The sequence below is a fragment of the Streptomyces sp. NPDC102279 genome, from assembly GCF_044766365.1.
Taxonomy (GTDB): domain Bacteria; phylum Actinomycetota; class Actinomycetes; order Streptomycetales; family Streptomycetaceae; genus Streptomyces.
On sequence record NZ_JBIWLU010000006.1, the window covers coordinates 395,109 to 505,735 of the forward strand.

107 protein-coding genes, 1 pseudogene and 1 riboswitch (2 of these 109 cut by a window edge) are annotated in these 110,627 nt (G+C 71.8%); of the genes and pseudogenes, 67 read left to right on the forward strand and 41 right to left on the reverse strand.

What is annotated here, in order from left to right; genetic code table 11:
- Nucleotides 1–310: the 3' portion of a MarR family transcriptional regulator gene (locus ACIRQH_RS17360; protein ID WP_358816723.1), read on the forward strand. The gene continues 146 nt to the left of window position 1, outside the view; the window shows 310 of its 456 coding nt (coding positions 147–456); its start codon lies off the left edge, out of view; it ends in the stop codon at nucleotides 308–310.
- A 208-nt stretch (nucleotides 311–518) separates the two neighbouring features.
- On the forward strand, nucleotides 519–3,473 hold the full coding sequence (locus tag ACIRQH_RS17365) for an FAD-binding and (Fe-S)-binding domain-containing protein (protein ID WP_404226466.1): 2,955 nt from the start codon (nucleotides 519–521) through the stop codon (nucleotides 3,471–3,473).
- Here ACIRQH_RS17365 and ACIRQH_RS17370 read toward each other — a convergent pair.
- Nucleotides 3,463–4,221, reverse strand: coding sequence for a L,D-transpeptidase family protein (locus ACIRQH_RS17370; protein ID WP_404226468.1), 759 nt, complete (start codon nucleotides 4,219–4,221; stop codon nucleotides 3,463–3,465). The two genes, ACIRQH_RS17365 and ACIRQH_RS17370, sit on opposite strands and share 11 nt — an antisense overlap.
- A 213-nt stretch (nucleotides 4,222–4,434) precedes the next feature.
- Between ACIRQH_RS17370 and ACIRQH_RS17375 the strand changes: the two genes are divergently transcribed.
- From ACIRQH_RS17375 to ACIRQH_RS17390, 4 genes are all read left to right on the forward strand, one after another.
- Nucleotides 4,435–6,303, forward strand: coding sequence for an ABC transporter transmembrane domain-containing protein (locus tag ACIRQH_RS17375; protein ID WP_404226470.1), 1,869 nt, complete (start codon nucleotides 4,435–4,437; stop codon nucleotides 6,301–6,303).
- Entirely contained in the window at nucleotides 6,300–8,150 is a 1,851-nt protein-coding gene (locus ACIRQH_RS17380; protein WP_404226472.1) for an ABC transporter ATP-binding protein, read from the forward strand. Before ACIRQH_RS17375 ends, ACIRQH_RS17380 begins: the two co-directional genes overlap by 4 nt.
- A gap of 519 nt (nucleotides 8,151–8,669) precedes the next feature.
- Complete coding sequence (locus ACIRQH_RS17385) at nucleotides 8,670–9,140, forward strand: DUF5709 domain-containing protein (protein ID WP_358816726.1); 471 nt, start codon at nucleotides 8,670–8,672, stop codon at nucleotides 9,138–9,140.
- 39 nt (nucleotides 9,141–9,179) lie between these two features.
- Complete coding sequence (locus ACIRQH_RS17390; RefSeq protein ID WP_358816727.1) at nucleotides 9,180–9,455, forward strand: type B 50S ribosomal protein L31; 276 nt, start codon at nucleotides 9,180–9,182, stop codon at nucleotides 9,453–9,455.
- A gap of 38 nt (nucleotides 9,456–9,493) precedes the next feature.
- Here the strand turns inward: ACIRQH_RS17390 and ACIRQH_RS17395 are convergent, their stop codons facing one another.
- Nucleotides 9,494–10,288 (reverse strand): metal-dependent hydrolase, encoded by a 795-nt coding sequence (locus ACIRQH_RS17395; protein ID WP_358816728.1) that lies wholly within the window; start codon nucleotides 10,286–10,288, stop codon nucleotides 9,494–9,496.
- A 145-nt stretch (nucleotides 10,289–10,433) separates the two neighbouring features.
- On the opposite strand from ACIRQH_RS17395, the gene ACIRQH_RS17400 reads away from it, so the two are divergent.
- Nucleotides 10,434–12,947: a DEAD/DEAH box helicase gene (locus ACIRQH_RS17400; protein ID WP_388933651.1), complete on the forward strand. Its 2,514-nt coding sequence runs from the start codon at nucleotides 10,434–10,436 to the stop codon at nucleotides 12,945–12,947.
- 19 nt (nucleotides 12,948–12,966) lie between these two features.
- Nucleotides 12,967–13,833, forward strand: coding sequence for an acyl-CoA thioesterase II (locus ACIRQH_RS17405; RefSeq protein WP_164374524.1), 867 nt, complete (start codon nucleotides 12,967–12,969; stop codon nucleotides 13,831–13,833).
- Here ACIRQH_RS17405 and ACIRQH_RS17410 read toward each other — a convergent pair.
- Nucleotides 13,820–14,758, reverse strand: coding sequence for a DUF6397 family protein (locus ACIRQH_RS17410; RefSeq protein WP_404226474.1), 939 nt, complete (start codon nucleotides 14,756–14,758; stop codon nucleotides 13,820–13,822). The genes ACIRQH_RS17405 and ACIRQH_RS17410 overlap by 14 nt on opposite strands.
- A gap of 127 nt (nucleotides 14,759–14,885) precedes the next feature.
- Entirely contained in the window at nucleotides 14,886–15,299 is a 414-nt protein-coding gene (locus tag ACIRQH_RS17415) for a roadblock/LC7 domain-containing protein (RefSeq protein ID WP_358816731.1), read from the reverse strand.
- A 95-nt stretch (nucleotides 15,300–15,394) separates the two neighbouring features.
- Between ACIRQH_RS17415 and ACIRQH_RS17420 the strand changes: the two genes are divergently transcribed.
- Complete coding sequence (locus tag ACIRQH_RS17420) at nucleotides 15,395–15,823, forward strand: PPOX class F420-dependent oxidoreductase (RefSeq protein WP_404226476.1); 429 nt, start codon at nucleotides 15,395–15,397, stop codon at nucleotides 15,821–15,823.
- A 31-nt stretch (nucleotides 15,824–15,854) separates the two neighbouring features.
- Here the strand turns inward: ACIRQH_RS17420 and ACIRQH_RS17425 are convergent, their stop codons facing one another.
- The 5 genes from ACIRQH_RS17425 to ACIRQH_RS17445 all read right to left on the reverse strand — a co-directional run bounded on the left by ACIRQH_RS17425 (nucleotide 15,855) and on the right by ACIRQH_RS17445 (nucleotide 20,737).
- On the reverse strand, nucleotides 15,855–16,460 hold the full coding sequence (locus tag ACIRQH_RS17425) for an ATP/GTP-binding protein (protein ID WP_081222999.1): 606 nt from the start codon (nucleotides 16,458–16,460) through the stop codon (nucleotides 15,855–15,857).
- A 55-nt stretch (nucleotides 16,461–16,515) separates the two neighbouring features.
- Entirely contained in the window at nucleotides 16,516–16,929 is a 414-nt protein-coding gene (locus ACIRQH_RS17430; RefSeq protein ID WP_358816733.1) for a DUF742 domain-containing protein, read from the reverse strand.
- A gap of 19 nt (nucleotides 16,930–16,948) precedes the next feature.
- The gene (locus ACIRQH_RS17435) at nucleotides 16,949–17,386 is read right to left on the reverse strand and encodes a roadblock/LC7 domain-containing protein (protein ID WP_358816734.1); all 438 of its coding nucleotides are present in this window, start codon (nucleotides 17,384–17,386) and stop codon (nucleotides 16,949–16,951) included.
- On the reverse strand, nucleotides 17,383–19,902 hold the full coding sequence (locus ACIRQH_RS17440; RefSeq protein WP_388870549.1) for a nitrate- and nitrite sensing domain-containing protein: 2,520 nt from the start codon (nucleotides 19,900–19,902) through the stop codon (nucleotides 17,383–17,385). The genes ACIRQH_RS17435 and ACIRQH_RS17440 overlap by 4 nt, the downstream gene beginning before the upstream one ends.
- 61 nt (nucleotides 19,903–19,963) lie before the next feature.
- The gene (locus tag ACIRQH_RS17445) at nucleotides 19,964–20,737 is read right to left on the reverse strand and encodes an MHYT domain-containing protein (protein ID WP_358816736.1); all 774 of its coding nucleotides are present in this window, start codon (nucleotides 20,735–20,737) and stop codon (nucleotides 19,964–19,966) included.
- Between the two features lie 152 nt (nucleotides 20,738–20,889).
- On the opposite strand from ACIRQH_RS17445, the gene ACIRQH_RS17450 reads away from it, so the two are divergent.
- Nucleotides 20,890–21,489, forward strand: coding sequence for a class I SAM-dependent methyltransferase (locus ACIRQH_RS17450; RefSeq protein ID WP_388870552.1), 600 nt, complete (start codon nucleotides 20,890–20,892; stop codon nucleotides 21,487–21,489).
- Nucleotides 21,490–21,517: 28 nt separating this feature from the next.
- On the opposite strand, the gene ACIRQH_RS17455 is transcribed toward ACIRQH_RS17450, so the two are convergent.
- Nucleotides 21,518–22,276 (reverse strand): alpha/beta fold hydrolase, encoded by a 759-nt coding sequence (locus ACIRQH_RS17455; RefSeq protein WP_388870555.1) that lies wholly within the window; start codon nucleotides 22,274–22,276, stop codon nucleotides 21,518–21,520.
- A 103-nt stretch (nucleotides 22,277–22,379) separates the two neighbouring features.
- Between ACIRQH_RS17455 and ACIRQH_RS17460 the strand changes: the two genes are divergently transcribed.
- The 3 genes from ACIRQH_RS17460 to ACIRQH_RS17470 all read left to right on the forward strand — a co-directional run bounded on the left by ACIRQH_RS17460 (nucleotide 22,380) and on the right by ACIRQH_RS17470 (nucleotide 24,499).
- Complete coding sequence (locus ACIRQH_RS17460) at nucleotides 22,380–22,913, forward strand: PadR family transcriptional regulator (RefSeq protein ID WP_358816739.1); 534 nt, start codon at nucleotides 22,380–22,382, stop codon at nucleotides 22,911–22,913.
- Between the two features lie 255 nt (nucleotides 22,914–23,168).
- Nucleotides 23,169–23,456, forward strand: coding sequence for a hypothetical protein (locus ACIRQH_RS17465; RefSeq protein ID WP_388870558.1), 288 nt, complete (start codon nucleotides 23,169–23,171; stop codon nucleotides 23,454–23,456).
- Between the two features lie 134 nt (nucleotides 23,457–23,590).
- Nucleotides 23,591–24,499, forward strand: coding sequence for a hypothetical protein (locus ACIRQH_RS17470; RefSeq protein ID WP_388933664.1), 909 nt, complete (start codon nucleotides 23,591–23,593; stop codon nucleotides 24,497–24,499).
- Nucleotides 24,500–24,604: 105 nt separating this feature from the next.
- Here ACIRQH_RS17470 and ACIRQH_RS17475 read toward each other — a convergent pair whose 3' ends face one another.
- Together ACIRQH_RS17475 and ACIRQH_RS17480 are read right to left on the reverse strand one after the other, a co-directional pair.
- The gene (locus ACIRQH_RS17475; RefSeq protein ID WP_388870564.1) at nucleotides 24,605–24,787 is read right to left on the reverse strand and encodes a hypothetical protein; all 183 of its coding nucleotides are present in this window, start codon (nucleotides 24,785–24,787) and stop codon (nucleotides 24,605–24,607) included.
- A gap of 105 nt (nucleotides 24,788–24,892) precedes the next feature.
- On the reverse strand, nucleotides 24,893–25,948 hold the full coding sequence (locus tag ACIRQH_RS17480; protein WP_388870567.1) for a fatty acid desaturase family protein: 1,056 nt from the start codon (nucleotides 25,946–25,948) through the stop codon (nucleotides 24,893–24,895).
- A gap of 298 nt (nucleotides 25,949–26,246) precedes the next feature.
- Between ACIRQH_RS17480 and ACIRQH_RS17485 the strand changes: the two genes are divergently transcribed.
- The 3 genes from ACIRQH_RS17485 to ACIRQH_RS17495 all read left to right on the forward strand — a co-directional run bounded on the left by ACIRQH_RS17485 (nucleotide 26,247) and on the right by ACIRQH_RS17495 (nucleotide 31,892).
- A complete protein-coding gene (locus tag ACIRQH_RS17485; RefSeq protein WP_388870570.1) occupies nucleotides 26,247–29,201 on the forward strand; it encodes an SNF2-related protein in 2,955 nt (984 codons plus the stop codon).
- Nucleotides 29,198–30,460 (forward strand): SWF or SNF family helicase, encoded by a 1,263-nt coding sequence (locus ACIRQH_RS17490; RefSeq protein WP_404226482.1) that lies wholly within the window; start codon nucleotides 29,198–29,200, stop codon nucleotides 30,458–30,460. Before ACIRQH_RS17485 ends, ACIRQH_RS17490 begins: the two co-directional genes overlap by 4 nt.
- An 88-nt stretch (nucleotides 30,461–30,548) precedes the next feature.
- A complete protein-coding gene (locus ACIRQH_RS17495; protein WP_388870576.1) occupies nucleotides 30,549–31,892 on the forward strand; it encodes an esterase-like activity of phytase family protein in 1,344 nt (447 codons plus the stop codon).
- Between the two features lie 90 nt (nucleotides 31,893–31,982).
- Here ACIRQH_RS17495 and ACIRQH_RS17500 read toward each other — a convergent pair whose 3' ends face one another.
- Nucleotides 31,983–32,576 (reverse strand): hypothetical protein, encoded by a 594-nt coding sequence (locus ACIRQH_RS17500; RefSeq protein WP_388870579.1) that lies wholly within the window; start codon nucleotides 32,574–32,576, stop codon nucleotides 31,983–31,985.
- Nucleotides 32,577–33,086: 510 nt separating this feature from the next.
- Nucleotides 33,087–34,253: a xylose isomerase gene (xylA, locus tag ACIRQH_RS17505; RefSeq protein ID WP_358816746.1), complete on the reverse strand. Its 1,167-nt coding sequence runs from the start codon at nucleotides 34,251–34,253 to the stop codon at nucleotides 33,087–33,089.
- Between the two features lie 199 nt (nucleotides 34,254–34,452).
- Here xylA and xylB point away from each other — a divergent pair, with 199 nt between their 5' ends.
- From xylB to adh, 5 genes are all read left to right on the forward strand, one after another.
- Nucleotides 34,453–35,904, forward strand: a complete 1,452-nt coding sequence (gene xylB / locus ACIRQH_RS17510) for a xylulokinase (RefSeq protein ID WP_388870582.1) — start codon at nucleotides 34,453–34,455, stop codon at nucleotides 35,902–35,904.
- Between the two features lie 199 nt (nucleotides 35,905–36,103).
- Entirely contained in the window at nucleotides 36,104–37,312 is a 1,209-nt protein-coding gene (locus tag ACIRQH_RS17515) for an ROK family protein (RefSeq protein ID WP_388870585.1), read from the forward strand.
- Between the two features lie 610 nt (nucleotides 37,313–37,922).
- Complete coding sequence (locus ACIRQH_RS17520) at nucleotides 37,923–38,522, forward strand: N-acetylmuramoyl-L-alanine amidase (RefSeq protein WP_358816749.1); 600 nt, start codon at nucleotides 37,923–37,925, stop codon at nucleotides 38,520–38,522.
- 131 nt (nucleotides 38,523–38,653) lie between these two features.
- A complete protein-coding gene (locus ACIRQH_RS17525) occupies nucleotides 38,654–39,958 on the forward strand; it encodes a GAF domain-containing protein (RefSeq protein ID WP_404226485.1) in 1,305 nt (434 codons plus the stop codon).
- 136 nt (nucleotides 39,959–40,094) lie between these two features.
- Nucleotides 40,095–41,618 (forward strand): aldehyde dehydrogenase, encoded by a 1,524-nt coding sequence (gene adh, locus ACIRQH_RS17530; protein WP_404226486.1) that lies wholly within the window; start codon nucleotides 40,095–40,097, stop codon nucleotides 41,616–41,618.
- A gap of 75 nt (nucleotides 41,619–41,693) precedes the next feature.
- Here adh and ACIRQH_RS17535 read toward each other — a convergent pair whose 3' ends face one another.
- The gene (locus tag ACIRQH_RS17535; protein WP_404226488.1) at nucleotides 41,694–43,160 is read right to left on the reverse strand and encodes a PHB depolymerase family esterase; all 1,467 of its coding nucleotides are present in this window, start codon (nucleotides 43,158–43,160) and stop codon (nucleotides 41,694–41,696) included.
- Between the two features lie 442 nt (nucleotides 43,161–43,602).
- Here ACIRQH_RS17535 and ACIRQH_RS17540 point away from each other — a divergent pair, with 442 nt between their 5' ends.
- The 5 genes from ACIRQH_RS17540 to ACIRQH_RS17560 all read left to right on the forward strand — a co-directional run bounded on the left by ACIRQH_RS17540 (nucleotide 43,603) and on the right by ACIRQH_RS17560 (nucleotide 49,894).
- Nucleotides 43,603–44,430, forward strand: a complete 828-nt coding sequence (locus ACIRQH_RS17540) for a 3-hydroxybutyrate dehydrogenase (protein WP_404226490.1) — start codon at nucleotides 43,603–43,605, stop codon at nucleotides 44,428–44,430.
- Between the two features lie 178 nt (nucleotides 44,431–44,608).
- On the forward strand, nucleotides 44,609–46,006 hold the full coding sequence (locus tag ACIRQH_RS17545) for an MFS transporter (RefSeq protein ID WP_388870597.1): 1,398 nt from the start codon (nucleotides 44,609–44,611) through the stop codon (nucleotides 46,004–46,006).
- 137 nt (nucleotides 46,007–46,143) lie between these two features.
- Nucleotides 46,144–48,081 (forward strand): helix-turn-helix domain-containing protein, encoded by a 1,938-nt coding sequence (locus ACIRQH_RS17550; protein ID WP_404226492.1) that lies wholly within the window; start codon nucleotides 46,144–46,146, stop codon nucleotides 48,079–48,081.
- Between the two features lie 344 nt (nucleotides 48,082–48,425).
- The gene (locus tag ACIRQH_RS17555; protein WP_404226587.1) at nucleotides 48,426–49,232 is read left to right on the forward strand and encodes a CoA transferase subunit A; all 807 of its coding nucleotides are present in this window, start codon (nucleotides 48,426–48,428) and stop codon (nucleotides 49,230–49,232) included.
- A gap of 2 nt (nucleotides 49,233–49,234) precedes the next feature.
- Nucleotides 49,235–49,894 (forward strand): 3-oxoacid CoA-transferase subunit B, encoded by a 660-nt coding sequence (locus tag ACIRQH_RS17560; RefSeq protein ID WP_404226494.1) that lies wholly within the window; start codon nucleotides 49,235–49,237, stop codon nucleotides 49,892–49,894.
- Between the two features lie 69 nt (nucleotides 49,895–49,963).
- Here ACIRQH_RS17560 and ACIRQH_RS17565 read toward each other — a convergent pair whose 3' ends face one another.
- Complete coding sequence (locus ACIRQH_RS17565) at nucleotides 49,964–50,521, reverse strand: hypothetical protein (RefSeq protein WP_388870602.1); 558 nt, start codon at nucleotides 50,519–50,521, stop codon at nucleotides 49,964–49,966.
- Nucleotides 50,522–50,718: 197 nt separating this feature from the next.
- Between ACIRQH_RS17565 and ACIRQH_RS17570 the strand changes: the two genes are divergently transcribed.
- From ACIRQH_RS17570 to ACIRQH_RS17620, 11 genes and pseudogenes are all read left to right on the forward strand, one after another.
- Entirely contained in the window at nucleotides 50,719–51,609 is an 891-nt protein-coding gene (locus ACIRQH_RS17570; protein ID WP_358816757.1) for a TIGR03620 family F420-dependent LLM class oxidoreductase, read from the forward strand.
- Between the two features lie 389 nt (nucleotides 51,610–51,998).
- Nucleotides 51,999–52,085 (forward strand): annotated as a pseudogene (locus ACIRQH_RS17575) (hypothetical protein); the annotation flags it as partial.
- Between the two features lie 46 nt (nucleotides 52,086–52,131).
- Nucleotides 52,132–52,539, forward strand: coding sequence for a hypothetical protein (locus ACIRQH_RS17580; RefSeq protein ID WP_404226588.1), 408 nt, complete (start codon nucleotides 52,132–52,134; stop codon nucleotides 52,537–52,539).
- A 166-nt stretch (nucleotides 52,540–52,705) separates the two neighbouring features.
- Nucleotides 52,706–53,797: a hydrogenase expression protein HypE gene (locus ACIRQH_RS17585; RefSeq protein ID WP_404226496.1), complete on the forward strand. Its 1,092-nt coding sequence runs from the start codon at nucleotides 52,706–52,708 to the stop codon at nucleotides 53,795–53,797.
- A gap of 50 nt (nucleotides 53,798–53,847) precedes the next feature.
- Entirely contained in the window at nucleotides 53,848–55,629 is a 1,782-nt protein-coding gene (locus tag ACIRQH_RS17590; RefSeq protein ID WP_388870611.1) for a nickel-dependent hydrogenase large subunit, read from the forward strand.
- A 25-nt stretch (nucleotides 55,630–55,654) separates the two neighbouring features.
- Nucleotides 55,655–56,566, forward strand: a complete 912-nt coding sequence (locus ACIRQH_RS17595) for a NifU family protein (protein WP_388870614.1) — start codon at nucleotides 55,655–55,657, stop codon at nucleotides 56,564–56,566.
- A complete protein-coding gene (locus ACIRQH_RS17600) occupies nucleotides 56,563–57,258 on the forward strand; it encodes a DUF5947 family protein (protein ID WP_358816762.1) in 696 nt (231 codons plus the stop codon). Before ACIRQH_RS17595 ends, ACIRQH_RS17600 begins: the two co-directional genes overlap by 4 nt.
- Entirely contained in the window at nucleotides 57,255–57,896 is a 642-nt protein-coding gene (locus ACIRQH_RS17605; protein WP_358816763.1) for a DUF6084 family protein, read from the forward strand. The genes ACIRQH_RS17600 and ACIRQH_RS17605 overlap by 4 nt, the downstream gene beginning before the upstream one ends.
- 1 nt (nucleotide 57,897) lies before the next feature.
- Entirely contained in the window at nucleotides 57,898–59,346 is a 1,449-nt protein-coding gene (locus ACIRQH_RS17610; RefSeq protein WP_404226499.1) for a hypothetical protein, read from the forward strand.
- On the forward strand, nucleotides 59,343–59,903 hold the full coding sequence (locus ACIRQH_RS17615) for a hydrogenase maturation protease (protein ID WP_404226500.1): 561 nt from the start codon (nucleotides 59,343–59,345) through the stop codon (nucleotides 59,901–59,903). The genes ACIRQH_RS17610 and ACIRQH_RS17615 overlap by 4 nt, the downstream gene beginning before the upstream one ends.
- Before the next feature lie 17 nt (nucleotides 59,904–59,920).
- Entirely contained in the window at nucleotides 59,921–60,025 is a 105-nt protein-coding gene (locus tag ACIRQH_RS17620; protein WP_385241307.1) for a DUF6893 family small protein, read from the forward strand.
- On the opposite strand, the gene ACIRQH_RS17625 is transcribed toward ACIRQH_RS17620, so the two are convergent.
- The gene (locus tag ACIRQH_RS17625; protein WP_358816766.1) at nucleotides 60,001–60,441 is read right to left on the reverse strand and encodes a helix-turn-helix transcriptional regulator; all 441 of its coding nucleotides are present in this window, start codon (nucleotides 60,439–60,441) and stop codon (nucleotides 60,001–60,003) included. The genes ACIRQH_RS17620 and ACIRQH_RS17625 overlap by 25 nt on opposite strands.
- A gap of 76 nt (nucleotides 60,442–60,517) precedes the next feature.
- On the opposite strand from ACIRQH_RS17625, the gene ACIRQH_RS17630 reads away from it, so the two are divergent.
- From ACIRQH_RS17630 to ACIRQH_RS17665, 8 genes are all read left to right on the forward strand, one after another.
- Nucleotides 60,518–60,964, forward strand: coding sequence for a hydrogenase maturation nickel metallochaperone HypA (locus ACIRQH_RS17630; protein ID WP_358816767.1), 447 nt, complete (start codon nucleotides 60,518–60,520; stop codon nucleotides 60,962–60,964).
- Nucleotides 60,948–61,835: a hydrogenase nickel incorporation protein HypB gene (gene hypB / locus ACIRQH_RS17635; protein WP_404226501.1), complete on the forward strand. Its 888-nt coding sequence runs from the start codon at nucleotides 60,948–60,950 to the stop codon at nucleotides 61,833–61,835. The genes ACIRQH_RS17630 and hypB overlap by 17 nt, the downstream gene beginning before the upstream one ends.
- On the forward strand, nucleotides 61,832–64,192 hold the full coding sequence (gene hypF, locus ACIRQH_RS17640; protein WP_388870628.1) for a carbamoyltransferase HypF: 2,361 nt from the start codon (nucleotides 61,832–61,834) through the stop codon (nucleotides 64,190–64,192). The genes hypB and hypF overlap by 4 nt, the downstream gene beginning before the upstream one ends.
- Before the next feature lie 13 nt (nucleotides 64,193–64,205).
- On the forward strand, nucleotides 64,206–64,544 hold the full coding sequence (locus tag ACIRQH_RS17645; RefSeq protein ID WP_358816770.1) for a HypC/HybG/HupF family hydrogenase formation chaperone: 339 nt from the start codon (nucleotides 64,206–64,208) through the stop codon (nucleotides 64,542–64,544).
- Nucleotides 64,541–65,659 (forward strand): hydrogenase formation protein HypD, encoded by a 1,119-nt coding sequence (gene hypD, locus ACIRQH_RS17650; RefSeq protein WP_388870631.1) that lies wholly within the window; start codon nucleotides 64,541–64,543, stop codon nucleotides 65,657–65,659. Before ACIRQH_RS17645 ends, hypD begins: the two co-directional genes overlap by 4 nt.
- Nucleotides 65,652–66,722 carry a hydrogenase expression/formation protein HypE gene (gene hypE / locus ACIRQH_RS17655; RefSeq protein ID WP_358816772.1) on the forward strand — a complete coding sequence of 357 codons (1,071 nt, stop codon included), beginning with the start codon at nucleotides 65,652–65,654 and terminating at the stop codon, nucleotides 66,720–66,722. The genes hypD and hypE overlap by 8 nt, the downstream gene beginning before the upstream one ends.
- Before the next feature lie 262 nt (nucleotides 66,723–66,984).
- Nucleotides 66,985–67,362 carry a DUF779 domain-containing protein gene (locus ACIRQH_RS17660; protein WP_358816773.1) on the forward strand — a complete coding sequence of 126 codons (378 nt, stop codon included), beginning with the start codon at nucleotides 66,985–66,987 and terminating at the stop codon, nucleotides 67,360–67,362.
- A 75-nt stretch (nucleotides 67,363–67,437) separates the two neighbouring features.
- Nucleotides 67,438–68,667 (forward strand): phosphodiester glycosidase family protein, encoded by a 1,230-nt coding sequence (locus tag ACIRQH_RS17665; protein WP_404226503.1) that lies wholly within the window; start codon nucleotides 67,438–67,440, stop codon nucleotides 68,665–68,667.
- Nucleotides 68,668–68,721: 54 nt separating this feature from the next.
- Here the strand turns inward: ACIRQH_RS17665 and ACIRQH_RS17670 are convergent, their stop codons facing one another.
- The 6 genes from ACIRQH_RS17670 to ACIRQH_RS17695 form a co-directional block, all read right to left on the reverse strand.
- On the reverse strand, nucleotides 68,722–68,913 hold the full coding sequence (locus tag ACIRQH_RS17670) for a hypothetical protein (protein WP_355866964.1): 192 nt from the start codon (nucleotides 68,911–68,913) through the stop codon (nucleotides 68,722–68,724).
- A gap of 104 nt (nucleotides 68,914–69,017) precedes the next feature.
- Nucleotides 69,018–69,881 carry a phosphatidylinositol-specific phospholipase C/glycerophosphodiester phosphodiesterase family protein gene (locus ACIRQH_RS17675; RefSeq protein WP_404226505.1) on the reverse strand — a complete coding sequence of 288 codons (864 nt, stop codon included), beginning with the start codon at nucleotides 69,879–69,881 and terminating at the stop codon, nucleotides 69,018–69,020.
- A gap of 283 nt (nucleotides 69,882–70,164) precedes the next feature.
- The gene (locus tag ACIRQH_RS17680; RefSeq protein WP_404226506.1) at nucleotides 70,165–71,271 is read right to left on the reverse strand and encodes an acyl-CoA dehydrogenase family protein; all 1,107 of its coding nucleotides are present in this window, start codon (nucleotides 71,269–71,271) and stop codon (nucleotides 70,165–70,167) included.
- The gene (locus ACIRQH_RS17685; RefSeq protein WP_358816776.1) at nucleotides 71,268–72,470 is read right to left on the reverse strand and encodes an acyl-CoA dehydrogenase family protein; all 1,203 of its coding nucleotides are present in this window, start codon (nucleotides 72,468–72,470) and stop codon (nucleotides 71,268–71,270) included. Before ACIRQH_RS17685 ends, ACIRQH_RS17680 begins: the two co-directional genes overlap by 4 nt.
- Nucleotides 72,467–73,444: an NADPH:quinone oxidoreductase family protein gene (locus ACIRQH_RS17690; protein WP_388882300.1), complete on the reverse strand. Its 978-nt coding sequence runs from the start codon at nucleotides 73,442–73,444 to the stop codon at nucleotides 72,467–72,469. The genes ACIRQH_RS17685 and ACIRQH_RS17690 overlap by 4 nt, the downstream gene beginning before the upstream one ends.
- A 122-nt stretch (nucleotides 73,445–73,566) precedes the next feature.
- The gene (locus ACIRQH_RS17695; RefSeq protein WP_388933856.1) at nucleotides 73,567–74,211 is read right to left on the reverse strand and encodes a helix-turn-helix domain-containing protein; all 645 of its coding nucleotides are present in this window, start codon (nucleotides 74,209–74,211) and stop codon (nucleotides 73,567–73,569) included.
- Between the two features lie 76 nt (nucleotides 74,212–74,287).
- On the opposite strand from ACIRQH_RS17695, the gene ACIRQH_RS17700 reads away from it, so the two are divergent.
- From ACIRQH_RS17700 to ACIRQH_RS17720, 5 genes are all read left to right on the forward strand, one after another.
- Nucleotides 74,288–75,322, forward strand: a complete 1,035-nt coding sequence (locus tag ACIRQH_RS17700) for an NAD(P)/FAD-dependent oxidoreductase (RefSeq protein WP_388933859.1) — start codon at nucleotides 74,288–74,290, stop codon at nucleotides 75,320–75,322.
- A gap of 12 nt (nucleotides 75,323–75,334) precedes the next feature.
- Nucleotides 75,335–76,873, forward strand: coding sequence for an ATP-dependent DNA ligase (locus tag ACIRQH_RS17705; RefSeq protein WP_404226507.1), 1,539 nt, complete (start codon nucleotides 75,335–75,337; stop codon nucleotides 76,871–76,873).
- On the forward strand, nucleotides 76,870–77,343 hold the full coding sequence (locus ACIRQH_RS17710; protein WP_358816781.1) for an NUDIX domain-containing protein: 474 nt from the start codon (nucleotides 76,870–76,872) through the stop codon (nucleotides 77,341–77,343). The genes ACIRQH_RS17705 and ACIRQH_RS17710 overlap by 4 nt, the downstream gene beginning before the upstream one ends.
- 109 nt (nucleotides 77,344–77,452) lie before the next feature.
- Nucleotides 77,453–78,844, forward strand: coding sequence for an NADP-dependent succinic semialdehyde dehydrogenase (locus tag ACIRQH_RS17715; RefSeq protein WP_404226509.1), 1,392 nt, complete (start codon nucleotides 77,453–77,455; stop codon nucleotides 78,842–78,844).
- A 25-nt stretch (nucleotides 78,845–78,869) separates the two neighbouring features.
- Entirely contained in the window at nucleotides 78,870–79,109 is a 240-nt protein-coding gene (locus ACIRQH_RS17720) for a DUF6213 family protein (protein WP_356434885.1), read from the forward strand.
- Nucleotides 79,110–79,210: 101 nt separating this feature from the next.
- On the opposite strand, the gene ACIRQH_RS17725 is transcribed toward ACIRQH_RS17720, so the two are convergent.
- Nucleotides 79,211–80,437 carry an acyl-CoA dehydrogenase family protein gene (locus ACIRQH_RS17725; RefSeq protein ID WP_358816783.1) on the reverse strand — a complete coding sequence of 409 codons (1,227 nt, stop codon included), beginning with the start codon at nucleotides 80,435–80,437 and terminating at the stop codon, nucleotides 79,211–79,213.
- A 169-nt stretch (nucleotides 80,438–80,606) separates the two neighbouring features.
- Between ACIRQH_RS17725 and ACIRQH_RS17730 the strand changes: the two genes are divergently transcribed.
- Complete coding sequence (locus tag ACIRQH_RS17730; RefSeq protein WP_358816784.1) at nucleotides 80,607–81,251, forward strand: TetR family transcriptional regulator; 645 nt, start codon at nucleotides 80,607–80,609, stop codon at nucleotides 81,249–81,251.
- A 7-nt stretch (nucleotides 81,252–81,258) separates the two neighbouring features.
- On the opposite strand, the gene def is transcribed toward ACIRQH_RS17730, so the two are convergent.
- Entirely contained in the window at nucleotides 81,259–81,798 is a 540-nt protein-coding gene (gene def / locus ACIRQH_RS17735; protein WP_358816785.1) for a peptide deformylase, read from the reverse strand.
- Between the two features lie 154 nt (nucleotides 81,799–81,952).
- Here def and ACIRQH_RS17740 point away from each other — a divergent pair, with 154 nt between their 5' ends.
- The 5 genes from ACIRQH_RS17740 (at nucleotide 81,953) to ACIRQH_RS17760 (ending at nucleotide 86,583) form a co-directional block, all read left to right on the forward strand.
- Nucleotides 81,953–83,191: a MurT ligase domain-containing protein gene (locus tag ACIRQH_RS17740; protein ID WP_355867004.1), complete on the forward strand. Its 1,239-nt coding sequence runs from the start codon at nucleotides 81,953–81,955 to the stop codon at nucleotides 83,189–83,191.
- 19 nt (nucleotides 83,192–83,210) lie between these two features.
- Nucleotides 83,211–83,939: a glutamine amidotransferase gene (locus ACIRQH_RS17745; protein WP_355867007.1), complete on the forward strand. Its 729-nt coding sequence runs from the start codon at nucleotides 83,211–83,213 to the stop codon at nucleotides 83,937–83,939.
- A 256-nt stretch (nucleotides 83,940–84,195) separates the two neighbouring features.
- Entirely contained in the window at nucleotides 84,196–85,221 is a 1,026-nt protein-coding gene (locus ACIRQH_RS17750) for a 6-phosphofructokinase (RefSeq protein WP_355867010.1), read from the forward strand.
- 138 nt (nucleotides 85,222–85,359) lie between these two features.
- The gene (locus ACIRQH_RS17755; protein WP_404226511.1) at nucleotides 85,360–86,313 is read left to right on the forward strand and encodes a cytochrome c oxidase assembly protein; all 954 of its coding nucleotides are present in this window, start codon (nucleotides 85,360–85,362) and stop codon (nucleotides 86,311–86,313) included.
- Between the two features lie 114 nt (nucleotides 86,314–86,427).
- On the forward strand, nucleotides 86,428–86,583 hold the full coding sequence (locus tag ACIRQH_RS17760) for a hypothetical protein (RefSeq protein ID WP_107482888.1): 156 nt from the start codon (nucleotides 86,428–86,430) through the stop codon (nucleotides 86,581–86,583).
- Between the two features lie 36 nt (nucleotides 86,584–86,619).
- Here ACIRQH_RS17760 and ACIRQH_RS17765 read toward each other — a convergent pair whose 3' ends face one another.
- Genes ACIRQH_RS17765 through ACIRQH_RS17780 form a run of 4 tightly spaced genes read right to left on the reverse strand, consistent with a single transcriptional unit; the run spans nucleotide 86,620 to nucleotide 90,693 of the window.
- Nucleotides 86,620–87,825 carry a histidine kinase gene (locus ACIRQH_RS17765; RefSeq protein ID WP_355867019.1) on the reverse strand — a complete coding sequence of 402 codons (1,206 nt, stop codon included), beginning with the start codon at nucleotides 87,823–87,825 and terminating at the stop codon, nucleotides 86,620–86,622.
- Nucleotides 87,822–89,534 (reverse strand): cation acetate symporter, encoded by a 1,713-nt coding sequence (locus ACIRQH_RS17770; protein WP_404226512.1) that lies wholly within the window; start codon nucleotides 89,532–89,534, stop codon nucleotides 87,822–87,824. The genes ACIRQH_RS17765 and ACIRQH_RS17770 overlap by 4 nt, the downstream gene beginning before the upstream one ends.
- 3 nt (nucleotides 89,535–89,537) lie before the next feature.
- Nucleotides 89,538–89,927, reverse strand: a complete 390-nt coding sequence (locus tag ACIRQH_RS17775) for a hypothetical protein (protein ID WP_358816789.1) — start codon at nucleotides 89,925–89,927, stop codon at nucleotides 89,538–89,540.
- A gap of 10 nt (nucleotides 89,928–89,937) precedes the next feature.
- Nucleotides 89,938–90,693, reverse strand: coding sequence for a LytR/AlgR family response regulator transcription factor (locus tag ACIRQH_RS17780; RefSeq protein ID WP_388882277.1), 756 nt, complete (start codon nucleotides 90,691–90,693; stop codon nucleotides 89,938–89,940).
- A 98-nt stretch (nucleotides 90,694–90,791) separates the two neighbouring features.
- Here ACIRQH_RS17780 and ACIRQH_RS17785 point away from each other — a divergent pair, with 98 nt between their 5' ends.
- Together ACIRQH_RS17785 and ddaH are read left to right on the forward strand one after the other, a co-directional pair.
- Nucleotides 90,792–91,295 carry an Lrp/AsnC family transcriptional regulator gene (locus ACIRQH_RS17785; protein ID WP_358816791.1) on the forward strand — a complete coding sequence of 168 codons (504 nt, stop codon included), beginning with the start codon at nucleotides 90,792–90,794 and terminating at the stop codon, nucleotides 91,293–91,295.
- Between the two features lie 125 nt (nucleotides 91,296–91,420).
- Complete coding sequence (gene ddaH, locus ACIRQH_RS17790) at nucleotides 91,421–92,233, forward strand: dimethylargininase (RefSeq protein ID WP_355867034.1); 813 nt, start codon at nucleotides 91,421–91,423, stop codon at nucleotides 92,231–92,233.
- 13 nt (nucleotides 92,234–92,246) lie between these two features.
- Here the strand turns inward: ddaH and ACIRQH_RS17795 are convergent, their stop codons facing one another.
- The gene (locus ACIRQH_RS17795; protein ID WP_404226514.1) at nucleotides 92,247–93,491 is read right to left on the reverse strand and encodes an RNA-guided endonuclease InsQ/TnpB family protein; all 1,245 of its coding nucleotides are present in this window, start codon (nucleotides 93,489–93,491) and stop codon (nucleotides 92,247–92,249) included.
- 131 nt (nucleotides 93,492–93,622) lie between these two features.
- Between ACIRQH_RS17795 and rocD the strand changes: the two genes are divergently transcribed.
- Together rocD and ACIRQH_RS17805 are read left to right on the forward strand one after the other, a co-directional pair.
- A complete protein-coding gene (gene rocD / locus ACIRQH_RS17800) occupies nucleotides 93,623–94,873 on the forward strand; it encodes an ornithine--oxo-acid transaminase (protein WP_404226516.1) in 1,251 nt (416 codons plus the stop codon).
- Between the two features lie 100 nt (nucleotides 94,874–94,973).
- Nucleotides 94,974–95,696, forward strand: a complete 723-nt coding sequence (locus ACIRQH_RS17805) for a lysophospholipid acyltransferase family protein (RefSeq protein ID WP_388873643.1) — start codon at nucleotides 94,974–94,976, stop codon at nucleotides 95,694–95,696.
- A 74-nt stretch (nucleotides 95,697–95,770) separates the two neighbouring features.
- On the opposite strand, the gene ACIRQH_RS17810 is transcribed toward ACIRQH_RS17805, so the two are convergent.
- From ACIRQH_RS17810 to ACIRQH_RS17845, 8 genes are all read right to left on the reverse strand, one after another.
- Nucleotides 95,771–97,381, reverse strand: coding sequence for an alpha/beta hydrolase (locus tag ACIRQH_RS17810; protein ID WP_388873646.1), 1,611 nt, complete (start codon nucleotides 97,379–97,381; stop codon nucleotides 95,771–95,773).
- A gap of 168 nt (nucleotides 97,382–97,549) precedes the next feature.
- On the reverse strand, nucleotides 97,550–98,317 hold the full coding sequence (locus tag ACIRQH_RS17815; RefSeq protein WP_388873648.1) for an urease accessory protein UreD: 768 nt from the start codon (nucleotides 98,315–98,317) through the stop codon (nucleotides 97,550–97,552).
- Nucleotides 98,305–98,982: an urease accessory protein UreG gene (ureG, locus tag ACIRQH_RS17820; protein WP_358816795.1), complete on the reverse strand. Its 678-nt coding sequence runs from the start codon at nucleotides 98,980–98,982 to the stop codon at nucleotides 98,305–98,307. The genes ACIRQH_RS17815 and ureG overlap by 13 nt, the downstream gene beginning before the upstream one ends.
- Before the next feature lie 228 nt (nucleotides 98,983–99,210).
- Entirely contained in the window at nucleotides 99,211–99,885 is a 675-nt protein-coding gene (locus ACIRQH_RS17825; protein WP_358816796.1) for an urease accessory UreF family protein, read from the reverse strand.
- Nucleotides 99,885–101,606 carry an urease subunit alpha gene (locus ACIRQH_RS17830; protein WP_358816797.1) on the reverse strand — a complete coding sequence of 574 codons (1,722 nt, stop codon included), beginning with the start codon at nucleotides 101,604–101,606 and terminating at the stop codon, nucleotides 99,885–99,887. Before ACIRQH_RS17830 ends, ACIRQH_RS17825 begins: the two co-directional genes overlap by 1 nt.
- Nucleotides 101,599–101,910, reverse strand: a complete 312-nt coding sequence (locus tag ACIRQH_RS17835; protein WP_358816798.1) for an urease subunit beta — start codon at nucleotides 101,908–101,910, stop codon at nucleotides 101,599–101,601. The genes ACIRQH_RS17830 and ACIRQH_RS17835 overlap by 8 nt, the downstream gene beginning before the upstream one ends.
- A 16-nt stretch (nucleotides 101,911–101,926) precedes the next feature.
- Nucleotides 101,927–102,229, reverse strand: a complete 303-nt coding sequence (locus ACIRQH_RS17840; RefSeq protein WP_081223127.1) for an urease subunit gamma — start codon at nucleotides 102,227–102,229, stop codon at nucleotides 101,927–101,929.
- A 459-nt stretch (nucleotides 102,230–102,688) separates the two neighbouring features.
- A complete protein-coding gene (locus ACIRQH_RS17845) occupies nucleotides 102,689–102,967 on the reverse strand; it encodes a type II toxin-antitoxin system Phd/YefM family antitoxin (RefSeq protein WP_358816799.1) in 279 nt (92 codons plus the stop codon).
- Between the two features lie 197 nt (nucleotides 102,968–103,164).
- Here ACIRQH_RS17845 and ACIRQH_RS17850 point away from each other — a divergent pair, with 197 nt between their 5' ends.
- The 3 genes from ACIRQH_RS17850 to ACIRQH_RS17860 all read left to right on the forward strand — a co-directional run bounded on the left by ACIRQH_RS17850 (nucleotide 103,165) and on the right by ACIRQH_RS17860 (nucleotide 105,125).
- A complete protein-coding gene (locus tag ACIRQH_RS17850) occupies nucleotides 103,165–103,800 on the forward strand; it encodes an ATP-dependent Clp protease proteolytic subunit (RefSeq protein WP_388873654.1) in 636 nt (211 codons plus the stop codon).
- A 7-nt stretch (nucleotides 103,801–103,807) separates the two neighbouring features.
- On the forward strand, nucleotides 103,808–104,113 hold the full coding sequence (locus ACIRQH_RS17855; RefSeq protein WP_404226521.1) for a hypothetical protein: 306 nt from the start codon (nucleotides 103,808–103,810) through the stop codon (nucleotides 104,111–104,113).
- 336 nt (nucleotides 104,114–104,449) lie between these two features.
- Nucleotides 104,450–104,648, forward strand: a riboswitch (cyclic di-AMP (ydaO/yuaA leader).
- A 3-nt stretch (nucleotides 104,649–104,651) separates the two neighbouring features.
- On the forward strand, nucleotides 104,652–105,125 hold the full coding sequence (locus ACIRQH_RS17860) for a C40 family peptidase (RefSeq protein ID WP_081223131.1): 474 nt from the start codon (nucleotides 104,652–104,654) through the stop codon (nucleotides 105,123–105,125).
- A 132-nt stretch (nucleotides 105,126–105,257) separates the two neighbouring features.
- On the opposite strand, the gene ACIRQH_RS17865 is transcribed toward ACIRQH_RS17860, so the two are convergent.
- The gene (locus ACIRQH_RS17865) at nucleotides 105,258–105,932 is read right to left on the reverse strand and encodes a LysE family translocator (protein WP_404226522.1); all 675 of its coding nucleotides are present in this window, start codon (nucleotides 105,930–105,932) and stop codon (nucleotides 105,258–105,260) included.
- A 148-nt stretch (nucleotides 105,933–106,080) separates the two neighbouring features.
- Here ACIRQH_RS17865 and ACIRQH_RS17870 point away from each other — a divergent pair, with 148 nt between their 5' ends.
- On the forward strand, nucleotides 106,081–107,022 hold the full coding sequence (locus ACIRQH_RS17870) for a LysR family transcriptional regulator (RefSeq protein ID WP_404226524.1): 942 nt from the start codon (nucleotides 106,081–106,083) through the stop codon (nucleotides 107,020–107,022).
- Between the two features lie 124 nt (nucleotides 107,023–107,146).
- On the opposite strand, the gene ACIRQH_RS17875 is transcribed toward ACIRQH_RS17870, so the two are convergent.
- Complete coding sequence (locus ACIRQH_RS17875) at nucleotides 107,147–107,605, reverse strand: ATP-binding protein (RefSeq protein ID WP_404226525.1); 459 nt, start codon at nucleotides 107,603–107,605, stop codon at nucleotides 107,147–107,149.
- A gap of 211 nt (nucleotides 107,606–107,816) precedes the next feature.
- On the opposite strand from ACIRQH_RS17875, the gene ACIRQH_RS17880 reads away from it, so the two are divergent.
- Both ACIRQH_RS17880 and ACIRQH_RS17885 read left to right on the forward strand, forming a co-directional pair.
- Nucleotides 107,817–108,674 (forward strand): helix-turn-helix domain-containing protein, encoded by an 858-nt coding sequence (locus tag ACIRQH_RS17880; RefSeq protein ID WP_388873669.1) that lies wholly within the window; start codon nucleotides 107,817–107,819, stop codon nucleotides 108,672–108,674.
- Nucleotides 108,675–108,687: 13 nt separating this feature from the next.
- Entirely contained in the window at nucleotides 108,688–108,912 is a 225-nt protein-coding gene (locus ACIRQH_RS17885) for a DUF397 domain-containing protein (protein ID WP_358816806.1), read from the forward strand.
- 12 nt (nucleotides 108,913–108,924) lie between these two features.
- Here ACIRQH_RS17885 and ACIRQH_RS17890 read toward each other — a convergent pair whose 3' ends face one another.
- A complete protein-coding gene (locus ACIRQH_RS17890; protein ID WP_404226526.1) occupies nucleotides 108,925–110,049 on the reverse strand; it encodes an 8-amino-7-oxononanoate synthase in 1,125 nt (374 codons plus the stop codon).
- 160 nt (nucleotides 110,050–110,209) lie between these two features.
- Between ACIRQH_RS17890 and bioB the strand changes: the two genes are divergently transcribed.
- Nucleotides 110,210–110,627, forward strand: the start of a protein-coding gene (gene bioB / locus ACIRQH_RS17895) for a biotin synthase BioB (protein ID WP_388934751.1). Its footprint extends 893 nt past the window's final position; 418 of the gene's 1,311 nt are visible here — the first part of the coding sequence; the start codon lies at nucleotides 110,210–110,212; the stop codon falls past the right edge of the window.

Consider the following 110,627-nt stretch of genomic DNA (forward strand, 5'->3'; position numbering starts at 1 on the left):
CTACAGCTCGCCGCCCCGGATGGCCGATCTCGCCGAGCGCCTCGAGGTGGTGCCGCGTGCCGTGACCACCCTGGTCGACGGCCTGGAGGCCGGCGGGAAGGTGCGCCGGGTCCCGGATCCCACCAACCGGCGCGTGATCCGCATCGAGGTCACCGACGAGGGCCGCTCGGCGCTGCGCGAGCTGCGCGCCGCGCGCCGCGGCGCCGCGGAGGAGATCCTGGCTCCGTTGACGGACGAACAGCGTGAGGTGCTCGGCGGGCTGCTGGACACCCTGGTGGACGGAGTGCCGAGGGTCGAGCATCCCTGCTGACGCGGCTCGGCGCCCGAGGCGGGCACCGGAACCGCCGGACGCGGGTGCCGACGCCGGGACGTCTCGGCCGGAGCGTCCCCGCCCGGACGGTACGGCGGGAGCGGTACGGCGGGAGCGGTGCGGCGGGAGCGCTGACGTCGGCGGCGCCGTGAGTCCGTCACGGAGGCCCACACCGGTCGCCCGGTGTCCCCGTGAGGAGTGGTGCCCGATGCCCCTGCTGGAGCCCGACCCCGAGGCCCTGCGCCCCGACGCGCACCCCGAGGCACCCGCTGCCGACCGGGTCCCCGAGGACCGCGCCGGAGGCACACCCGAGCCGCTGCGCGGCGACCTGATCGCCCTGCTCGGCGCCGACAAGGTGCTCACCGGGATCTCCGATCTCGTGCGCTACGCATCGGACGCCAGCCCCTACCGCTTCCTGCCGCGGGTCGTCGTGGTCCCCGAGGACATCGACGACGTCTCGGCCGTGCTCTCGTACGCGCACGGCAAGGGCCGGGAGGTCGTGTTCCGTGCGGCGGGCACCTCGCTCAACGGCCAGGCGCAGGGCGAGGACATCCTCCTCGACGTGCGCCGGCACTGGACCGGCGTCGAGGTCCTCGACGGCGGCGCGCGGGCCCGTATCGCACCGGGCACGACGATCGCCCGCGCCAACGCGGCGCTCGCCCGCCACGGGCGCGTACTCGGCCCCGACCCGGCCAGCGCGGTCGCCTGCACGGTCGGCGGGGTGGTCGCGAACAACGCCTCGGGCATGACAGCGGGGATCCACCGCAACTCCTACCGCACCCTCGCCTCGCTCACGTTCGTCCTGCCGTCGGGGACCGTCGTGGACACGGCCGAGCCCGATGCCGACGAGCAGCTCGCGCACGCCGAACCGGGTCTGTGCACCGGCCTCCTGCGCCTCAAGGCGGAGATCGAGTCCGACACGGCCCTGACGGCCCGCATCCGCGCCAAGTACGCGATCAAGAACACCAACGGCTACCGCCTCGACGCCTTCCTCGACGGCTCCACGCCTGTCGAGATCCTGCGCGGCCTGATGGTCGGCTCGGAGGGCACGTTCGGTTTCATCGCGGAAGTCGTCCTCGACACCCTGCCGCTGGAGCGGCGGGTCACGGCGGGTCTGTTCTTCTTCGGTTCGCTGACCGCCGCGGCCGCCGCCGTCCCCCTGTTCAGCGCTGCGGGCGCCTCGGCCGTGGAACTGATGGACGGCAACACCCTGCGTGCCTCGGTGAGCGTCGAGGGCGTGCCCGGCGACTGGGCGGATCTGCCCGGACCGACGACCGCGCTGCTCGTCGAGTTCCGCGCTCCGGACGAGGCCGCGCAGGAGGCGCACGAGGAGAAGGCGCGCGCGGTGGTCGAGGGGCTGACACTGGTCTCCCCGGTGGCCTCGGTGACGAACTCCCTCACCCGCGACCAGCGGACCGTCGCCGGGTACTGGAAGGCGCGCAAGGCGTTCGTCACGGCGGTCGGCGGGGCGCGCCCGTCCGGTACGACGCTGATCACGGAGGACTTCGCGGTGCCTCCGGAGCGGCTCGCGGAGGCCTGCGAGGCGCTCCTCGACCTCCAGACCCGGCACGGTTTCGACGCCGCGGTCGCGGGCCACGCCGCGCACGGCAATCTGCATTTCCTCCTGGCTTTCGACGCGTCCCGCGAGGACGACGTGGAGCGGTACGCCGCGTTCATGGACGCGTTCTGCCGGCTCACGGTCGAGCGTTTCGACGGCTCACTGAAGGCCGAACACGCCACCGGACGCAACATCGCACCCTTCCTGGAGCTCGAATGGGGGCCGGTGGCGACGGAGTTGATGTGGAGGACGAAGCAACTGATCGACCCGGACGGGGTGCTCGCGCCCCGCGTCGTCCTCGACCGCGACCCCCGGGCACACCTACGGGGCCTCAAGACGATCCCGCGCATCGAGGCGGTCGCCGACCCGTGCATCGAGTGCGGCTTCTGTGAACCGACCTGCCCCAGCCAGGACCTGACGACCACACCGCGCCAACGCATCGTGCTGCGCCGGGAGATGATGCGCCAGCCCGCGGGCTCACCGGTCGAGGACGGCCTCCTGGACGCCTACGGGTACGCCGCCGTGGACACCTGCGCCGGCGACTCGACCTGCAAGCTGGCCTGCCCGGTGGGCATCGACACGGGCGCCCTGATGAAGGACTTCCGCCACGCCCGCCACTCGCCGCGCGAGGAACGCGTGGCGGCGCTGGCCGCCCGCGGTTTCCGTGCGCTCGAAGCCTCGGCGCGGCTGGCCGTCGCCGCCGCGGACCGGGTCCCCGACCGGTGGGTGAACGCCGTGACGCGGGTGGCGCGCAAGGCCGTACGCCCGGACCTCGTCCCCGAGTGGCTGCCCCGGATGCCCGGTGCTGCGCCCGCGACCCTGCCGGCCACCGCCCGGGTGGGGGCCGTCGCCGTCTACTACCCGGCCTGCGTCAACCGCATCTTCGCCAGCCCCGGAGACATGTCGCTCGCGCAGGCCGTCGTCGCGGTCTCCGAACGCGCGGGCCGGCCGGTCTGGATCCCGGACGACGTGTCGGGCACGTGCTGCGCGACGATCTGGCACTCCAAGGGGTACGACACGGGCAACGCCGTCATGGCCAACCGGATCGTCGAGGCCGCCTGGGGCTGGACCGCGGGCGGCCGGCTGCCGCTCGTCGTGGACGCCTCGTCCTGCACACTCGGCATCGCGCGCGAGGTCGTGCCGTATCTGACGCCCGACAACCGGGAGTTGCACGCCGGGCTGACAGTGGTCGACTCCATGGTGTGGGCCGCCGAGGAACTGCTCCCCCACCTCACCGTGCGCCGCACCGTCGGCTCCGCGGTGCTTCATCCGACCTGCTCCATGCGGCACTTGGGCGACGAGGCCCACCTGCGCGCGGTGGCCGAGGCGTGCGCCGAGGAGGTGGTGGTGCCCGACGACGCCGGGTGCTGCGCCTTCGCGGGCGACCGCGGCATGCTCCACCGGGAACTCACCGAGTCGGCCACCCGCGAGGAGGCGGCGTTCGTCGCCTCCCGCACCTTCGACGCGCACCTGTCGGCGAACCGCATGTGCGAGGTGGGGATGGACCACACGACGGGCCGCGGCTACTACTCCGCACTGCTGGAGCTGGAGCGCGCGACCCGTGATCCCGCCGCGCACGAAGGCGGCGCGGCTGCTACGACTTGAGGTCCGCCTTGTCGCCCATCACCACGACCGGGTGCTGGTCGGGGTCGAGCGTGCGCAGCAGGTACTCCATACCGGACTTGGGCAGGCTCACACAGGCCGACGTGCCGCTGCCGTGGTCCAGGTGCAGCCAGATGCCGCCGCCCTTCTCGTCACCCCACGGGCGGGTGCCGTCGTCCGGCGGATTGCCCTTGAGACGGTTGTAGTCGATGGCGATCACGTAGTCGAAGTCGTGCCAGTGCGACTTCGCCCAGTAGTGCGGTGCCTGGAAGTCCTCCGACTGCGCGTACGGCAGCCGGGCGCCCGGGTCGTCGAGCACACCGCCCGCGTCGCTGAGCGTGTACACGCCCACGGGACTGCGCTTGTCGTCCTCGTGGTGGTCGGTCGTCCAGCCCTTCTTCCCGTTGTGCGCGGCCCAGCTGATGGTCTTCTTCCAGTTCTTGCCGGACTTCGTGTAGAGGACGGCGGTGGAGGTCGCCGAGTCCTTGCCCTCGCCGTAGACGGCCAGGACCTGACGGGAGTCGGACGGGATCTTCTTCTGCAGCCGGTCACCCACGTCGGGGATGCGGGTCGGGTCCGCCGGAGGAGCGCTGGTGCGAGCGGCCTTTCCGGCCGATCCCGCGTTCCCTCTCACGCCCTTCGCCCCGCCGTCCGCCGAGCCGCCGCAGGCCGCGAGACCGACGGCCAGGGTCCCGCAGGTCACTGCGGCGAGCCCCGTACGCATCGCACCGTTCATTCGCATGCGGTCCATCCTCGCACCACGTAGCTGACGAATCGTCCTCTCCCGCTCCCCGGCCAGTCGCGGCCGAACAGGCCGGATTCGTGCTCCCGGCCGGAAAATCGTTTGCCTTCCACCACGTTACGACGCGAACCTTTCACGGTTTGTTGCCGGTCTCCGCGACCGGCCGGTTGCCGGAGATCGCCGGCTCCTCCTCCCCCACCTGACACGAGCCACTGGGACGTCATGCAGATTCAAGACCTTCCCTATCCCGACCCGGGTGTGCCGGACGCCCGCTCGGGTCCCCGATTCCTGTGGTGGCTCGGACGGAATCAGCTGGGCGGACAGTTCAAGGCGCTGGCGTGGGGCGTGCTGCACTTCGTGGCCGTCTCGGCTCTGCCGTTCTGTGTGGGTATGGCCGTTCAAGCCGTCATCGACCGCTCCGGCACACGGCTCGCCCTGGCCGGCGGGCTCATGGTGCTGTGCGGCGCCTGTATCGCTCTCGGCGAGACCATGCTGCACCGCACCGCGGTCACCAACTGGATCACCGCGGCCGCGCGCGTCCAGCAGCTGCTGGCCCGCAGGACCGCCCTGCTGGGCTCCGCGTTGACACAGCGCGTCGCGGCGGGCGAGGTGGTCACGGTGTCGACCGGTGACGTCGAGAAGATCGGCTGGTTCGTCGAGGCGGTGTCCCGGTTCACGGCGGCCGCCCTGACGGTGGTGCTGGTCTGCGTCGGCCTGGTCCTCTACCAGCCGGCGCTCGGCGTCATCGTCGCCGTGGGCGTACCGGTCCTCGCCCTCGCCGTGCTGCCCCTCCTGCCACGCGCCACCGGGCGGGCCGACGTCCAGCGGGAGAAGGCGGGCCGCGCCACCGAACTGGCCTCCGACACCGTCGCGGGTCTGCGGGTCCTGCGCGGCATCGGCGGCGAGGAGCTCTTCCTCGACCGCTACCGCCGCGCCTCCCAGGAAGTCCGCCACGCCGCCGTACGCAGCGCCCGTATGTGGTCCCTGATCGCCGCGATCCAGGTGCTCCTCCCCGGCCTGCTGATGATCGCCGTCGTCTGGCGCGGCGTGCTGCTGGCCCGCGACGGGCGGATCGACGTCGGCGAACTCGTCACCGTGTACAGCGCCGTCATGCTGCTCACCTATCCTCTGCGGCACTTCGAGGAGATCGCGATGGCCTGGTCGTTCTCGCGCCCGTCCGCCAAGCGGGCCGCCCGGGTGCTGGCTCTGGACCGCGCCATGGACAGTGACGGCTCACGTGCGGCGCAGGCACCGTCCGGTGATCTGTACGACCCGGTGACCGGGCTGCTCGCTCCGGCCGGCCGGCTGACCGCCGTGGTGTGCGGCGACCCGGACGCGGCGGGTCTGCTCGCCGAGCGGCTCGGCGGCCACCCGTCCGAGCGGACCGCCGAGGTGAGCGTCGACGGTGCCGCGTCGAGCGGCTCGGTGCTCCTCGGGAACGTGCCGCTGGACGAACTGCCCCTGGACTCCGCGCGTACCGCCGTCCTCGTCCAGGACAAGGACCCGGTGCTGCTGTCCGGCTCCCTGCGGGAGCTGCTCGACGTGCCCGCTTCGGGACTCGTCAGCGCCGGTTCGGCGCTGGAGGCCGCGCAGTGCGGTGATGTGCTGGACGCCCTCACCCAGGGCTCGCTGGATGTCGAGGACCCGATGGACGCCCGCATCACCGAACGCGGACGGTCCCTGTCGGGCGGCCAGCGCCAGCGACTCGCGCTGGCCCGGTCGCTGATCACCGACCCGGAGGTGCTCGTCCTGGACGAGCCGACGTCCGCCGTCGACTCGCACACCGAGGCCCGGATCGCCGAGGGGCTGCGGTCCCTGCGGGCCGGGCGGACGACGGTCGTGTTCACCTCCTCGCCCCTGCTCCTCGACCACGCGGACCGGGTGGTCCTCGTCCACGAGGGCCGGGTCGCCGCGGTCGGGGCGCACCGCGAACTGGTGCGCGACGAGCCGCTGTACCGGGCCGTGGTGACCCGGGAGACCGAAGAGGAGGCCGCCACCGAGGTCGCTGCCCGGGCCTCTCTGGGCGATGTGACGCCCGACGACGAAGCCGTCCTGAACGGCGTACTGGAAGAGATCGAGGAGACCGCATGATCGGCGTGGCGCCCCCGGCGTACGACCCGGCCGCTCCGACGACGGCGACCACCCTGCCCGTCGGCGCGCCCGAGACCGTACGCGCCTACGTGACCGAACTGTTCCGGCGTCACCGCACGGCATTCCTCCTGCTGGTGGGTGTCAACACCGTGGCCGTCGTGGCCTCGATGGCCGGGCCCTATCTGCTGGGCGCGGTCGTCGAGCGCGTCACGGACCACACCCGCGACCTTCATCTGGAGCGCACCGCCGCCCTGTTCGTCGCCGCGCTCGTCGTCCAGGCCGTGTTCGTGCGGCAGGTACGACTGCGCGGCGCCATGCTGGGCGAGCGCATGCTGGCCGACCTGCGCGAGGACTTCCTCGTACGGTCGGTCGGACTGCCGCCCGGCGTACTGGAACGCGCCGGGACGGGCGACCTGCTCTCCCGCATCACCACCGACATCGACCGGCTCGCCAACGCCATGCGCGAGGCCGTGCCGCAGCTGGCCATCGGTGTGGTGTGGGCGGCACTGCTGCTCGGCGGACTCACCCTCACGGCACCGGCGCTCGCGCCCGCGGTCCTGATCGCCGTCCCGCTGCTGGTCGTGGCCTGCCGCTGGTACTTCAAGCGGGCACCGGCGGCCTACCGGTCGGAGGCCGCCGGCTACGCCGCCGTCGCGGCCGTCCTCGCGGAGACCGTCGACGCCGGACGCACCGTCGAGTCGCACCGGCTGGGCAGGCGCCGCATCGACCTGTCGGACCGCCGCGTCAAGGAGTGGACGGCGTGGGAGCGGTACACGCTGTGGCTGCGGTCCGTGCTCTTCCCGGTCGTCAACATCACCCATGTGACGGTGCTCTGCTCGGTCCTGATGGTCGGCGGGGTCTTCGCACTCCAGGGCTGGATCGGGGTGGGCCAGCTGACGACGGGCGCGCTCATCGCGCAGATGCTCGTCGACCCGGTGGGCCTGATCCTGCGTTGGTACGACGAGCTTCAGGTCGCTCAGGTCTCCCTCGCCCGCCTGGTCGGCGTTCGGGACATCGAGCCCGCCGCGGGCGATGCCGGCGTGACACCCGACGGACGTGACGTCCACGCGGACGGGGTCCACTTCGGCTACCGAGCCGGCGTGGACGTGCTCCGTGACGTCACGCTGGCGGTCCCGCCCGGGACCCGGGTCGCGCTGGTCGGCCCGTCCGGCGCGGGCAAGTCCACGCTGGGCCGGCTCCTCGCCGGGATCTACGCGCCCCGGGACGGCCGGGTCACACTCGGCGGCGCCGAACTGTCCCGGATGCCCGCAGAGGAGGTCCGCTCGCACGTGGCCCTCGTCAACCAGGAACACCACGTCTTCGTGGGCTCCCTGCGTGACAACCTGCTGCTCGCCGTCCCCTTCTCCCGGCACAGCCCGGCCGATGGGACATCCACGGACGCCTCCGTCGGCGTCGCGGACGGAATCGACGCCGCCGTCGAAACCCGGTTGTGGGCGGCCCTCGGCGCGGTGGACGCCGCCGGCTGGGCCCAGGCACTGGACGAAGGCCTGGACACCGAGGTGGGGTCGGGCGGGTTCGCGCTCACACCCGCCCAGGCCCAGCAGATCGCTCTCGCCCGGCTGGTCCTCGCGGACCCGCACACGCTGGTCCTGGACGAGGCGACCTCGCTGCTGGACCCCCGTGCGGCGCGCCATCTGGAACGCTCGCTGGCCCGGGTCCTGGACGGGCGCACCGTCATCGCGATCGCCCACCGGCTTCACACCGCCCATGACGCGGATGTCATCGCCGTCGTCGAGAACGGCAGGATCAGCGAGCTGGGCAGTCACGACCAGCTGGTCGCGGCGGACGGCGCCTACGCGGCTCTCTGGCGGTCCTGGCACGGGTGAGCCGGCGACGGGCCGGCCTGGGGCGGGCAGCCCCAGGCCGGCCGGGGACTGCCCGCCCGAGCCGCTGGTGAGCTGCCTCGGGGTGCCTTCGGGCGCTCCGCCGACTGCACCCCACCGCTTGGCGGAGCAGGCCGCAGGGGTGTGAGTCGGCCACATCTGTGCACAGCACGGAGGACAACGGTCAGGGCCGCCCGGGCGGCCCTGTGAGGGGCGGCCTTCCTGGCGCCGGCGGCCCGGGCAGTCGGCGTTCCGTTTCTCGACGGGAGCGGGACCCCACCTGCCGTCGAGGCCCTCTTCCGACATGGTCCTGACCCTGCCGACGACCCGTGCGGCGCGGCTGGTCCGCCCCTGTGGCGTTGCGCGGTGGCGAAGGGGGGTGGAAGGCTGGATGTGGACACCCGCTCGGGGGACCCCCGGGAACCACCCGGTTCGCGTGGGGCGACAGCAGTGTCCCGGTGCCCGCGCGCCCGTCGTCGTTTTAGGCGGAGCCGGTCCCGTCCGCACCCCCTGGAGGTACTCGTGGACAGCGCCGACGGTTGGGGAGACAAGGTCTACCAGCCCGACGGATCCGAGGTACAGGACGACGCTGGGCTGCTCGACGCGGAGGACACCCTCATCACCGACGGCGTCGACGACCCCCTGGACCGCGGCTGGTCCCCGCCGGAGCGGCCCTGGGCGGTGGAGCACCAAGGTGTGACCGCGTCGGAGGCCGTCGCGGGCGAGACCCTGGAGGAGCGCCTCGCGGAGGAGCTGCCCGACGTCGCCGCGTCCGACGGTGACGGCATCGGCGACTGCGAGGGCACCGACGGCGAGCCCCTCGACGACGAGGTGGGCGACCGTCGCTCCGGCCGTCTGGTGGCACCGGACGAGGGGGCGCACGAGGATGAGGAGAGCGGGCTCATCGCGACCGACATCGGCATCGACGGCGCCGCGGCCTCGGCCGAGGAGGCCGCCATGCACATCGTCGACGAGGACTCCGTGTCCGGCTGACCGACGCCCGGCCCAGGTCACTCCCCCGAAGGAGCATCCATGCAGCAGGACAAGCAGCCCGACTACCACCAGGTGGTCTTCCGCGACCGGAGTGCCGGTTTCGCCTTCCTCACCCGCTCCACCGCCACGAGCGAGCGCACCATCGAGTGGGACGACGGGGAGACCTACCCGGTCGTCGACGTGGAGATCTCCTCGGAGAGCCACCCGTTCTACACGGGCAAGGCACGCACCGTGGACTCCGAGGGCCGCGTCGCCCAGTTCGAGCGTCGGTACGGAGGCGGCGGACAGGGATCCGACGGAGCCGGGAGCGCCTGAGCCGCCGGAGCCGTGCCTGCCGCCTGAGGGAGTCCGGCTCAGATGAAGTTCATCGCGGCCGCGCACCCCACGCCGCCCAGCAGCATGAAGGCGGGCATCAGCACCTTGAGCTCGACCCAGCTGCCGGCGCGGAATCGCATCACCTTGGGCGGCCCGATCGGGTACCAGCGCTTTCGGCCGATCGGAATGGGCCACAGGATCGGGCACCCGGACACCGTCAGCGCGTCCCCGATGTCGTGCACCAGCGCGCCGAGGACGATCGGCAGACCGAGCCACAGGTACCCCTGGCCGGGCGAGGTGAACAGCCAGTGCGCGCCATTGCCCGGCTCGTCCAGTATCCCGGCGAGGATCCACGCGCTCGTCGCGGCGAGGAGCCAGACCAGCACGTCGCTGCTGGATCCGCGTGCGGCCCTCCACAGCAGGCCCTCGATGGCGAGCACCATGTGCACGAAGAGGAGGGCGAGGACCGCCCAGCGGCCGCCGGTGATCGCCAGCACGGAGGCGCCCGCGCCTATGAGTACCGCCCACAGCCAGGTGTGCGTCAGTGTGCGGTGGCCGCCGGAGCGCCGGGGGTCGCCCTGCTTCCGGGTCCCCTTGTAGGCGGCGTACGACAACTTGTCGACGATCTCGCACAGGCCCCGCGAGACGGGTCCGAAGGCGCGAGAGATGGTGGCGGCCTTGTGGTCGAGGTCCGGGGCGAGCGCGGCACCCGCGCAGATCAGCGCGCCGACCAGGAGGACCGGCCAGGGCATCGTGTGACCGGCCGCGGCGGCGGCCGCTCCGACGCCGAGCCAGGCCGCGGCTCCCGACAGTGAGTGTGCTGGTCCCATCATGGCCGTTCCCCGCCCCATTCCTCTTGTGCCGCTGCTCAGTTGCCCCTGCGCGCTGACGCGTCGTCGGCGCCACAGCGTAGCGTTCGTGATCATCGGGCCGGCATCCGATTCCCCCATAGCGTGGGTCGACAGGCAAGATGGGGGCGTGACCCTCATCGATCAGCTGCCGCAGACCGCAGACCCCGACGCCCTTTACGAAGCCTTCGAGTCGTGGGCCGGGGAACGCGGTCTCACGCTCTACCCCCATCAGGAGGAGGCGCTGATCGAGGTGGTCTCGGGGGCGAACGTGATCGTCTCCACGCCCACCGGGTCGGGCAAGAGCATGATCGCCGCGGGTGCGCACTTCGCCGCGCTCGCCCGGGACGAGGTCACGTTCTACACGGCGCCGATCAAGGCGCTGGTCTCGGAGAAGTTCTTCGAGCTGTGCAAGATCTTCGGTACCGAGAACGTCGGCATGCTCACCGGTGACGCGTCCGTGAACGCCGACGCCCCCGTCATCTGCTGCACCGCCGAGGTGCTCGCGTCGATCGCCCTGCGGGACGGCAAGCAGGCCGACGTGGGCCAGGTCGTCATGGACGAGTTCCACTTCTACGCCGAGGGCGACCGCGGCTGGGCGTGGCAGATCCCGATCCTGGAACTCCCCCAGGCGCAGTTCATCCTGATGTCGGCGACGCTCGGTGACGTCTCGATGTTCGAGAAGGACCTCACGCGCCGCACCGGGCGTCCCACCTCCGTGGTCCGCTCCGCGATCCGGCCGGTCCCGCTCTCCTACGAGTACGTGCTCACTCCGCTGACGGAGACCCTCACCGACCTCCTCGCCACGAAGCAGGCCCCGGTCTACATCGTGCACTTCACGCAGGCGCAGGCCGTGGAGCGGGCGCAGGCGCTGATGAGCATCAACATGTGCACGCGCGAGGAGAAGGACCAGATCGCCGCGCTGATCGGCAACTTCCGCTTCACCACCAAGTTCGGCCAGAACCTCTCCCGCTACGTGCGGCACGGCATCGGTGTGCACCACGCAGGCATGCTGCCCAAGTACCGGCGCCTGGTGGAGAAGCTGGCGCAGGCAGGTCTCCTGAAGGTCATCTGTGGCACCGACACCCTCGGCGTGGGCGTCAACGTCCCCATCCGCACGGTGCTGTTCACCGCGCTGACCAAGTACGACGGCACCCGGGTGCGCACGCTGCGGGCTCGCGAGTTCCACCAGATCGCCGGACGTGCCGGCCGGGCGGGCTTCGACACGGCGGGCTTCGTCGTCGCGCAGGCGCCGGAGCACGTCATCGAGAACGAGAAGTCGCTCGCGAAGGCGGGCGACGACCCGAAGAAGCGCCGCAAGGTGGTGCGCAAGAAGGCTCCAGAGGGCTTCGTCGGCTGGACGGACAGCACCTTCGAGAGGCTCATCGGCTCGGATCCCGAGCCGCTGACCTCGCGCTTCCGCGTGACGCACACGATGCTGCTGTCGGTGATCGCCCGGCCCGGCAACGCCTTCGATGCCATGCGCCATCTGCTGGAGGACAACCACGAGCCGCGCAAGCAGCAACTGCGGCACATCCGGCGGGCGATCGCGATCTACCGCTCGCTCCTCGACGGCGGCATCGTCGAGAAGCTCGACGAGCCCGACCCGACCGGCCGCATCGTGCGGCTCACGGTCGATCTCCAGCAGGACTTCGCGCTCAACCAGCCCCTGTCGACGTTCGCGCTCGCCGCGTTCGACCTGCTGGACCCCGAGTCGCCCTCCTACGCTCTCGACATGGTGTCGGTCGTGGAGTCCACGCTGGACGATCCCCGGCAGATCCTCGCGGCGCAGCAGAACAAGGCCCGTGGCGAGGCCGTGGCCGCGATGAAGGCCGACGGCGTCGAGTACGAGGAGCGCATGGAGCGGCTCCAGGACGTGTCGTACCCCAAGCCGATGGAGGAACTGCTCTTCCACGCGTACAACCTGTACCGGCAGAGCCACCCGTGGGTCGGTGACCATCCGCTGTCGCCGAAGTCCATCATCCGCGACATGTACGAACGGGCCATGACCTTCACGGAGTTCGTGTCCTTCTACGAACTCGCGCGCACCGAGGGCATCGTGCTGCGCTACCTGGCGAGTGCCTACAAGGCGCTCGAGCACACCGTCCCGGACGATCTGAAGTCCGAGGACCTGGAGGACCTGATCGCCTGGCTGGGCGAGATGGTGCGCCAGGTCGACTCCAGCCTCCTCGACGAGTGGGAGCAGCTCGCCAATCCCGAGGTGATGACGGCGGAGGAGGCCCAGGAGAAGGCGGACCAGGTCAAGCCGGTCACGGCGAACTCGCGCGCTTTCCGCGTCCTCGTCCGCAACGCGATGTTCCGCAGGGTCGAGCTCGCGGCTCTCGACCACGTCAACGAACTCGGCGAGCTGGATGCCGACGCCGGCTGGGACGCCGACGCGTGGGGCGACGCGATGGACAAGTACTGGGACGAGTACGAGGACCTCGGCACGGGTCCGGACGCTCGTGGCCCGAAGCTGCTGTCGATCGTCGAGGAGCCGCAGAACGGTCTGTGGCGTGTCCGGCAGACCTTCGCCGACCCGAACGGCGATCACGACTGGGGCATCAGCGCGGAGGTCGACCTGGTGGCCTCCGACGCGGAGGGCCGTGCCATCGTCAAGGTCACCGACGTCGGCCAGCTGTGAGCACGGGAGAGAACCACCGATGACGAATCCTGCCGAGAGGCTCGTCGACCTGCTCGACCTGGAGCAGATCGAGGTGAACATCTTCCGGGGCCGCAGCCCGCAGGAGTCCCTCCAGCGGGTCTTCGGCGGACAGGTGGCGGGCCAGGCGCTGGTGGCCGCCGGCCGCACGACCGAGGGCGACCGGCCGGTGCACTCGCTGCACGCGTACTTCCTGCGCCCGGGCCGGCCGGGCGTCCCGATCGTGTACCAGGTCGAACGGGTGCGGGACGGGCGGTCGTTCACGACTCGCCGGGTCACCGCGGTGCAGCAGGGCCGCACGATCTTCAATCTCACCGCCTCCTTTCACAAGCCTGAGGAAGGGAGCTTCGAGCACCAGTTGCCGCCGGCCCGCGAGGTGCCGGACCCGGAGTCCCTGCCCACGGTGTCGCAGGAGATCAAGGAGCATCTGGGCGCTCTGCCCGAAGCGTTGGAGCGCATGGCGCGGCGTCAGCCGTTCGACATCCGCTATGTGGACCGGCTGCGCTGGACGCCCGAGGAGACGAAGGGCGCCGAGCCGCGCAGCGCGGTGTGGATGCGTGCCGTCGGACCGCTGGGCGACGACCCGCTCGTGCACACCTGTGCTCTCACCTACGCGAGCGACATGACCCTCCTGGACGCCGTCCGGATCCCGGTGGAACCGCTGTGGGGTCCGCGCGGCTTCGACATGGCGTCGCTGGATCACGCCATGTGGTTCCACCGGCCGTTCCGTGCGGACGAGTGGTTCCTGTACGACCAGGAGTCCCCCATCGCGACGGGTGGTCGCGGGCTGGCCCGGGGCCGCATCTACGACCAGGAGGGGCACCTGCTCGTCTCGGTCGTGCAGGAAGGCCTGTTCAGGGCGCTGTAGGCAGGCCCGTGTCCGCATTCCTGCGGCGCAGCCACCCGAGCAGCCTCCGAGAGCGAGCAGTGTCCGGCGCGTCGATGTTGTTCGTGCGGGCAGGTGCCGGTGGCCTGTCTCGGGGTGCGGACGGCATCGATGGGGCCGAGGGCACCGCGGGTCGGGGCGCGGGCCGGTCCTCCCTCGCTTCGGAGAGGGTCTGGCGCAGGTCTGCCCGGAGCCAGCCGATCTCGTCGGGATCGTCCGCCGTCATGATGCGCTCGGCGATCCGCGCCGAGGGCGAGTCCGGAGCCGCGCCCGCGACCCGGTCGGGCCGGAGACGCTTGAGGTACGCCCGCTCGTAGGGGTCTTTCACGACCTCGGCGACCTGAACGGGGTCGAGCAGCGACGCCACGACGGCAGTCCGAGCCCAGGGATCCTCGGACTGCCGGAGCTGGAAGCCCAGGTGCCGTCCGCGCCAGTTGCGAGACCGGAGATCGACGCCTTCTTCGAGCTGAGCGCGGAGGACTTCGGGCGTCCGGCCCTTCATCAGCGGCGCGTGCTTCTCGTCCGCGGCGAACTGCCGCAACTCCTCGGCTAGATACAGCCAGACGACGGCCCGGTAGCGGTTGAGGTAGAACTTCACGGGGACCACGAGGCCCAGACGGGCGAGGCGCGTGAATCGGGTGGTCGTCATACCCATCAGCGCGGCGCCCTCTGTGGTGCCGACCGCCTTCACCCGCTCGTGCAGCGTCTCCGGGAAGCCGGCCTCGGAACGCAGCCGGTCGATCTCGGCGCGGGTGACCCGGCGTCCACCACCTCCCTCGTCAGGGGCGGTGCGCACGCAACCGAGGTGCACGGCCAGGTCGAACTCTCCGCGCCTCAGCTCCAGTTCTCGTGCGGCGCGGCTGAGCGAAATGGTGACGGACTGGGTGATGGTGCTGCTGCCGGTCATGACGGTTCTCCCCGGTGGAGTCGGATGCTCGCGCCGTGTGCGCTCGCTTCGGGAAAAACCGTATCCGGCCCGACGGACATCGCGACGAGCCTGTGGAAAACTCTGACCGCGACGGCGTATCAGCAGGTCAGAGGTCTGTCGCGGGCCTGCCGCCCGGCAGTCGCACCTCCACGCCGAGGTGCTCGCCGACCCGGTTCACCAGCAACGTCATCTCGTACGCGACCTGGCCGATGTCGGCCTCCGCGCCGCTGAGGACACACAGGCAACTGCCCGCGCCGGCCGCGGTGACGAAGAGCACGGCGTCGTCGAACTCGACCATCGTCTGCCGCACTTGTCCGGCACCGAAGTGGCGGCCGGAGCCCTTGGCCAGGCTGTGCAGTCCGGACGAGACGGCCGCCAGGTGCTCGGCGTCCTCGCGCCGCAGCCCCGTGCTCGCGCCGGTCACCAGCCCGTCGTTCGAGAGCACGAGGGCGTGCCGGACGTGCTCGACGCGCTGGGTGAGGTCGTCCAGCAGCCAGCCAAGTCCCGTGTTCTGTGCCATGATCCGGTCTCCCCGTGTGTCGTTTCCCCCCGACCGGAGGATTCGCCCAGCAAGCCTTCCCCACAGCCGCCCTCCGGGCAAGGAGGATGGACGGCATGGCAGAGAAGATGACCGACGAGCAGGGGCGAGCGTTCGTCTCGCAGGGAACCCGCACGGGAAAGCTGTCCACCGTCCGGGCCGACGGCAGTCCGCACGTGGCGCCGATCTGGTTCGTGCTGGACGGTGACGACCTGGTGTTCAACACGGCGAAGGACAGCGTGAAAGGAAGGAACCTGGCGCGGGACGGCCGGGTCGCCCTGTGCGTGGACGACGACCGGCCGCCCTTCGCCTTCGTGGTGCTGGAGGGCACGGCGGTGTTGTCGGAGGACATCGACGATCTGCGGCACTGGGCCGCCCGGATCGGCGGCCGCTACATGGGCGAGGACCGCGCCGAGGAGTTCGGCAAGCGCAACGGCGTACCTGGTGAACTGCTCGTCCGCTTGCGGATCGAGAAGGTCCTGGCCTTCGCCGCTGTGGCCGACTGACCGGTCACGACCGGCCGACAGCCCAGCGGCCTCAGCCGACGGAGTCGAGGAGCCGGGCGGTGTGGACCCGCCCGGCGTACTCGACGAGCCGGATCAGCACCTCCTTGCCGGAGTCGCGATCACGGGCGTCGCAGAGCACGACCGGAGTGCCCCGGTCGAGGTCGAGGGCGCGGGACACGTCCTGAGCCCCGTACGCGCGCGCGTCGGCGAAGCAGTTGACGGCCACCACGAACGGGATGTGCCGGTGCTCGAAGTAGTCCACCGCCGGGAAGCAGTCCTCCAGCCGTCGGGTGTCCGCGAGGACGACAGCGCCGAGAGCGCCCGTCGACAACTCGTCCCACAGGAACCAGAAGCGGTCCTGGCCCGGTGTCCCGAACAGGTAGAGCGACAGACCCGACCTGATGGTGATGCGTCCGAAGTCCATGGCGACGGTCGTGGTGACCTTCTGGTCCACTCCGCCGGTGTCATCCACCGACTGTCCGGCCTCGCTCAGCAGTTCCTCGGTGCGCAGCGGCCGGATCTCGCTGACCGCGCCCACCAGGGTGGTCTTTCCCACGCCGAATCCGCCGGCGACCAGTATCTTCAACGCCAGGGCGGACGTGTCGCCACCCGAGGCGTCGGAGTTCTCGGAGACCATCGATCACTTCTCTCGGGAGTGCCGACCACCGTCGACGTCGGTACATCTGGGTCATCTAGAGCGCCCTCAGTCCCTCGATCACCTCGCGGAGGATGCGCTCGTCGGGCAGTTGTGCGGGCGGTACGGGGCGGCTGACCGTGACGCAGCTGCGTTCCAGCAGGTCTCCCAGGAGCACCCTGACCACGCCCAGGGGGAGATCGGCGTCGGCGGCCAGTTCGGCGACGGACTGGGTTTCGGTACGGCACAGTTCGATCAGGGTCCGGTGTTCCGGTCCCAGCGACGTGTCGTCGTCGATCCCGGGGGCGCCCTCGTCGAGCGAGACCAGGGCGATCAGGTCGAAGTGCACTCCGGTGGGGCCCGACTGGGTGCGGCCGCCCGTCATGGCGTAGGGACGGACGAGAGGCCCCGCCTCCTGGTCGTACCACTGGCTCCCGGGCTGCGGCGGAGCGCCCGGCGTGTCCTCGGTCATCTGCGTCGGCCGTCCTCGGTCAGCCCGCGACGGGCGGCTGTGTGGCGGCGCGCGGCGGAGTGTGGAGATGCTCGCCGACCCGTTTGACCAGGAGGGCCATCTCGTACGCCACGAGGCCGACGTCCGCGGTGACCGCGGTCAGGACGGCGAGGCACGACCCGTCTCCCGCCGCGGCCACGAAGAGGAAGCCCTCGTCCATCTCCACCATCGTCTGGCGTACCCCGCCGACCCCGAAGTGGCGTCCCGCCCCCTTCGCCAGGCTGTGGAATCCGGAGGCGACGGCGGCGAGATGTTCGGCGTCCTCGCGCCGCAGACCGGTGGACGCGCCCACCGCCAGGCCGTCGTTCGACAGCACCACGGCGTGCCTCACGTCGGCCACGCGCAGCACCATGTCGTCCAGCAGCCAGTCGAGTTCACCGGATGGCTGGGCGGATCTCGTGCTCGGATCCTGGATCATGCGGAGTCTCCTTCGCTGCTGTCGCCGCCCGCTTCGACGTCGGGGGTCGCGGGGTCGCCGGGTGACCTGCCGCCGCCGCGTACCCAGCCGTCCCGGTAGGCGGTCATCCGCGCGCGTACACGTTCGGGTGTGCGTTCGTCGTCCGCCTCGGACGGCGGTGTCTCCGCCGGCTCCGCGGCGCGCTGTCCGCGCAGTTGAGGCGCCAGATGTGCCTGCCGTACACGCCGTGGGAGTTCCTCGGAGGTCTCGGTGTCGTCGACCGAGCGCAGCCTGAGTGTCGCGACCCGGGGCGGCGGGGTCTCCCGCGAGCCGTTCACGGGGCCTTCGGGTACGGCCGCCACGGGAGGGACCAGTGCGGGTCGTTCGGCGGCCGCTCGGACGGCGTCCTGCTCCGGGGCCGACGCCACGCGCGCGTACTCCCGTTCCACCGGCCTGTCGGCTTCGGCCTGTTTGGTGGAACGTTCCCTCGGACCGCCGTCCAGGAGAGCGGTGGGCAGCAGGACCACCGCGGTGGTGCCTCCGTAGGGCGAGGTCCGCAGCTGGACCTTGATGTCGTGCCGGGCCGAGAGCCTGCTGACGACGAAGAGGCCGAGCCGGTCGCTGTCGAACAGGTCGAGTGCCTCGGACTGCTCGATGCGGTGGTTGGCCTGGGCCAGGGTCTCCTTGCCCATGCCGAGCCCCCGGTCCTCGACCTCGATCACGTAGCCGTTGCCGACGGGTTCGCCGGTGATCCGGACACGGGTGTGGGGCGGCGAGAACTGAGCGGCGTTCTCCACGACCTCCGCGAGGAGGTGGGTGAGGTCGGCGACCGCTGTGCCGATCACCGCCGCGTCGGGGAGCTGGCGCACCTCCACGCGCGCATAGTCCTCGACTTCGGAGACCGCCGCCCTGACGACGTCGGTCAGCGAGACGGGCATCCGCCAGGCGCGGCCGGGCGCGGCTCCGGAGAGGATGATCAGGCTCTCCGCGTGACGTCTCATCCTGGTGGTGAGGTGGTCGAGCCGGAACAGGTCGCTCAGTTCGTCGGGGTCTTCCGACCTGCGCTCCATGGCGTCCAGGAGATTCAGCTGGCGGTGTACGAGCACCTGGCTGCGCCGGGCGAGGTTGACGAAGACTCCGGAGATCCCGCCGGCCAGTTCCGCGCGTTCGACGGCGGCGCGCAGAGCGGCTCGATGCACGGTGTTGAGCGCTTCGGCGACCTGCCCCGTCTCGTCGTCAGAGGGCTTTCCGAGGGGCGCTTCGGCGCGCACGTCGACCGCTTCGCCCGCCCGTAGCCGGCGCATGGCCTCGGGAAGCTTCCTGCGCGCGATGTCCAGGGCGCTGTCGCGCAGGCTGACCAGTTCGACGACGAGGTCGCGGCCGATGCGTACGGAGATGATCAAGGAAGCGATGCCCGCGGCGAGCCCGAAGAGGACCGCTGCGCCGGCGGGCGTGAACAGCGCACGTCCGAACGGGTCCGCCCCGTCCGCGACGGCTGCTTCCGTCACGATCGTCCGCATACCGTCCTGCACACGCGAGTGAGCGATGTCCCAGGCCGATTCCGGCGCGGCCTCGACGGCCTTGGTACCCGGGCGGGCGGCGAGCACCTTGTCCTCCACGGTGCGCACGTCCAGGTAGGCGGTCCCCTGCGCCAGGTCCTTCCAGGCCGCGCGTTCGGGTCCTCGCAGGTCCACCATCGCGGCATCGGTCAGCGCGCGGCGGATGCCGACCGCGCCCGTGAACAGACGGAGCCGCTCGCCGTCGAGGCTTCCGGCGAGCCGGGCCCCGCGGAGGACGGCGTCCTCCTGGGCGAGGGCTTCCCCGGCCCGGGAGAACTCGAGCAGCACGCGCGCGTCGGAGCTCATCGCCGCGTCGTGGACACCGGAGAGCGCGCCGTCGACCCCGAGGGCGGTCGCGATGGCCTTCGTGTAGCGGCCGTAGGCCTCGTCCCAGCCGGTGTGCCGGTCCAGCACGGACGTGCGGAGCGACCTCAGATTCCCCGCGTCGGTGACGAAGTCGTCGAGCCGTTCGGCGGCTCCCGCGGGGAGGTCGGCGCCGTCGGCGACCGTGTGATTGTCGCCGAGGCGGAGCTTCGCGACGGCACGGTCGGTCTGCCCGGAGAGATTCCTGAACTCGCTCGACTGCGAGGTGGCGGGGTCGGTCGCGTAGCTGACGGCCGCCGCACGTTCCGCCTGGAGCGCGGCGACCGCGGCGTCGACAGGTGCCCGGACGGTGGCGTCCACGCGTTGCAGCTGCCGCAGGCGTGCGACGTCCTGGGCGGTGCTCACGGTGGCGAACGCCCACAGCGCGAGCAGCGAGACGACCGGCACCATCAGCAGGCTGACGACCTTGGCGCGGACGGTGCGGGGCCGGAGGTGCCAACCCTCAGCGGGCGGGCGGGTCTGTTTCACGTCCTCGGCGGCGGATCCGTCGAACGCGGGGCGCTCATCTGCCGGCGGACCCGCGTGGGCTCGGCGGCCCCGGGCCCGGGGTGGCGGCTGGGCACCGGTTGTCGTGGTTCTGCGGGGTGTACGCATGGCCTCCTCGATCGGAGAGTTCGGGGCGGCCCTTCGCGGCCGGAAGCTGCCGGGCCCGCCGCTAGCGGGCGATGCTCTCGACCGGCCGCCGGGCCGACGCGGACACCTCGCGGCCTTCGGACATCGGGGAGAGTGCGACGAAGGCCGCGGTCAGGAAGAGGTAGGACCCGAGGCCGACGGCCAGAGGGAAGATGAACTGCATCGCCGTCGCGCCGGGCAGGGCGCCTGCGGAGGGGCGGACGCGAACGCTCACCGCCATCATTCCGGTGTAGTGCATGCTGCTCACCGCGCCGCCCATGACGAGGGAGGCGGCGGTGACCGCGACGGGCGACCTGATGGAGAGCGCCGCCCACAGGGCTGCGGTCGCGGCCAACACCGCCAGCAGGACGGAGAGTCCGACGAGTGCGGGGTCGTAGTGCACCTGGCCGTGCAGGCGCAGGGCCGCCATGCCGAGGTAGTGCATGCTCGCGACGCCGAGCCCGGTGGTGAGCCCGCCGATGACGAACGCGCGGCGCCGGTCGCGTCCGTATCCGACGGCGAAGAGTCCGACGCCCACGAACGCCATGGCGACGAGCAGGCTCAGGACGGTCAGCGGCACGTTGTAGCGGATCTCCGTGCCGGTGACGCCGAAGCCCAGCATCGCCACGAAGTGCATCGTCCAGATACCGGTGCCGATCGCGGAGGCCGCGGCGAGGAGCCAGTTGCGGCGCGACGAGCCGGTGGATCCGAGCGCGCGGACCGCGCAGCGCAGGCCGAGGGCGGCGCCGATGGAGGCCATCACGTACGACAGCACGGGGGTCAGCCAGCCGAAGGCGGCGTGGTCCAGGTGTCCCATGACCCAGGGACGCTAGTCGGCGCGGAGTGACTCAAAGGAGGCGCATTTCGAAAGCTGCTGCAATATGACGAAGGCGTGCACCTCGGCGATCGCGCCGGGTTCGAACATGTGCACCGCGTCGTCCTTCGTGTCGGTGAGAGATCATGCGGCACATGAGCGATGACCACACACACGTCCAGGAGTTCTTCGCCGCCCGCGCGGCCGACTGGGACACCCGCTTCCCCGGCGACGGCCCCGCCTACGAGGCCGCGGTGGCGGACATGGGGCTGCGCCCGGGTGACCGGGTGCTCGACGCGGGCTGCGGAACCGGACGCGCCCTGCCGCCACTGAGGGCTGCCGTGGGCGGTAGCGGGGTGGTTGTCGGGGCCGATCTGACCCTGGCCATGCTGGAGGCCGCCGTGCGGGCCGGACGCGACCGCGACGGGCGTCTGCTGCTGGCGGACGTCGCCGCGCTGCCCCTGCGCTCGGAGTCACTGGACGCGGTGTTCGCGGCCGGACTCGTCGCCCATCTGCCGAACCTCACGGAGAATCTGCGGGAGTTGGCGCGCGTGGTGCGCCCCGGAGGCACGCTGGCGCTGTTCCATCCGATCGGCCGGGCCGCCCTCGCGGCGCGCCAGGGCCGGCGGCTCACCCCGGAGGACCTGCGCGCGGAGCGCAACCTGGGCCCCCTGCTCGCCGGTTCGGGCTGGGACATGAGTTCGTACGCGGACGAGGACGCCCGCTTCCTCGCGCTTTCCGTGCGCCGGGGGTGATCGTCGCTCCGGATGCGCAGCCCGCCGGTCAGTGCGTACCGGCGAGGACCGCGGCGAAGACGTCAGGGTTGTCGAACATGATGTTGTGGCCCGCGCCCGGCACGGTCACGACCCGCACGCCCGCCGCCTCCAAGGCTTGCGCGCCGGGGAGTTCGCCGCTGAGGTCGCCCTGAAGGTAGACGCGGTCGACGGTCAGCCTGGTGAGCATCTGACGCATCGTCGGGACGGTGCCGCCCTGTAGCGCCAATGCGGTGCGGTGCAGGGCACGCGGGTCGGCGAGGCGCATGGTCGCGGCCCAGGTGGCCCCGACCTTCTCGAGCACGCGCGCGTGGCCGCCGTTCACCACGAAGTCGCCCTCCTCGTACGAGGCGATACCGCTGTCGCCCGTCGTGCCCGGCGGATACGGGTCGAGGTTGGCCTCGACCAGGACGAGCCGCGTGACGAGGTCGGGCCGCCGGTGGGCGAGCACGACGGCGACGGCGCCCCCCATGCTGTGCGCGACGAGTTCCGCCCCGGTGACACCGGCGCCGTCCAGAGCCGCGGCGAGGGCCCCCGCGTGGTCCTCCAGCGTGTAGCCGAAGTCCGCCGGCCGGTCGCTGATGCCGTGTCCGGGCAGGTCGACGAACAGGGTCCTGCGGCCCGCCAGTTCGGGCCGGGCCGCGATGTGGGCGCTGTAGACCGTCGAGGCCGCCCCGAGACCGTGCACGTACACGCGCGCGGGCCCGGTGCCCGGCGCCTCGGTCCATCGGATCAGGCTTCCCCTGCTGTCGAACTCGGCGTGCCTCATCGGGCCCTCCCCGTCACGGCGTCTCACTCGTCCGCACGGAGCATACATCGGACTCGATGTATTGATGAACCGATGTACAACGCGTATGCGGGAGGATGGGGTCATGCTGGAGCTGGCCATCCTCGGATTTCTCTGCGACACCCCGCTGCACGGCTATGAGCTGCGCAAGCGCATCACCGCCCTGACGGGGCACGTGAGGCCGGTGGCGGAGAGCACGCTGTATCCCGCCATCAAACGACTGGAGAACGCGGGGCTGCTGGAACGCGCCACACAGCCCGGCTCCGTGGCCGCCCCCCGTCACGTGCTGACACTCACCGAGGAGGGCGGGCGCGATCTGCGACGCAGGCTCGCGGAACCGGCCGGTCGGGACATCAGCGATGAGAACAGGTGGTTCGCGGTGCTCGCCTTCTTGAGGCATCTGGAGGATCCGTCCGCACAGGCGGCGGTGCTGCGCCGCAGGCTCGCCTTCCTGGAGGAGCCGGCGAGCTTCTTCTACGACGGTGACCGGCCGGTGCGGGCCGAAGAGCTGGACGACCCTTTCCGGCGAGGCATCCTCACCATCGCTCGGGCCACGAGCGAGGCCGAACTGGCGTGGCTGCGAGCCACCCTCGGCTCGCTCGACGCGGCGGGTGGTTGAGACCGGGCAGCCGCGCTCGACTGAAGCCGGACAGGCCCCCCAGTGCGGAGGTGAGCCGGTAGATCTCCGACGGATCCTTCACCGGATCCACGCGCCGGATCCGTGCGCGTCGCTCACAGCGCTTGACCGGGTCGGCCCCCTTCTGCCACCGCGCCTCCAACTCTACGTTGAGTAGCAGCAGATGAACGTTTGGCGACGGCGATCGCGCAGGGGGAAGGTGGCCCGATGTCCGGCATGTTCGACAGGCTCCGCACGATGACAGGCAGGAAGACCGGGGAACAGTCCGGAGAGGTCGGTCCTGCGGCTGCCCGCGAGGGCGGCAAGCGCGGTCACAACCTTTTCGAGGCGGCCTCGGCGTACGTCTCCGCGTGTGCCGAGGACGATCAGGAGCGGATCGACGAGGCGGCCTCCTGGGTATCGCCCGAGGCGCTCTCGTTCGGGGTGACCGAACTGGCCTGCCGGGCGGTCATCGCCCTCGCCCGGGAACGCGACGAGTCGCCCGGGACGGTCACGCGCTCGCTGCTCGGGCTCCCCGCCGCCTGACGCGGTCGGCCGCAGGGGGCGTTTCGCCCCTGTCCAGCCGGATAACTGCAGCTCCGCATGTGTTTCAGGCCCGTGACAAGGGCCTTCCGATCGCATTAGGGTGCGCCGACAGATGGACTGATCGGGAGGCTGGGATGGCCGGGACGGACGAAGAAGCCGTCACCACCGTGGACGAGGAAGCCGTCACCACCGTGGACGACGACGCGCTGTACGTGCTGACGGCGGTGCTGCTGACACCGGCGAAGTTCCCCAGCGTGCTCGGGGACGACTATCCCGAGGCGTGTGCGGCGCTCGGCCTGGCGCCGCTCGCCGACGGGTACGGGCTGGTGCTCGGCCAGGACGGGGAGGGCGCGCGCTGGACCGTCGTCATCGACGACGTGTCCCTGGTCGCCGTGGCCATCGCCTCCTGGGACTGCGGGATGGAGCACGAACTGTCGCCGGACGAGCGGACGGTTGTCGCCGCGCTGCCCGGCTGGCCCCTGGAAGTGGCTGTCGCGGCACCTGGGGTCCCGGCCCCGCACGATCCGGCGACGGAGCCCACGGAACGCGCTCCGCTGACCCCGCCGGACACCACCATCTGGGGGCCCGCCCAGCGGCGCCTGGGGGCCGACGAGATCGCTCTCCAGTGGGCGACGTGGCGGGACCAGATAGACGACAGCGAATTCGCGCCCACGAACGGTGCGGAGCAGTCCGGGAACGACGACTCCCAAGCCGAGGACGCCGGGGACGCCGGGGAGGCTCAGGCCGAGCAGGAGAAGCGCGGCGACGGTGCGGAACGCACGGGGGTCCGGCGCGTCCTGGCCGAGGCGCGCTCCTACGTGGACACTCCTCCCCCGCTGGGCCGCGTGCGCTCGTCCTTCGCCACGGGAGATGCCCGGACCCTGCGCGCCGACGGTCCGGGCTGGTCTCTCGTCGCCAGGACCGACGACATCGCGTTCGTCCTCCTCGACGACGAGCCCGGCGAGGTCCTGCCCGTCGGTCGCGGACCGGAGCTGCCCGGCCTCCTGGAGGCACTCGACAAGATCGCCGTACGCCCGAGCTGACCGAACGGCGTCACCGAGGGACCCGGTGACGCCGTACTCGTCAGTCCTCCGCCGCTGTGGCCCGCCGGCCCGCGCCGGTATCGGCGGCCGGCGGTCGGGCGCCCCTCAGCGGCCGATCTCCTTGCGGGTGACACGGCGCAGCCTGCGCCGCTGCGAGGGGTCCAGGGCCAGGTACGCGGCCGCCGGAACGCCCAGCACGATCAGGAAGGCGGCCCACCAGGGCAGCCAGATCAACAGGATCAGGCCGACCGCCGCACCCCCTGCGGCGATCTTCGCGTTCTTCGACATCTGTGTCGCCTCCTCCGCGGCTGCTGCCGCTCTCTGTCGTGAGAACGGGTCCCTGCGTCCCACGGTTCCGGACCGCGACCCTGATACGTCCCTGAGGTGCGCCCCTTACTCGACCCTGAGAGGCTCCCCGACCTCGTACATGTGGCGCAGGGCCTGTCGATAGGAGTCGACGAGCCCGGTCTCAGCGTAGGGAATACCCATCTCGCGGCAGTGGGCGCGCACCAGAGGCTGGACGCGGCGCAGATGCGGGCGCGGCATGCTGGGGAACAGGTGGTGCTCGATCTGGTAGTTGAGACCGCCGAGGAACCAGTCCGTGAGGAGGCCGCCGCGGACGTTGCGCGAGGTGAGGACCTGTCGGCGCAGGTGCCCCCAGCGCTCGCCGTCCGGGTCGGGCATCTCCATGCCCTTGTGGTTGGGCGCGAAGGACATCCCGAGGTGCAGGCCGAACAGTGCCTGATGAAGGACCGCGAAGGCCAGCGCCCTGCCCGGAGACAGAACGGTGAGCAGCAGAGCCACGTAGGCGAGGACATGGGTGACCAGCAGAAGCGCTTCCACGGCGCGCTCTCCTGGCGGCTGGCGGCGAAGGTCCCGGAATCCGTGGATCTTCAGGGCGATGCCTTCGAGGAGGGTCAGCGGGAAGAAGAGCCAGGCCTGGTTGCGGGTGAGCCAGCGCCGGAATCCGGTCCGCTCGCCGGCCTGGCCGCTGGTGAAGACGAGGACGTCGGCGAGGACGTCGGGGTCCTTGTCGATGTGGTTGGGGTTGGCGTGGTGCCGGTTGTGTTTGTCGTTCCACCAGGCGTAGCTCATGCCGAGAAGCAGGTTGCCGTGGACCAGGCCGATGACGCGACCGACCGTCTTGTTGCCGGTGATCTGGGAGTGGCCCGCGTCGTGGCCTATGAACGCCGTGCGGGCGCCCAGCGCGGCGAGTACCGGCGCGAGGAGCAGGGTCCACCAGGAGTCGCCGATCAGGACGACACCGGTGAGCACGGCGGCCAGGCCCAGCAGGTTCACGGCGATCTCGCGGGCGTACCAGCCATGGCGCCGGTCCAGGAGTCCGCGTTCCTTGACCCTGCGCAGCAGGGGGGCGAAATCGCTGCCCGGGGCCGCCCTCGCACCCTCCCTGGGGGTGGGTTCTGCGAGGACGGTGGCGGTCTGGGCCATGGCGGGTCTCCGGTCTCTCGGGGAGCGGGCCGACCTGATCTCTCAGGAAGTGGGCTGACCTGATGAAACGTACGAATCAGTGGCCGCCGGCGGCCATGGCGCCACCACCCCGTTCCGTGCGGGGGTTTCCCCCGGCCCCCCAGGGGGGTGGCACCCCGCTGAGAACCCAGGTGCCACTCTTCTTCGCGGGGCCGTAGCCTCACCGGCCGGCTCGCGCCCGTCCGCCCCCGGCGTGCTGTAGCCTCGGCGACTCGACCCAGTAGTCAAATTTGATGAATCCGAGGGATGCGTCATCGCTGTGCAGAGGATTCCCGCGGTCGTCGCTGCCGATGTCTCCGAATTGGCCGGCTGCTGCGCCGTGTTCGTGCCCGCCGATCCGCCGCGTTCGGGCAGCGTCGCGTTCTGGCACCCGGACGGCGACGCACCGCCGGCGGTGGCCTCCGGCTCGGTCGAGGACCTGACGGTGGCACTGCCCGTGGGGGGCGGCGTCGAGTCCGTCTCGGTGCCCGCGGTGCTGCTGCCGGTGCGGGCCGCCCTGCCGGTCCTCACGCGCGCGCGGGCCGCGACGCAGGCCCACCGGGCGACCGCTTTCTGGGGTGCCGCCGGTGTGCTCGCGCTCCAGTTCGCCGCCCGCGGGCTGCTGCTGCCGGGAGTGACAGCCGGCGACCACGACGCCTGGCGCGCCGGCCCGCTGAGCGCACGGGACCTGGAGCGCGTCCGCGCACTGGCCGCCGCGATGCCCCCGGAGGCACACGCCGTGCCGATCCAGAACCTTGCCGGGGTGCTGGACGAGCACCCCGGGACGGCGGACACGCTCGGGGAACTGGTGGACGGCGACGCCGCAGCCTTGCGACTGCCCGATCCCGAACGGCTCGTGCGGGCGTTCCTGGACGCGGTCGCCGATGCCCTGCCGCGCTCCCCGGCGGCGGCGCTCGCGGCGGGCGGCCCGGCGTTCGCGGCGCCGGGGCCCCAGCCCGTGCCGCAGCATCGCGCCTGGACCGCTGAGCTCGCCGAGACCCACGAGGCCGACGTGCGCATCTCACTGCGCGTCGAGGTGCCGACCCCCGCGTCGGCCGGGCCGGAAGACCCATCACTGCCGTTCCGAGCCGTGGTCCAGTTGCACAGCGCGCACGACCCCGCTCTCGTCGCGGACGCCGCAACCGTGTGGGCGGGTTCCTCACCGTTCGGCCCACGCGCGCGGATGGCCGCCCTGCTCTCCCTCCGCCGGGCCACGAGGAGCTGGCCGCCCCTGGCGCCACTGCTCTCGGCCGCCGTTCCCGACGCCGTCGAACTCGCCGACGAAGAGGTCGGCGAACTCCTCGGAGAGGGCGGCCGGCTGTTGGCGCTCGCCGGTGTCGACGTGCACTGGCCGAAGGAGCTGGCCCGGAAGTTGACCGCTCGCGCGGTCGTGGGCCCTCACGTCACCGCGGACGGCCGAGGCGAGGGGCCGGCCGGCGCCGAGGACAGATCCGGCGACAGGCTGGTCTCGGCCGTGCCGTCCTTCCTGTCGGCCGACGCCCTGCTCGCGTTCGACTGGCGGTTCGCGCTGGGCGACCAGCAGCTCACACGGGAGGACCTGGACCGGCTCGCCGAGGCGAAACGGCCCATGGTGCGGCTGCGTGACCAGTGGGTTCTCGTCGACCCCGAGGCGGTCCGGCGGGCGCGGGCGCACCGGGACCTCGGGGTCACGCCCGTCGAGGCGCTGAGCGCCGCCCTGACGGGCTCCGCCGAGGTGGACGGCCACCGGGTCGACGTGGAGCCCACGGGCTGGCTGGCGACCCTGCGGGAGTGGCTGGCCGACCCCGAGGGGCAACAGCCGGTCGGGCAGCCCGCGGAGCTGCGTGCCACGCTGCGCGACTACCAGTCGCGCGGCCTCAACTGGCTGGCCCGGATGACCTCTCTGGGACTGGGCGGCTGTCTGGCCGACGACATGGGGCTCGGCAAGACGATCACCTTGATCGCCCTGCACCTCCACCGGCAGGCGGACACGTCGGCCGCGGGCCCCACGCTGGTCGTCTGTCCGGCCTCCCTGCTGGGCAACTGGCAGCGCGAGATCGAACGCTTCGCCCCCGGCACCCCGGTACGCCGCTTCCACGGTGCCCGGCGGAGCCTGGAGGGCCTGTGCGACGGCGAGTTCGTCCTGACGACCTACGGCACGATGCGGCTCGACGCGCCGCGACTCGGTGAGGTGCCCTGGGGTCTGGTGGTGGCGGACGAGGCCCAGCACGTCAAGAACCCCTACTCGGCGACCGCGCGGGCGCTGCGCACCATCGGCGCGCGGGCGCGCGTGGCGCTCACCGGCACTCCCGTGGAGAACAACCTCTCGGAACTGTGGGCGATCTTGGACTGGACGACACCGGGTCTGCTCGGCCGGCTCGGAACCTTCCGCAGCCGTTACGCGCAGGCCGTCGAGGGCGGCCAGGACCCCGCGGCGGCCGACCGGCTCGCCCGGCTGGTCCGGCCGTTCCTGCTGCGCCGCCGCAAGTCGGACCCGGGCATCGCGCCCGAACTGCCGCCGAAGACCGAGACCGACCGCGCCGTGACGCTCACCCAGGAACAGGCCGCACTGTACGAGGCCGTCGTCCGCGAAACCCTCGCGGAGATCGCCGGTGCGGACAGCATGGCCCGGCGCGGTCTGATCGTGAAGCTGCTCACCGGGCTCAAGCAGATCTGCAACCACCCCGCCCAGTTCCTCAAGGAGGAACAGCCCAGGATTCCGGGCCGGTCTGGCAAGTTGGAGCTGCTGGACGAACTCCTCGACACCATCCTGTCCGAGGGGGCGAGCGTGCTGGTCTTCACCCAGTACGTACGGATGGCACGCCTGATCGAGCGTCATCTGGCGGAGCGCGGGGTGACGACGCAGTTCCTCCACGGCGGAACGCCCGTCCCCGAACGCGAGGCGATGGTGGAGCGCTTCCAGGAGGGCGGGATCCCGGTCTTCCTGCTGTCGTTGAAGGCCGCCGGCACCGGGCTCAACCTGACCCGCGCGGAGCACGTCGTGCACTACGACCGCTGGTGGAACCCGGCCGTCGAGGCGCAGGCCACGGACCGCGCGTACCGCATCGGACAGAGCCGGCCCGTGCAGGTGCACCGCATCATCGCCGAGGGGACCATCGAGGACCGCATCGCCGACATGCTGCGCCGCAAGCAGCGGTTGGCGGACGCCGTCCTGAGCGTCGGCGAGGGGGCGCTCACCGAGATGACCGACGCGGAACTGGCCGACCTGGTGGAGTTGCGAGGGGGTGCACGATGACGGACCGGGACGAGGAGCGCACGTTCGGAGCGCTGCAGCCGGCGCGCGGGAGGGCCTTCGCGCGGACGTGGTGGGGCCGGGCCTGGCTGCGGGCTCTGGAGGACGCGGCGTTGGACTCGGAGCAGGTGAGGATGGGCCGCAGGCTGGCGCGTGCGGGGGCGGTGGGCGCGGTGTCCGTGCGTCCCGGACGCGTCACGGCGGTCGTCGAGGACAACGACGGAACCACTCACAGGGCGGACGTCCTGCTGCACGAACTGTCGGAGGAGCAGTGGGACCGCTTCCTTGGCATGGCCGCCGAGCGGTCCGGACACGTCGCCGCACTGCTCGACGGCGACATGCCACCGCACCTCGTCGAGGACGCGGCGGCCGCGGGCGTCGAACTCCTGCCGGGACTCGGCGACCTGGACGCGGAGTGCGAGTGCGGCGCCTGGGACCACTGCGGCCACACGGCCGCGCTCTGCTACCAGGCAGCGCTGCTCCTCGACCAAGACCCGTTCGTGCTGCTTCTGATGCGGGGGCGCGGTGAGCGCGCGCTCCTGGATGCCCTCCAGCGACGCGGTGAGCAGCCCGCGGACCACCCGGGCGAATCGGGGGGAGGAGTGGACGCCGTGGAGGCCTACGCGACGGGTGACATCCTTCCGCCGCTCCCGACCGACCCGGCGCTGCCCGAACGGCCCGGGACTCCACCGTCCCTAAAGACCGAGGGCGCACCGGCACCCGGAGTCGACCCCGTCGCCCTGGAGTTCATCGCTCACGCGGCAGCTCACGAGGCGCACCTGATACTCGCCGAGGCACTCGGCCGCGCACCCGGAGGCGGCGCCGCGGAGACGGAATCAGTCTCCCTCTCCCAGGACGCCGTCCGGCTGGCCGCGTGCGACCCCCCGGAGAGTGTCGCCGAGCGACTGGCCGCAGGCTCGGGGCGGGAACGCGAGGAACTGAGTCTCGCGGTACGGGCCTGGCGGTACGGCGGTGTCTCCGCGCTCTCGGCCCTGGAGGACGAGTGGTCCGTCGGGACGGAATCGCTGGCACGCGCGCGTGCATCCCTGCACGCCGCCTGGGAGGAGGACGAGAGGCCACGGCTGCGGGCGGACCGCAATCGCTGGACCGCTGCCGACACCGGCACGCAACTCCGCCTCGGCCGGGACGGCAGATGGTGGCCCTATCGCAAGGAGCGGGGCCGTTGGACTCCCGCGGGGCCGGCCACGGCGGACCCGGCCACCGCAATCGCGACCGCCGGGGAAGACCCGATGACTGGTTGACGGCCGCCGTTCACCTCCCTGTCGGTCTCCGTTTGACGCCGGGGCCAACTCTGGCCGCTGTCAACGAACTTGTTCCTCAGGAGGCTCGATGTCCCCGCACGCAGTCGGCAGGTGCCACATCCACCGGTCCGTCGCCGTCGGCGTGCCGCTCGCCCTGCTGGCCACCTTCGCGGTGGCCGGCACGGCGAACGCGACAGCCGGGCAGGCGCAGCCGAGGGTGACGCACACCGCGACGCTCGGCGACCTCCCCCTGGCGGCGTTCAGCAACGCGTTGCTGAACGGGACGGTGGACGACGACCGGGGAGTCGACCTCGGCGGCATCGGCAGTGACATCTACCCGACCGGCCGCAAGGGCGAATTCTGGACGGTCACCGACCGCGGGCCGAACGGCCAGATCAAGGTGGACGGCACCAAGCGCCGGACGTTCCCGGTACCGGGCTTCGACCCGGCGATCGTGAAGGTCCGGGTGAGTGGCGGCGCCGTGCGGGTGATCGACGCGATCCCGATCACCACGTCGTCGGGCAAGCCCGTCACCGGGCTCTCCAATCAGGCGGGACGCGACGAGGCGCCGTACTCCTTCGACGCACGGACACCGCTGCCGTACAACCCGAACGGCGTGGACCCCGAGGGCATCGTGCGGGCGGCGGACGGGTCGTTCTGGCTCGTCGACGAGTACGGTCCGTCGCTCCTCCACGTCTCCGCCCGCGGGAAGGTGCTCACGCGCTACGTCCCCAAAGGGCTGCGCCTGACGGGCACGGACTACCCCGTGGTGGAGGCGCTGCCCGCGATCCTGCTGCACCGGAAGAGCAACCGCGGTCTCGAAGGACTCGCCCAACTCCCCGGCGGCGATCTGGTGCTGGCGCTGCAGAGCCCGCTCGCCCTGCCGGACGGCGACGCGGGCGACTCGTCCCGCACGACCCGCCTGCTGCGCTTCTCGCCCGGGAAGCGTGCCGTGACGGCCGAGTACGCGTACCGCTTCGACGCGGTGGACGTGGTCGACCCGAGCGAGGACGACACGTCCGAGCTGAAGATCTCCTCCGTGGTGGCGGTCGGCCCCGACCGGCTGCTCGTGGAAGAACGCACCGACAAGACCGCGCGCCTGCAGGAGGTACGGCTCACGCGTCGTGCGGACATCCTGGGCGGCCCGTACGACCGTGACACCACGTCGCCGTCGCTGGAGCAGCTCGACGACCCCGCGGCGGCCGGTGTTCCGGTGCTGGGCAAGCGTCTGGTCGTCGACCTGGGCACGGTCGCGGGGGTGCCCGGCAAGGTCGAGGGCGTCGCGCGCGTGGACTGCGACACGCTCGCCCTCATCAACGACAACGACTTCGGCATGACGGACGGGGCGGGCGCCTTCGACGCGCAGGGACGGCTCGTGGACAGCGGTATCGAGACGACGGTCACCTATGTGCGGCTGCCCCGCCGCCTCTGACCCCGGCGCACCCCATCCCGGTACGCGCGTGTGGACGATGGACAACGACCACGCGCGCGTACCGTTCGCCGAACGGCTCGATGCGGCGCTTCACTTAAGGGGCTCGGTGAGTCTGCCGGCCCCCTTGCCGACGTGCGCGGCCAGGCTGCAGGCGACGTTGTCGATGCCGATCTTGTAGCTGCCGGTGTCGGGGTACTGCACCAAGGTGTTGCGCACCGTGCCCGCTGCCTGATCCGCCGCCTTTCGCTCCAGAGGCGCCTTGCACAGGGCCGACGCGGCTTTCTTGAGAGTGGCGTCGGTCGTGTAGGTGCCGTTGAGTTCGGCGATCTTCACCACCTCGGCGTCGTGCGGCTCGGTGCACGAGCGCTTGGCCGCCTGGCCGGGAAGGGCGGCGTCCGTGTCGAAGCAGTCGCCCTTCCTCAGCATGTAGTAGGGCACTTCGTCGGCCGCGAGCGTCGGGACGAGCGACTCCAGGCCACTGGGGACGAGGTCCGTGGGCAGGTCGGTCGGAAGCGACGGCACGACACTGGGCAGGTCCGTGGGCAGCGAGGGCAGCCCGGACGGAAGACTCAGGGTGGGACTCGGTGAACTCGCCGTGCTCTCGGTGGGCGCCTTCTTGTCGCTGCCGCCCCCACCGGTGGCGGCCACCGCGACGGCGACGACGACCCCGACGACGACGATCACGGCGATGACGACGATCAGCGTGTTGCGCCGCCGCCCTCCCCGATGGCCTCCGGGACCGCCGGGCGGCCCGGGAGGCGGTGGGGGCCATCCCCCGCCTCCCTGCCCGGGCGGCCAGTCCCCCTGGGACGGTGGTCCGAAGCCTCCCGAAGGAGGTCCGCCACTGCCGGGAGGAGATCCGTGGCCGCCGGGAGGCGGTCCGTACCCGCCCGAGGGCGGCGGCCCGTAACCTCCGGAGGCCGGGGGCCCGTAGCCCCCGGACGGCGGGCCCGGGACGTCACCCCCATGAGGTGAGTCTCCCGGCGACCTTGGGGGCTGAGGGGGTAAGGGTGGCATGGCCATACCGCCAAGAGTCCCCGCGAACCGGTCATCGCGCGACCCCCGCGCGGAAGTTGATACGGACTCATGCCATGGACCGCATCATTCCGGCGCATTCGAAGGCGGCGGCCCGGTCACGCCCGACGTCCCGGCACGGGTCCACCGGACGTGGACCCGTGCCCTTCGGAACACCGATCAGGCCCGCGCACCGAGGAGATGGTCCATCGCGAGCTGGTCCAGCTGCTCGAAGGCCATCCCGCGCAGGGCCGCAGCCTCGACGTCGAAGTCCTCGAAGGCCCCGCGGTCGGCGAGCAGCCCCTGCAGGCCGTCCGCCGCGGTGGGCTGCGCCAGCTCGTCCAGGCGCGAGGCACGCAGCGCCTCCTGGACCTCGGGGTCGGCGCGGAAGGCCGCCGAACGCTCGCGCAGGATCAGGTAGTTACGCATACAGCCGGCCGCCGACGCCCACACCCCGTCGAAGTCCTCGGTCCGCGGGGGCTTGAAGTCGAAGTGCTTCGGACCGGCGTAACCGGCGCTCTCCAGAAGGTCGACCAGCCAGAACGCGGATCGCAGGTCACCCGCTCCGAACCGCAGGTCCTGGTCGTACTTGATGCCGGTCTGACCGTTCAGGTCGATGTGGAAGAGCTTGCCCGCCCACAGGGCCTGCGCGATGCTGTGCGGGAAGTTCAGCCCGGCCATCTGCTCGTGCCCGACCTCCGGGTTGACGCCGAACAGCTCCGGGCGCTCCAGGCGCTCGATGAACGCCAGGGCGTGTCCGACGGTGGGCAGCAGGATGTCGCCGCGCGGCTCGTTCGGCTTGGGCTCGATCGCGAACTTCAGGTCGTAGCCCTGGGAGATCACATACTCCCCGAGGAGGTCGAAGGCCTCCTTCATGCGGTCGAGCGCCACGCGTACGTCCTTGGCGGCTCCGGACTCGGCACCCTCCCGGCCACCCCAGGCGACGTATGTCTCGGCACCGAGTTCGACCGCGAGGTCGATGTTGCGGATGGTCTTGCGCAGGGCGTAGCGGCGCACGTCACGGTCGTTCGCGGTGAACGCGCCGTCCTTGAAGACGGGGTGCGTGAACAGGTTGGTCGTGGCCATCGGGACTTTGAGGCCGGTGGCGTCCAGGGTCTGCCTGAACCGCTTGATGTGCGACTCGCGCTCGCTGTCCGAGGACCCGAAGGGGATCAGGTCGTCGTCGTGGAAGGTCACTCCGTAGGCGCCGAGCTCGGCCAGGCGCTGCACCGACTCGACCGGGTCGAGGGCGCGCCGGGTGGCGTCGCCGAACGGGTCCCTTCCCTGCCAGCCGACGGTCCACAGACCGAAGGTGAACCTGTCCTCGGGGGTGGGCTGGTAGTTCATGTCGCGGCTCCTTGCTAGCTCCGACTATTTCGTCATGGCAGTTTACAAATTAGTATGCGAAACGCGTCTCTGGGAAGAGACGACGTACGAAACCCTGGTCATGGCGGGCCGGGAAGCCGTGCGAAACCGGGCCGTGCCGGTCCGGACAGCCCCCGTAACCAGCACAGATCCCGCAGAGCAGCGGAAGAGGGAGAGCCCGATGTCAGCAGCCGAGGGTCCGCTCGTCGTCGGGGTGGACACGTCCACCCAGTCCACCAAGGCCCTGGTCGTCGACGCGTCGACCGGACAGGTGGTGGCGAGCGGACAGGCGCCGCACACCGTCTCCACCGGGGCGGGGCGCGAGAGCGACCCCCGTCAGTGGTGGGACGCTCTGCGTGCAGCGCTGCACCAGTGCGGTGCCGCGGCCCACGAGGCCGCCGCGGTGTCGATCGGTGGCCAGCAGCACGGCCTCGTGACCCTCGACGCCCATGGTGAACCGGTACGCCCCGCACTGCTGTGGAACGACGTCCGCTCGGCGCCGCAGGCGCGCCGGCTGGTCGAGGAGCTCGGCGGCCCGAAGTCCTGGGCCGAACGGACCGGCAGTGTGCCCGCGGCGTCCTTCACGGCCACCAAGTGGGCGTGGCTCGCCGAGCACGAGCCGGACGCCGTCCGGGCGACGACGGCGGTACGTCTGCCGCACGACTACCTCACCGGGCGCCTCACGGGTGAGGGCACCACCGATCGCGGCGACGCCTCGGGCACGGGCTGGTGGTCGTCGGGCAGCGAGGCGTACGACGAGGAGGTCCTCGCCCACATCGGCCTCGACCCCGCTCTGCTCCCCCGCGTCGTCCGGCCCGGCGAGGTCGCCGGAACGGTGCACGCCGGCGGCGATCTCCCCTTCTCCAAGGGGACCCTCGTGGCCGCCGGAACAGGGGACAACGCGGCCGCCGCACTCGGCCTGGGCCTGCGGCCGGGGACACCGGTGGTGAGCCTCGGCACCTCGGGCACGGTGTACGCCGTCTCGACCCGCCGTCCCGCCGACCCGACCGGCACGGTGGCGGGCTTCGCGGACGCCCGCGGAGACTGGCTCCCGCTGGCCTGCACGCTCAACTGCACCCTGGCCGTCGACCGGATCGCCGCTCTGCTCGGCCTGGACCGCGAGGCCGTCGAACCGGGCGGCGCGGTCACGCTGCTGCCCTACCTGGACGGCGAGCGCACGCCCAACCTGCCGAACGCCTCGGGCCTGTTGCACGGCCTCCGGCACGACACGACGGGCGGCCAGCTGCTCCAGGCCGCCTATGACGGAGCCGTGCACTCCCTGCTGGACGCCCTCGACCTGGTCCTGGACGCCGACGCCGACCGCTCGGCGCCCTTGCTGCTGATCGGCGGCGGCGCACGGGGGACGGCCTGGCAGCAGACCGTACGGCGGCTGTCGGGGCGGCCTGTGCAGGTTCCCGAGGCGAGGGAGCTGGTCGCGCTCGGCGCCGCCGCTCAGGCGGCCGGTCTGCTGACGGGCGAGGACCCGGCGGCGGTCGCACGGCGCTGGGGCACGGATCGCGGCCCCGTCCTCGACGCCATGGAGCGGGACGAGGAGACACTCGCGCGGATCACCGGGGTACTCTCCGACGCGGCCCCTCTGCTCGAACGGGGGTCGAACGGGGACGGGAACTGACGGGAACAGACGCGGGCAGACTCAGCGAGAAACCTGCCCTCGTGTGTGCGCCTTCCAGAGAGAGCGCGCAGCCGGGCTCGGCGGGGAACGCCACGGACCGCTGCGTCGTCCCGGAGGCCGGTAAGCCGACTGGCCGCCTCCCGAGGGGCGGACACCGACACAGGCCGACAGGACCGGCCGGACGAGGATTGACGGAGGCATGACCGCACCGCTGCACGAGGCCCATCCGAACGGTTCCGGCCGACGGCTGCCCGACACCCAGCAGGGCATGCGCCGCCGCAACCTCTCGCGGGTCATGTACACCGTCAGCGCCGAGGGGCCGCTGTCGCGCGCCGCTGTCGCCTCGCACATCGGCCTGACCCGGGCGGCCGTGTCGACGCTGGTCGACGAACTGATCCGGGCGGGGCTCCTCGAAGAACTGGGCCCCGAGCGGCCGGGCAGGGTGGGGCGGCCCGGATCCGCACTCGCCGTCAGCGGGAACGGCCCGGCCGGAATCGGGGCCGAGGTGGGTGTCGACCATCTCGCCGTCTGCGCGGTCGACCTGCGCGGCGCCGTCCGTGCGCGTGCGGTGCGCCACGGAACGAACCGTGGCCGGGGCGCCGAGCAGGTGACCCGGGAGCTGACGAAGCTGGTCCGCCAGGTCGTCGCCGAGGCCGAAGAGGAGGGGTTGTGGGCGGCGGGCCTCGCCGTCGCCGTCCCCGGGCTCGTGGCACGGGACGGCAGGACCGTGGTCCGCGCCCCCAACCTGGACTGGCACGACACCGACCTCGGCGCCCTGCTCCCCGCCGAACTTCCCCTGTCCGTCGACAACGAGGCCAACTTCGGCGGCCTCGCGGAACTCTGGCTCGGTGACGCGACACCACGTGACTTCCTGCACGTGTCGGCGGAGATCGGCATCGGTGCGGCGGTGCTCGTCGACGGGCAACTGCTGCGCGGGACCCGCGGGTTCGCGGGCGAGCTGGGGCATGTGCCGGTGCGCCCGGAGGGACCCCGGTGTCCGTGCGGTGGGCGGGGGTGCCTCGAACAGTACGCGGGCGAGGAGGCCGTCCTGCGCGCCGCCGGTCTGGAACCTGGCGAGGACCAGGTCGGGCTGCTGTCCGAGCGTGCCGCCGAGGGCGATCCCGAGGTACGACGCGCTCTGAGCGACGCCGGGACCGCTCTCGGGATCGCCCTGACCGGGGCGGTGAACCTGCTGGACCCGGAGACGGTCGTGCTCGGCGGAGCACTCGCCGCCCTCGCGCCCTGGCTGCTCCCCTCGCTGGAGAGCGAGTTGGCCGGGCGCACCGCGGGCCCCGCCTGCCCCGTGTCCGTCTCCCGGCTCGGATCCGACGGGCCCCTGCTGGGTGCCGCGCATTCGGTGGTGCGGGGCGTGCTCGACGATCCGGCGGGGGCGGCCGAGCGGTCGTAGAGGGCCCGTCCGGCAGTGGATCCGCCGCGCGGCGGACTACAGCACGGCCCCCGTGCCCCCGTCGGCCGTGCAGCGGACCAGCGCACGGATCCCGTTCCCCGTTCACAGCGCCTCGGACCACCGCACGGACGCCGTGCCCAGTCTGCCGTGCCCCATCCGCCGTGCAGCCGACCACCGGGCGGATTCCGTTCCCTCTTGCGAGTGATCGTCGTATCCACAGTTCTTGGGTTGTCCACCGAGTCGCTCCTCGATCCTCCTGCCCAACCGGCAAGCGTCGTACGTGATTCATGCGAGGCGCAGCCGTCCGGCCGTCGTCTCGGGTCCGGAGCGAATCGGGGGATTCACATGACGCCGGCGACGAATGCGGGGAAGCGGAGCGAAGCGATCGGTCCGTTCGGACCACCTCCTGCGGCACGGAAGCGACGTACCTGGACCCGCTGTGTCGCGCATGCCCGGCCGGCCGTACGTGTCGTGATACTGATCTTCCTGCCGCGCCGTCACGCCAGGCGAACGGCCGAGGCCGCCCGCGTCCACCTCGACCGGACGACCCCGGCAGCGGCCTCGGACCACCGGCACCCCGGACATCCCACCGACGAAAGGCCAGTACTCCATGGAGAGAGCACGGTCCTTCCCGAGCCGGCGGCGGCTGCTCAAGGGCGCAGCCCTCGCCGCCCTGCCTTACGCGTTACTCCCCGAGGCCAGGGCGACGGCCCAGGTGGCTGCCGTCGACTACCCGGGCGCGGAGTGGACTCCGGCGACCTCCTCCAACTACACGGTGTCCGACCGCCCGGAGAGCTACGACCTCGACTACGTGGTCATCCACGTCACGCAGGCGACGTACGCCGACACCCTGTCCATCTTCCGCAACCCCGCGAAGAAGGTGTCCGCGCACTACGTGGTGCGCTCCGCCGACGGCCATGTCGCCCAGTGCGTACGGGAACGCAACGTCGCCTGGCACGCGGGAAACTGGGACTACAACACCAGAAGCATCGGAATCGAGCACGAGGGCTGGGTGGACAAGCCCGCCTACTTCACGAACGCGCTCTACGAGGAGTCGGCCAAGCTGACCGCCGCGATCTGCGACCAGTACGGGATCCCCAAGGACCGCGCCCACATCCTCGGCCACTACCAGGTGCCGGGCACCGACCACACCGATCCGGGGCCCAACTGGGACTGGACGCGCTACATCAGGCTCGTCAACTTCGCCTGAGCCGAGCCCCGCGGCGACCCTCCGCGGGAGCTCCGTACGGCCGCGGGCGGAAGCGGAACGTCACACGGGTTGTCGATGCCCGCACGGGGAGTGACGATGGACCCAGCCGCATCGCCTTCCGGGAGGCCGAGTTGATCGATCCTTGGGTGGCCCTGGAACCGGGAGCCGACCCCGTCGAGCGGGTCCGGTCACTGCAACGCGCTTACGAGTCCTTCACCGAGGCGGGTACGGTGCCGCGTCCGGTGCGGTCCGTGGTCGCGGACTCGTGGCGTCGGTCGGCGCGGGCCGGCGTCGTCCCGGACGGCACGGCGAACGTCGAGCTGATGGACGGGGATCTCGGTTCCTACCGGGCCGAGCACCCGCTGGCCCGGGTGATGCCGCTGTTCCGTGAGCTGATGGGCACGTTCGCGTCGGACGGGGAGCACCTGCTCGCGGTGTGCGACGCGCAGGGCCGGCTCCTGTGGGTCGAGGGCCATCCGGGGACGCGACGGCAGGCCGGCCGGATGAACTTCGTGCCGGGCGCCCGTTGGTCGGAGGCGGCGGTGGGTACGAACGCGCCGGGCACGGCGGTCGCCGTCGACCACCCCGTGCAGGTGTTCGCGGCGGAGCACTTCATCAGGCGGGTGCAGCCCTGGACGTGCGCGGCGGCGCCGGTGCACGATCCGCGGACCGGTCGGGTCATCGGCGCGGTCGACATCACCGGCGGGGACGGGCTGGCGCATCCGCACAGCCTCGCCTTCGTACAGGCGGTGGCACGTGCCGCCGAGTCCCATCTGGCCCTCCTTTCACCGCCCCGGGCCGTGACGGACGGCCCCGTCGAACTGACGGCGCTGGGACGCGACGAGGCCCAGCTCGTCGTGGACGGTCGCAAGACCAGGCTCAGCCGCAGACACAGCGAGATCCTGGTGCTGCTGGCCCGGCATCCCGAGGGCCTCACGGGCGACGAGTTGCTGTGCGCCCTGTACGAGGACGAGTCGGTGACACCGGTGACGCTCCGCGCGGAACTGGCCCGGCTGCGCCGCCTCCTCGGTCCGGGTCTGCTGGATTCACGGCCCTACCGGCTGACCCGCCCTGTCGAGTCCGACGTGACGGTGGTGGAGCGGCGGCTCGGAACGGGGGCGGTCACGGCAGCCGTCGCGGCGTACGCCGGTCCGCTGTTGCCGGGGTCCACGGCACCGGCGGTCGTGCGCCTGCGGCGCAGACTGGCCGACGGGCTGCGGACGGCGCTCATCGCCCGGCGGGACCCGGATCTGCTGGCCGACTGGGCCCGCGCGCCGTGGGGCGAGGACGACCTCGACGTCTGGCGGGCCCTGTCGTCGGTACGGCCGGCGCCGGCCGTGCGGTCGCGGCTGGAGGAGCTGGAGTCGGAGCAGGCCCTGCCCGTGGGCTGGGCACAGCCGGGCCGGAGCGGCCGTATGCGACCGGAGCCGCGCTGACAGGCCGACCGCCTCCCCACCTGTGGGGCGGGAACGGCGTTCGGGGACGCGCAACGTCGTTGCAACGTCGGGGTTCCTAGCCTCGCGGCGAGAGCTGCCCAACGGCGGGCGGCGCTTCTCCGGGAGGCAGACCAGCATGACCCGTTACGCGGCGCCCGGCAGCGAAGGCGCGATCGTCTCGTACGAGGCGCGGTACGACCACTTCATCGGCGGGGAGTACGTTCCGCCGGCTCGCGGGCAGTACTTCGAGAACCCGAGCCCGCTGAACGGGCAGCCGTTCACCGAGGTCGCGCGGGGGACGGCGGAGGACGTGGAACGCGCGCTGGACGCGGCACACGCGGCCGCCCCGGCCTGGGGCCGCACGTCCGTCACGGCACGCTCCGACATCCTGCTCAAGATCGCCGACCGGATGGAGGCGAACCTGGAGAAGCTCGCGGTCGCCGAGAGCTGGGAGAACGGCAAGCCGGTCCGCGAGACCCTGGCGGCCGACATCCCGCTCGCGATCGACCACTTCCGCTACTTCGCGGGGGCGGCCCGGGCTCAGGAGGGTTCGATCGGCGAGGTCGACGACGACACCGTCGCGTACCACTTCCACGAGCCGCTCGGCGTGGTGGCACAGATCATCCCGTGGAACTTCCCCATCCTGATGGCTGTGTGGAAGCTCGCACCGGCGCTGGCGGCGGGGAACGCGGTCGTCATCAAGCCGGCCGAGCAGACGCCGGCGTCCATCCACTACTGGATGAGCCTCATCTCGGACCTCATCCCGCCGGGCGTGGTGAACATCGTGAACGGCTTCGGCGTGGAGGCCGGCAAGCCGCTCGCGTCCAGCCCCCGCGTGGCGAAGGTCGCGTTCACGGGCGAGACCACGACGGGGCGGCTGATCATGCAGTACGCCTCGGAGAACATCAAGCCGGTCACGCTGGAGCTCGGCGGCAAGTCCCCGAACATCTTCTTCGACGACGTCTGGGCGGAGAACGACGACTTCCGTGACAAGGCCCTCGAGGGCTTCACCATGTTCGCGCTCAACCAGGGCGAGGTCTGCACCTGTCCCTCGCGGGCCATCATCCAGCGCGGCCACTACCGGGAGTTCATGGAGGCGGCAGTCGCCCGCACCAAACTCATCAAGCCGGGCAACCCGCTCGACACGGACACGATGATCGGCGCCCAGGCGTCCAACGACCAGCTGGAGAAGATCCTCTCCTACCTGGACATCGGCCGTCAGGAGGGCGCCAAGGTGCTCACCGGCGGGGAGCGCATCGAGCACGACGGTGAGCTGAAGGGCGGTTACTACGTCCAGCCGACGATCTTCGAGGGGGACAACCGCATGCGGATCTTCCAGGAGGAGATCTTCGGTCCGGTCGTCTCGGTGACGTCGTTCGACGACTTCGACGACGCCATCAAGATCGCGAACGACACGCTGTACGGGCTCGGGGCGGGGGTGTGGACCCGGGACATCAACACCGCCTACCGGGCGGGCCGTTCGATCCAGGCCGGTCGCGTCTGGACGAACTGCTACCACGCCTACCCGGCGCACGCCGCCTTCGGCGGCTACAAGCAGTCCGGCATCGGCCGCGAGAACCACAAGATGATGCTGGACCACTACCAGCAGACGAAGAATCTTCTGGTGTCGTACTCGCCGAAGAAGCTGGGCTTCTTCTAGGCGGCGGGAAGGGGCGCCTGTCAGGTGGTTGCCTGTCAGGCGCCCTTGACGCGCAGTCGGCGTGGCCCGACCGCGTCAGCAGCCCGAGTCGGCGATGACGAAGTAGCCCGTGGAGGTCTCCTTCAGTGTGTGGGTGACGGCGACGTTGTACAGGCCCATGTTCTGGGCGGATCCGTTGGCGTAGGTGTAGCCGCCGGTCTGGTGGGCGCGGCCGGCCTGTACCTGCTGGTAGTTGTTGGCGGTGTAGCACCTGGGCACGGAGCCTGTCGTCGTCGCCGTGACCGACGCGGAGCTCGCGCCGACGGCTCCGGAGGAGTCGACCGCGGCGACGGTGTAGCTGTACGAGGCTCCGGCGGACAGGCCGGTGTCGGTGTATGCGGTGCCCGCCGTGGAGCCCACCTTCGTGCCGCCGCGATAGACGTTGTACGCGCCGGCGCCGCTCACGGAGTTCCACGACAGCGAGGCGGCCGTGTCCGTGGTGCCGGTCACCGTGAGGCCGGACGGGGCGGGCAGGGAACCCGTGCCGCCCGGGTCACCACCGCCGTCTAGCCCCCAGAACTTCGCGGTGTGGTAGCTGGAGCAGACGGAGTTGAGGTAATAGGTCCCCGTGCTGCCGCACTGGTCGGCTCCCGAACCGGGGTTCACGGCGAGGCCGTGCGTCATACCGGAGACGGAGAACAGGGCGACGGCCGGCTTGCCTGTGCTGTCGTCGTAGATGCTCTCGGTGGTGCCCCCGGTCAGGTTCCGGGTGCTGGATGCCGTCTGGCCGACGCCCCGGACGTCGGTCCACTGGTCGCGCAGTTCGGTGCCGTTGACGGGGGCGACGGTGGTGTCGGAGGACCCCTGCCAGATGGCGACCCGCGGCCACGGGCCCGCATACCCCGGGTAGGAGTTGCGGACCTTGTCACCCCACTGCTTCGGGGTGAGGTTCTGGTTGCTGTACTGGCAGCCGGAGGCGGCGGCCTGCGTGGTGGCGCACTGCGCGGGAAGACCGGAGTCGACCGCTCCGCCGGCGAACACGTCCGGGTAGTCGGCGAGGAGGTCCGCGGTCATCCCGCCGCCGGCGGACAGCCCGGTGACGAAGACGCGGCCGCTGTCCGATCCGTACCGTGCCGCGGCGCTGTCGACCATCTGCTTGACCGAGGCCGCCTCGCCCTTGGCCCGGGTGTCTTTGGCCGCGTCGAACCAACTGAAGCAGGACAGGCTGTTGTTGGCCGAGCTGGTCTGCGGATACACCAGGGCGAAGCCCCACAGGTCGGCGAACTTCTGCCAGCCGGAGTGCGCGTGGTAGTCGCTCGCCGACTGGGTGCATCCGTGCAGGGCGACCACCAGCGGTGCGTCGGCGGGCAGGTTGGACGGGGCGTACTCGTACATGGCCAGGTTGCCGGGGTTCGAGCCGAAGCCGGTGACCTGCTGGAGGGTGCCGGCGGCCGCCGCGCTCGACGCGACGGGAGTGACGACGCTCAGGGCGGCGACGAAGGCGCCCAGTGCCGCGGCCCATGCGCCGCGCCGGAGGAATCCACGCCAGGTGGAGTGAAGCATGATGCGGCTCCGAAGAGTGGTCGGGAGGGTGGGGCGAGCGAGGGCACGGTGCGCCGCCCGGCGGTCCCACCCCGCCTGGTCGCGCCCCGCGCCCGCTCCCTTCGGCCGGACTCCGCGGCACGTGTCCGCGGCCGGCCCGCTGTCGTAGCGACGTGCTGGAAGCGGACCGTACGACCGGCGGCCCCCGCCGCGACATGTGAGGGGCAGCCAGGACCGGGGTGCCCGGCGTGGCTCGTCCACCCATGGTGTCGGCGGTGACGCTGTGACATGCGGCGGCCCGATCGGCCCGGAGCGACCGCGCCCGTCGGGTGTTTCCGGCGGGCGGAGACCACCGAGCAGCGGCCGACCGCCTGCACATGGTGACGGAGCCCATCTCCTGCCTCGGAAGTATGTCGGCGACCCACATGTCTGATCGCCGGGTTCCTCCCTACCGTGTTCGGCCATGGACAGCACCAAGAACTCCGACGAGGGCTCACCTCGACGTCCCCGGCCCGGCGACACCGCCGCGTCCGGTCTGGCATCGACCGGATTCCTGACCGGCCGCAAGGTTCTGGTCACCGGCGCCGCCAGCGGGATCGGCCGGGCCTGCGCCGACGGCTTCGCCGCGGCCGGCGCCGAGGTCTATGTCGTGGACCGGGCAGGCGAGGCCGCCAAGGAGGTGGCCGAGGCGATCGGTGGCACGGCCGTCGTGGCCGATCTCTCCGAGGCCGAGGCGGTGGACGCGCTGCCGGACGACGCCGACATCGTGGTCAACAACGCGGGGCTGCAGCATGTCGCCCCCCTGCACGAGTTCCCTCCCGAGCGCTTCGCGCTGATCCAGCGGGTCATGGTGGAAGCGCCGTTCCGCATCCTGCGCCGCACCCTTCCCCACATGTACGCGCGAGGGTGGGGCAGGGTCGTCAACATCTCGTCCGTGCACGGCCTTCGGGCCAGCGCCTACAAGTCGGCGTACGTCACGGCGAAGCACGCGCTGGAGGGCCTGAGCAAGGTTGTCGCCCTGGAGGGCGCCGCGCACGGCGTGACCAGCAACTGCATCAGCCCGGGCTATGTCCGTACGCCGCTGGTCGAGGAACAGATCGCCCACCAGGCACTCGCCCACGGCATCCCGACCGGGGACGTGGTGGACCGGGTCTTCCTGGACCGCACCGCGATCAAGCGCCTCATCGAGCCGGCCGAGGTCGCCGAGGCGGCCCTGTGGCTGTGCACCGAACGCAGCGGCTACATCACCGGCACGTCGATCCCGCTGGACGGCGGCTGGACGGCCCACTGACGGCGCACCGCATCGGCTGTCCGCGGCCCGTGACGGTTCGCGCCCCGGCGGCCCGGACGGCGCCCGGCGCGCCACCGCCTCGTACCGAACAAACTCCCCCGGACCCGTTCCCTTCGTCCCCGGCGTCGACCGGGCCCGGCGGTTCCGCTCCCCTTCCCCATCCGAAACGGTGACAACCATGCCCAGCGCTCACAACGCCGTGAACGGCCCAGGCACCTCCGCGACACCAGGCGGTCTGCGCAGGATCGTCGCGGCCAGCCTGATCGGCACCACCATCGAGTGGTACGACTACTTCCTGTACGGCTCGGCCGCCGCCCTGGTCTTCGGCCGTGTGTTCTTCCCCGAATCGGACCCGCTGACCGGGACCCTGCTGTCCTTCCTCACCTACGCCATCGGCTTCGCCGCCCGCCCGATCGGCGCCGTGGTCTTCGGCCACTTCGGCGACCGCCTCGGGCGCAAGAAGCTCCTGGTGATCAGCCTGCTCATGATGGGCCTCTCCACCGCCCTGATCGGCTGTGTCCCCGGCTACGACACCATCGGCGTCGCGGCTCCCCTGCTGCTGACCACCCTGCGTCTGATCCAGGGCTTCGCCCTCGGCGGCGAATGGGGCGGCGCCGTACTCCTGGTCTCCGAGCACGGGGACGCGAAGAGGCGCGGGTTCTGGGCCTCGTGGCCGCAGGCCGGCGCACCGGCCGGCAACCTGGTCGCCGTCGGAGTGCTCTCCCTGATGACCACCGTGCTCAGCGACGACGCGTTCGACTCCTGGGGCTGGCGGGTGCCCTTCCTCCTCTCAGCCGTCCTGGTCATGATCGGCCTGTGGATCCGGCTGTCCGTCGACGAGTCGCCGCTGTTCAAGGAGGCCCTCGCGAAGGCCGAGCGGCGCACGTCGGAGCAAGGGGCCGAGCAGCCGCCGTTCGTCGCGGTCGTGCGTCACCACTGGCGGGACATTCTGGTCGCGATGGGCGCGCGGATGGCCGAGAACATCTCGTACTACGTGATCACCGCGTTCGTCCTCACCTACTGCGTCACCCATCTGGAGATCGACAAGCAGACGTCGCTCAACGCCGTGCTGATCGGCTCGGCCGTGCAGTTCTGTCTGATCCCGCTGTTCGGCGCCCTGTCGGACCGGGTCGGCCGGAAGCCCGTGTACCTGGTGGGCGCGGTCGGCGTGGGTCTGTGGTCGTGGGCCTTCTTCGCCCTGCTGGACACCAAGTCCTTCCCCGCGCTGGTGCTGGCCGTCACCGTCGGACTGATCTTCCACAGCGCCATGTACGCACCCCAGGCGGCGTTCTTCTCGGAGCTGTTCGCCACGCGGATGCGCTACACGGGCGCCTCGATCGGGGCCCAGCTCTCCTCCGTGGCGGCCGGCGCCCCGGCTCCGCTGATCGCGACCGCGCTGCTGAGTTCCTACGGCAACTCCACCCCGATCTCCGTGTACATCGGCATCGCCGCGGTGGTCACCGTGATCGCCGTCGTCGCCGCCCGGGAGACGCGCGGCAGGGACCTCTCGGCCATCGAGCCGGACGCCTCCGTGGCGCGGCCCGCCCCGGAACAGCAGCCGGCCGCGTCCGCCTGAGGTCCCGGCGCCGCTCACCGGACGAGGGTCGGTGTCCTCCCGGTCGGGGGACACTGACCCTCGGCGGCCGTTCCCCTCCCGGCCGTGACCCGACTCCCCCGTCCACCGACCACCGACTCCGCAACGGTTGCCCGCCCATGTCGCACACGCCCCTGTCCGTCGCCCGTCACCTGCGCCGGCTGCTCGAACTCCTCGCCGCGGGCGCCCCCGCCGAAGAACTCGGAACCGTCGCCGCCGAGGCGCGCCGCAACGGTGCCACCGCCCAGGATCTCGCGGAGGTGGAGCAGGCCACCGAAGCGGCGCTGCGCGTGCACAGCACGCTCAGGCAACACCGGCGCCGGGAAGCCGAGTTGACCGCGCTCTTCGACACCGCGGGCGACCTGGCGGCCCTGCGCGACCTCGACGCCGTGCTGCGGTCCATCGTCCGGCGGGCCCGGATGCTGCTGGGCACCGACACGGCCTACCTCACGCTGCCCGACGAGGAGGCCGGAGACACCTATATGCGGGTCACCGACGGCTCGGTGTCCGAACTGTTCCAGAACCTTCGTCTGCAACTGGGCGAGGGTCTCGGTGGTCTGGTCGCGCAGACCGCACGCCCCTACGCCACCCCGGACTACCGCACCGACGACCGCTTCCTGCACACCGGCAGCATCGACGCCGGAGTCCTGGACGAGGGCCTGGTCGCGATCCTCGGCGTGCCGCTGCTGCTGGGGTCGGGAAGCGGTGGCCAGGTCATCGGGGCGCTCTTCGCGGCCGACCGCACACCACGCACCTTCGCGCCGGACGAGGTCGCCCTGCTCTGCTCGCTGGCCGACCACGCCGCCATCGCGATCGACACCGCCAAGGCCATGGCCGACGCACGGATCGCGCTGGCCGAACTGGCCGAGGCCAACGCCGTGATCGGCGAGCATTCCGCCGCCATTCAGCGTGCCGAGGAGTCACATGACCGGCTCACCGATCTCGTTCTGCGGGGCGGCGACGTGGCCGACGTGGCCGCCGACGTGGCCGGCCTGCTGAAGGGGGACGTCGCGGTCCACGACGGCTCCGGGTGGCCGCTCACCGCGGCCGGCGCGCCCAGGGGCCCGGAGGACGGCGGTGGCGCGGAGGAGGCGGCGGTGCTGGTCGCGTCGGCGAAGAGCTCACGCGCGGCCGCCCGCGCGGTGTTCCGTGACGGGCGGTGGGTCTGCGCGATGCTGGCGGGTCAGGAACTGCTGGGCTGTCTGGTGCTGTACGGCCGTCCGGATCTCGACGGCCCCGACCAGCGCCTTTTCGAGCGGAGCAGCGTCGTGACCTCCCTGCTGCTCCTGTTGAGGCGATCGGTCGCGGAGACCGAGAACCGGGTCCGCGGGGACCTGATCACCGATCTGCTCACCGCACCCGATCGTGACCCGGCCGGCCTCGTGGCCCGCGGCCGCCGCCTCGGCTTCGACCTCGACCGGCCCCACATCCTGCTGGTCGCCCGGACCGGCGGCGAGGCCAGGGACCGGCTCGCCGACGCCGCCGTGCAGTACCTCTTCGGGGGCGGCGGCGTCAGCGCGGAACACGAGGCCGCCGTGGTGCTGTTGCTCCCGTGCGACGGCGTCGGTCCGGGGGAGGCGGCCCGTCTCGCCGCCGCACAGCTGGGCCAACTGGTCGGCGCACCGGTCACGGTGGCCGGCGCCGGGCCGGCCGCCGGGCCACGGGCGATCGCCGACGCGCACACGGAAGGCGTGCGCTGTCTGCGTGCCCTGCGCGTGCTCGACCGTGCGGGGCAGGGTGCGAGCGTCGCCGAACTCGGCTTCCTCGGCGTGCTGCTGGGTGACCACCACGATGTGGACGGGTTCGTCAGCGCGGCCCTCGGACCGCTGCTGGACTACGACACCCAGCGCGGGACCCAGCTGGTGCGCACGCTGCGTGCCTACTTCGACTGCGGCGGAAGCCTGACCCGGGCGAAGGAGGAACTGCACGTGCACGTGAACACGGTCGTGCAGCGGCTGGACCGGGTCGAGGCGCTCCTCGGACCCGACTGGAACACCCCCGCGCAGGCACTGGAACTCCAGCTGGCCCTCCGCCTCCACCTGCTGTCGGGCGCCTGACGTACGACAGCGCGCGCCTCGCAGCGCTGCAGGTGTCCGTGAGGCTGGAACGCATGACGATCGGCTCCTGACGGGATGTCGCCGCCTCCGCGGGGTTCCGCCGGCCGCGTCCAGGACGGCAGACCGGTCCGCGACGGCGGGCGCGCTGCGTGACGGCCGGAACCTCAGGAGCGGCGTACGGCGGGCGGCATGGTGTCCGTCACCGCTCTTTGCCGTCCCGTCGTGGCACCGGCACACATGGCCCGTGACCGCCGGTGCGGGCAAAGCTGAGGGACACCCGGTCCTGGCCGCGTTGTCGTGGGCAGGCCGGGCCGGCGAACGGAACGGACCCCTGTGGGGAAGGAATCGGCATGGACAAAGTGGTGAGCGCGGCCGCGCGGGCAGTGGCGGACATCCCCGACGGCGCGACGCTCGCGGTCGGCGGATTCGGCCTGTGCGGCATTCCGTCGACGCTGATCGCCGCGCTGTCCCACACGAGCACGTGCGGCCTGCGGGTCGTGTCCAACAACTGCGGTGTGGACGACTGGGGGCTCGGTCTGCTGCTGCGGGCAGGCCGGATCGCCCGGATGACCTCTTCCTACGTGGGTGAGAACAAGGAGTTCGCCCGTCAGTACCTGTCCGGTGAACTGGAGGTGGAGCTGACACCGCAGGGCACCCTCGCCGAGCGGCTGCGGGCCGGCGGCACCGGCGTCCCCGCGTTCTACACCCCGGCCGGCATGGGCACCCAGGTCGAGGAGGGAGGTCTGCCGTGGCGCTACACCCCTGACGGCGGCGTCGCGCTGGCTTCCCCGCCCAAGGAGACCCGGGACTTCGGTGGCCGCCGCTACCTGCTGGAGGAGGCCATCAGCGCCGACTTCGCCCTGGTGCGGGCGGCGGTCGCCGACCGGCACGGAAACTGCGTCTTCCACGCGGCGGCTCGCAACTTCAACCCCCTGTGCGCGATGGCGGGCCGTGTCACCGTCGTGGAGGCCGAACGCATCGTCGAGGCCGGCGAGGTGCCGCCGGACGCCGTCCATCTGCCCGGCGTGTACGTGGACCGGGTGGTCGCCGTCGACTCCTCGCTGGACAAACGCGTCGAGCGCCGCACCGTGCGCCGTGCGCGCACCCACGCCGAAAGAGCCGTCTCACGTACCGCCTCCGAGGAGAAGTGACCATGCCGCTCGACCGTGACCAACTGGCCGCCCGCGCCGCCCGGGAACTGCGCGACGGCCAGTACGTCAATCTGGGCATCGGCCTGCCCACCCTGATCCCCGGCCACCTGCCGGACGGGGTGCACGTGGTGCTGCATTCGGAGAACGGCATTCTCGGCGTGGGCCCCTACCCGTACGACGGCGAGGAGCACCCCGACCTGATCAACGCCGGCAAGGAGACGGTGACCACCGTCCCGGGTACCGCCTACTTCGATTCGGCCCTCTCCTTCGGCATGATCCGGGCCGGCCGGATCGATGTCTCCGTGCTCGGAGCCATGCAGGTGTCGGCCCGCGGCGACCTGGCCAACTGGATGATTCCCGGGAGGATGGTCAAGGGCATGGGCGGCGCGATGGACCTCGTCCACGGCGCTCGCCGGCTGCTGGTCGTGATGGAGCACACCGCCAAGGACGGCAGCCCGAAGCTGGTCGAGGAGTTGAGCCTGCCCGCGACGGGGCGTCGTGTGGTGGACCGGGTCGTCACCGACCTGGCCGTCATCGACGTCACGTCCGAGGGGCTGCGACTCGTCGAGACCGCTCCGGGTGTCACCGTGCGGGAGGTCGTGGCGGCGACCGACGCCAGGCTCCTGGTGGACGAGGGTCTGGCTGCGCCCGCGTCCGGCTGAGCCCATCCGCCCAGGAGACAGTGTCCGCAGCCCGACCCGCGACACGGCCGGTATTGAGGTCAGGTCAGGTCAGCAGCCGGTGCCCGTCGGGGTGAACTCCATGCGGACCGACCTGTCCGTGCCGACGGCCGCGTCGTAGGTCGTCCTGCCGACCCGGTACCAGACGTCGTCCCGTTTCGCGTCGCCGCCGAGGTTGTCCAGGCTCACGCACCACCGTTCCGGCCGGACGACGCGCGTGTAGGTCTCGGTGCCGCTGCGGACCTGCTTGCAGCTCTTGTACCGCTCGGTGGAGTACCAGGTGCGGGTGCGCCGCTTGGTGCCCGACCCGGAACGTGTCGTGTGCTTGACCCGGCGCGTGGCCGTGGTGCACTTCCTGGTCAGGTGCGGCCGCGTGGCCCGGGTGGTCTTCGCGGCAAGGTGGCGGACCTCGTCCCGAAGGCCGAAGACGCTCGCGTCCGTCGTGGTGGCCGGGTCCGGCCGGGACTCCCCGGCACCGCTCCCACTGCCCCGGTCGACGCCGACCGAGTGGTTCGTGCTCTCGTCGCGGACGTCACTCCCGCTGCCGCACGCGCCGAGGCCGGCTATCAGAACCGCCGCCACCGCGGCCGTCACAAGTCGCTTGAACATGTCTTCCTTTGCGATCAACGGCCCGCAGCATAACCGTGGTCGGCCGTCGTCCCGCCGTCAGTTCCGGCGACGAACCGGGATCTCCTTTCCTGCCTCCGCCCTTGGTCCGTGTTCCCGCAGCCGGTACCCGGTCAGCCGATCGGTCGCATCCTCGGCCGCTGGGGAACAACTGCCCCGGAGCCGCAGTTGATCACGGTATGACTTCCGACACACGCGAGGCATTCGGACGGATCGGCATCTGGAGCGGCGCTCTGCACGCGTCGCGGGTGGACGACGCGGGCAGGGCGGACATCGTCGAAGCCGTCACCGAACTCGAAGAACTGGGGTACGGCACGCTCTGGATGGGAGGAAGCCCGTCCCCCGAGGACGCGGCGGCGCTCGTCGCCGCCACCCGCACGGTCACCGTGGCCACCGGCATCCTGAGCATCTGGGAACACGGAGCCGAGGAGGTGGCGGCCCGTGTCGCGGCGATCGACGAGAGCGCGCGGGGGCGTTTCGTCCTCGGCCTGGGCGTCAGCCACGACAAGTTGGCACCGCAGTACGCGAAGCCGTACAGCGCGATGGTGGACTATCTCGACGCCCTCGACGAGGCGGCGCGGCCCGTGGACAGCGGACACCGGGTTCTCGCGGCCCTCGGCCCGAAGATGCTGCGGCTCGCGGCCGACCGGGCGCTGGGAGCCCACCCCTATCTCGTCACCGCCGAGCACACGGCGGAGGCGCGCGAGGCACTCGGCCCCGACGCCCTGCTCGCGCCCGAGTTGTCCGTCGTCCTCGACCCCGACCTCGACCGGGCCCGCACCACCGCACGGGGCATGCTGGAGGTGTACCTCCAACTGCCCAACTACACGAACAATCTGCTGCGTCTGGGCTTCACGGAGGGCGACTTCGAGGACGGAGGCAGCGCACGCCTCCTCGACGCGCTGTTCGCCCTGGGCGACGCCGAACGGGTGCGGGCCCGCGCCCAGGAGTACTTCGACGCCGGCGCCGACCACATCGCCTTCCAGTCGCTGACAGCGAGCGGGGGGCGCGCCGGCCTGCCCCGCGCGGCCTGGCGTGAGCTGGCCTCGGTCTTCGCCGACCGGCTCTAGGGCCTGTCCTCCGGACGCCGCTCCGGTACCGGTCGGACGGAGCGGCGTGGAGGGCCGGTGGCTGGGCCGAGCAGGGGTCCGTCGGTGTACGGCGCGCCGGCGTGACGGCAAGTCCGGCCGCCCGCAGGGGGTTTCGGGTGTCGGGCGGAGTTCGCTCCGCTCGGCCCCCGCACCCTCCTCAGGCGCTCCTGGTCGAGGCTCGGCACGGGCGCCCCGCCACCGCGCGCCGCCCTCGACCCGCTCATCGACCGCCTGTGGTGCGGCCGTCCCCCGGACAAGGCGGCGGCCTCACTGCGCGCCTACGTGTCGAACCTGCGGCGGGTCTCGAACAGAGCCGGACCCCCCGGACGCCGGCCGGTGTCCTGGTCAGCGCGCCGCCCGGATACGCGGTGCGGCCGCCGCAGGACGCGGTCGACGCCTGGCGCTTCGAGGAGGCCGTTCGGCGGGCGCGCACGGCCCCTCCGGCCGAGGCGCGGCGGCTGCTGGAGGAGGCGCTCGGCCGGTGGCGCGGGGCGGCCTACGGTGAGTGGGCGGACGACAACGGCGGGCGCACGTGCTTCTACCAGAACGAGATGCCGCGCGATCAAGCTCGGGCAGCTCGCCGAGCACCTGGTCCGGGTCGGCCTGTGGAACCGGGACCACGGGCTGCCGCTGCCGTCGGTACGGCTGACCGGTCACGGCGGCGGGCACGCCCCGCACCGGGACGTGCGGCTCACCGGCGACATGGCCGCCCTCATCCGTGAGGACCTGCGGGGCCGGATCGCCGGCCTGCTGCGGGACCGCGGTGGCGACGCCGACGCGGACGGGTTCCCTCTCTCCGCCGCGTCCGGTCTGCGCCGCGACGACGGGGTGACGCGCGGCCCCGGGGTCACCTTCGAGATCGACCGCTGGCAGACCATGGACGCCCCGGTGGACGCCGGTGTGCCGTGAGCCCCGTCCGGAGCGGTCGTCGCGGGCCGTGCCGGCGCCCGCCCCGGGTAGTGCGCGGGGACGATAGGGCCCGTTCACACTTACCTGCGGGCTCCGCGCCGGTCACCATAGGGAAGGCAGTTTGGCCATTTTTTGGCTGGATTCAGCCGATTTCCCAGGAGGGCTCATGGACGCCCCGACCGCGACGACGACCGATCCCGTCGCACAGGACGACGCGCAGGACGACCCGACCGACGCCACAGTTCATATTCTCTGGATCAACGCCGGGCTGAGCTGCGACGGGGACTCCGTGTCACTGACCGCCGCAACCCAGCCGAGCATCGAGGAGCTGGCACTCGGTGCCTTGCCGGGACTGCCCAAGGTGGCGGTGCACTGGCCGCTGATCGACTTCGAGTGCGGCCCCGTGGAGGGCGCCGACAATTTCGTCGAGTGGTTCTTCAAGGCCGACCGCGGAGAGCTGGAGCCCTTCGTGCTGGTCGTCGAGGGGTCCATCCCGAACGAACGGGTCAAGTCCGAGGGCTACTGGTGCGGCTTCGGCGACGACCCGGAGACGGGTCAGCCGATCACCACCAGTGAGTGGCTCGACCGGCTCACCCCGAAGGCGCTCGCCGTGGTGGCCATCGGGACCTGTGCGACGTACGGCGGGATCCACGCGATGGCCGGCAACCCGACCGGCGCGATGGGCGTGCCGGACTACCTGGGCTGGGAGTGGAAGTCGAAGGCGGGCATCCCCATCGTCTGCATCCCGGGCTGCCCGGTGCACCCGGACAACGCCTCGGAGACCCTGCTCTACCTGCTCTACCAGGCCGCGGGCGCGGCGCCCATGATCCCGCTGGACGAGGAGCTGCGGCCGACCTGGCTGTTCGGCGCCACGGTGCACGAGGGGTGCGACCGGGCCGGGTACTACGAGCAGGGACAGTTCGCCACCGAGTACGGCTCCCCGGAATGCCTGGTCAAGCTCGGCTGCTGGGGCCCCGTGGTCAAGTGCAACGTGCCCAAGCGCGGCTGGATCAACGGCGTGGGCGGCTGCCCGAACGTCGGCGGGATCTGCATCGCCTGCACCATGCCGGGCTTCCCCGACAAGTTCATGCCCTTCATGGACGAGCCGCCGGGAGGCCATGTGTCCGCGACGGCGAGCGGTATCTACGGCTCGGTCGTACGGCGGCTGCGGCACATCACCGAGAAGACCGTCGAGAAGGAACCCAAGTGGCGCGGGAAGGGCGAGAAGCTCACGACCGGCTACAAGGCCCCGTGGTGACCGCGGTCATCCGCTGAGCAGCACACCCGACAGGAAGGCGGCGCGGCACCATGGCGACGGCGACGAACAAGCCGGCCGGTGACGGCCTCACGGAGATGTCGTGGGACCCGATCACCCGCATCGTGGGCAGTCTCGGCATCCACACCAAGATCGATTTCAAGGCGAAGCGCGTCGCGGAGTGCTACAGCACCTCGTCCGTCTTCCGCGGGTACAGCGTGTTCATGCGCGGCAAGGACCCGCGCGACGCGCACTTCATCACCAGCCGGATCTGCGGCATCTGCGGCGACAACCACGCCACCTGCTCGGTGTACGCGCAGAACATGGCGTACGGGGTGGCGCCCCCGGCCCTCGGCGAGTGGATCATCAACCTCGGTGAGGCCGCGGAGTACATGTTCGACCACAACATCTTCCAGGAGAACCTGGTCGGCGTGGACTACTGCGAGCGGATGGTCCGCGAGACCAACCCCGGAGTGCTCGAACTCGCCGAACGCACCGAGGCCCCGCACGCGGCCGACCACGGCTACCGAACGATCGCCGACATCATGCGCTCGCTGAACCCGCTGGAGGGCGAGTTCTACCGCGAGGCCCTTCAGGTCAGCCGCTACACGCGGGAGATGTTCTGTCTGATGGAGGGCCGCCACGTGCACCCCTCCACGCTCTACCCGGGCGGGGTCGGCACGGTCGCGACCATCCAGCTCTTCACCGACTACCTGACCCGGCTCACCCGCTACGTGGAGTTCATGAAGCGGGTCGTCCCGCTCCACGACGACCTCTTCGACTTCTTCTACGAGGCGCTGCCCGGCTACGAGGAAGTGGGCAGACGCCGTGTCCTGCTGGGTTGTTGGGGCGCGCTGAACGACCCGGAGTACTGCGACTTCCAGTACGCCAACATGGAGAACTGGGGCCGGCGGATGTTCGTCACCCCGGGTGTCATCGTGGACGGCAAGCTGGTGACCAACAGCCTCGTCGACATCAACCTCGGCATCCGCATCCTGCTCGGCAGCTCGTACTACGAGGACTGGGCCGGCATGGAGAAGTTCGTCGAGCGGGACCCGCTGGGCAACCCCGTCGACGAGCGGCACCCGTGGAACCAGCACACCATCCCGGCGCCGCAGAAGCGCGACTTCGACGGCAAGTACAGCTGGGTGATGTCACCGCGCTGGTTCGACGGCAAGGACTATCTCGCGCTGGACACCGGCGGCGGCCCGATCGCCCGGCTGTGGTCCACCGCGCTGTCCGGACTCGTCGACATCGGCTACATCAAGTCGACCGGACACAGCGTGCAGATCAACCTGCCGCGCACCATGACCAAGCCGGAGATGGCCCTGGAGTGGACGATCCCGCAGTGGAGCAACGCCCTCGAACGCAACCGGGCCCGCACCTACTTCCAGGCGTACGCCGCCGCGGCCGCCCTCTACTTCGCCGAGCAGGCGATGGAGGAGATCCGCGCCGGACGCACCCAGACCTGGGAGAAGTTCGACGTGCCGGACGAGTCCATCGGCTGCGGCTTCACCGAGGCCGTGCGGGGCGTGCTGTCCCACCACATGGTGATCAGGGACGGCAAGATCGCCAACTACCACCCGTATCCGCCGACGCCGTGGAACGGCAGCGTGCGCGACAGCTACGGCACGCCGGGCCCGTACGAGGACGCGGTGCAGAACACCCCCATCTTCGAGGAGAACCCGCCCGAGACGTTCAAGGGCATCGACATCATGCGGGCCGTCCGCAGCTTCGACCCGTGTCTGCCGTGCGGCGTGCACATGTACGTCGGCGGTGGACGGACCGTCGAGGAGACGCACATGCCGACCGGGCTGAGCGGACTGGCGGTCTGACCTTCCTCAGGAGAGGTGCTTGCCGATGGCCGGACAGGAGACGGGTGAGCGGATCGAGACGCTGCTCGACGAACTGGCGCAGCAGGCGGGACCGGAGGCGCGCGAGACGGCGGACGAACTGGTGCGCTCTCTGGTGGAGTTCTACGGCGAGGGCCTGGCCCGTGCGGTACGGCTGCTGGGCGCCGCACCGCAGGGCGCGGACCCGCTGGCCGTGCTCACCGCCGACGAACTGGTCAGCGATCTGCTGATCCTGCACGACCTGCATCCCGAGGACACCGCGACCCGGGTGGGCCGGGCCCTCGACAAGGTCCGGCCCTATCTGGGCTCCCACGCGGGCGACGTCGAGGTGGCCGGGCTCGACCTGGAGGCGCAGGAGGGCCCGACGCTGCGGCTCAGACTGCGCGGCAGCTGCGACGGCTGCCCCTCCTCCACCCAGACCGTGCGCTGGACCATCGAGGAGGCGATCGCCCGGATCGCCCCCGAGGTTGCGCACATCGAGGTCGAGGGGGTGACCGAAGAGGAGGCGCAGCCGGCCCTCCTCCAGATCCTCCCGCACCGCCCGGACGACGCACCGGCCGGCGCGGGCCCGCCGGAGAACGCGGACGACCAGGCCCGCTGGTATGTGCTGGGTCCCGGCGCACTGCCGTCGGGGGAGCCGTCCACCGGTGTCACAGAGGTGTCCGGCCGGTCCCTGCTCCTCGTCCGGCTGCCGGGCCAGTTGTACGCCTACCGCGACCGCTGCCCGGTGTGTGCCACGAGCCTCGCGCCCGCGGTGCTCGACGGCGAGTCGCTGCGCTGCGCGGAGTGCGCCGCGACCTTCGACGTGCACCGGGCGGGACGGGGCGACCGGGCCCATCTGGAGCCCGTGCCCCTGCTGGAGGAGAACGGCGAGCTGCGGGTGGCGCTGCCCGGCGAGCTGCTGGGGGCGGGACCGTGACCGCCGACGTGCTGAAGCAGTTCACCCGGCGGCCGCCCCCGGCCGGTGAGCGCTGCGACCTGTGCGGTGAGCCGCTGCCGGCCGAGCACCGGCATCTTGTCGACACCACCCGGCGGTCCCTGAAGTGCTCCTGTCCGCCCTGCCATCTGCTGTTCACCCGGCCCGGCGCGGGACAGGGCCGCTTCCGGGCCGTGCCCGCCCGGTACCTCACCGATCCCGGCTTCGAGCTGGAGGAGGCGGACTGGAACCGGCTGCAGATCCCCGTCGCGCTCGCCTTCTTCTTCCGCAACTCCGACCTCGACCGGCTCGCGGCCTTCTACCCGAGTCCGGCGGGCGCCACCGAGAGCGAACTCGACCCGCGGACCTGGGACGCGGTCCTCGGGCGCAGCCGGCTCGCCGAGGTCCTCGAACCGGACGTGGAGGCTCTGCTGCTGCACCACGAGCGCGGCACTCCGGTGACCTGCACGCTCGTCCCGGTCGACGTCTGCTATGAGCTCGTCGGGCGGATGCGGCTGCACTGGAAGGGCTTCGACGGCGGCGCGGAGGCACGCGCGGACATCGCGGAGTTCTTCGAGCGGATCACTGCGGCGGCCCGGCCGTTGACATCGGACCGCACGGCGGCCACCGGCTCCGCGTCACCCGGCACGGCCGAGTCCGGGAGCACGGCCACGCACTCCGGGGGCACCCCGTGACCGATCTCCGCTTCACCTGCACCGGTGTGCGCCCCGAACCCTTCGGCGCCGGACCCACGCTGCTGTTCGGGCTGCGCATCGAGGAGGCCGACCACCAGCCGGTGCACGCCGTCGCGCTGCGCTGCCAGATCCGCATCGAACCGGCGGGGCGCGCGTACGACCCGGAGGAAGTCGGCATGCTGGGTGACCTGTTCGGTGAGCCGGACCGCTGGAGCAGCACGCTCAAGCCGCTCCAGTTCGCCCACACCTCCATCACCGTGCCGGGGTTCACCGGCGCGACGGAGGTCGATCTCCCGGTGCCGTGCACCTATGACACGGAGGTGGCCTCGGCCTCGTACTTCCGGGCGCTGTCCCGCGGCGAGATTCCGCTGCTGCTGCTCTTCTCCGGCACGGTGTTCACCGGCCGGGACGGCTTCCGGGCCGAGCCGGTGCCCTGGCACAAGGAGACCGCGTACCGGATGCCGGTGGACGTCTGGCGGAACATGATCGAGCAGTACTTCCCCAACTCGGGCTGGCTGCGCGTCCGGCTGGACGTACTGGACGCCCTGCGGCGCTACCGGTCCTCGCGGGCGCTGCCCTCCTGGGAGCGGGTCTTCGAGGAACTCCTCACGAGCACCGAGGCGAAGGGGGTCGAGTGAGATGAGGAACCCTCTGGAGTACGGCTTCGAGCAGGCCCGCGCGGTGGCGGACGCGGTGCTGTTCGAGGGGTACGTCCTCTATCCGTACCGCGCGTCGGCCGCGAAGAACCAACTGCGCTGGCAGTTCGGCGTTCTGGTGCCGCCGGCCTGGACCGCCACCACCGGGGAGCACGCCGTCCAGCGCACCGAGTGCCTGCTGGAGCCCCGCGACGGCGACCGGCTCCACGCCGAACTGCGCTTCCTGCACGTCCGGCGGCGCACGGTCGAACGTCTCGACCCGGACGGCGGCTACACCGAGGTACCCGAACTGGATTTGCCCGACCGGGTGTTGGTCCCCTGGGACGAAGGGCACGAAGAGCGTGTCCTGGTCCACGAGACGTTCGCCGAACTGACGGGTGATCAGGCCGTCCTCCACGCGGTGCGGTTCGACCTTCCCGCCGCCGTCGAGCACGAGCCGGTGACCGACGCCGAGGGCCGGACGGTGGGCCGGCTGGTACGGCACAGGCAGCGGCTGACCGGTGAACTGCGGCCACGGACGGATGAGTTGCCCGGGCCCTACCGGGTGCTGCGGCTGACGGTGAGCGTGCACAACACCACCGCAGCGGAGGAGGGGGCCGGTACCGACAGGGAGACGGCCCTCGCCCACAGCATGATCGGCGCCCATCTGCTCCTCGGTGTGCCCGGCGGACGGTTTCTCTCGCTGACCGACCCGCCCGAATGGGCCCGGCCGCTCGTCGCGAGCTGCTCGAACGACCACACCTGGCCGGTGCTCGCGGGACCGCCCGGCACCGAGGACGTCATGCTGTCCTCGCCGATCATCCTGGAGGACCACCCCGCCGTCGCCGACGAGAGCCCCGGCCCCCTCTACGACGCCACCGAGATCGACGAGATCCTCTCGCTGCGCACGGCCGCGCTCACCGACCGGGAGAAGCGCGAGGCCCGCGGCACGGACGCCCGGGCCGCGGAGGTCATCGACCTGGTCGACGACATGCCGGAAGCCGTCCGGGAGCGGCTGCACGGGGCGATCCGGGGCCTTCGCGACATCACCGGGGAAGACGCTCCGGGCGGGGCGCCGGCCGGTCCGGAGAGCGGGCTCAGCCTGCCGGAGGGCCCCGGCCACCCCTGGTGGGACCCGGCACGGGACCCCGACGGCCCGGAGGTACCGGCCGGTGTGGTCATCGACGGCGCGACCGTACGGGCCGGCAGCAGGGTCCGGCTCACACCCGGCGCCCGCCGCTCCGACGCCCAGGACTCCTTCCTCGTCGGCCGGCACGCCACCGTCGAGGCCGTGGTCGGCGACCTCGACGGCGAGACCCACCTCGCCGTCGTCGTGGACGACGACCCCGGTACAGACCTGCGGCGCGCCCAGGGCCGCTTCCTCTACTTCAAGCCCGACGAGGTGGTTCCTCTGAGGGACGGGCTCCAGGACGGGAAGGGGGCGGCGCCATGACCGGACCCGAGCACACGGAACCGGCCGGCGCGGCCGCGCCCGGCGGCACCGGGCGGGTGCTCGTGGCCGGGGTCGGCAACGTGTTCCTCCAGGACGACGGATTCGGCGTGGAGACCGTGCGGCGCCTCTCCGCCCGTATGCCCGAACTCCCGCCCTCCGTCGAACTGATGGACGTCGGCATTCGCGGGGTGCACCTCGCCTACCGCCTGCTGGAGGGCTACCGGACCCTCGTCCTGGTGGATCTCGTCGGCCGGGGCGGCACACCGGGCACGCTCTACACGATCGACGTCGGCCCTGAGCCCCCCACGGACCGGCCCGGACCGGGCCCGCTGGACACCCACGCGATGGACCCGGCCACCGTGCTGGCGCTGCTGCACGACCTGCACGCCGGAGCGGGCGGCACCCTTCCCGTCGAGGTGTACGTCATCGGCTGCGAACCCGGCGCGACGGACGAGGGCATGGGGCTGACGCCTCCGGTCGCCGCGGTCGTGGACGCCGCCGCCGACCTGGTGCTGGACCTGGTGCGCCGCGACAGCGCCGTACCCCAAGGAAGCTGACGACGATGGAGGCAGGCATGGAATGGACATGGGTCGGCGTGGCCGCGGGACTCGTGGTGGCCTACGGGGTCGCCAGGAACCTGTCGGACATCCGCCGCTACTTGCGCATGCGACGCATGTGATCCGGCGTGCGCGCGTGATCGGGCGGATCGCCGCCGGCGGCACCCGGGCCCCCGCCCCCGCGTCCCGGGCGACCGGCGACACCGTCGAGCTGCACGTACCGCTCCAGGAAGAGGTGCAGGGTGCCATGGAGATCGCCGAGGCGGACGAACCACAGGGCGAGGTTCATGGCGCCCTGCTGGGTGATCGCGTAGACCCGGCGGGCGGGCCCGCTCTCCGAGGCGTGCCAGTGCGAGGTGACCTCGCCGCTGCTCTCCATGCCCCGCAGCAGCCGGTACACATGGGCCGGGTCGGCCTCGGCACAGCCGAAGGCGCCCAGGCGCTGAACGAGCTCGTACCCATGGCCTTGGCGTTCGGCCAGCAGCAGGAGCAGCACCGGGGTCAGCAGCGCGCGTCGCTCGACCTCGTGGCCAGTCATCGTCTTCTCAGAGTAGCCAGCGGCGCGCTCACCACCCACCCGGGAGCGGCACGGGACGGAACGGTGGTCACAGGGGGTGACGGCTGTGCATGAGCTGTCGATCGCGGTGGCCGTCGTCGAGCAGGTCGAGGAGGCCGTGCGGGACCGGGGACGCGCGGTGGCGTCGCTGACCCTGCGGATCGGTGAACTCGCGGGGGTGGTGCCCGAGGCGCTGGACTTCGCGTTCGCCCTGGCCACGGAGGGGACAGCGCTGGCGGGCGCCGGGCTGCTGATCGACACTGTCGAAGGGCGCGGGCGCTGCGAGGCCTGCGGGCGCGAGGCGCCGACCGGGATGCCGCCGATGCTCTGGTGCGCCGCCTGCGGGGCGACGCTGACCCTGCTCGGCGGCCGGGAACTGGAGATCGTCCGGGTGGTCCTCGCCGACGGACCGCCGGGCGCGGAGAGCGCGGAGGACGGGCCACGGGCCGCGGCGGCCGGGCTGCCGACACGCGACGAGGAGGCGGGCCATGTGCCGCACCGTTGATCTGCATCAGGCCGTGCTGGCGAGGAACGACGAGAACGCGCTGGCCCTGCGGGGCTATCTGGGTGACCGCGGCACGGTGGCGGTCAATCTGCTCTCCAGCCCGGGCAGCGGCAAGACGGCCCTGCTCGAACAGCTGCTGGAGCGGGCGGTGGCGGCCGGCACTCCGGCCGCGGCCGTGACCGCCGACCTGGCGACGGAGAACGACGCGACCCGGCTGGCCCGGTCGGGCGCCCCGGTCCAGCAGATCCTCACCGACGGGCTGTGCCACCTGGAGGCGGGCATGCTCCGGCGGCGGCTGGAGGGCTGGCTGCCGGACGGGACGCGGCTGCTGTTCGTCGAGAACGTCGGCAACCTCGTCTGCCCCGCCTCGTACGACCTCGGCGAGACGCTGCGCATCGCGCTCGCGTCGGTGACCGAGGGCGAGGACAAGCCGGTGAAGTACCCGACGGCCTTCGGCCTCGCGCAGCTGGTGGTGATCACCAAGACGGACATCGCGGACGCCGTCGGCTTCGACCGGGAGGCGTTCCTGCGCGGTGTCGAGCAGGTCAACCCCGGAGTTCCGGTCCTGGAGACCTCGGCCCGCACCGGCGAGGGGGTGGACGCCCTGCTGGCCCACGTCCTGCGCGCCGCTGACGGCGAGGAGGCGCACGTCCCCGTCCTGGCCCGGCAGCACGAGCGGTACCTGCACAGTCACGACCACGGCGACGGACCCGGCCGGCACGCCCACGACGGCGACGGCGACGGCGACGGCGACGGCGACGGCCACGATCACGGCGGCGGGCAGGGACCCGCCTCCGGCGGCGACCATCGGCACGACCGAGCGCCCGGGACCGCCCCGGCCCGGGCCGAGGCACGGGGGAACGCGCCGTGACGGGGACTCCGGGACGCGAACGCCGGCACGTCACCGTCACGGGGGTCGTGCAGGGCGTGGGCTTCCGGCCGTTCGTCTACACCCTCGCGGAGGAGCACGGCCTGTCCGGCTGGGTCACCAACAACACGGGCGGTGTCGAGGCCGAGGTGGAGGGCCCGGCGGCCGCCGTGGCCGCGTTCTGCGCCCTGATCGGCACCAGGCCGCCGCCGCTCGCGGTGGTCGAGTCCGTCGAGGAGCGTGCCGTCCCCCTGGAGAACGACGGCTCGCTGTTCACCATCCGCCCCTCCTCCGGCGGCCCGGGCCGCACGCTGGTCTCCCCCGACACCGCCACCTGCGACGCCTGTATGAGCGAGCTGGCCGACCCCGCAGACCGGCGCTACCGGCACCCGTTCATCACCTGCACGCACTGCGGCCCCCGCTTCACCGTCGTCACGTCGCTGCCGTACGACCGGGACCGCACCACCATGGCGGACTTCCCGATGTGCGCGGACTGCGCCCGTGAGTACGCCGACCCGGCCGACCGGCGCTTCCACGCCCAGCCCATCGCCTGCCCCGCCTGCGGTCCCCGGCTCACGCTGCGCACGGGGCCGGGCGACCTCCGCGCACCGCGCGACGCCGAGGCGCTGGCCGAGGCCCGCCGGCTGCTGTCCGAGGGTGCCGTGGTGGCGGTGAAGGGGATCGGCGGCTACCACCTGGCGTGCGACGCGTCCGATCCCGCGGCCGTCCGTGCCCTGCGCAAGCGCAAGAACCGGGGCGGCAAGCCGTTCGCGGTGCTCGCCGACTCCCCGGAGACCGTGCGGCGCCTCGCCCACCTCGGCCCCGTCGAGGAGGAACTGCTGCTCGGGCCGCGCAAGCCGGTGGTCCTGCTGCGGCGGCGGGACGCCGCCTCCGACGCCGTCGCGGCGGGGGTCGCGCCCGGCAGCCCCGACCTCGGCTTCCTGCTCCCGTACACGCCGGTGCACCGGCTGCTGCTCGGTCTGCCCGGTGATCCGCCGGGCCCCACCGTCCTCGTCATGACCAGCGGGAACCGCGCGGGCGAGCCCATCGTGACCGACGACGAGGAGGCGCTGATCCGGCTGGCCGGGCTGGCCGACGCCTGGCTCACGCACGACCGCCCGATCCACGTGCCCTGCGACGACTCGGTGGTCCGGGTCTGCGCGGGCGCCGAGCTGCCGGTGCGCCGGTCGCGCGGCTACGCCCCCTTCCCGGTCGCGCTGCCCGTCCCGGTGCTGCCGGCGCTGGCCGTGGGCGGCGACCTGAAGAACACCTTCTGCGCCGGGGACGGCCGCTACGCCTGGCTGTCCGCGCACGTCGGGGACATGGACGACCTCGCCACCCTGACCGCCTTCGAACGGGCCACCGGACACCTCACGGACCTCACCGCGGTCGCACCGCGCCTGCTGGTCGCCGACCGGCATCCCGGCTACCGCTCGGCCCGGTGGGCGGTCCGCGCCGCCGAGGCACGCGGGCTGCCGCTGCGCCGGGTGCAGCACCACCACGCCCATGTCGCCTCCTGCATGGCCGAACACGGTCTCGACGGCTCGGCGCCGGTGATCGGCGTGGCCTTCGACGGGACGGGATACGGGGACGACGGCGCGGTGTGGGGCGGTGAGGTGCTGCTCGCCGACTACGACGGATACCGGCGGTTCGCCCATCTGGGGTACGTCCCGCTGCCGGGCGGCGACGCGGCCGTGCGCAACCCGTACCGGATGGCGCTGTCCCATCTGCGGGCGGCCGGCCTGCCCTGGACGGACACGCTGCCGTGCGCCGCCGCCGCGACACCCGAGGAGCGCCGGCTGCTCGAACGGCAGCTGGAGCGGGAGCTCAACTCTGTGCCCACCTCCAGCATGGGACGCCTGTTCGACGCGGTGTCCTCGCTCGCGGGGATCCGCCACCGGGTCGAGTACGAGGCGCAGGCCGCCATGGAGCTGGAGAACGCGGCGCTGGGCGACCTGAGCGGCCCGCTGGCCGACGACGAGCGCGACGACGCGTACCGGTTCATCCTGAGAACGGGCCGCCAGGACCCCGCGGCGCCCGTGATCGCCGATCCGGGACCGGTCCTGGCCGCCGCCGCGGCGGACGTCCACGACGGCGTCGCGGCCGGGCCGGTGGCCCGCCGGTTCCACCGGGCGGTGGTCGCCCTGGTTCAGGAGGTGTGCGCGGTGGCACGAGACCGCACCGGAATCCGCACGGTGGCCCTCAGCGGCGGGGTGTTCTGCAACGCCCTGCTCACCGAGGGCTGCGGCACCGTCCTCGAACGGGACGGCTTCACCGTGCTGCGGCACCGCAGGGTTCCCCCCAACGACGGCGGTCTTGCCCTCGGGCAGCTGATCGTCGCCGCCCGAGCACAGGACTAGCGAGGAGCGCGTCATGTGTCTGGCCGTACCCGGCCGAGTGCTGGAGATCGAGGAACGCGACGCGACGCGGATGGCCAAGGTGGACTTCGGCGGTGTCGTCAAGGACGTGTGTCTGGAGTACGTGCCGGACATGCAGGTCGGGGACTACGCCATCGTCCATGTCGGGTTCGCCCTGCAGCGGCTGGACGAGGAGTCGGCGAAGCAGACCCTGGAACTGTTCGAGAACCTCGGAGTGCTGGAGGAGGAGTTCGGCGACGCGTGGGGCAAGGCGGCCCGCGACGCCGGCGCCGAACGCCCCGCCGGAACCGGACTGCCGCCCACGGACGGCGTCGAGAAGGAGGCGCGGCCATGAAGTACTTGGACGAGTTCAGCGACCCGGTCCTCGCCAAACGGCTCTTCGACGACATCAGGGCGATCACCACGCGGCCCTGGGCGCTCATGGAGGTCTGCGGCGGTCAGACGCACTCGATCATCCGCCACGGCATCGACCAGCTCCTGCCCGAGGAGATCGAGCTGATCCACGGACCGGGCTGCCCGGTCTGCGTGACCCCGCTGGAGATCATCGACAAGGCCCTGGAGATCGCCGCCCGGCCCGACGTGATCTTCTGCTCGTTCGGCGACATGCTGCGCGTGCCGGGCAGCGGACGCGACCTGTTCAAGGTCAAGAGCGAGGGCGCGGACGTACGCGTCGTCTACTCGCCGCTGGACGCCCTGAAGATCGCCCAGGAGAACCCGGAACGCCAGGTCGTGTTCTTCGGCATCGGCTTCGAGACGACCGCGCCGCCCAACGCGATGACCGTCTACCAGGCCAAGAAGCTGGGCATCACCAACTTCAGCCTGCTGGTCTCGCACGTCCGGGTACCGCCGGCCATCGACGCGATCATGCGCTCGCCGGACTGCCGGGTCCAGGGCTTCCTCGCCGCCGGGCACGTCTGCACGGTGATGGGCATGGCCGAATACCCCGAACTCGCCGAGGAGCACCGGGTGCCCATCGTGGTGACCGGGTTCGAGCCGCTCGACATCCTGGAGGGCATCCGGCGCGCGGTACGGCAGCTGGAGGCGGGTGAGCACACCGTGGAGAACGCCTATCCGCGGGCGGTGCAGGCCGACGGCAGTCCCGCGGCCAAGGCCATGCTGGCGGACGTGTTCGAGGTGACCGACCGAGCCTGGCGCGGGATCGGCATGATCCCGGTGAGCGGCTGGCGACTCTCGCCCAAGTACCGCGAGTACGACGCCGAGCACCGCTTCTCGGTGACCGGCATCGACACGCAGGAGTCGACCGTCTGCCGGAGCGGCGAGGTGCTCCAAGGGCTCATCAAGCCGCACGAGTGCGCCGCGTTCGGCAAGGAGTGCACCCCGCGCAACCCGCTGGGCGCGACGATGGTCTCCAGTGAGGGCGCGTGTGCCGCGTACTACCTGTACCGGCGGCTGGAGACCCGGGGCAAGGAGGCGAGTTCCGTTGGCTGACTCCGCGTCGGCTCCGGTCGACTTCTCGTCCTGGACCTGTCCCGCGCCGCTGCGCGACCACGACAGGATCATCATGGGGCACGGCGGGGGCGGCACACTCTCCGCCGAACTCGTGGAGCACCTGTTCGCCCCCGCCTTCGGAGGTGACGTGCTCGCCGAACTCGGCGACTCGGCGCACCTGGACGTGGGCGGCGCCCGGCTCGCCTTCTCCACCGACTCCTTCGTCGTGCGGCCGTTGTTCTTCCCCGGCGGGAGCATCGGGGACCTGGCCGTGAACGGCACGGTCAACGACCTGGCCATGGCGGGCGCCGTACCCGCCTATCTGTCCTGCGGGTTCATCCTCGAAGAGGGCGTCGAGCTGTCCGTCGTGGGCCGGGTGGCCGAGGCCCTGGGCGAGGCCGCCCGCACCGCGGGCGTCGTGGTCGCCACCGGCGACACCAAGGTGGTCGACGCGGGGCACGGCGACGGCATCTTCATCAACACCGCCGGGATCGGCCTGATCCCGGACGGCGTCGACATCCGCCCGCAGCGTGCGGCACCAGGCGACGTGGTCCTGGTCAGTGGGCCGATCGGGGTGCACGGCGTGGCCATCATGAGTGTGCGGGAGGGGCTGGAGTTCGGTGTCGAGATCCAGAGCGACACCGCCTCGCTGGCCGGACTCGTCGCGGACATGCTGGCCGCCTGCCGTGACCTCCATGTGCTGCGCGACCCGACCCGGGGCGGCCTGGCCACCTCCCTGAACGAGATCGCCACGGCGGCGGGTGTCGGCATCGCGCTCGACGAGCGGTCGCTGCCGATCCCGGAAACGGTCGCCAACGCCTGTGCCTTCCTCGGTCTCGACCCGATGTACGTGGCCAACGAGGGCAAGCTGGTGGCGTTCGTGCCGCCCGAGCACGCCGACGCCGTCCTCGCGGCGATGCGCGCGCATCCGCTGGGCAAGGAGTCCGTGGTGATCGGCCACTGCGTTCCCGAGCACCCCGGCATGGTCGTCGCGGCCACCGGTCTGGGCGGCACCCGCGTGGTCGACATGCCGCTCGGCGAGCAACTGCCCCGCATCTGCTGACCGGGCAGGCGGACTCCCCCGCCGCCGTCCCACGCCCGGACCGACCAACCACAACCCCGCACACCCTGGCCGGCCCCGGTGACGACCCGCATCCCGCGGGCGCCACCGGGGCCGGTTCCGGTGTCCCGCGGGTGCAACCTCGTCGCAACGTCTCGGATGGTCCGCTGGTCCGTGCCCCGCTCCGGCGGTCGCCCGACACGCGGCCCCGCACCCCGCGGAAGAGCCGTGAGAGCCGAGCCGTGACACCCGACGGGAAGTACCGATGGACGACCACGACAACGACGCCGACGAGGTCGCGCGCGTGGGGCTGACCCGCGCGGCCGCCGACCTGCTGCGGCGGCTGCACGGCCTGCACGGGCCCCTGATGTTCCACCAGTCGGGCGGCTGCTGCGACGGCAGCGCGCCCATGTGCTACCCGGCCGGCGAGTTCCGCACCGGAGGCTCCGACGTGCTGCTGGCCGAGCTGGAGGTCGAGGGCGTCGAGGAGCCGGTGACGTTCTGGATGTCGAAGAGCCAGTACGAGCTGTGGCGCCACACGGTCCTCACCGTCGACGTCGTGCCGGGCCGGGGCAGCGGCTTCTCCCTCGAAGCACCCGAAGGAGTGCGTTTTCTGATCCGTTCCCGGGTCGTCGGCCGCTAGCCACCGGCCCGGACACCCTCCTCTGGTGCAATCCCCCTGAGTCCTGGGAAAGTTGACGAGACATCAGGGGGCACAGTGACGCGTCGCGACGGACGGATCAGATCGGCACTGACGGTCTTCACGGCATGCGGAGCGCTGGCCGGTGCCGCCCTGGTGGGGGCGGCACCGGCCAGCGGGGCGGAGGACACCGGGACCATCGCGCCCGGCGTCGAGTACAGCCAGCTGGACATCCCCGCCGCGAAGGGCGTGGCACACGCGCACGTCCTGACCGTCGATCTGCGCAATCCACATGTGCGGGTCGACCTGCTGTACCCCGGCGCCGTGGCGTCCCGGGAGCCCGTGTCCCGGCTGGCCGGCGGCCAGGGGGCCGTCGCCGGCGTCAACGGTGACTTCTTCAACATCGAGGAGTCCCAGCACCCGGGTGTCGAGGCCACGGGTGCGACCGTGGGGCCGGCGATCGCGAGCGGTCACGCGCTCAAGGCGGCGGTTCCGGACGGCCAGCGGTTCGGGCCCGCGCTGCCGCCCGGCACGCACACCGTGGACGTGTTCGGGGTGGGCGTCGACCGACGGGCGCGGCTGGACGGCCTGGACCTCGACGGATCCGTCCGCAGCGAGGACGGCAGCTGGCCGCTCGGCGGGTTCAACCAGTACGCGCTCCCGGTCGGTTCCGTCGGCGCGTTCACCTCGGACTGGGGCGGCGTCTCCCGGGTGCGCGCCACCTGCGGGACCGACACCGAGCGCGCGGCGCCGTGCAGCACCGACACGTACGAGGTGACGGTCCGGGGCGGGCGGGTCGCGTCCGTCGCCGACACGCCGGGCGGTGGCGGCATCGCGCCGGGCACCACGGTCCTGGTGGGCCGTGAGACGGGCGCCCGGCTGCTGCGGACGCTGTCGGTCGGCGAGCGCGTCCTCGTGCGGCACAGGCTGGTTGCCGGGTCGTCCCGGGTGCCGTACCGCTTCGCGGTGGGCGGCTATCCGATGATGACCGACGGCGTGCCCCTGCCGGGCCTGGACGACAGGACCTCGGCCGTACGGACAGCCGTGGGCTTCTCCGACCACGGGCACCGGCTGCAGCTCCTCGCCCTGGACGGCGCCCCGGAGTTCCGCAGCGGACTCACCATCGCCGAAGTGACCGCGGCGATGGGGCGGTTGGGGTCGCAGGACGCCTTCAGTCTGGACGGCGGCGGGTCCACGACGATGGTCGCCCGGCAGGCGGGCTCCGATGCGGTCAGCGTCCTCAACCACCCGACCGGCGGCGCGGAGCGCCCCGTGCCGAACGGCATCGGGGTGTTCTCCCGCCCGTGAGGCACCGTCACGTCCACGACTCCGGGGCGGGCCGCCAGGGCACGCCCCGGAGCGTCACGGGGTGAGACTGCCGACGATGTCCGCGGTGGCGGTGAGTCCGCTGTGGATCGTCGGCGCCATGCTCGTGCTGGCCAGCAGGAACCCCAGCAGGGCGCAGACCAGGGCGTGGGAGACCTTCAGCCCGTTGCGCAGGAAGATCACCGCCAGCACCAGGAGCAGCAGCACCGCAGAGATGGAAATGGCCATCGTCAACCTCCTCCGCCACGTCCGCTTCGCGGCGTTCGGCCGCAAGTGTGGCCCAGCGGGGAGTTCGTCCGGGCGGCTGACGTGTCCGCCGAACGAGTGATGTTCTACGTACGGTCGTGGGCGTCCAGGAACTCCTGGAGACCGCCCAGGTCATCGGTGTTGAGGTAGTCGACGTCGGCGGCGAGGAGTTCGCGCCACAGGGCGTCGCGTGTCGGGCCCGCCACGTCGGGCGTCGCCCAGAACCTGACCTTCTGCCGGTGCCGGTGAGCGGTGGCCATGATGGTGCGCAGCTTCGCCCGTTCGGCGTCCGGGAAGGGTCCCGCGCCCAGCCAGCTGAAGTTGAGCGTCCAGTTGTCGCTGATCAGCGGGACGAAGGAGGCGGGCGCGGCGCTGCCGAGGTCGGTGAGCCGGCCGTCGTAGAAGGCGTGCCGGACGGTCTGCGCCTCCATGGGGGCCCGGGCAGCGCGGTCCCCGGAGATCACGGCGGTGACGGGTCCGGGCCGCACCCGGCCGTGCGCGTACGTCGTGAACAGGTGCCGGTACCGGCGCAGATGGCGGTCGAGTTCGAGGTAGGTGGAGGAGCCCTCGGTCTTGATGTCGACGAGGAGCTGCAGCGGGGTGCGGTGCCCCCGGTAGACCGAGCCGTGCTGCGCGCGGACGCGGGCGGCCAGCGGGGCGAGGTAGAGGGATTCGAGGGTGCGGGTGGGGTCGAGGTCCACCGGGTCGTGGGCCACGAGGAGTTGGTCGCCGACGAGGTAGATGTCGGCCTCGACGCTGCCGAAGCGGTGGTCGAGGGCGTCGAGAAGCGGGCGCGGGTGGTCGTAGTCGTTGTGGGCGTGGGCGCGCCACAGGGGGTGGGTGCGGGGCTTCGCGTCGGCGGCCAGGGCCCGCGACGCGGGCAGCGCGACCGAGGTCGCGAGGGCGGCGCCGAGGGCGCCGAGGGCTCTGCGGCGGGTGGTGAGGGCCATGCTCTGCCTCCCTTGAGGGGTGCCGTACGGGACCTCAGGGAGTATGCGGTCCGGCAGAGGTCAGGAAACCCTGCCGTTGCGGGAGTTGGCCGGACTGCCGCGGGGCGTTCACTTCACCGGATCCGGGCGTTCCGCGGCGTACCGCGCCTTCGGTGACGCCTCGTCAGCAGTCCCGGCCGGTTCCCTCGTACGGGGGCGGGCCCACGGGAAAGGCCCGCCCCGAGCGGGGCGGGCCTTTCCGGACTGCTCCCGGGTTCCTCCCGGGGGCCGGTACCTGTTCGGGTCAGGGGGCCTGGAGGTCCACCAGTTCCGCCAGCGCCTCGCGATGCGCGCCCGCAGTGCCGTACGCGATCGAGTCGGCCTTGGCGCGTTTCAGGTACAGGTGCGCCGGGTGCTCCCACGTCATGCCGATACCGCCGTGCAACTGGAGAGCCTCCTCCGCCGCGTGGACGGCGGCCGGTGCCGCGTACGCCTGGGCGACGGCCACCGCGACGTCGCTGTCGGTGCTGCCGGTGGCCAGCGCGTCGGCGGCGTTCCGGGCCGCCGCACGGGTGTTGACGACCTCCAGCCACACCTGGGCCAGCCGGTGCTTGACCGCCTGGAAGCCGCCCACCGGCCGGTTGAACTGCTTGCGTTCCTTGAGGTAGCGAACCGTTTCCGTCAACGACCACTCGGCGAGGCCGAGTTGCTCGGAGGCGAGCAGTCCGGCACCGGCCCGCAGCGCGCGGCGAACAGCGCTCGGCGCGTCGTCGGTGAGCAGCCGTGCGGGCGCTCCGTCGAGCGAGATCCGGGCGAGCGGCCTGGTCGGGTCGAGGCAGACCTGCGGGGTGACCGTGACGGCGGCCGCGTCGACGGCGTAGAGCCCGCCGTCGTCGGCCGGCACGAGCAGGACGTGGGCGGCGGCCGCGTCCGCGATGCCCGTCAACTCGCCGTGCAGCGAGCCGTCTTCCAGCCGGGCGGTCCGATGGGCGGCGCCGGGTCCGACGGCGAGCGGGACGGCGAGGGCGCCCACCGTACGGCCGGAGGCGAGCGCGGCGAGCAGCTCGGCGGCGTTCGCTCCCGTGCAGCCCAGCAGGGCCTCGGTGGCGACGACGGCGCTCGTCAGGTAGGGGACGGGCGCGACCGCGCGGCCCAGTTCCTCCAGGACCACGGCGGCCTCACGGTGCGTTGCGCCCTGGCCCCCCTGCCCCTCGGGCACCAGGAGCCCGGCGAGGCCCATGCCGTCGGCGAGGGCCTTCCACAGCTCGGGGTCGTGCGGGGTGGCGGACTCGCCGCGGGTAATGACGTCGGCCGCGGCGCAGCGGTCGGTGAGGAGGTCGCGCACGGCGGCGCGCAGCGCCTCTTCCTCCTCCGTGTAGAGCAGATCGGGCTCGGTGCTCACCTGGCTCATCGGGCGAGGTCCTTCCATGCGACGTCCTTGTCGGTGCGCGGCTCGGACGGCAGGCCGAGGACGCGTTCGGCGACGATGTTCAGCAGGACCTCGCTGGTCCCGCCCTCGATGCTGTTGCCCTTGGAGCGGAGGTAGCGGTACCCGGCGTCCCGGCCGGTGAAGTCGACCAGTTCCGGCCGGCGCATCGTCCAGTCCTCGTACAAGAGGCCTTCCTCGCCGAGGAGTTCGACCTCCAGGCCGCTGATCTCCTGGTTGAGGCGGGCGAAGCCGAGCTTCATGCCGGAGCCCTCGTGACCGGGCTGGCCCTGGGCGAGCTGCTGGCGCAGACGTTCGCCGGAGAGCCGGGCGACCTCGGCCTCGACCCACAGCTTCAGGAGGCGCTGGTGCGTGTCGTGGGTGCGCAGTTCGGGCCGCTCGCGCCAGGTCTTCGCGACCGGGCCGATCATGCCGCCCTCGCGCGGGATGCGCATGCCGCCGATGGAAACGCGCTCGTTCATCAGCGTGGTCTGCGCGACCCGCCAGCCGTCGCCGACCTCGCCGAGACGGTGTGCGTCGGGGATACGGACATCGGTGAGGAAGACCTCGTTGAACTCCGCCTCGCCGGTGATCTGGCGCAGCGGCCGCACCTCGACGCCGGGGTCGCTCATGTCGCAGATGAAGTAGGTGATGCCCCGGTGCTTGGGCACGTCCGGGTCGGTGCGGGCGATGAGGATGGCCCAGCGGGCGAGGTGGGCGCTGGACGTCCACACCTTCTGTCCGTTGATCACCCAGTCGCCGCCGCCCTCCGGCGCGTCACCGTCGGCGCGGACGGCGCGGGTGCCGAGCGCGGCGAGGTCCGAGCCGGCGCCGGGCTCGCTGAAGAGCTGGCACCACACCTCCTCGCCGATCCACAGGGGGCGCAGGAAGCGCCGCTTCTGCTCCTCCGTGCCGAAGCCGAGGATCGTCGGCGCGGCCATGCCGAGGCCGATACCGATGCGCCGGGGATCGTTGTCGGGCGCGTCCGCGGCGGCCAGTTCGGCGTCCACCACGGCTTGGAGGCGGCGCGGTGCGCCGAGTCCGCCGAGTCCCTGCGGGTAGTGCACCCAGGCGAGTCCGGCGTCGAAGCGTGCCGCGAGGAAGTCGAGACGATCGGTTTCGGCGGGCGGGTGCGCGGCCAGCAACTCCTGGGTGCGGCGGCGCAGTTCGGCTGCGTCGGTCATGCGGCGGCTCCGTTCTCCAGTGCGGGCACCACGGCGATCCGCCCGGTGGTGACCCCGTCGGCGACCCGCTGCACGGCGGCCGCGGCACCGCTCAGCGGTACCCGCTCGCTCACCAGCGGCTTGATCGCGCCGCGCGTGGCCAGCTCGGTGAGCTGTTCGTGGCAGTGCTGGACGAGCTTCGGGTTCTTGGTGTTGTAGAGGCCCCAGTGCAGGCCGAGGATCGCGTAGTTCTTCACGAGGGCGTGGTTGAGGGCCGCGCTCGGGATGGTGCCGCTCGCGAAGCCGACGACCACGATCCGGCCCTCGAAGGCGACGACCTTCGTGGACTGGGTGTAGGCGTCGCCGCCGACCGGGTCGTAGATCACGTCCGCGCCGCGTCCGCCGGTGGCCTCCTTGACCGCGCCGATGACGTCCTCGGCGCGCCGGTCGATGACGACGTCACAGCCCAGTTCGCGCGCCACGGCGACCTTGTCGGCACCGCCGACGACGCCGATGACGGTCGCGCCTGCCGCCTTGCCGAGTTGTACGGCCGCGCTGCCGACGCCGCCGGCGGCGGCGTGCACGAGCAGCGTCTCGCCGGCTTCGAGACGGGCGCGGCGGTGCAGGCCGAACCAGCCCGTCTGGTAGCCGATGTGCAGGGCGGCGGCCTCGGCGTCGTCCAGGGCGTCGGGGGCCGGCAGCAGGGCCGCGGCGTCCGCGACCGCGTACTCGGCGAATCCGCCGTACGGCAGGACGGGGTTGGCGATCACCCGGCGTCCGTCCTCGGTCTCGCCGCAGATCTCCACGCCGGGCGTGAACGGCAGCGGCGGCCTGACCTGGTACTGGCCGCGGCACAGCAGCGCGTCCGGGAAGTTGATGTTGGCGGCGCGGACCGTGAGCAGGACCTGGCCGTCACCGGGCGTCGGCCGGTCCACCTCCTGGAGGCGCATCGCCTCCGCGGGCTCGCCGTTCTGGTGCACTTGCCATGCCTGCATGCGGGGCCTCCAGGGGACTGCGTCGTCTGACCGGGGTCGATCGCATACTAAGCGGTCGCTTGCCCACCTGGGAACAGGGGACGCCCGTCGTCTTCACCACGCCGCGGCCGAGCGCCCGGCTGTCAGATCTCCTGACCGCGCACCTTCGGCCGGGCCCGCAGATGCATCCGCTCCCCCTGCGGCCCGAACAGGCTCAGGAACTCGACGGGTCCCTCCCCCGTCGACCCGAACCAGTGCGGCACCCGCGTGTCGAACTCCGCGGCCTCCCCGGGCCCGAGCACCACGTCGTGCTCGCCGAGCACCAGACGCAGCCGCCCGGACATCACGTACAGCCACTCGTAGCCCTCGTGGGTCCGCGGGTCCGGAGCCATCGACCGCTGCGGTTCGAGCACCTTGTAGGCCTGGAGGCCACCGGGCTGGCGGGTCAGCGGCCAGTGCGTGCGGCCGCCCCGCACGATGGGTTCGGCCCGCACCCGGGGGTCGCCGACCGGCGGGGCGCCGACCAGTTCGTCGAGCGGGACCTGGTGCGCCCGCGCGATGGGCAGCAGCAGCTCCAGGCTGGGCTTGCGCAGCCCCGACTCCAGCCGCGACAGCGTGCTCACCGAGATGCCGGTCGCCTCCGACAGTCCGGCCAGCGTCGCCCCGCGGTCCTTGCGGATCCGGCGCAGCCGGGGACCCACCTCGGCCAGCACCTCGTCCGTCCCGGCGTCCCCGGTCACTCCCGGCCGGCTCGCCCCGTTCCCACCAGCGTGCCTCTCCTCACTCATCCCCACATTGCAGAATCGGCAAAGCCATTTGTCAATCCGGTGGACATCGGCGACGTTCGGGGTGGAGGTGGTCACCATGACCGAGACATACGAAGTGGTCGTCGTCGGCGGCGGCACGGCCGGGCTGTCCGCGGCGCTGGTCCTCGGCCGGGCGCGGCGTCGCACCCTCGTCGTCGACGCGGGCGAACCGCGCAACGCGCCCGCCGCGCACCTGCAGGGGTATCTGACCCGGGACGGCATGGCGCCCGCCGCGTTCCTCGCCGAGGGCCGCCGGGAGGTCGAGGGCTACGGGGTGGAGATCGTCCGTGACCACGCGATGGACGTGGTCCGTGACGGCGCCGGGGAGTTCGACGTGACGCTCGGGGCCGGGCGCACCGTCCACGCGCGTCGGCTGATCGTCACCACGGGGCTGGTCGACGAGCTGCCCGCGGTGCCCGGCGTCGCCGAGCGCTTCGGACGCGATGTGCTGCACTGCCCGTACTGCCACGGCTGGGAGGTCCGCGACGAGGCCTTCGGCGTGCTGGCCACGACGCCGATGAGCGTGCACCAGGCGCTGATGGTGACCCAGTGGTCGAAGGACGTCACGCTGTTCCTGCACACCGTCGCCGAGGACGAGCTCGCCGACGAGGATCTGCGCCGCCTGGCCGCCGCCGGGGTCGCCGTGGTGCCCGGCGAGGTCGCGGAGCTGGTGGTGGACGCCGACCGGCTCACCGGCGTCCGTCTCGCCGACGGGTCCGCGCACGCGCGCTCGGTGCTGTTCGTGGCGCCCCGGGCCGTGCCGCAGACAGGCCTGCTCGAACGGCTGGGGGCCGAGCCGGCCCAGACCCCCTTCGGCTCCTATCCGGTGACCGACCCGACCGGGCTGACGAGCGTGCCCGGCGTCTGGGCCGCCGGCAACGCGGCCGGCTTCGCCGAGCAGGTCGTGAACGCGGCGAGCGGCGGCTACCGCGCCGCGGCCACCCTGAACGGCGAACTGCTCTTCACCGACCTCGACGCGGCCGTGGCACGGGGACGGCAGTTGGGGCGCCCGGCCCCACGGACGGCTGCCGGCCGCGGCGCCGGGCGATCACCGGCCCGGACCCGTACGGGTGTGAACCCGGCGTCCGCGTAGCACCATGGCTGCATGCTGCTGAGCCGGCTCGCCCATGTGTCCCAGGAGGTCGCCGCCACCTCGGCGCGGTCCCGGAAGACCGCGCTGCTCGCGGAGCTGTTCCGGGACGCCGAGCCGGACGACGTGCCGATCGTGATCCCGTATCTGGCGGGCCGGCTGCCGCAGGGCCGGCTCGGCATCGGCTGGAAGGTGCTGGGCAACCAGGTCCCGCCCGCCGCCGAGCCCACCCTCACCGTGCGCGAGGTGGACGCCCGCCTCACCGCTCTCGGTCAGGTGTCGGGCACCGGCTCCCAGGCCGAACGGGCCCGGCTGGTCGGCGAGTTGATGGGAGCGGCCACCGAGGAGGAGCAGCGCTTCCTGTTCGGGCTGCTCACCGGGGAGGTGCGCCAGGGCGCCCTGGACGCGCTCGCCGTGGAAGGGCTCGCCCAGGCGACCGGCGCGCCCGCCGGGGACGTACGGCGGGCGGTGATGCTCGCCGGTTCGCTCCGGACGGTGGCGCGGGCCCTGCTCGCCGAGGGTCCGGAGGCGCTGTCCGGGTTCCGGCTCACGGTCGGCCGGCCGGTGCTCCCGATGCTGGCGCACAGCGCCGCGTCGGTGTCCGAGGCGGTCGGCAAGCTCGGCGCCTGCGCGGTGGAAGAGAAGCTCGACGGCATCCGGGTACAGGTGCACCGCGACGGCGAGGAGGTGCGCGTCTACACCCGCACCCTCGACGACATCACCGACCGCCTTCCCGAACTGACCTCCATGGCCAGGGAGTTGCGCGGAGAACGGTTCATCCTGGACGGCGAGGTGATCGCGCTGGACGAGCGGGGCCGGCCGCGCTCCTTCCAGGAGACGGCCGGACGCGTGGGCTCCCGCGTGGACGTGGCGACGGCCGCGAAGGCGGTGCCCGTCTCCCCCGTCTTCTTCGACGCCCTCTCGGTCGACGGCCAGGACCTGCTGGACCTCCCGTTCACGGAGCGGCACACGGAGCTGGCCCGTCTCGTGCCCGAACCGATGCGGGTCCGGCGGACGCTGGCGGCGGGACCGGAGGACGCCGATGAGGCCGAGCGGTTCCTCGCCGACTCGCTGGCGCGTGGCCACGAGGGTGTCGTGGTGAAGGCGCTCGACGCCCCCTACAGCGCGGGCCGGCGCGGTGCCTCCTGGCTGAAGGTCAAGCCCGTGCACACCCTCGACCTGGTGGTCCTCGCGGCCGAGTGGGGGCACGGCCGGCGCACCGGCAAACTCTCCAACCTGCACCTGGGCGCCCGCACCGGCGACGGCTCCTTCGCCATGCTCGGCAAGACGTTCAAGGGCATGACCGACGCGATGCTCACCTGGCAGACCGAACGGCTCCGGGAACTGGCGGTCGAGGACGACGGACACGTGGTGACCGTACGGCCCGAACTGGTCGTGGAGATCGCCTACGACGGGCTGCAGCGGTCCACGCGCTATCCGGCCGGCGTCACCCTCCGGTTCGCGCGGGTGGTCCGCTACCGCGAGGACAAGCGCCCGGCCGAGGCCGACACGGTCGACACCCTGCTCGCGGCCCACCCGGAGGTGACGGCATGAGCGGGCGGAGGATCAGGCGAAGCGCGGGCCTGCTGCTGTTCCGGCGCACCGACCACGGACCGGAGGTCCTCCTCGGCCACATGGGCGGCCCCTTCTTCGCGCGGCGGGACGCCGGGGCGTGGACCGTCCCCAAGGGCGAGTACGAGGCCGACGAGACCGCCTGGGACGCGGCGCGCCGCGAGTTCCGCGAGGAGCTCGGGCTGCCGCCGCCCGACGGCGAGGCCGTCACGCTCGGTGAGGTCACCCAGACGAACGGCAAGGTCGTCACGGCCTGGGCGATCGAGGCGGACCTGGATCCGGCCGCGATCGTCCCCGGCACCTTCACCATGGAGTGGCCGCCGAAATCGGGCCGCCACCAGGAGTTTCCCGAACTGGACCGGGTGGAGTGGATGACCCCGGACCGCGCCCGGACGCTGATCGTGGCCGCCCAGTCGACGTTTCTCGACCGGCTGATGGAGCACTCGGCCTGAGAGCCGGCGTTCGGCCACGTGCGCCGGCTCACCCAGCAGCCCTCCGCGTTGCGCCGGACCCCGCCGCGCGGGAGGGTCGAACAACAGCCCGCTCTCAGGAGGTCGGCCCATGGCCATCGCGACGGTGAACCCGGCGAACGGCGAGACGCTCAAGACGTACGACGCGCTCGGCGCCGAGGAGATCGAGCGCAGGCTCGCCGCCGCCGAGGCCACGTTCCGTACGTATCGCACGACCTCGTTCGCCCAGCGGGCGCGGCTGATGCACCGGGCCGCCGACCTCCTGGAGCAGGACCAGGACGAGATCGGCCGGGTGATGACGGTCGAGATGGGCAAGCCCGTCAAGCAGGCCCGCGCGGAGGCCGCCAAGTGCGCCAAGGCGATGCGCTGGTACGCCGACCGCGCCGAGGGCCTCCTCGCCGACGAGCACCCGGACGCGGCGGACGCGAAGGACTCCGGAGCCTCCCGCGTCCTGGTGCGCTACCGGCCGCTCGGCCCGGTGCTCGCCGTGATGCCGTGGAACTTCCCGCTCTGGCAGGTGGTCCGGTTCGCCGCACCCGCGCTGATGGCCGGCAACGTGGGCCTGCTCAAGCACGCCTCGAACGTGCCGCAGACCGCGCTCTACCTGGAGGACCTGTTCCGCAGGGCGGGCTTCCCCGAGGGCTGCTTCCAGACGCTGCTGATCGGCTCGGGAGCGGTCGAGGGCATCCTGCGCGACCCGCGGGTCAAGGCGGCCACACTCACCGGCAGCGAACCGGCGGGCCGGGCGGTCGCCTCGGTGGCCGGTGACGAGGTGAAGAAGACGGTCCTGGAGCTGGGCGGCAGCGACCCGTACGTCGTGATGCCGTCCGCCGACGTCGAGCGCGCCGCGCGGACCGCGGTGACAGCGCGGGTGCAGAACAACGGACAGTCCTGCATCGCCGCCAAGCGTTTCATCGTGCACACCGATGTGTTCGACACCTTCGCGGAGCACTTCGCCGGGGGGATGCGGGCCCTCAAGGTCGGCGACCCGCTCGACGAGGACACCGAGGTGGGACCGCTCTCGACCGAGCAGGGCCGCACCGACCTGGAGGAACTCGTCGAGGACGCCGTGGAGAACGGCGCGACCGTGCTGTGCGGCGGCGAACGCCCCGACGGGTTCTCGGACGGCTGGTACTACGCTCCGACCGTGCTGACCGACATCACCCCCGAGATGCGCGTCCACCAGGAGGAGACGTTCGGCCCCGTCGCCACGCTCTACCGGGCGGCCGACCTGGAGGAGGCGATCACCCTCGCCAACGACACCCCGTTCGGGCTGAGCTCGAACGTGTGGACCCGTGACGAGGCCGAGGTGGAGCGGTTCGTGCGGGACATCGAGGCGGGCGGCGTCTTCTTCAACGGGATGACGGCCTCGCACCCGGCGTTTCCCTTCGGCGGGGAGAAGCGGTCCGGCTACGGACGTGAGCTCTCTGAGCACGGAATCCGCGAGTTCTGCAACATCACCACCGTATGGCACGGAGCGTGAGCGTTCCGCAGCTACGATCCCCTCTGTGAACCGCGAAGTGACCCTCCCCCTGATCGTCGACGACCGCGGCACGTTGCAGGTGGCGGCCGCCGACGTCAGCAAACTGCTGCGCACCGTGGGCGGCCGGTGGCTGCATCTGGTGGAGGCCGGCCAGGACGGGCTCGACGAGGACACGGTGGCCGCGCTCACCATCGAGCTGGCCAAGCTGGCCGACCGGATCGACGTCGCCTGCATCGCGCACAGCAGCGGGACGACCGGCGACTGAACGCCCGCCCGGACGGCGCGTGACCCGCGCCGGACCGGACCGGACCGGCCCCGGGCACGCCGTCCCACGGACCGCCCGGCCACCGGCCCCCTCGCCACCGCCTAGCGGATCGGCATGCCCGACAGTGTCCGGGCGATCACCAGACGCTGGATCTCGCTCGTGCCCTCGAAGATCGTGTAGATGGCGGCGTCACGGTGCATGCGCTCCACCGGGTACTCGCGGGTGTAGCCGTTGCCCCCGAGGATCTGGATCGCCTGGCCGGTGACCTTCTTCGCCGTCTCGCTGGCGAACAGCTTCGACATCGAGCCCTCGGCGGCCGTGAACCGCTTGCCGTTGATCGCCATCCACGACGCCCGCCACACCAGCAGCCGCGCGGCGTCGATCGACGTGCGCATGTCGGCGAGTTGGAAGGCGACGCCCTGGTTGTCGATGATCGGGCGGCCGAACTGCTCGCGCGTCTTGGCGTAGTCGAGGGCGACCTCGTAGGCGGCCCGGGCGGTGCCGACGGCCATCGCGCCGACCGCGGGACGGCTGGCCTCGAAGGTGGCCATCGCCGCGTTCTTCACGCGCTCGCCGCCCGTCCTGGCCCGCTCCCGCGACCGGGCGAGGCGCTCGTCGAGCTTCTCCTTGCCGCCGAGGAGGCAGGAGCCGGGGATGCGCACGTCCTCCAGGACGACCTCGGCGGTGTGCGAGGCGCGGATGCCGTGCTTCTTGAACTTCTGGCCCTGGGAGAGGCCGGGGGTGCCCGGCGGCACGATGAACGAGGCGTGGCCCTTGGAACCGAGCTCGGGGTCCACGGCCGCGACCACGACGTGGACGTTGGCGATACCGCCATTGGTCGCCCAGGTCTTCGTGCCGTTCAGGACCCACTCGTCCTTGGCCTCGTCGTAGACGGCACGCGTACGCAGCGAGGCGACGTCGGAGCCGGCGTCGGGCTCGGAGGAGCAGAAGGCCGCGACCTTGACATCGTTGGCGTCGCCGTACATCTGGGGGATCCAGGTGCCGATCTGTTCCTCGGTGCCGTTGGCGAGGACGCCCACGGCGGCGAGGCCGGTGCCGACGATGGACAGGGCGATCCCCGCGTCGCCCCAGAAGAGCTCCTCCATGGCCATCGGGATGCCGAGTCCGGTCGGGTCGAAGTACTGCTGGGCGTAGAAGTCCAGGGAGTAGATGCCGACCTTCGCGGCCTCCTGGATGACCGGCCAGGGAGTCTCTTCGCGCTCGTCCCATTCGGCGGCCGCGGGGCGGATGACATCGGCGGCGAAGCCGTGCAGCCAGTCCCGGACCTCCTTCTGTTCGTCGTTGAGCTCCATGGTGAACTCGGCCATGTCCCCTCCAGCGCTGCACTGATATGTTACTTGCGGTAACTGGAGTCTGTTACCGCCCAGTAGAAAAAGTCAACTCCCGGGTCCCGGTCGGCAGCCCGTTCGATCCCCGTGCGCCGAACAGTGTTAGTTTGCGCAGGCGTCACCGAATCACCACGGGTGGGGAGAGCACATGGACACCACACAGCGGACCGACCAGCAGAGGTCCGCCGACCGCCGCCGGCGCGAGCTGCTGGAGGCCGCCGACAGAGTGGTGCTCCGCGACGGCCCCGGGGCCTCCATGAACGCCATCGCCGCCGAGGCCGGCATCACCAAGCCCATCCTCTACCGCCACTTCGGCGACAAGGGCGGCCTGTACGCCGCGCTCGCCAAGCGGCACACCGACGCACTCCTCGGAGCGCTGCGGGCGGCACTGGACGCTCCGGCCGGCCGGCGTGAGCGCGTCGAGGCGACGCTCGACACCTATCTGGCCGCCATCGAGGCCCGCCCCCAGGTGTACCGCTTCCTCATGCATCCGTCGGAGGGCGGTCAGCCGGGCGACCCCGGCTTCGACGTCGGCAAGTACTCCGCGCCGGTCCTGCGCCGCATGGGCGAGGAACTGGCCGAGGTCATCGAGGAGCGGGTGGACCTCGGTCCGGGCAGCCAGCAGCTCGCGCGGGTCTGGGGCCACGGGATCGTCGGCATGATGCACGCGGCCGGCGACTGGTGGCTCGTCGAACGGCCGTGCACACGAGCCGAGTTGGTGCGCAGCCTGGCCGACCTGCTGTGGGGCCGGCTCGCCGCGGCGGGCGACCGCGTCGGCGGCCCCGGCTTCTGACCCCGCCTCACCCGCTCCAGGACGCCCGGCCCACCTGACGCAGGATCCGCTTCCTGCGCCATCCGGTGAGCCGGTCGGCGTACACCAGGCCGTCGAGGTGGTCGCACTCGTGCTGGAGGCAACGGGCGAACCAGCCCGTGCCCTCGACGGTGACGGGCTCCCCGGTGACGGTGACCCCCTCGACGACGGCCCGGTCGAAGCGCTCGGTACCCGCCTCCAGTCCGGGCAGCGAGAGACAGCCCTCGGGCCCGCGCAGGACCACACCGTCCGAGGCGACGAGCCGAGCGTTCACCACATACCCGACATGGCGGACATCGTCGTCGTCGGGACAGTCGTATACGAAGACCCGCAGTCCGACGCCGATCTGGTTCGCGGCGAGGCCGACACCCTCGGCCGCGTACATCGTCGCGAACATGTCCTCGACGAGGGACGCGAGTTGGGGACCGAAGTCGGTGACCTCCGCGCACGCCGTGCGCAGGACGGGGTCGCCGAGCAGAGAGAGGGGCCGGACGCGCCCGCGGGTGCCCGGGATGGAACTCTGTCGCATGGCGGCAAGGGTACGGTCCTGGGAGGCGCGCGCATGTCGCGCGGGCACCCAGGTGGTGCCGCGATTCGGGCACGTGAGTGGATCTCGATAGGCTGAGGCCCACACGGTGCCGGGGGCAGGGGCGCGGCGCGTACGCAAGGAGGATCGAGAAACGATGTCAGGCAACTCGGACCCGCTGACGCCGCGGGCCAAGCTGGCCGTGACGGCGGGCAAGGCGGCGGCGGCCGTCTCGCGAGCCGCCGGACGCGGCAGCGGATCGGTGATCGGCGGCCGGGTGGCTCTCAAGCTCGACCCCGACCTGCTGGCGAGGCTGGCCACCCACCTGGACGTGATCCTGGTGTCGGCGACCAACGGCAAGACCACGACGACCCGGCTGATCGCGGAGGCACTGGGCGCCGCGGGCCCGGTCGTGTCCAACGCGCTGGGCGCCAACATGCCCGCGGGCATCACCTCGGCGCTCGCCGGGGGTTCGGACTCCAAGTTCGCGGTCATCGAGGTCGACGAGAAGTACCTCTCGGGTGTGGCCCGGGACACGGACCCGAAGTGCATCGCGCTGCTGAACCTCTCGCGCGACCAGCTCGACCGCGCCGCCGAGACCCGGATGATGGCCGAGCACTGGCGTGAGGGCCTCGCCGGTTCCAAGGCCGTCGTGGTCGCCAACGCGGACGACCCGCTCGTCGTCTGGGCCGCTTCCTCCTCCCCGAACGTCATGTGGGTGGCGGCCGGTCAGATGTGGAAGGACGACGCCTGGTCCTGCCCGTCCTGCGGCGGTGTGATGCAGCGCCCCGGCGACGACTGGTTCTGCGGGGACTGCGGTTTCCGCCGGCCGACGCCGACCTGGGCCCTGTCCGGGGACCACGTGCTCGACCCGCACGGCTCCGCCTGGCCGATCCACCTCCAGCTGCCGGGTCGCGCCAACAAGGCGAACGCCGCCTCGTCGGCCGCCGTCGCCGCCGTCTTCGGGGTGCCGCCGCAGGTCGCCCTGGAGCGCATGTACAAGGTGCAGGCCGTCGCCGGACGCTACGACGTGGTGCAGTTCATGCAGCGCGACCTGCGTCTGCTGCTCGCCAAGAACCCGGCGGGCTGGCTGGAGACGTTCTCGCTGATCGACCCGCCGCCGACCCCGGTCATCCTGTCGGTGAACGCGCGTGGCGCCGACGGCACGGACACGTCCTGGCTGTGGGACGTCGACTACACCCGCCTGACCGGGCACCCGATCTTCGTCCTCGGCGACCGCAAGCTGGACCTCGCCGTACGCCTCGAAGTCGCCAACCAGCAGTTCCAGGTATGCGAGAACCTCGACCAGGCCGTGCAGATGGCTCCGCCCGGACGCATCGAGGTCATCGCCAACTACACCGCTTTCCAGGACTTGAGGCGTCGTGTCGGCAACTGAGCCACGGAGGACGAAGAGAATGAGTGACAACAGCCTGCGTCTGGTGTGGATCTATCCGGACCTGCTGAGCACCTACGGCGACCAGGGCAACGCCCTCGTCGTGGAGCGCAGGGCCCGCCAGCGCGGCCTCGACGTGGCCCGTCTCGACGTGCGCAGCGACCAGCCGATCCCCACCTCCGGTGACATCTACCTCATCGGCGGCGGCGAGGACCGGCCGCAGCGGCTCGCGGCCGAGCGGCTGCGCCGCGACGGCGGTCTGCACCGCGCGGTGGGCAACGGCGCGATCGTCTTCTCGGTGTGCGCCGGCTACCAGATCCTCGGGCACGAGTTCATCAACGACCTCGGGCAGCGCGAGCCGGGCCTCGGCCTGCTCGACGTGGTGTCCACGCGCGGTGAGGGCGAGCGGTGCGTCGGCGACGTCCTCGGGGACATCGACCCGCGGCTCGGCCTGCCTCCGCTGACCGGCTTCGAGAACCACCAGGGCGTGACCCACCTGGGGCCCACCGCCCGCCCGTTCGCGAACGTGCGGCTCGGCAAGGGCAACGGCACGGGTGACGGCACGGAGGGCGCGTACAACGACACCGTGTTCGGTACGTACATGCACGGGCCCGTCCTCGCGCGCAATCCGCTGATCGCCGACCTGCTGCTCAAGCTGGCGCTCGACGTGAACGCGCTGCCGCCGATCGACGACCGCTGGTACGAGGCGCTGCGCTCCGAGCGCATCGCGGCGGCGACCCAGCCGGCTTAGGCACACCGGCCCGTCGGACGGCGGGCCGGCCGAGAGGAACCGTTCCGGGGAGGAACGGTTCCTCTCGGCGTTTCCCGGGGTGCGGAGCCGGCGCCGCCCCGGGGCCCGTCTGACACCGGTTCCGCACAGGTGAGCGGGCACGTCCAGCTGGCGGACGCACGGTGCGGTTCCGCCCCCTCCCGCCGGTAGGGTGGCGGAGATCCTGCCGGACAACGTGGTCCGGCCCCCGGCCCACGTTGAGAAGGTATTTCGGGCTATGCGCATTGGTGTCCTCACGTCCGGCGGCGACTGCCCCGGCCTGAACGCCGTCATCCGGTCCGTCGTACACCGTGCCGTCGTCGACCACGGCGACGAGGTCATCGGCTTCCGCGACGGCTGGAAGGGACTGCTGGAGTGCGACTACCTCAAGCTCGACCTCGACGCGGTGAGCGGCATCCTGGCTCGCGGCGGCACCATGCTCGGCTCCTCCCGGGTCCAGCCCGCCCATCTGCGTGACGGTGTTGAGCGGGCCCGTGGCCACGTCGAGGAGCTCGGGCTCGACGCGATCATCCCGATCGGCGGCGAGGGCACGCTCAAGGCCGCCCGCCTGCTGTCGGACGCCGGCCTGCCGATCGTCGGCGTGCCCAAGACCATCGACAACGACATCGCGGTCACGGACGTCACCTTCGGCTTCGACACGGCCGTCGGTGTCGCGACCGAGGCCCTCGACCGACTCAAGACCACCGCCGAGTCGCACCAGCGCGTGCTGATCGTGGAGGTCATGGGCCGCCACACCGGCTGGATCGCGCTGCACTCCGGCATGGCGGCGGGCGCGCACGCCATCGTCGTACCGGAGCGGCCCTTCGACATCGAGGAGCTGGCCGCGAAGGTCGGCGAACGGTTCGCGGCCGGCAAGCGCTTCGCCATCGTCGTCGCCGCCGAGGGCGCCAAGCCCCGCGAGGGCTCCATGGCGTACGACGAGGGTGGCAAGGACGTCTACGGCCACGAGCGTTTCGCGGGCATCGCCCGGCAGCTCTCCATCGAGCTGGAGGAGCGGCTCGGCAAGGAGGCCCGGCCGGTCATCCTCGGACACGTCCAGCGCGGCGGCACGCCGACGGCGTACGACCGTGTCCTCGCGACCCGGTTCGGCTGGCACGCCGTGGAGGCCGTGCACCGCGGCGAGTTCGGGAACATGACCGCGCTGCGCGGGACCGACATCGTGATGGTGTCGCTCGCGGAGGCGGTGGAGACCCTCAAGACGGTCCCGGACGAGCGCTACGCCGAGGCGGAGTGCGTGCTCTGAGACGTTCACATCTGGAACTGCCCCCGGTCGCGAGTGCGGCCGGGGGCAGTTCTAGTCTGGTGCGGACAGACAGCGCACAACCCTCCCGCAGTGCCTTAAAAGGGCCCGGGAGGCACCCCCAGAAACAGGAGCCGGTGGATGGATCACAGCGGGCACGGCATGACCATGGATCTGCCGCCGTTCACGCTGGGACGAGGGCTCACGTGGTCCATGGACCCGTTCTTCCTCGTCGCGTGTCTGCTCGGGCTCGGACTGTACGGCTGGGGCGTGGTGCGGCTCGTACGGCGCGGCGACAGCTGGTCGTGGGGGCGGACCGTCTCCTTCGTGATCGGTGTGCTGACCGTCCTGCTCATGATGTGCACCCGCCTGAACGACTACGGCATGGTCATGTTCAGCGTGCACATGGTGCAGCACATGGTCATCAGCATGCTGTCCCCGATCCTCATCCTGCTCGGCGCGCCGATCACGCTGGCCCTGCGGGCGCTGCCGGTGGCGGCGAAGCGGGGCAGCAAGGGGCCGCGTGAACTGCTGCTGATGTTCCTGCACAGCCGGTTCATGCGGATCATCACCCACCCGGCGTTCACCATCCCGCTGTTCATCGCGAGCCTGTACGCGCTCTACTTCTCCCCGATCTTCGACTTCCTGATGGGCTCCAGTGCGGGCCACATCGCGATGATGTGCCACTTCCTGGCCGTCGGGCTGGTGTTCTTCTGGCCGATCATGGGCGTGGACCCCGGCCCGCACCGGCCGGGTTATCTGCTGCGGATGCTGGAGCTGTTCGCGGGCATGCCGTTCCACGCGTTCTTCGGCATCGCGCTGATGATGGCCTCGCAGCCGATGGTCGAGACCTACAAGAACCCGCCCGCCTCCCTCGGCATCGACGCGCTCGCCGACCAGACCGCCGCGGGCGGCATCGCCTGGGCGTTCAGTGAGATCCCCTCCGTTCTCGTCCTGCTCGCCCTGCTCTTCCAGTGGTACGGCTCCGAGCAGCGGCAGGCCAAGCGCCAGGACCGGGCAGCGGACCGCGACGGCGACAAGGAGCTGGAGGCGTACAACGCCTATCTGGCCTCGCTCGACGCACGCAGTCGCTGACCGGCGCCGGGCGCGGGAAGTCGCCCCGCCCCTGGCGAACTGCGTCCCTCCGGGTGAAAATGGCCCCAAAGGCCACGGTCCGCGATGCGGACCCGCCTGGAGGAGGGTGTCGCGATGCCCGGTACGACGAAGACGATGGGGGTGCTCACCGTGGGCGGGCTCGTCATGGTGACGGCCTACACGGTGGCACTGGGCAGCAACGGCTGGCTGTGGTTCGGCTGGGTCGTGCTCGGTCTGATCACGCTGGGGATGGTGGTCTCCCACGCCTGACCCCGGCGCGAGGCGCCCGACCTCCGTGCGAACCGGTCACTGCCGGGGGCGCCGAGCCGCCGAGTGGACGCCCGGCTGGTACTTGGGAAGCCGGGCCGTGATCTTCATTCCCGCGCCCGCGGCGGTCTCGATGACGAGGCCGTGGTCGTCGCCGTAGACCTGGCGCAGCCGCTCGTCGACGTTGGACAGGCCGATCCCGCCGGAGGGGCTGACCTCACCCGACAGGATGCGGCGCAGCCGGTCGGGGTCCATGCCGACCCCGTTGTCCTCGATGACGACGAGGGCCTCGGCTCCCGCGTCCTGGGCCGTGATGCTGATGTGGCTCTTGTCGGTCTTGCCCTCCAGACCGTGTTTGACGGCGTTCTCCACCAGGGGCTGGAGGCAGAGGAAGGGCAGCGCGACCGGCAGCACCTCGGGCGCGATCTGCAGGGTGACGGAGAGCCGCTCACCGAAGCGGGCCCGGACGAGCGCCAGGTAGTGGTCGATGGCGTGGAGTTCGTCGGCGAGGGTGGTGAAGTCGCCGTGCCTGCGGAACGAGTAGCGGGTGAAGTCGGCGAACTCCAGCAGGAGTTCACGGGCGCGCTCAGGGTCGGTGCGGACGAACGAGGCGATCACCGCCAGCGAGTTGAAGATGAAGTGCGGGGATATCTGGGCGCGCAGGGCCTTGATCTCGGCCTCGATCAGCCGGGTCCGGGACTGGTCGAGGTCGGCGAGTTCCAGTTGGACCGAGACCCAGCGGGCGACCTCGCCGGCCGCGCGCACGAGGACGGCGGACTCGCGGGGCGCGCAGGCGACGAGCGCTCCGTGGACCCGTTCCTCGACGGTGAGCGGGGCGACGACGGCCCAGCGCAGCGTGCAGGACGGCTCCTCGCAGTGCAGCCGGAAGGCCTCGCCGCGGCCGGTGTCCAGCGGGCCGCCGAGCCGTTCCATGATCTCGGCGCGGTGGTGGGAACCGACGCCGTCCCAGGCGAGGACCGTCTCCTGATCGGTGAGGCAGAGCGCGTCGGTGCCGAGCAGGGTGCGCAGCCGCCGCGCGGAGCGGCGGGCCGTCTCCTCGGTGAGACCGGCGCGCAGCGGGGGCGCGGCCAGCGAGGCGGTGTGCAGGGTCTGGAAGGTGGCGTGCTCGACGGGCGTGCCGAGGCCGCCGAGAGTCTGCGGCCGCGCGGTGCGCCGGCCGAGCCAGAACCCGGCGGCGAGAAGCGGCAGCGCGGCGACGCAGAGGCCGGCGAGGAACCCGCTCACCGTCCTGCCGCCTCGGTGAGTTCCTCCGGGAGGTGGAAACGGGCGAGGATCGCCGCCGTCCCCGCCGGTACGCGGGTGGCGGTGGCCAGGGACACCAGCACCATGGTGACGAAGCCGAGCGGCACGGACCAGAGGGCCGGCCAGGCGAGCAGGGAGTGCAGCGGGCCGCTGCGCGGATAGCCGGCCATGGTGGCGCCGACGGCGACGAGGGCCGCGCCGCCGCCGACGACCATCCCGGCGGCGGCACCGGGCGGGGTGAGCCGGCGCCACCAGATGCCGAGGACGAGCAGCGGGCAGAACGAGGACGCGGACACGGCGAACGCGAGCCCGACCGCGTCGGCGACGGGCAGCCCGCCGACCAGCACGCTCGCGGCGAGCGGTACGGCCATCGCGAGGACGGTGCCGAGCCGGAAGTGCCGTACGCCGCGGGAGGGCAGCACGTCCTGGGTGAGCACTCCGGCGACCGCCATCGTCAGTCCGGAGGCCGTGGACAGGAACGCGGCGAAGGCTCCGCCCGCGACGAGTGCGCCCAGCAGATTCCCGCCGGCTCCGCCGATCATCCGGTCGGGCAGCAGGAGCACGGCGGCGTCCGCGTCGCCGCTGAGGCTCAGTTCCGGCGTGTACAGCCGGCCGAGTGCTCCGTAGACGGGCGGAAGGAGGTAGAAGGCGCCGATGAGTCCGAGCACGGCGACGGTCGTGCGACGGGCGGCGACGCCGTGCGGGCTGGTGTAGAAGCGGACGACGACGTGGGGCAGGCCCATGGTGCCGAGGAAGGTGGCGAGAATCAGTCCGTAGGTCGCGTAGAGGGGACGTTCTTCGCGCCCGGCCGCCAGGGAGGTCGACATGCCGCTGTTGGTGCCGCGGTCGGCCGCGGGGACCGGGGCGCCTCGGTCGAAGGTCAGCCGGGTGCCGCGCTCGACGTTGTGGGTGCCGGGCGGCAGGCGCAGCCGCGCAGCGTCGTAGCGGCGGCCGTCCACGGTGCCCGTCGCGGTGACGGTGAGCGGCCGGGACAGGTTCAGGTCGAGGGTGTCGTCGATCCGGACGAGGCGCTGCTCGCGGAACGTCGGCGGTTCGTCGAAGGCGTGGCGGGGGGCGCCGTGGGACTGCCAGGCGAGGACGAGGAAGAGCGCCGGGACGAGCAGGGCGGTGAGCTTGAGCCAGTACTGGAAGGCCTGGACGAAGGTGATGCTGCGCATGCCGCCCGCGGCGACGGTGGCGACGACGACGACGGAGACGAGGACGCCGCCGAACCAGTCGGGCGCGTCCGTCATGACGGCCAGCGTCAGCCCCGCGCCCTGGAGTTGGGGCAGCAGGTACAGCCAGCCGACGCCGACGACGAAGGCACCGGCGAGCCGTCGGACCGCCTGCGAACCGAGGCGCGCCTCCGCGAAGTCGGGCAGCGTGTAGGCGCCGGAGCGGCGCAGCGGCGCCGCGACGAACAGGAGCAGCACGAGATAGCCGGCGGTGTAGCCGACCGGGTACCAAAGCATGTCGGGTCCCTGGACGAGGACCAGGCCGGCGATGCCGAGGAAAGAGGCGGCGGAGAGGTACTCGCCGCTGATCGCGGCGGCGTTGAGGCGGGGGCCGACGGTGCGTGAGGCGACGTAGAAGTCGGAGGTGGTCCGGGAGATGCGCAGGCCGAACGCACCGACCAGGACGGTCGCGACGACGACGAGGGCGACCGCGGGAACGGCGTAGTTCTGGTTCACGGGTCAGCGGTCCTCGACGAGCCGCACGAAGTCGCGCTCGTTGCGTTCGGCCCGGCGGACGTACCAGCGGGCGAGCAGCACCAGTGGCGGGTAGACGCAGAAGCCGAGGACGGCCCATTCCAGTCCGGCGCGGTCCGGCATCGCGGCGAAGAACAGCGGCAGCGGGGCGACGAGCAGGACCAGGACGGCGAACACGGCGAGCGCGACGCGCAGTTGGCTGCGCATGAGGGAGCGGACGTAGGTGTGGCCGAGGGTGGTCTGTTCGTCGATCTCGGTCCGTGGCCGGTAGTGGCCGGGCGCATGGGGGTACCGTCCGCGCGAGCGGAGGCGAGCGTGTGGGAGTCGGGGTGCTCCGGTGACGACCACACGGCGTTCGGCGGGGTCCTGCGGCACGCCGTCCTCCTCAGCTCGTGGTCCGGCGCAGCAGCAGGTCGCGCAGTTGCCGCGCGTGGCGGCGGCTGACCTGGAGTTCGACGGAGTCGACGAGGACGCTGACGGTGCCCGCGTCCAGACGGAGTTCGGCTATGTGGCGCAGGGCGACGAGGTGGCGGCGGTGGATGCGGACGAAGCCGCGGGGGCGCCAGCGCTCCTCGAGGGTGGACAGCGGGATGCGCACCAGGTGGCTGCCCTGCGCGGTGTGCAGCCGGGCGTAGTCGCCGTGAGCCTCGACGTGGGTGATGTCCTCGACGGCCACGAAGCGGGTGACGCCGCCGAGTTCGACGGACATGTGGTCGGGGTCGGGCTCGTGGACGGGGATCCGTGGTGCGGTGTCCCGGAGTTGGGCCGCCCGGCGGATCGCCTCGGCGAGCCGTTCGCGCCGTACGGGCTTGAGGACGTAGTCGACGGCCTTGAGGTCGAAGGCCTGGACGGCGAAGCCCTCGTGGGCGGTCACGAACACGACGAGCGGCGGCTGCGCGAACCCGCCGAGCAGCCGGGCCAGGTCGAGCCCGTCGAGGCCGGGCATGTGGATGTCGAGGAAGACGACGTCGATCGCCTCCGGTCCGCCCGGGCCTGACTCCAGGGCGCGGTTGATGCGGCGCAGCGCCTCGGTCGCGTCGCCTGCTCCCTCGGCGCTGCCGATCCGGGGATCGGCGTTCAGGAGATACAGGAGTTCCTCCAGGGAGGGTTGTTCGTCGTCGACGGCGAGGGCGCGCAGCATGAGAGTGGAGTGTAAGAGCGATTCGTGCGGCTGGACATGTGCGGGACATGGCCGTCGTGCCCGGCGGGGTGGCGGCCACCGCTGGATACAGTGCCGCCATGAACAGCAAGCCCGCGATGTTCGACGAACTCGACCGCAAGATCATCACCGCTCTGATGGCCAACGCCCGGACGAGCTTCGCGGAGATCGGCGCGGCGATCGGACTGTCCGCCACGGCCGTCAAGCGCCGGGTCGACCGGCTGCGCGAGACAGGCGTGATCACCGGGTTCACCGCCACGGTGAAGCCGGTCGCGCTCGGCTGGCGCACGGAGGCGTACGTCGAGGTGTACTGCGAGGGCGCGGCCCCGCCGCGGCGGCTCGCGGAGGTGGTGCGCAACCATCCGGAGATCACCGCGGCGATGACGGTGACCGGCGGCGCCGACGCGCTGCTGCACGTTCGGGCCGTGGACGTGGAGCACTTCGAGGAGGTGCTGGAGCGCATCCGGGTGGAACCGTTCATCCGGAAGACGATCAGCTACATGGTGCTGTCCCATCTGCTGCCCGAGGCTCCGGAGGCGGGAGCGACCCACGCGGCCCCGGACGACGCACGAAACGTGCGCTGATCGAGTCGATCACGCAACGATGGTGCGTGTACACGCAGCTCTCGTCGCTTGTCGCCCGTATCCCCCGTTTCCTACCGTAGAGGTATCCACCCAGCCGACACCGCAGGAAGCGGAGGGACCCCTCTGTGCCCGACAGCCGTGTGCCGCGCCCCCGGCGCTTTCTCGTCTGCGAACCCAGACACTTCGCCGTGCAGTACGCGATCAATCCCTGGATGCATCCCGACACCCCCGTGGATGTGGATCTCGCGCGCGACCAGTGGAAGGCGCTGATCGGCGCCTACCGCGCGCACGGCCACTCCGTCGACTCCGTCGAGCCGGTCGCCGGCCTGCCCGACATGGTCTTCGCCGCGAACTCCGCGCTCGTCATCGCGGGCCGGGTCTTCGGCTCGTACTTCCACGCGCCGGAGCGGCGCCCCGAGTCCACCGCGTACGACACCTGGTTCAAGACGGCCGGTTTCGACGTCTACCGTCCCGAGGCGGTCTGCGAGGGCGAGGGCGACCTCGTCCCGACACGCCACTACGTCCTGGCGGGCACCGGCTTCCGCACGACGCCCGAGGCGCATCGCGAGGTCCAGGAGTTCTTCGGCGTCCCGGTGATCACGCTGCGTCTGACGGACCCGCGGTTCTACCACCTCGACACCGCCCTGTTCGTCCTGGACGACGAGAACATCGCCTACTACCCGGAGGCCTTCTCGCCGGGCAGCCGCGAGGTGCTCGCCCGGCTGTTCCCGGACGCGGTGGTCGCGACCCGCGAGGACGCCTTCGCCTTCGGCCTCAACTCCGTGTCCGACGGCCGTCACGTCTTCATCGCGCCGCGCGCCGAGGCCCTGGCCGGTCAGCTCGACCGGCACGGTTACGTTCCCGTCCCCGTCGACCTCTCGGAGTTCCAGAAGGCCGGCGGCGGCATCAAGTGCTGCACTCAGGAGATCCGTTCTTGACATCCTCCTCGTCCTAAAAGGTGGGGATTCCCGTCTGACTGCCGGTGGTGGCCGGCTTGGCCTTCGGGTGGGTTCCCCGTTCGTCGGGCCGTGCCTGGTGTGGGATCTCCACGCCAGGGCCGACCGGCCCTCCAGGGGCGTTTAGCCTCTCCGCCTGCCCGGCGGCGAGGATCACTCGCGACGCATTGAGGTCCCGATCATGTTCAGTACCGCACGATCCGCACCGCCAGGTGCGCACGTGCAACGGCTTTCTCCCGTCCACGACCCAGCACACATGGCAGGTCTGGGAGGAGGGAAGCCACCGCGACACGATCCCCACATGCCGTCCATACCGTGCGGCCTTCTCCTCCAGCACGCGGCGGAAAGCACCCCATGCGGCGTCGTGGACGGACTTGGCCATGCGGGTACGTGCGAGACCGGAGACCGCCAGGTCCTCGAGGTAGACCGCTTGGTTGTCGCGGACCAGCCTCGAAGCCGTCTGGTGGCACCAGTCCCGGCGCGCGTCGGCCACCCGGGCATGAGCCCGCGCGACCCTGACACGGGCCTTGGCCCGGTTCTTCGACCCCTTCGCCTTCCGGCTGAGGATGCGCTGCGCCTTGCGCAGCCTGCGCTCCGCCCGGCGCAGGAAGCGAGGGTTGTCGATCGTCGTGCCGTCGGACAGGACCGCGTAGGTGGTCAACCCCGGATCGATGCCGACCTCGGAATCGCAGGACGGCATGGTGACGGGCTCGACCTCGACCACGAACGAGGCGAAATAGCGGCCGGACGGGTCCTTGACCACGGTCACCGACGACGGGGCGGACGGCAACGGCCTGGACCAGCGGACCCGGACGTCTCCGATCTTCGCGAGGTTCAGCCGGCCATTGCCCCGCAGCCGGAACCCGTTCCTGGAGAAGCGCACCGCATGCCGGTTCTCCTTCTTCGACTTGAACCGGGTCAACCCCACACGGCGCCCGCGCCGCTTGCCCGCCACCGACGCGAAAAAGTTGCCGTACGCGGTGTCGAGATCGCGCAGGGAGGACTGCAACGCGTCAACGGACACCTCCGCCAGCCACGCCCGCTCCGGCGTCTTCTTCGCCTCGGTGATCACCTGCTTCGCCAAGGCACCTGTGGCGATACGGGACTTGTCCGCCCTGTAGGCGGCCTTCCGGGCGGCGAGCGCATCGTTGTAGACCACCCGGGCACAGCCGAACGTACGGGCCAGCGCGACACACTGACCCGGCGTCGGCTCAATCCGGAAGGAATACCGCAGATACATACCAGCAAGCTAGCGGCCACCACTGACAACGTCGTTCCACCCGGGGGCGAACCGGCTCTCCCCGCCCCAGCTCCGCAGGAGCTTCGTTACCTCCCCGGGCTGACGCCCGGGGCTTCCACCAAGGAGATGCGATGACCGCTCCCGCCCGTCCGCGTACCGCCGCCGTCGACGCGACGCGCGGCTCCGCCGAACTGATCCGAGCCGAGGCGCCCGTCCTGGCGCACAACTATCACCCGTTGCCCGTGGTCGTCGCGCACGCTGAGGGCACCTGGGTGGAGGACGTCGAGGGCCGCCGCTACCTCGACCTGCTGGCCGGGTACTCCGCCCTCAACTTCGGCCACCGCAACCCGGTACTGATCGAGGCGGCGCACCGCCAGCTCGACCGGCTCACCCTCACCTCGCGGGCGTTCCACAACGACCGGCTGGCCGGATTCGCCGAGTCCCTGGCCGAGTTGACCGGCCTGGACATGGTCCTGCCGATGAACACCGGTGCGGAGGCGGTGGAGAGCGCCATCAAGGTGGCGCGCAAGTGGGCGTACGACGTGAAGGGCGTCGCGCCCGGCCGGGCGACGATCGTGGTGGCCGCCGACAACTTCCACGGCCGGACGACCACCATCGTCAGCTTCTCGACGGACGAGACGGCACGGGCCGGCTTCGGTCCCTTCACACCCGGCTTCCGGGTCGTGCCGTACAACGACCTGGCCGCGCTGGAGGCGGCGATCGACGAGACCACGGCCGCGGTACTGCTGGAACCCATCCAGGGCGAGGCGGGCGTGGTCATCCCGGACGACGGCTATCTCGCCGGTGTCCGGGAGCTGACCCGCCGCACCGGCTGTCTGTTCGTCGCGGACGAGATCCAGTCGGGCCTCGGCCGCACGGGCACCACTCTTGCGGTGGACCACGAGTCGGTCGTCCCGGACCTGCTGCTGCTCGGGAAGGCTCTGGGCGGCGGCATCGTGCCCGTCTCCGCGGTCGTCGGGCGCCGGGACGTGATGGAGGTGCTCCGTCCGGGCGAGCACGGCTCCACGTTCGGTGGCAATCCGCTCGCCGCCGCGGTCGGTTCCGCGGTCGTCGGCCTGCTGAGGACCGGGGCCTACCAGCGCCGGGCGGCCGCGCTGGGCGTCCTCCTGCGGGACGGCCTGACGACGCTGGTGGGCCAGGGTGTCGTGGGCTTCCGCTCGCGCGGTCTGTGGGCCGGCGTCGACATCGACCCGTCCATCGGCACGGGCCGTGAGATCAGCCAGGCACTGATGGGCGAGGGGATCCTCGTCAAGGACACACACGGCTCCACCATCCGTCTGGCACCACCTCTCACCATCACGGAGGAAGAACTCGGGACGGCTCTCGGGGCTCTGGAGAAGGTTCTGACGCAGGGGGTCTGATACCGGCCAAGGGGCCACAGAGGGTGACCCCGGAACGGTTACGCCCGGCGACGGCCGCGCCTACACTGATCGCTCCCCCGGGGAAATGAGGAGCGCTCCAGTGTTCTATTACGTGCTCAAGTACGTTCTTCTTGGTCCGCTGTTGAGACTGGTCTTCCGGCCGCGGATCGAGGGCCTCGAGCACGTACCGTCGTCGGGCGCGGCCATCGTGGCCGGCAATCATCTGTCCTTCTCGGACCACTTCCTGATGCCGGCGATCCTGAAGCGCCGGATCACCTTCCTCGCGAAGGCCGAGTACTTCACCGGGCCGGGGATCAAGGGCCGGCTCACGGCCGCGTTCTTCCGCAGCGCGGGGCAGATCCCGGTCGACCGCTCCGGCAAGGACGCCGGACAGGCCGCGATCCGCGAGGGCCTCGGCGTCCTCGCCAAGGACGAGCTGCTCGGCATCTACCCGGAGGGCACCCGGTCGCACGACGGCCGCCTCTACAAGGGCAAGGTCGGGGTGGCCGTGATGGCGCTGCGCGCCCAGGCGCCCGTGATCCCCTGCGCGATGATCGGCACGTTCGAGGCGCAGCCCCCGGGCCGGAAACTCCCGCGGATCCACCCCGTGTCGATCCGCTTCGGCGTGCCCCTCGACTTCTCGCGCTACGCCGGGATGGAGAACGAGAAGACGGTGCTGCGCGCCATCACCGACGAGATCATGTACGCCATCCTCACCCTCTCCGAGCAGGAGTACGTCGACCGGTACGCGGCCGACGTCAAGAAGGAGGAGGCCAAGAAGGCGGAGTCGCGGCGTCCGTTCCGACGCACGCCGTCGAGTTGAGCGGCGGCGACCTGCCGGGCAGAACGTGAAGGGGGCGGCCGGTAGGAACCGGCCGCCCCCTCATGTCGCGGGGACTACGGCTGCGGAGTGGCGTGCGGTGTGCACGTCACGTCGGCCGCGTCCGTCTTCCCGGTGAGCAGGTAGGAGTCCACCCGCCCGTTGATGCAGGGGTTGAGCAGACCGGTCACACCGTGCGAGCCGGCGCCCTTCTCGGTGATGAGGCGGGAGCCCTTGAAGCGCTTGTGCAGTTCGACGGCACCCGCGTACGGCGTGGCGGCGTCGTTCGTGGACTGCACGATCAGGACGGCCGGCAGACCCTTGCCGGTCTTCACCTCGACCGGGGTCTGCTGCTTGACCGGCCAGGTGGCGCACGGCAGGTTCATCCACGCGTTGGCCCACGTCATGAACGGGTAGTCCTTGTGCAGCCGGGAGTTGTCCCGGTCCCACTTCTGCCAGCTGGTCGGCCACTTGGCGTCGGTGCACTCGACGGCCGTGTAGACGGCGTTGCCGTTCTCCGCGGAGGCGTTGCCCGCGGTGTCGGACAGGTCGGGCGCGGCGGCGTCCACGATCGCCTGGGTGTCACCGGCGACGTACTTGCTGAACACCGTGGCGACCGGCACCCACGAGGAGTCGTAGTACGGGGCGCTCTGGAAGAGGGAGATCAGCTCGGCGGGGCCGACGACGCCGCCGAGCGGGCTCTTCTTCGCGGCGGCGCGCAGCTTCAGCCACTGGTTCTGGACCTTGGCGCGGGTGTCGCCGAGGTGGAAGGCGGCGTCGTTCTTGGCGACCCAGTCCTCCCAGTCCTTCCAGCGGCCCTCGAAGGCCACGTCCTGGCCCAGGTTGGCCTCGTACCAGATGTTCTCGCGCGCGGGGTTGACGACGCTGTCCACGACCATGCGGCGCACGTGGCCCGGGAAGAGGGTGCCGTAGACGGCACCGAGGTAGGTGCCGTACGAGACGCCCAGGTAGTTGAGCTTCTTCTCACCGAGCGCGGCGCGGATGACGTCCAGGTCGCGAGCGGTGTTGGGCGTGGTCATCTGCCGCAGCACGGCCTTGCCGCTGCGCTCGGCGCAGCCGTCGGCGTACTCGGCGGCCAGCTTGCGCTGGGCGCGCTTGTCCGCCTCGCTGTCCGGTACCGGGTCCGCCTTGGGCGCCTTCACGAACTCCTGCGGGTCGATGCAGGAGATCGGGGCGGAGTGGCCGACACCGCGCGGGTCGAAGCCCACGAAGTCGTAGGCCTTCGAGGTGTTCACCCAGAGCGGGTTCTTGCCGGTGACCCGGGTCGGGAAGCGCATGCCGGAGCCGCCGGGGCCGCCCGGGTTGTAGACGAGGGCGCCCTGGCGCTCCTCCTTCGTGCCGGTGCTGCCGATCCGGTCGACGGCGAGCTTGATCTGCTTGCCGTGCGGGTGGGCATAGTCCAGCGGCACGCTGACCCAGCCGCACTGGATGGGCTTCACGAAGCCCCAGTCGGCCGGGCAGTCCTGCCAGTCGATCCCCGCCTTGGCGGCCCGGTCCGCGGCGACGGCGGCACCGCGCTGCTCGCGGCTCTGCCCGTGGCTCCAGCCGTGAAGCGAGTCGGCGGTGGCCGACGGGGCCGCCACGGCTCCGGCTATCAGGGTCGCCGTGACGAGCACGCCGGCCGAACCGAACGCCGTCACCCGCTTCGTCGGTCTCTTGGACCTCAAGTGGGACCTCCCCGTACATCGTTGCGATTGGTACGGGGATCCTTGCGGCTGTGAGGTCCCTGAGAACAGATGTGACCGGCGTTCTTTACCATTCCGATAGCCGGTACGCCGTGCTCCGTTGAGCGGTGAGGTTCTCGTGAACCCGCCTTTCTCCAGCGGTTTCTGACGTCATGTGAGGTCGCGCAGCGCCTCGTCCATGATCCGTCGCAGCAGCAGGGCGTCGGGGGCGAGCGCGGTGACGAGCACGGCGGGCCCGGCGAGCGGGGTGAGTGCGGCGTACTCCCCCAGCAGGCGCGCCTGCGGCAGTTCCTCTTCGAACTCCGGCCTTATGACGACGAGTTGGCCGAGAGCCCGGCGTCCCGCGAGGACGGCGGGGCCGTCCCAGCCGCCCGGCGCGCCGGGGCCGCACGCCAGTTCCTGGTCCAGCAGGGTCCGTCCGTCGTGGCGCACGGCGAGCCGGCTGGTGAGGCGTCCCGGGTTCTCGGCCACCCGGCCGAGGACCTGCTCCTCCCGGAAGACGAGCCGGGCGCCGCGCCGCAGATCGATGCGCGAGGTGACGGACAGCTCGCTGCCGCCGGCGGAGATCAACTGCTCGGGGAGCCAGTGCAGTTCACCGTTCCCATCGACATCGAGGCGCACGTCGTAGCGCGCCTCTCCGCCGGCCTGTCCGGGCAGGGCGATGGTCGCGGCGGCCGATCCGACCCGCAGCCGCGCGTCCGGGCCGACCCGCGCCTCCACGGTGAGGTGGTCGCCGCCGAGCGGTCCGCTCATCGCGCCGACCAGCGTCACCCGCGCCTCGGTTCCGCTGCTGCGGGTGCGGCGCAGGGCGAGCGGCCCCTCGCCGTCGAGCACGGGCAGTGACGTCCCGCCCCGTCCGTCGGCCCGGGCCTCGATCCGTGCGGTGGCGCGTACGCCCTGGGTGGTCATGCCGTCCATGCGGCGAACTGACCGCGCACCCAGCCGGCGACGTCCGCGACTCCGGTATCGGTCCGCAACGACTGGAAGACCACGGGAAGTTCGTCGCGCTGTGCCTTTGCGTCGGCGGCCATGCGTCCGAGGTCGGACCCGACGTAGGGCGCCAGGTCGGTCTTGTTCACCACGAGCAGGTCGGCGGTGGTGACGCCCGGTCCGCCCTTGCGCGGGATGTCGTCCCCGCCCGCGACGTCGATCACGAAGATCTGCGCGTCGACGAGGCCCCTGGAGAAGGTCGCCGTGAGGTTGTCGCCGCCCGACTCCACAAGGATCAGGTCCAACGGCCCGACCTCGTCCTCCAGGTCCTCGACCGCTTCGAGGTTCGCGGAGATGTCGTCACGGATCGCGGTGTGCGGGCAGGCCCCCGTCTCCACGGCGGTGATCCGCTCGGGCGGCAGGACCGCCTCCCGCAGCAGGAACTCGGCGTCCTCGCGGGTGTAGATGTCGTTCGTGACGACGGCGAGGGACAGTTCGTCGCGGAGTGCCCGGCAGAGCGCGGCGACGGTGGCGGTCTTGCCCGATCCGACGGGGCCTCCGAGTCCGATGCGCAGGGCACGGCGTCGGCCGTCGGGCCGGTGGGCGTCGGCGCTGATCGCGGCGGGGCCGTCGTGGGAATGGCCGAGATGCATGACAGGGCTCCAGTTTCTTCCGGTCCGCTTGGTTCGGTGCGGTCCGTCCGGCGTCGGCCGGTCGGACGCCCCGGGCCGAGGGCGCGGACGGGTGGCGGGTGACTCTCCCGGTGGTGGTGGTGGGCCGCCGGCCGCGACGGACGGGGGCCTCGGGGAGAGGTGGGGGGGACGACCGTGGCCGGCGGTGGTCGTCCCGAACGCTCCCCTTCCGGTGCGTGACGTGTCCGGCTAGGACGCGAAGAGACGGACGGGCCAGGCGGCGTGCGCCTCGGCGCTGATCTCCAGCAGCGGTGCCGACGCCGCGGGCAGTGCGTCGACCCCTTCGTCGAGGACCCGCCGTGCCGCGCTCGCCGCCGCGTGCGCGACGACGTCCAGCTCCGGTGCAAGGCGGGCCAGTACGGCCGTCGCGTCGAACGGATCGAGGCTCAGCAGCCGCACCGTCGCGGACGCGGGCCCGCTGACGCACTCGTACGCGGAGCAGTACGCGGCGTCCTCGGGTCCGAGTCCCGCCGCCCGTGCCGCCACGCCGAGCACCACCGGCTGGTGGGCTCCCTTGGGGAACTCCTTGGCCAGTTGGTCGAGTTCGGCACAGGGCCAGGTGGCACGGGCGGCCCTCATGAGCTGCCGCCCCAGCCGGCGCGCGACGCCCCGCAGCGCGAGGGAGGGGGTCCGGGCGTCGGCGGCGGCGTCCAGGGCCACCGGGTCGCCGCCGAGCGCGGCCGCCGCGGCCAGCGCGGCCGCGACGAGTCCGGTCGTGTGCAGCCGGCCCCGGCAGAACTCCTCCAGGCTCGCCGCCCCGGTGATCCGCCCGGCCTTGACCGCGGCCTCGGCCCCGCCGGAGTGCGCGTGCCCTCCGGCGGGGAACCGGCCGTCGGCCAGGACGAGCAGTGCTGCGCGGGACATCAGAAGAGGAAGTAACGCTGGGCCATGGGCAGTTCGGCGGCCGGAGTCGCCTCGACGAGTTCGCCGTCGATGTGCACGGCGAAGCTGTCGGGGTCGATCCGCACCTGCGGCCGTGCGTCGTTCTCGCGCATGTCGGCCTTGGTGACCGCCCGCGTCGAGTCGATGGCCACGAACCGCTTGCCGAGCGAGAGGCGTTCCGGCAGCCCGTCCTCGATGGCGAGCGGCGCCACGAAGTTGAACGAGTTCGCGGCCGGGGCCCGCCCGATCGCCCCGAACATCGGGCGTGGCAGGATCGGCTGCGGCGTCGGGATCGACGCGTTGGCATCGCCCATCTGCGCGTACGCGATCATTCCGCCCTTGATGACGAGGTGCGGCTTGACCCCGAAGAACGCGGGTTCCCACAGCACCAGGTCGGCGAGCTTGCCGGTCTCGACGGAGCCGATCTCGCGTGCGAGGCCCTGCGCGAGCGCCGGGTTGATGGTGTATTTGGCGACATAGCGACGGACCCTGTGGTTGTCCGCGCCGCCGTCCCCGGGCAGCGCGCCCCGGCGGCGCTTCATCACGTGGGCGGTCTGCCAGGTCCGCATGATCACTTCCCCGACCCGGCCCATGGCCTGGGAGTCGGACGAGATGATCGAGATGGCGCCCAGGTCGTGCAGTATGTCCTCGGCGCCGATCGTCGAGGGCCGGATGCGGGACTCGGCGAAGGCCAGGTCCTCGGGCACCGCCGGGTTCAGGTGATGGCACACCATCAACATGTCGAGGTGTTCCTCGGCGGTGTTGACGGTGTAGGGCCGGGTCGGGTTGGTCGAGCTGGGAAGCACGTACGACTCGGAGACCACGGACATGATGTCCGGCGCGTGCCCGCCGCCCGCACCCTCGGTGTGGTAGGCGTGGATGCCGCGTCCGCCGATCGCGGCGAGGGTGTCGGCGACGAACCCCGCCTCGTTGAGCGTGTCGGTGTGGATGGCGACCTGGATGCCCGTGCGGTCGGCCACCGTGAGGGCGGCGTCGATCGCGGCGGGCGTCGAGCCCCAGTCCTCGTGGATCTTCAGGCCGAGCGCGCCGCCCCGGATCTGCGACAGCATCGCGTCGTGCGAGACGGTGTTGCCCTTGCCGAGCAGACCGAAGTTGAGCGGGTAGCCCTCCATCGCCTCCAGCATCCGGGCCAGGTGCCAGGGGCCGGGCGTCACGGTGGTCGCCTTGGAGCCCTCGGCGGGGCCGGTGCCGCCGCCGACGATCGTGGTGATGCCGGAGGCGAGCGCCTCGTCGGCGATCTGCGGGCAGATCAGATGGACGTGGGCGTCGATGGCGCCCGCGGTCAGGATGCGCCCGTTGCCCGCGATGATCTCGGTCTCGGGGCCGATCACCAGATCGGGGTGGACCCCGTCCATGGTGTCGGGGTTGCCCGCCTTGCCGATGCCGGTGATCCGGCCGTCGCGGATACCGACGTCGGCCTTGACGATCCCCCAGTGGTCGATGATCACGGCCCCGGTGACGACCGTGTCCGGGGTGCCGTCGGCGCGGGTGGCGCGCGACTGGCCCATGGACTCGCGGATGACCTTGCCGCCGCCGAACACCGCCTCGTCACCGGCGAGTCCGGGGCCGCCGGAGCGGTCCTCCTCGATCTCGACCAGCAGGTCGGTGTCGGCGAGGCGGATGCGGTCGCCGGTGGTGGGGCCGAACAGATCCGCGTACCGGGCGCGCGAGAGCTCAGGCATCGAGGGCACCTCCGGTCTCGCCGCGCAGACCGGGCACCACACGGGCACCGGCGAGCGGGACGAGTTCGACGTCGACGGGGATTCCGGGCTCGAAGCGCACGGCGGTGCCGGCGGCGACGTTGAGCCGCTTGCCGCGCGCGGCGGCACGGTCGAAGTCCAGTCCGGGGTTGGCCTCGGCGAAGTGGTAGTGGGAGCCGACCTGGACGGGGCGGTCGGCGGCGTTCAGGACGGTCAGACGCGTGACCTCGCGGCCCTCGTTGTAGAGGACGGGCCCGTCGGCGAAGAGGATCTCTCCGGGAATCATGGCGTGGCCTCCCTCGTCAGACGATCGGGTCGTGGACGGTGACGAGCTTGGTCCCGTCGGGGAAGGTCGCCTCGACCTGGACGTCGTGGATCATCTCGGGGATGCCCTCCATGACGTCGTCACGGGTGAGGATCTTGCGTCCGGAGGACATCAGCTCGGCGACGGTGCGGCCGTCCCGGGCGCCTTCCAGGATGTGTGACGTGATCAGTGCGATCGCTTCCGGATGGTTCAGTCTCACTCCGCGGGCCCGCCGCTTCTCGGCCACGTCGGCGGCCACGTGGATCAGCAGCCTCTCCTGCTCGTGCGGGGTCAGTTGCACGGCTTCCCACCTCACAGTCCTCGCTCCGGACCGTGCGGGGCCCGGGGTGCCGCAACCATCGCGACGAGATAGATGTAACACACCGACACTTGTCGCGTTCCTGGCGAATCCGGGCACAAGAACCCCTGGCGGCGTGGATCGGCAGGTTAGTTGGGCGGAGTTTCAACTACGTTAACCAGTCCTTGATCCACTCATGACCGGCACCTGGCCGGCCTCATACCCGGCGCGCGCCGCGGCCTCGGCCGCATCACCTCCGGGCAGGGATCGGACGGCAGGCACCGCCATCATGGCCGCCGGGCTGCCCTGACGCGGGGTACGACACCGCAGCGCGGGCGACCGACCGTATACGGCGGGAGCACGGGCCCCGGCGCCACGGGCACGCGCGCGACGCCGTGTGCCCCGTACCGAAGTACGGGGCACACGGCTCACGATGCGGGGGGCCTCTCAACCGTCACGCGGTCAGGAGGCGTTGGGTCCTCGGTGCTCGGCGGCGATGCCGAACCGCCGGCGCTCGCGGGGCGCCGAGGCCACGTCACGGACGCCGGACAGGGCGCTGATCACCGGCTCGCCGGAGGAGCCGTGGAGTTCTTCGAGGCGTTCGAGGTCGGCGGCGGAGACGAGGGCGACGAGAGGCTTCCCGTGCCGTGTCACGACGACGCGCTCGCCGCCGTAGACGACGCGGTTGATCAGCTCGGCCAGCTCGGCCCTGGCTTGGGTCACCGGAATCTCGTAGGCCATGAGCCCAGCTTAGACCGGTCGCGTCGGGTTCCGCGGAGCGCGGGACCCCTCCGGAACGCGGCGCGAGGCGCGCCCGGAACGACTCCCCGGCCGTCTGACAAGGCCCTTTCGCTCTCAGCATGGGCCCCTTCCCGAGTGACGTACGTCCTGTACATTTTTTACAGATGTCGATCCATCGACCGCGAGGAGGGGTGCCCATGCACCGCCCGTCCGCCCGCCACGTCCTGCCCGAGTTCACCGAACGCACCGGCGCGGGACATCAGAGGCGGGATCCCTACGCGAAGCTGTTCGACGAGCGGATCGTGTTCCTCGGGACATCCATCGACGACACGTCGGCGAACGACGTGATGGCGCAGTTCACGCACCTCGAACACCGCGACCCCGACCGGGACATCTCGCTGTACATCAACTCGCCCGGCGGCTCGTTCGGCGCCATGACCGCCGTCTACGACACCATGCGCTTCGTCACCTGCGACGTGCGGACGGTCTGCCTGGGCCAGGCGGCGTCGGCCGCGGCCGTCCTGCTGGCGGCCGGCACCCCCGGCAAGCGGCTCGCACTCCCCGGGGCGCGGGTCCTCGTCCACCAGCCGTCGGTTGCGGACCCGGTCCACGGACGGGCGAGCGATCTGATCGTCCACGCCGAGGAGTTGACACGCACCCGCACGGCCCTGGAGGAGATGCTCGTACGGCACACCGGGCAGAGCCCCGAGCGGGTGACCGCGGACATCGGGCGGGATCTGCTCCTCGACGCGCCCGCGGCTCTGGAGTACGGGTTCGTCGACCGGATCGTGCCGAGCCGCGGGGCCTCGGCCGGCGCACCCGGCGCGAGGTGAGCGGCCGATGATCCCCGACCTCCCTCCGCTGCCCGCGCTGACCCGCGCGGAGGCCGAGCTGATCGACCGCTATCTGGACGTGGTCGACCTGGTGGGCCGGATCAACCCGGCCCACCCCGGCGACACCTACCGGGGGCTGCGCGCCGCCCAGGCACTGGTCGCCAAGGCGACGGCCCTGCGGGACGCGCTCGCGCTCATGCACCAGCGGGGCGAGAGCGAGGTGCACGCGCCGACCCTGGCTCAGGCGCTGCGCGTGCTGGACGGTGAGCGGCGGACCGCCCGGGTCACGATCCCGCCCGCGTCCGGCAGTTGAGGCACCCGCAGCCGGGTCCGGCGCGCACCGCGTCGCCGGACCGTCCGCGCCGCGACTCAAACGCACCAGATGGTGTACCCCCTGATGGCGTAGGAATCAGTCCTTTCTTGGACCCCTCCGACTTGCGCAACACGGAGGACAGAAAGGCGGAATGAGGGGTTCCGGTGCAGGTGCGGGGGTCGCCCGTGTCCCCAACACCCCTTCGAACAGAGGGGTGTCCACCCGAACGGGTGAGTGGTGAGTAAGCCCACAAAACACCGGTTCCGCTCGGATTTTCCGCCGTTCATGGGTGAAGATCCCTTCCGACGACAAGCCCCCGCCACAGCGGCGGGGCGGTCCGGGCGGACGCCGAGTCCTGCCGCCGCCCGGATGCCCGGTCGACAGAAGTGGATCGGCAGGAGTGGAGGACCCAGCACGACGGTCCGCCGGAGCAGCATTCCCGGCGGTCCTTGGGGTGAAGCCGCAGCAGCGGCCGGGCAACTTCGCCAGCCCGAATCCGACAGGTCATCCTTCACAGGCGGCTGACGAAGGGTTGCGCATGACTGCGCTCAATCGTGTCCCGTCGCTGTGGACCAGGGCCGGTACGGCCTCGGCCCTCACCATCGCCGCCGTCGGCGGCAGCCTCGTGGTCCCTGGTGTCGCACCCGACGCCCAGGCGGCCACGACCGCGACGAAGGCACTCCAGGTCGCGGCCTCGAAGCACGGCGCCCCGTACAAGTACGGCGCCACGGGACCGCACCGCTTCGACTGCTCCGGGCTCACGCTCTACTCGTTCAAGAAGGCGGGCAAGAAGCTGCCTCGAACGGCCGCGGCGCAGTACAACAAGACACACCACGTCTCCGCCTCGCATCGCAAGGCCGGGGACCTCGTGTTCTTCCACTCGGGCCGGAGCGTGTACCACGTCGGCATCTACGCCGGGAAGGGAAAGATCTGGCACTCCCCGAAGACCGGGGAAGTGGTGAAGCTCCAGAAGATCTGGACACGGAGCGTCTGGTACGGGCGGGTCAGCTGACCTGCCCCTGGGCGGCGGCGGGGGCCGCCGCCCAGGGAACACCTCCGTCCGGCAGCCTCGTCGGCGTGCCCCCTGGCCGACCGTGCGCCGGACGGCCGGTGACCGTCCCCTCCGCCCTCCGGCGGCGCCCTCTCAGCCCCTCAGCGGCTCCAGGAGCAGCACGAGGCCGAGCACGGTGAGCGCACCGCCGGTGACGGCCTCCACGGCGCGTGCGGCACGCGGCCGGCGCAGCCACCGTCCCAGCCGGTCCACGAGCAGCGCGACCACCGGGAACCACACCAGGGCCAGCACGACCACGATCAGCGCCAGGAGCAGCGTCCGCGGCATCGCGGGGCTGCCCGACGGCACGAACTGCGGCAGCAGGCTGAGAAAGGTGATCGGCGCCTTCGGGTTGAGTGCGTTGGTGACGAAGCCCTGCCGCAGCGGTCGAGCGGCCGGTCCGGCCGGCGCCGCCCCACTCGCACCCGCGCCCGGCCCCGCCCCGTCGTCCGTCGAGGGCGTACCCGTCCCGTCGGCCCCGCGCGGCCGCCCCAGCGCGTGCACGGTACGCAGGCCCAGGTACAGCACGTAGGCGCCGCCGAGCAGCTGGAGCGTCCGGAACAGCGCCGGAACGGCCGTCAGGACCGCGGCGACCCCGGCGACGGCCAGCGCCGTGTGCAGGAGCAGGCCGCCCGCGATGCCGAGGGCGCACGCGACTCCGGCCCGTCGCGAGACGAGGGCGTTGCGTACGACGACGGTGAAGTCGGCCCCGGGCATGGCGACCATGCCGGCGGCGACTCCGGTGAAGGCGAAGAGCTGTGCGTCCATGGCCCCAGGTTCACCCGCGCGGGCCTTCAGCAGGTATGTCGAATATCCTGGGATTGCCTTAAGCATTCGTTTAGACCGCGGGGAGAGGTCATCCACAGACCCCTCCCCTTCGGTACGGAAGAGGCCTCTGGGTACGGGAGAGCGGCACATGTACGACCCGACGCGACTGGCCGCGCTGGTGGCGGTGGCCGAGGCGGGCTCGATCACCCGGGCCGCCGAACGGCTCGGATACACGCCGCCCGCGCTCTCCCAGCAGGTGGCGAAGCTGGAACGGGAGGCGGGGGCCACGCTGCTGGTGCGCTCGCACCGCGGGACGCGGCTCACCGGCGCCGGCGAGCTGCTGGTGGCGCGGGCCCGGCGGGTGCTCGACGAGATGGAGCTGGCCCGGCACGAACTCGCCCGGTTGGCGGGCCTGTCGGGCGGGACACTGCGGCTCGGCACCTTCCAGACGGCGGGCATCCATCTGCTGCCGCCGGTGCTCAGCGCGTTCCGCCGGGCCCATCCGGACGTGGAACTGGCGGTCGCCGACTACGAACCTCCGCACGGGATCGCGGCGGTCGCGTCCGGCGAGGTGGACCTGGCACTCACGCACACCTACGAGCCCGCACCGCGTGTCCCGCTGCCCTCGTCCGTCGCCGTCGAGCCCGTCCTGGTCGAGGAGTTGGTCCTGGTGACCGCTCCCGGGCACGTGCTCGCGGCCGGTTCGGGGCGGCTGCCCCTCGCGGACCTGGCGGGCCAGCCGCTGATCAGCATGGCGCCGGACCACCCACCGCGGCAGGCCGTGGAGGCCGCTCTCGCCCGGGCCGGTGCCACTCCCGCCGTGCTCGTCGAGACGCCGGGCTACGCCCTGGTGTGCGCGCTGGTCAGCGCCGGGCTCGGGGTCGCGGTCGTGCCGGAGATGGTGGCGTCGACCGCCGCGACTCCGGTGGGGACGCGGCTGCTCGACCCGGGAGACCTGCGCCGCACGATCTCGGTCGTCCACCGCGCCGACGGGACCACACCCGCCGCCGACGCGTTCCGCGCCCTGCTGCGCGGCGCGTTCGGTCGCGTCGGCCGCGGACACCCGTACGGCAACCGTCCGCAGGCGTAGGTCCGCACGCGTCCCGGCCACTCGTCGCACCCGGGTTTCGCTCGCCCGTCGCGCCGTGCGGGTCCGGATGCCTGTCCGCCCGACTGCCGCGCGTCCGGCCGGAGACGGGGTCCGCGCGGTGGCTCTATGCCTCGGGTGGCCCCCCGGCCGCGACCCGCTGGACCGGTACCGTCCAGGGGAGTTCGATGGAGACCGTCTTGCCGCCCTCGCGGGTGGCGCGGACGCTCAGTCTGCCGCCGCACTCGTTGGCGAGCCAGCGGATGATCACCATGCCGCGGCCGTTGTCCTGCTGGACCGCCGCGGGCAGTCGCTTCGGGAAGCGCGGATGGCTGTCGGTGACGCCGATCCGCAGGCGCTCCTCCCGGTCGAGGCACACGTCGACCGTGAAGGTGGGCGACTGCCCGAAGGTGTGCTGAACGGCGTTGGTGGCCAGTTCGGACACGATCAGGCGGACGGTCTCACCGACTTCGGCGTCGCCCGGCAGGCCCCATTCGGCCAGCACTTCCGCGACGAATTTACGGGCCACGGAAACCGAGACGGCTTCGCTCGGCAGGGTGACGGCTGCTTCCTGGTGATCTGCCATGGCGAGGTCGTCCCTTTCCCACGGGACCGGAGTCCGACACGGAGCGGATGGTTCGAGTACGGTCCCGGACTGGTGCTTGCGCCAGACTGCCATTAGCGGGCCGGTCGCGGGTGCGATCCACCGAGTAATGCATATATCTGTCGCTCGATGCGGTGAACTCTGCGTCGGCAGAGCGTATTCGGGCGGCTTGGAAGGAGTAAGGAGAACGGCCATGCAGCACGGTCCCGCGGTGCGCCGCCGCAAGCTCGGTGCCGAACTGCGCGCCCTGCGCGCGGGCACGGGTCTCACGAGCGGCCAGGCGGCCCGCCTGCTCGGCTGGCACCAGTCGAAGGTGAGCCGCATCGAGACCGGTACCAGCGGGGTGAAACCGGCCGACGTGGAGCGCCTGTTGGACGCATACGGTGTCGGTGAACCCGAACTACGCGAGCTTCTGGTCGTGTTGGCGGGATCCGAGGGCAACGGCCGGCACCACTGGTGGCACGCGTACCGGGGAGTGCTGCCGCCGGCATACCGCGACTTCATCAGTCTGGAGTCGGGCGCGAGTGGGATGCGCACCCTGGAGACGTCCGTCGTACCGGGCCTGTTGCAGACGCCCGACTACGCCCGCGCGGTGACGCGGGCCGCCGTGGACGGGCTGGAGGAGAGCAAGCTCGACACCTTGGTCGAGGTCCGGCTGGCCCGGCAGGACGTGCTGCGCGCCGATCCCCCGCTGGAGTTGTGCGCCGTGCTCGACGAGGCGGTGCTCCGAAGGGAGGTGGGCGGCCCCGAGGTGATGGCACGCCAGCTGAGCCGGCTGTGCGAGGCCGCGGCACTCCCCCAAGTCCGGCTCCAAGTGCTGCCGTTCGCCGCCGGAGCACACATCGGGATCACCGGGCCTTTCGTTATCTTCTCATTTCCGAACACAACTGATCTGGATGTGGTTGTTCTCGACCACTTGACGAGTAGCCTCTACCTCGAACGGAAAGAAGACCTTCAGGCCTATACGGAGGCCTTCAACACCCTTCAGTTCCACGCCCTTTCGCCCGAGGACTCGTTGGACTACATCGCCGGGATAGGTGACGGCGCGTAAGGAGGCACCCCCATTGTCTGCATCGCCTCGGTACGTACCCTCCAGCACTTCACTGCGCGACGTGCGATGGCTGCGCAGCAGCCGCAGCACGGGAATGAACAACTGCGTCGAGACGGCGCGCCCCGGCTCCGGACCGTGGTCCGGGTCGGTCGCGGTACGCGATTCCAAGAATCCGGCAGGCCCCGCCCTGCTGTTCGCCCCTTCCGCCTGGGAGGGGTTCATCACCGGCCTGGCCTGACCGCGGGCCGGTTCACCGGTTGCGGCTGATCACGTCCACCGCGTGCTCGATCTGCTCCTCGGAGAGGTCCGCGCGGGCCGTCAGCCGCAGCCGCGACACGCCGTCGGGCACCGACGGGGGACGGAAGCAGCCGACGGCGAGGCCCGCCTCGCGGCAGTCGGCGGCCCAGCTGAGGGCCCGTTCGGGGGACGGTGCCCTCACGGAGACGACGGCGGCGTCCGGCCGTACCGCCGACAGCCCTTCAGCGGTCAGCCGGGTGTGCAGCGCCGTGGCCACCGCGCGCGCCCTCGCCGCCCGGTCCGGTTCACTGCGCAGCAGTCGCAGCGCGGCCAGCGCCGCTCCCACCGCCGCCGGCGCGAGGCCGGTGTCGAAGATGAAGGTGCGGGCCGCGTTGACGAGGTGGTCGATGACCGCCGCCGGGCCGAGGACGGCTCCGCCCTGGCTGCCGAGCGACTTGGACAGCGTGACCGTCACGACGACGTCCGGGTTCCCGGCGAGCCCCGCCGCGTGCGGGGCACCCCGGCCTCCGTCGCCGAGGACACCGAGCCCGTGCGCGTCGTCGAGGATCAGTCCGGCCCCGTACTCCCGGCAGGCGAGGGCCAGTTCGGTGAGCGGTGCCGCGTCCCCGTCCACCGAGAACACCGTGTCGGAGACGGCGACGGCCGGGCCCTCGTGAGTGCCGAGCGCCTTGCGCACACCGGCGGGGTCCGCGTGCCCCACGACCTGGGTGGTGCCGCGGGCGAGCCGGCAGCCGTCGATCAGCGAGGCGTGGTTGCCCGCGTCCGAGACGACGAGCGAGCCGTGCGGGGCGAGGGCGGTGACGGCGGCGAGGTTGGCCGCGTAGCCGGAGGAGAGGACGAGTGCGGACTCGAAGCCGCAGAAGTCGGCCAGCTCGCGTTCCAGTTCGGTGTGGAGTTCGGTGGTCCCGGTGACGAGCCGGGAACCGGTCGCGCCGCCGCCCCAGGTGCGCGCCGCCTCCGCGGCGGCGGCCGTGATCCGCGGATGGCGGGCCAGACCGAGGTAGTCGTTGCTCGCGAGATCGAGCAGCGGCGAGTCGGCGGGGCGCGGGCGCAGGGTCCGTACGAGACCGGCGGCGCGGCGCGCCGCGGCCTGCTCGTCGATCCAGCCGAACGCCATGTGTCCTCCGGACCGTCGTGACGGGTGTTTTGTAGGCAGTGCACAGACCCTAGCGGCCGGACCAGCCGCCCAGGATGTGGCAATACCCACACGTCGAACCCACTCTGTTGTCCGATCTCTCCTTGGCCGGGGCCGGTCGTATACGCCAGGATCGGACCTCATGGACCTGCTGAACACGCTGGTGGACAAGGGGCTTCGGCGCGAGCTGCCGACCCGCGAGGAGGCGCTGGCCGTACTGGCCACGTCCGACGACGACGTGCTGGACGTGGTGGCCGCGGCCGGCAAGGTACGCCGTCGCTGGTTCGGCCGACGGGTGAAACTGAACTATCTGGTCAACCTGAAGTCGGGCCTGTGCCCGGAGGACTGCTCGTACTGCTCGCAGCGTCTCGGCTCCCGGGCCGGGATCCTGAAGTACAGCTGGCTGAAGCCCGACGAGGCCTCCCGTGCCGCGGCGGCGGGGCTCGCCGGGGGCGCCAAGCGGGTGTGCCTGGTGGCCAGCGGCCGCGGGCCGACGGACCGTGACGTGGAGCGGGTCTCCGACACGATCAAGGCCATCAAGGACCAGAACGAGGGCGTCG

Coding starts and splice junctions, on each gene's coding strand:
- ACIRQH_RS17590 (WP_388870611.1), top strand. CDS start 53,848: ATGGCGACGGCGACGAACAAGCCGGCCGGTGACGGCCTCACGGAGATG.
- ACIRQH_RS17680 (WP_404226506.1), bottom strand. CDS start 71,271: ATGAGCCAGGTGAGCACCGAGCCCGATCTGCTCTACACGGAGGAGGAA.
- ACIRQH_RS17610 (WP_404226499.1), top strand. CDS start 57,898: ATGAGGAACCCTCTGGAGTACGGCTTCGAGCAGGCCCGCGCGGTGGCG.
- ACIRQH_RS17675 (WP_404226505.1), bottom strand. CDS start 69,881: ATGGCCCTCACCACCCGCCGCAGAGCCCTCGGCGCCCTCGGCGCCGCC.
- ACIRQH_RS17390 (WP_358816727.1), top strand. CDS start 9,180: ATGCAGCAGGACAAGCAGCCCGACTACCACCAGGTGGTCTTCCGCGAC.
- ACIRQH_RS17645 (WP_358816770.1), top strand. CDS start 64,206: ATGTGTCTGGCCGTACCCGGCCGAGTGCTGGAGATCGAGGAACGCGAC.
- ACIRQH_RS17395 (WP_358816728.1), bottom strand. CDS start 10,288: ATGATGGGACCAGCACACTCACTGTCGGGAGCCGCGGCCTGGCTCGGC.
- ACIRQH_RS17375 (WP_404226470.1), top strand. CDS start 4,435: ATGCAGATTCAAGACCTTCCCTATCCCGACCCGGGTGTGCCGGACGCC.
- ACIRQH_RS17815 (WP_388873648.1), bottom strand. CDS start 98,317: ATGGACGGCATGACCACCCAGGGCGTACGCGCCACCGCACGGATCGAG.
- ACIRQH_RS17755 (WP_404226511.1), top strand. CDS start 85,360: ATGGATCACAGCGGGCACGGCATGACCATGGATCTGCCGCCGTTCACG.
- ACIRQH_RS17425 (WP_081222999.1), bottom strand. CDS start 16,460: ATGGTCTCCGAGAACTCCGACGCCTCGGGTGGCGACACGTCCGCCCTG.
- ACIRQH_RS17565 (WP_388870602.1), bottom strand. CDS start 50,521: ATGTTCAAGCGACTTGTGACGGCCGCGGTGGCGGCGGTTCTGATAGCC.
- ACIRQH_RS17760 (WP_107482888.1), top strand. CDS start 86,428: ATGCCCGGTACGACGAAGACGATGGGGGTGCTCACCGTGGGCGGGCTC.
- ACIRQH_RS17715 (WP_404226509.1), top strand. CDS start 77,453: ATGGCCATCGCGACGGTGAACCCGGCGAACGGCGAGACGCTCAAGACG.
- ACIRQH_RS17450 (WP_388870552.1), top strand. CDS start 20,890: ATGAGCGATGACCACACACACGTCCAGGAGTTCTTCGCCGCCCGCGCG.
- ACIRQH_RS17465 (WP_388870558.1), top strand. CDS start 23,169: ATGACAGGCAGGAAGACCGGGGAACAGTCCGGAGAGGTCGGTCCTGCG.
- ACIRQH_RS17380 (WP_404226472.1), top strand. CDS start 6,300: ATGATCGGCGTGGCGCCCCCGGCGTACGACCCGGCCGCTCCGACGACG.
- ACIRQH_RS17890 (WP_404226526.1), bottom strand. CDS start 110,049: ATGGCGTTCGGCTGGATCGACGAGCAGGCCGCGGCGCGCCGCGCCGCC.
- ACIRQH_RS17415 (WP_358816731.1), bottom strand. CDS start 15,299: ATGGCACAGAACACGGGACTTGGCTGGCTGCTGGACGACCTCACCCAG.
- ACIRQH_RS17620 (WP_385241307.1), top strand. CDS start 59,921: ATGGAATGGACATGGGTCGGCGTGGCCGCGGGACTCGTGGTGGCCTAC.
- ACIRQH_RS17560 (WP_404226494.1), top strand. CDS start 49,235: ATGCCGCTCGACCGTGACCAACTGGCCGCCCGCGCCGCCCGGGAACTG.
- ACIRQH_RS17430 (WP_358816733.1), bottom strand. CDS start 16,929: ATGACCGAGGACACGCCGGGCGCTCCGCCGCAGCCCGGGAGCCAGTGG.
- ACIRQH_RS17855 (WP_404226521.1), top strand. CDS start 103,808: ATGATCCCCGACCTCCCTCCGCTGCCCGCGCTGACCCGCGCGGAGGCC.
- ACIRQH_RS17795 (WP_404226514.1), bottom strand. CDS start 93,491: ATGTATCTGCGGTATTCCTTCCGGATTGAGCCGACGCCGGGTCAGTGT.
- ACIRQH_RS17750 (WP_355867010.1), top strand. CDS start 84,196: ATGCGCATTGGTGTCCTCACGTCCGGCGGCGACTGCCCCGGCCTGAAC.
- ACIRQH_RS17695 (WP_388933856.1), bottom strand. CDS start 74,211: ATGAGTGAGGAGAGGCACGCTGGTGGGAACGGGGCGAGCCGGCCGGGA.
- ACIRQH_RS17875 (WP_404226525.1), bottom strand. CDS start 107,605: ATGGCAGATCACCAGGAAGCAGCCGTCACCCTGCCGAGCGAAGCCGTC.
- ACIRQH_RS17825 (WP_358816796.1), bottom strand. CDS start 99,885: ATGTCCCGCGCAGCACTGCTCGTCCTGGCCGACGGCCGGTTCCCCGCC.
- ACIRQH_RS17740 (WP_355867004.1), top strand. CDS start 81,953: ATGTCAGGCAACTCGGACCCGCTGACGCCGCGGGCCAAGCTGGCCGTG.
- ACIRQH_RS17780 (WP_388882277.1), bottom strand. CDS start 90,693: ATGCTGCGCGCCCTCGCCGTCGACGACGAACAACCCTCCCTGGAGGAA.
- ACIRQH_RS17745 (WP_355867007.1), top strand. CDS start 83,211: ATGAGTGACAACAGCCTGCGTCTGGTGTGGATCTATCCGGACCTGCTG.
- adh (WP_404226486.1), top strand. CDS start 40,095: ATGACCCGTTACGCGGCGCCCGGCAGCGAAGGCGCGATCGTCTCGTAC.
- ACIRQH_RS17490 (WP_404226482.1), top strand. CDS start 29,198: ATGACGGACCGGGACGAGGAGCGCACGTTCGGAGCGCTGCAGCCGGCG.
- hypD (WP_388870631.1), top strand. CDS start 64,541: ATGAAGTACTTGGACGAGTTCAGCGACCCGGTCCTCGCCAAACGGCTC.
- ACIRQH_RS17710 (WP_358816781.1), top strand. CDS start 76,870: ATGAGCGGGCGGAGGATCAGGCGAAGCGCGGGCCTGCTGCTGTTCCGG.
- ACIRQH_RS17595 (WP_388870614.1), top strand. CDS start 55,655: ATGGCCGGACAGGAGACGGGTGAGCGGATCGAGACGCTGCTCGACGAA.
- ACIRQH_RS17850 (WP_388873654.1), top strand. CDS start 103,165: ATGCACCGCCCGTCCGCCCGCCACGTCCTGCCCGAGTTCACCGAACGC.
- ACIRQH_RS17520 (WP_358816749.1), top strand. CDS start 37,923: ATGGAGAGAGCACGGTCCTTCCCGAGCCGGCGGCGGCTGCTCAAGGGC.
- ACIRQH_RS17880 (WP_388873669.1), top strand. CDS start 107,817: ATGCAGCACGGTCCCGCGGTGCGCCGCCGCAAGCTCGGTGCCGAACTG.
- ACIRQH_RS17830 (WP_358816797.1), bottom strand. CDS start 101,606: ATGCCTGAGCTCTCGCGCGCCCGGTACGCGGATCTGTTCGGCCCCACC.
- ACIRQH_RS17475 (WP_388870564.1), bottom strand. CDS start 24,787: ATGTCGAAGAACGCGAAGATCGCCGCAGGGGGTGCGGCGGTCGGCCTG.
- ACIRQH_RS17870 (WP_404226524.1), top strand. CDS start 106,081: ATGTACGACCCGACGCGACTGGCCGCGCTGGTGGCGGTGGCCGAGGCG.
- ACIRQH_RS17865 (WP_404226522.1), bottom strand. CDS start 105,932: ATGGACGCACAGCTCTTCGCCTTCACCGGAGTCGCCGCCGGCATGGTC.
- rocD (WP_404226516.1), top strand. CDS start 93,623: ATGACCGCTCCCGCCCGTCCGCGTACCGCCGCCGTCGACGCGACGCGC.
- def (WP_358816785.1), bottom strand. CDS start 81,798: ATGCGACAGAGTTCCATCCCGGGCACCCGCGGGCGCGTCCGGCCCCTC.
- ACIRQH_RS17455 (WP_388870555.1), bottom strand. CDS start 22,276: ATGAGGCACGCCGAGTTCGACAGCAGGGGAAGCCTGATCCGATGGACC.
- ACIRQH_RS17615 (WP_404226500.1), top strand. CDS start 59,343: ATGACCGGACCCGAGCACACGGAACCGGCCGGCGCGGCCGCGCCCGGC.
- ACIRQH_RS17540 (WP_404226490.1), top strand. CDS start 43,603: ATGGACAGCACCAAGAACTCCGACGAGGGCTCACCTCGACGTCCCCGG.
- ureG (WP_358816795.1), bottom strand. CDS start 98,982: ATGCATCTCGGCCATTCCCACGACGGCCCCGCCGCGATCAGCGCCGAC.
- ACIRQH_RS17585 (WP_404226496.1), top strand. CDS start 52,706: ATGGACGCCCCGACCGCGACGACGACCGATCCCGTCGCACAGGACGAC.
- ACIRQH_RS17370 (WP_404226468.1), bottom strand. CDS start 4,221: ATGGACCGCATGCGAATGAACGGTGCGATGCGTACGGGGCTCGCCGCA.
- ACIRQH_RS17410 (WP_404226474.1), bottom strand. CDS start 14,758: ATGACCGGCAGCAGCACCATCACCCAGTCCGTCACCATTTCGCTCAGC.
- ACIRQH_RS17480 (WP_388870567.1), bottom strand. CDS start 25,948: ATGGCCCAGACCGCCACCGTCCTCGCAGAACCCACCCCCAGGGAGGGT.
- ACIRQH_RS17835 (WP_358816798.1), bottom strand. CDS start 101,910: ATGATTCCCGGAGAGATCCTCTTCGCCGACGGGCCCGTCCTCTACAAC.
- ACIRQH_RS17470 (WP_388933664.1), top strand. CDS start 23,591: ATGGCCGGGACGGACGAAGAAGCCGTCACCACCGTGGACGAGGAAGCC.
- hypB (WP_404226501.1), top strand. CDS start 60,948: ATGTGCCGCACCGTTGATCTGCATCAGGCCGTGCTGGCGAGGAACGAC.
- ACIRQH_RS17405 (WP_164374524.1), top strand. CDS start 12,967: ATGACGAATCCTGCCGAGAGGCTCGTCGACCTGCTCGACCTGGAGCAG.
- ACIRQH_RS17460 (WP_358816739.1), top strand. CDS start 22,380: ATGCTGGAGCTGGCCATCCTCGGATTTCTCTGCGACACCCCGCTGCAC.
- ACIRQH_RS17420 (WP_404226476.1), top strand. CDS start 15,395: ATGGCAGAGAAGATGACCGACGAGCAGGGGCGAGCGTTCGTCTCGCAG.
- xylA (WP_358816746.1), bottom strand. CDS start 34,253: ATGAACTACCAGCCCACCCCCGAGGACAGGTTCACCTTCGGTCTGTGG.
- ACIRQH_RS17535 (WP_404226488.1), bottom strand. CDS start 43,160: ATGCTTCACTCCACCTGGCGTGGATTCCTCCGGCGCGGCGCATGGGCC.
- ACIRQH_RS17685 (WP_358816776.1), bottom strand. CDS start 72,470: ATGACCGACGCAGCCGAACTGCGCCGCCGCACCCAGGAGTTGCTGGCC.
- ACIRQH_RS17445 (WP_358816736.1), bottom strand. CDS start 20,737: ATGGGACACCTGGACCACGCCGCCTTCGGCTGGCTGACCCCCGTGCTG.
- ACIRQH_RS17700 (WP_388933859.1), top strand. CDS start 74,288: ATGACCGAGACATACGAAGTGGTCGTCGTCGGCGGCGGCACGGCCGGG.
- ACIRQH_RS17690 (WP_388882300.1), bottom strand. CDS start 73,444: ATGCAGGCATGGCAAGTGCACCAGAACGGCGAGCCCGCGGAGGCGATG.
- ACIRQH_RS17515 (WP_388870585.1), top strand. CDS start 36,104: ATGACCGCACCGCTGCACGAGGCCCATCCGAACGGTTCCGGCCGACGG.
- ACIRQH_RS17705 (WP_404226507.1), top strand. CDS start 75,335: ATGCTGCTGAGCCGGCTCGCCCATGTGTCCCAGGAGGTCGCCGCCACC.
- xylB (WP_388870582.1), top strand. CDS start 34,453: ATGTCAGCAGCCGAGGGTCCGCTCGTCGTCGGGGTGGACACGTCCACC.
- ACIRQH_RS17725 (WP_358816783.1), bottom strand. CDS start 80,437: ATGGCCGAGTTCACCATGGAGCTCAACGACGAACAGAAGGAGGTCCGG.
- ACIRQH_RS17550 (WP_404226492.1), top strand. CDS start 46,144: ATGTCGCACACGCCCCTGTCCGTCGCCCGTCACCTGCGCCGGCTGCTC.
- ACIRQH_RS17845 (WP_358816799.1), bottom strand. CDS start 102,967: ATGGCCTACGAGATTCCGGTGACCCAAGCCAGGGCCGAGCTGGCCGAG.
- ACIRQH_RS17625 (WP_358816766.1), bottom strand. CDS start 60,441: ATGACTGGCCACGAGGTCGAGCGACGCGCGCTGCTGACCCCGGTGCTG.
- ACIRQH_RS17570 (WP_358816757.1), top strand. CDS start 50,719: ATGACTTCCGACACACGCGAGGCATTCGGACGGATCGGCATCTGGAGC.
- ACIRQH_RS17440 (WP_388870549.1), bottom strand. CDS start 19,902: ATGCGTACACCCCGCAGAACCACGACAACCGGTGCCCAGCCGCCACCC.
- ACIRQH_RS17545 (WP_388870597.1), top strand. CDS start 44,609: ATGCCCAGCGCTCACAACGCCGTGAACGGCCCAGGCACCTCCGCGACA.
- ACIRQH_RS17660 (WP_358816773.1), top strand. CDS start 66,985: ATGGACGACCACGACAACGACGCCGACGAGGTCGCGCGCGTGGGGCTG.
- ACIRQH_RS17860 (WP_081223131.1), top strand. CDS start 104,652: ATGACTGCGCTCAATCGTGTCCCGTCGCTGTGGACCAGGGCCGGTACG.
- ACIRQH_RS17495 (WP_388870576.1), top strand. CDS start 30,549: ATGTCCCCGCACGCAGTCGGCAGGTGCCACATCCACCGGTCCGTCGCC.
- ACIRQH_RS17365 (WP_404226466.1), top strand. CDS start 519: ATGCCCCTGCTGGAGCCCGACCCCGAGGCCCTGCGCCCCGACGCGCAC.
- ACIRQH_RS17785 (WP_358816791.1), top strand. CDS start 90,792: ATGAACAGCAAGCCCGCGATGTTCGACGAACTCGACCGCAAGATCATC.
- ACIRQH_RS17730 (WP_358816784.1), top strand. CDS start 80,607: ATGGACACCACACAGCGGACCGACCAGCAGAGGTCCGCCGACCGCCGC.
- ACIRQH_RS17435 (WP_358816734.1), bottom strand. CDS start 17,386: ATGATCCAGGATCCGAGCACGAGATCCGCCCAGCCATCCGGTGAACTC.
- ACIRQH_RS17670 (WP_355866964.1), bottom strand. CDS start 68,913: ATGGCCATTTCCATCTCTGCGGTGCTGCTGCTCCTGGTGCTGGCGGTG.